This window comes from Haloglycomyces albus DSM 45210 (genome assembly GCF_000527155.1).
Classification (GTDB): Bacteria; Actinomycetota; Actinomycetes; order Mycobacteriales; family Micromonosporaceae; genus Haloglycomyces; species Haloglycomyces albus.
Genome location: NZ_AZUQ01000001.1, coordinates 1 through 115,343 on the forward strand (window position 1 = coordinate 1; position 115,343 = coordinate 115,343).

General features: G+C 59.8%; 104 protein-coding genes, 1 tRNA gene and 1 riboswitch (1 of these 106 running past the window's edge). Of the genes, 48 read left to right on the forward strand and 57 right to left on the reverse strand.

Features of this window, described 5'->3' with window-relative positions:
- The 3 genes from HALAL_RS18860 to HALAL_RS0100015 form a co-directional block, all read right to left on the reverse strand.
- A partial coding sequence (locus HALAL_RS18860; protein WP_035534262.1) for a hypothetical protein occupies window positions 1–201 on the reverse strand: 201 nt, incomplete at its 3' end.
- A gap of 560 nt (window positions 202–761) precedes the next feature.
- Window positions 762–1,310 (reverse strand): hypothetical protein, encoded by a 549-nt coding sequence (locus tag HALAL_RS0100010; RefSeq protein ID WP_025272021.1) that lies wholly within the window; start codon window positions 1,308–1,310, stop codon window positions 762–764.
- A 5-nt stretch (window positions 1,311–1,315) separates the two neighbouring features.
- Entirely contained in the window at window positions 1,316–1,840 is a 525-nt protein-coding gene (locus HALAL_RS0100015) for a hypothetical protein (RefSeq protein ID WP_025272022.1), read from the reverse strand.
- Window positions 1,841–2,753: 913 nt separating this feature from the next.
- Here HALAL_RS0100015 and HALAL_RS0100020 point away from each other — a divergent pair.
- Window positions 2,754–3,752, forward strand: coding sequence for a hypothetical protein (locus HALAL_RS0100020; RefSeq protein WP_156937529.1), 999 nt, complete (start codon window positions 2,754–2,756; stop codon window positions 3,750–3,752).
- Window positions 3,753–3,770: 18 nt separating this feature from the next.
- Here HALAL_RS0100020 and HALAL_RS0100025 read toward each other — a convergent pair whose 3' ends face one another.
- A complete protein-coding gene (locus HALAL_RS0100025) occupies window positions 3,771–4,214 on the reverse strand; it encodes a hypothetical protein (RefSeq protein WP_156937530.1) in 444 nt (147 codons plus the stop codon).
- Between the two features lie 774 nt (window positions 4,215–4,988).
- Between HALAL_RS0100025 and HALAL_RS17140 the strand changes: the two genes are divergently transcribed.
- The 17 genes from HALAL_RS17140 (at window position 4,989) to HALAL_RS0100140 (ending at window position 21,171) form a co-directional block, all read left to right on the forward strand.
- A complete protein-coding gene (locus tag HALAL_RS17140; protein ID WP_084471775.1) occupies window positions 4,989–5,684 on the forward strand; it encodes a phage terminase small subunit in 696 nt (231 codons plus the stop codon).
- A 12-nt stretch (window positions 5,685–5,696) separates the two neighbouring features.
- On the forward strand, window positions 5,697–7,295 hold the full coding sequence (locus tag HALAL_RS0100045; RefSeq protein WP_025272026.1) for a hypothetical protein: 1,599 nt from the start codon (window positions 5,697–5,699) through the stop codon (window positions 7,293–7,295).
- Window positions 7,283–8,734, forward strand: coding sequence for a phage portal protein (locus HALAL_RS0100050; RefSeq protein ID WP_025272027.1), 1,452 nt, complete (start codon window positions 7,283–7,285; stop codon window positions 8,732–8,734). The genes HALAL_RS0100045 and HALAL_RS0100050 overlap by 13 nt, the downstream gene beginning before the upstream one ends.
- On the forward strand, window positions 8,700–9,662 hold the full coding sequence (locus HALAL_RS0100055; RefSeq protein ID WP_156937531.1) for a VG15 protein: 963 nt from the start codon (window positions 8,700–8,702) through the stop codon (window positions 9,660–9,662). The genes HALAL_RS0100050 and HALAL_RS0100055 overlap by 35 nt, the downstream gene beginning before the upstream one ends.
- A complete protein-coding gene (locus HALAL_RS16330; RefSeq protein ID WP_025272029.1) occupies window positions 9,659–10,201 on the forward strand; it encodes a hypothetical protein in 543 nt (180 codons plus the stop codon). The genes HALAL_RS0100055 and HALAL_RS16330 overlap by 4 nt, the downstream gene beginning before the upstream one ends.
- A 27-nt stretch (window positions 10,202–10,228) precedes the next feature.
- Window positions 10,229–11,194 (forward strand): major capsid protein, encoded by a 966-nt coding sequence (locus HALAL_RS0100065; RefSeq protein WP_025272030.1) that lies wholly within the window; start codon window positions 10,229–10,231, stop codon window positions 11,192–11,194.
- 66 nt (window positions 11,195–11,260) lie between these two features.
- The gene (locus tag HALAL_RS0100070) at window positions 11,261–11,659 is read left to right on the forward strand and encodes a hypothetical protein (protein WP_025272031.1); all 399 of its coding nucleotides are present in this window, start codon (window positions 11,261–11,263) and stop codon (window positions 11,657–11,659) included.
- A gap of 313 nt (window positions 11,660–11,972) precedes the next feature.
- The gene (locus HALAL_RS0100080; RefSeq protein ID WP_025272033.1) at window positions 11,973–12,272 is read left to right on the forward strand and encodes a DUF5403 family protein; all 300 of its coding nucleotides are present in this window, start codon (window positions 11,973–11,975) and stop codon (window positions 12,270–12,272) included.
- Window positions 12,269–12,694: a phage tail termination protein gene (locus HALAL_RS17145; protein WP_025272034.1), complete on the forward strand. Its 426-nt coding sequence runs from the start codon at window positions 12,269–12,271 to the stop codon at window positions 12,692–12,694. Before HALAL_RS0100080 ends, HALAL_RS17145 begins: the two co-directional genes overlap by 4 nt.
- A 181-nt stretch (window positions 12,695–12,875) precedes the next feature.
- Complete coding sequence (locus HALAL_RS17150) at window positions 12,876–13,817, forward strand: phage tail tube protein (protein ID WP_025272035.1); 942 nt, start codon at window positions 12,876–12,878, stop codon at window positions 13,815–13,817.
- 35 nt (window positions 13,818–13,852) lie between these two features.
- Window positions 13,853–14,212: a hypothetical protein gene (locus HALAL_RS0100095; RefSeq protein WP_025272036.1), complete on the forward strand. Its 360-nt coding sequence runs from the start codon at window positions 13,853–13,855 to the stop codon at window positions 14,210–14,212.
- A gap of 424 nt (window positions 14,213–14,636) precedes the next feature.
- Window positions 14,637–16,790, forward strand: coding sequence for a hypothetical protein (locus HALAL_RS0100105; protein ID WP_051462602.1), 2,154 nt, complete (start codon window positions 14,637–14,639; stop codon window positions 16,788–16,790).
- A 57-nt stretch (window positions 16,791–16,847) separates the two neighbouring features.
- Window positions 16,848–18,026 carry a hypothetical protein gene (locus HALAL_RS0100110; protein WP_025272039.1) on the forward strand — a complete coding sequence of 393 codons (1,179 nt, stop codon included), beginning with the start codon at window positions 16,848–16,850 and terminating at the stop codon, window positions 18,024–18,026.
- A complete protein-coding gene (locus HALAL_RS0100115) occupies window positions 18,023–19,183 on the forward strand; it encodes a hypothetical protein (RefSeq protein WP_025272040.1) in 1,161 nt (386 codons plus the stop codon). Before HALAL_RS0100110 ends, HALAL_RS0100115 begins: the two co-directional genes overlap by 4 nt.
- Before the next feature lie 13 nt (window positions 19,184–19,196).
- Window positions 19,197–19,919 (forward strand): hypothetical protein, encoded by a 723-nt coding sequence (locus HALAL_RS0100120; protein WP_156937533.1) that lies wholly within the window; start codon window positions 19,197–19,199, stop codon window positions 19,917–19,919.
- Between the two features lie 14 nt (window positions 19,920–19,933).
- A complete protein-coding gene (locus tag HALAL_RS17155) occupies window positions 19,934–20,710 on the forward strand; it encodes a peptidoglycan-binding domain-containing protein (RefSeq protein WP_051462605.1) in 777 nt (258 codons plus the stop codon).
- Window positions 20,711–20,979: 269 nt separating this feature from the next.
- Complete coding sequence (locus tag HALAL_RS0100140; protein WP_025272043.1) at window positions 20,980–21,171, forward strand: phage holin; 192 nt, start codon at window positions 20,980–20,982, stop codon at window positions 21,169–21,171.
- A gap of 683 nt (window positions 21,172–21,854) precedes the next feature.
- Here HALAL_RS0100140 and HALAL_RS0100145 read toward each other — a convergent pair.
- The 3 genes from HALAL_RS0100145 to HALAL_RS0100155 all read right to left on the reverse strand — a co-directional run bounded on the left by HALAL_RS0100145 (window position 21,855) and on the right by HALAL_RS0100155 (window position 24,942).
- The gene (locus tag HALAL_RS0100145) at window positions 21,855–22,793 is read right to left on the reverse strand and encodes a DUF4238 domain-containing protein (protein ID WP_084471776.1); all 939 of its coding nucleotides are present in this window, start codon (window positions 22,791–22,793) and stop codon (window positions 21,855–21,857) included.
- A gap of 279 nt (window positions 22,794–23,072) precedes the next feature.
- A complete protein-coding gene (locus HALAL_RS18370; RefSeq protein ID WP_156937534.1) occupies window positions 23,073–23,420 on the reverse strand; it encodes a hypothetical protein in 348 nt (115 codons plus the stop codon).
- Window positions 23,395–24,942 carry a recombinase family protein gene (locus tag HALAL_RS0100155; RefSeq protein WP_025272045.1) on the reverse strand — a complete coding sequence of 516 codons (1,548 nt, stop codon included), beginning with the start codon at window positions 24,940–24,942 and terminating at the stop codon, window positions 23,395–23,397. The genes HALAL_RS18370 and HALAL_RS0100155 overlap by 26 nt, the downstream gene beginning before the upstream one ends.
- Before the next feature lie 226 nt (window positions 24,943–25,168).
- On the opposite strand from HALAL_RS0100155, the gene HALAL_RS0100160 reads away from it, so the two are divergent.
- The 3 genes from HALAL_RS0100160 to HALAL_RS0100170 all read left to right on the forward strand — a co-directional run bounded on the left by HALAL_RS0100160 (window position 25,169) and on the right by HALAL_RS0100170 (window position 27,149).
- Window positions 25,169–25,792, forward strand: a complete 624-nt coding sequence (locus HALAL_RS0100160; RefSeq protein WP_025272046.1) for a cyclodeaminase/cyclohydrolase family protein — start codon at window positions 25,169–25,171, stop codon at window positions 25,790–25,792.
- Window positions 25,789–26,628 carry a bifunctional 5,10-methylenetetrahydrofolate dehydrogenase/5,10-methenyltetrahydrofolate cyclohydrolase gene (locus tag HALAL_RS0100165; RefSeq protein ID WP_025272047.1) on the forward strand — a complete coding sequence of 280 codons (840 nt, stop codon included), beginning with the start codon at window positions 25,789–25,791 and terminating at the stop codon, window positions 26,626–26,628. Before HALAL_RS0100160 ends, HALAL_RS0100165 begins: the two co-directional genes overlap by 4 nt.
- Before the next feature lie 137 nt (window positions 26,629–26,765).
- Window positions 26,766–27,149 (forward strand): hypothetical protein, encoded by a 384-nt coding sequence (locus tag HALAL_RS0100170; RefSeq protein ID WP_025272048.1) that lies wholly within the window; start codon window positions 26,766–26,768, stop codon window positions 27,147–27,149.
- On the opposite strand, the gene HALAL_RS0100175 is transcribed toward HALAL_RS0100170, so the two are convergent.
- The 3 genes from HALAL_RS0100175 to HALAL_RS0100185 form a co-directional block, all read right to left on the reverse strand.
- Window positions 27,120–27,482: a hypothetical protein gene (locus HALAL_RS0100175; protein ID WP_025272049.1), complete on the reverse strand. Its 363-nt coding sequence runs from the start codon at window positions 27,480–27,482 to the stop codon at window positions 27,120–27,122. The genes HALAL_RS0100170 and HALAL_RS0100175 overlap by 30 nt on opposite strands.
- A gap of 173 nt (window positions 27,483–27,655) precedes the next feature.
- The gene (locus HALAL_RS0100180; RefSeq protein ID WP_025272050.1) at window positions 27,656–28,684 is read right to left on the reverse strand and encodes a 6-phosphofructokinase; all 1,029 of its coding nucleotides are present in this window, start codon (window positions 28,682–28,684) and stop codon (window positions 27,656–27,658) included.
- A gap of 257 nt (window positions 28,685–28,941) precedes the next feature.
- Complete coding sequence (locus HALAL_RS0100185) at window positions 28,942–29,484, reverse strand: polyadenylate-specific 3'-exoribonuclease AS (protein WP_025272051.1); 543 nt, start codon at window positions 29,482–29,484, stop codon at window positions 28,942–28,944.
- Window positions 29,485–29,810: 326 nt separating this feature from the next.
- Here HALAL_RS0100185 and HALAL_RS0100190 point away from each other — a divergent pair, with 326 nt between their 5' ends.
- A complete protein-coding gene (locus tag HALAL_RS0100190) occupies window positions 29,811–30,500 on the forward strand; it encodes a Crp/Fnr family transcriptional regulator (RefSeq protein ID WP_211240400.1) in 690 nt (229 codons plus the stop codon).
- Window positions 30,501–30,530: 30 nt separating this feature from the next.
- On the opposite strand, the gene HALAL_RS0100195 is transcribed toward HALAL_RS0100190, so the two are convergent.
- On the reverse strand, window positions 30,531–31,202 hold the full coding sequence (locus tag HALAL_RS0100195) for a lysophospholipid acyltransferase family protein (RefSeq protein ID WP_025272053.1): 672 nt from the start codon (window positions 31,200–31,202) through the stop codon (window positions 30,531–30,533).
- 638 nt (window positions 31,203–31,840) lie between these two features.
- Here HALAL_RS0100195 and HALAL_RS0100200 point away from each other — a divergent pair.
- Both HALAL_RS0100200 and HALAL_RS17160 read left to right on the forward strand, forming a co-directional pair.
- Window positions 31,841–32,623 carry an alpha/beta hydrolase gene (locus HALAL_RS0100200; protein WP_025272054.1) on the forward strand — a complete coding sequence of 261 codons (783 nt, stop codon included), beginning with the start codon at window positions 31,841–31,843 and terminating at the stop codon, window positions 32,621–32,623.
- A complete protein-coding gene (locus tag HALAL_RS17160) occupies window positions 32,616–33,110 on the forward strand; it encodes a DUF308 domain-containing protein (protein WP_025272055.1) in 495 nt (164 codons plus the stop codon). The genes HALAL_RS0100200 and HALAL_RS17160 overlap by 8 nt, the downstream gene beginning before the upstream one ends.
- Here HALAL_RS17160 and HALAL_RS17165 read toward each other — a convergent pair.
- The 7 genes from HALAL_RS17165 to HALAL_RS0100240 all read right to left on the reverse strand — a co-directional run bounded on the left by HALAL_RS17165 (window position 33,107) and on the right by HALAL_RS0100240 (window position 38,189).
- On the reverse strand, window positions 33,107–33,733 hold the full coding sequence (locus HALAL_RS17165; RefSeq protein WP_025272056.1) for a hypothetical protein: 627 nt from the start codon (window positions 33,731–33,733) through the stop codon (window positions 33,107–33,109). The two genes, HALAL_RS17160 and HALAL_RS17165, sit on opposite strands and share 4 nt — an antisense overlap.
- Entirely contained in the window at window positions 33,730–35,085 is a 1,356-nt protein-coding gene (locus tag HALAL_RS0100215; protein ID WP_025272057.1) for a flavin-containing monooxygenase, read from the reverse strand. Before HALAL_RS0100215 ends, HALAL_RS17165 begins: the two co-directional genes overlap by 4 nt.
- Window positions 35,086–35,304: 219 nt before the next feature.
- Complete coding sequence (locus HALAL_RS0100220) at window positions 35,305–35,745, reverse strand: DUF5130 family protein (protein WP_029767105.1); 441 nt, start codon at window positions 35,743–35,745, stop codon at window positions 35,305–35,307.
- Entirely contained in the window at window positions 35,732–35,965 is a 234-nt protein-coding gene (ctaJ, locus tag HALAL_RS19550) for an aa3-type cytochrome oxidase subunit CtaJ (protein ID WP_025272059.1), read from the reverse strand. The genes HALAL_RS0100220 and ctaJ overlap by 14 nt, the downstream gene beginning before the upstream one ends.
- Window positions 35,966–36,230: 265 nt before the next feature.
- A complete protein-coding gene (locus HALAL_RS0100230; RefSeq protein WP_025272060.1) occupies window positions 36,231–36,986 on the reverse strand; it encodes a (2Fe-2S)-binding protein in 756 nt (251 codons plus the stop codon).
- Between the two features lie 5 nt (window positions 36,987–36,991).
- The gene (locus HALAL_RS0100235) at window positions 36,992–37,579 is read right to left on the reverse strand and encodes a GNAT family N-acetyltransferase (RefSeq protein WP_211240401.1); all 588 of its coding nucleotides are present in this window, start codon (window positions 37,577–37,579) and stop codon (window positions 36,992–36,994) included.
- A 76-nt stretch (window positions 37,580–37,655) separates the two neighbouring features.
- A complete protein-coding gene (locus HALAL_RS0100240; protein WP_211240402.1) occupies window positions 37,656–38,189 on the reverse strand; it encodes an HNH endonuclease in 534 nt (177 codons plus the stop codon).
- A gap of 179 nt (window positions 38,190–38,368) precedes the next feature.
- Here HALAL_RS0100240 and HALAL_RS0100245 point away from each other — a divergent pair, with 179 nt between their 5' ends.
- The 4 genes from HALAL_RS0100245 to HALAL_RS0100260 all read left to right on the forward strand — a co-directional run bounded on the left by HALAL_RS0100245 (window position 38,369) and on the right by HALAL_RS0100260 (window position 44,829).
- Window positions 38,369–39,361, forward strand: a complete 993-nt coding sequence (locus HALAL_RS0100245; RefSeq protein WP_025272063.1) for a mechanosensitive ion channel family protein — start codon at window positions 38,369–38,371, stop codon at window positions 39,359–39,361.
- A 194-nt stretch (window positions 39,362–39,555) separates the two neighbouring features.
- Window positions 39,556–40,002: a globin gene (locus tag HALAL_RS0100250; protein ID WP_025272064.1), complete on the forward strand. Its 447-nt coding sequence runs from the start codon at window positions 39,556–39,558 to the stop codon at window positions 40,000–40,002.
- Window positions 40,003–40,074: 72 nt separating this feature from the next.
- Window positions 40,075–43,992, forward strand: a complete 3,918-nt coding sequence (gene hrpA, locus HALAL_RS0100255) for an ATP-dependent RNA helicase HrpA (protein WP_025272065.1) — start codon at window positions 40,075–40,077, stop codon at window positions 43,990–43,992.
- Between the two features lie 114 nt (window positions 43,993–44,106).
- Window positions 44,107–44,829 (forward strand): hypothetical protein, encoded by a 723-nt coding sequence (locus HALAL_RS0100260; protein ID WP_025272066.1) that lies wholly within the window; start codon window positions 44,107–44,109, stop codon window positions 44,827–44,829.
- Between the two features lie 287 nt (window positions 44,830–45,116).
- On the opposite strand, the gene HALAL_RS0100265 is transcribed toward HALAL_RS0100260, so the two are convergent.
- Window positions 45,117–45,773: a potassium channel family protein gene (locus HALAL_RS0100265; RefSeq protein ID WP_025272067.1), complete on the reverse strand. Its 657-nt coding sequence runs from the start codon at window positions 45,771–45,773 to the stop codon at window positions 45,117–45,119.
- Window positions 45,770–46,444, reverse strand: coding sequence for an NAD-binding protein (locus tag HALAL_RS0100270; RefSeq protein ID WP_035534263.1), 675 nt, complete (start codon window positions 46,442–46,444; stop codon window positions 45,770–45,772). The genes HALAL_RS0100265 and HALAL_RS0100270 overlap by 4 nt, the downstream gene beginning before the upstream one ends.
- Window positions 46,445–46,522: 78 nt before the next feature.
- Here HALAL_RS0100270 and HALAL_RS0100275 point away from each other — a divergent pair, with 78 nt between their 5' ends.
- Genes HALAL_RS0100275 through HALAL_RS0100290 form a run of 4 tightly spaced genes read left to right on the forward strand, consistent with a single transcriptional unit; the run spans window position 46,523 to window position 50,818 of the window.
- The gene (locus HALAL_RS0100275) at window positions 46,523–48,493 is read left to right on the forward strand and encodes an APC family permease (RefSeq protein WP_025272069.1); all 1,971 of its coding nucleotides are present in this window, start codon (window positions 46,523–46,525) and stop codon (window positions 48,491–48,493) included.
- On the forward strand, window positions 48,490–49,728 hold the full coding sequence (locus tag HALAL_RS0100280; protein WP_025272070.1) for a class I SAM-dependent RNA methyltransferase: 1,239 nt from the start codon (window positions 48,490–48,492) through the stop codon (window positions 49,726–49,728). Before HALAL_RS0100275 ends, HALAL_RS0100280 begins: the two co-directional genes overlap by 4 nt.
- Window positions 49,729–49,784: 56 nt before the next feature.
- On the forward strand, window positions 49,785–50,123 hold the full coding sequence (locus tag HALAL_RS0100285) for an ArsR/SmtB family transcription factor (RefSeq protein WP_025272071.1): 339 nt from the start codon (window positions 49,785–49,787) through the stop codon (window positions 50,121–50,123).
- A complete protein-coding gene (locus tag HALAL_RS0100290) occupies window positions 50,123–50,818 on the forward strand; it encodes a cation efflux transmembrane domain-containing protein (RefSeq protein WP_025272072.1) in 696 nt (231 codons plus the stop codon). The genes HALAL_RS0100285 and HALAL_RS0100290 overlap by 1 nt, the downstream gene beginning before the upstream one ends.
- Here HALAL_RS0100290 and miaB read toward each other — a convergent pair.
- From miaB to HALAL_RS0100350, 12 genes are all read right to left on the reverse strand, one after another.
- Window positions 50,779–52,323, reverse strand: a complete 1,545-nt coding sequence (gene miaB, locus HALAL_RS0100295) for a tRNA (N6-isopentenyl adenosine(37)-C2)-methylthiotransferase MiaB (protein WP_051462614.1) — start codon at window positions 52,321–52,323, stop codon at window positions 50,779–50,781. The genes HALAL_RS0100290 and miaB overlap by 40 nt on opposite strands.
- A gap of 94 nt (window positions 52,324–52,417) precedes the next feature.
- Window positions 52,418–53,140 (reverse strand): hypothetical protein, encoded by a 723-nt coding sequence (locus HALAL_RS0100300; protein ID WP_025272074.1) that lies wholly within the window; start codon window positions 53,138–53,140, stop codon window positions 52,418–52,420.
- 419 nt (window positions 53,141–53,559) lie between these two features.
- Window positions 53,560–54,354, reverse strand: coding sequence for a hypothetical protein (locus HALAL_RS0100305; protein ID WP_025272075.1), 795 nt, complete (start codon window positions 54,352–54,354; stop codon window positions 53,560–53,562).
- A 256-nt stretch (window positions 54,355–54,610) separates the two neighbouring features.
- Complete coding sequence (locus HALAL_RS0100310) at window positions 54,611–55,444, reverse strand: hypothetical protein (protein ID WP_156937537.1); 834 nt, start codon at window positions 55,442–55,444, stop codon at window positions 54,611–54,613.
- A gap of 245 nt (window positions 55,445–55,689) precedes the next feature.
- Complete coding sequence (locus tag HALAL_RS0100315) at window positions 55,690–56,964, reverse strand: thymidine phosphorylase (RefSeq protein ID WP_029767113.1); 1,275 nt, start codon at window positions 56,962–56,964, stop codon at window positions 55,690–55,692.
- Between the two features lie 75 nt (window positions 56,965–57,039).
- Window positions 57,040–57,438 carry a cytidine deaminase gene (locus HALAL_RS0100320; protein WP_025272078.1) on the reverse strand — a complete coding sequence of 133 codons (399 nt, stop codon included), beginning with the start codon at window positions 57,436–57,438 and terminating at the stop codon, window positions 57,040–57,042.
- Window positions 57,439–58,740, reverse strand: coding sequence for an ABC transporter permease (locus HALAL_RS0100325; RefSeq protein ID WP_025272079.1), 1,302 nt, complete (start codon window positions 58,738–58,740; stop codon window positions 57,439–57,441). It lies immediately after the preceding gene.
- Window positions 58,741–58,745: 5 nt separating this feature from the next.
- Window positions 58,746–60,041: an ABC transporter permease gene (locus HALAL_RS0100330; protein WP_025272080.1), complete on the reverse strand. Its 1,296-nt coding sequence runs from the start codon at window positions 60,039–60,041 to the stop codon at window positions 58,746–58,748.
- On the reverse strand, window positions 60,031–61,593 hold the full coding sequence (locus HALAL_RS0100335) for an ABC transporter ATP-binding protein (RefSeq protein WP_025272081.1): 1,563 nt from the start codon (window positions 61,591–61,593) through the stop codon (window positions 60,031–60,033). Before HALAL_RS0100335 ends, HALAL_RS0100330 begins: the two co-directional genes overlap by 11 nt.
- A 232-nt stretch (window positions 61,594–61,825) precedes the next feature.
- Window positions 61,826–62,932, reverse strand: coding sequence for a BMP family lipoprotein (locus tag HALAL_RS0100340; protein WP_029767115.1), 1,107 nt, complete (start codon window positions 62,930–62,932; stop codon window positions 61,826–61,828).
- Window positions 62,933–63,120: 188 nt separating this feature from the next.
- Window positions 63,121–64,323: an MFS transporter gene (locus HALAL_RS0100345; protein ID WP_025272083.1), complete on the reverse strand. Its 1,203-nt coding sequence runs from the start codon at window positions 64,321–64,323 to the stop codon at window positions 63,121–63,123.
- 378 nt (window positions 64,324–64,701) lie between these two features.
- Window positions 64,702–65,778 carry a BMP family lipoprotein gene (locus HALAL_RS0100350; RefSeq protein WP_029767117.1) on the reverse strand — a complete coding sequence of 359 codons (1,077 nt, stop codon included), beginning with the start codon at window positions 65,776–65,778 and terminating at the stop codon, window positions 64,702–64,704.
- 234 nt (window positions 65,779–66,012) lie between these two features.
- On the opposite strand from HALAL_RS0100350, the gene deoD reads away from it, so the two are divergent.
- The 3 genes from deoD to HALAL_RS0100365 all read left to right on the forward strand — a co-directional run bounded on the left by deoD (window position 66,013) and on the right by HALAL_RS0100365 (window position 69,172).
- Complete coding sequence (gene deoD, locus HALAL_RS0100355) at window positions 66,013–66,723, forward strand: purine-nucleoside phosphorylase (protein ID WP_025272085.1); 711 nt, start codon at window positions 66,013–66,015, stop codon at window positions 66,721–66,723.
- Between the two features lie 125 nt (window positions 66,724–66,848).
- A riboswitch (cobalamin riboswitch) is annotated at window positions 66,849–67,102 on the forward strand.
- Between the two features lie 22 nt (window positions 67,103–67,124).
- Window positions 67,125–68,108, forward strand: coding sequence for an ABC transporter substrate-binding protein (locus HALAL_RS18865; RefSeq protein WP_025272086.1), 984 nt, complete (start codon window positions 67,125–67,127; stop codon window positions 68,106–68,108).
- Window positions 68,108–69,172: a FecCD family ABC transporter permease gene (locus HALAL_RS0100365; protein ID WP_211240403.1), complete on the forward strand. Its 1,065-nt coding sequence runs from the start codon at window positions 68,108–68,110 to the stop codon at window positions 69,170–69,172. Before HALAL_RS18865 ends, HALAL_RS0100365 begins: the two co-directional genes overlap by 1 nt.
- A gap of 38 nt (window positions 69,173–69,210) precedes the next feature.
- On the opposite strand, the gene wrbA is transcribed toward HALAL_RS0100365, so the two are convergent.
- Complete coding sequence (gene wrbA, locus HALAL_RS0100370) at window positions 69,211–69,819, reverse strand: NAD(P)H:quinone oxidoreductase (RefSeq protein WP_025272088.1); 609 nt, start codon at window positions 69,817–69,819, stop codon at window positions 69,211–69,213.
- Window positions 69,820–69,990: 171 nt separating this feature from the next.
- Here wrbA and HALAL_RS0100375 point away from each other — a divergent pair, with 171 nt between their 5' ends.
- Window positions 69,991–70,917, forward strand: coding sequence for a carbohydrate kinase family protein (locus HALAL_RS0100375; protein WP_025272089.1), 927 nt, complete (start codon window positions 69,991–69,993; stop codon window positions 70,915–70,917).
- Here HALAL_RS0100375 and HALAL_RS0100380 read toward each other — a convergent pair.
- Genes HALAL_RS0100380 through HALAL_RS0100395 form a run of 4 tightly spaced genes read right to left on the reverse strand, consistent with a single transcriptional unit; the run spans window position 70,901 to window position 74,354 of the window.
- A complete protein-coding gene (locus tag HALAL_RS0100380; RefSeq protein ID WP_025272090.1) occupies window positions 70,901–72,103 on the reverse strand; it encodes a hypothetical protein in 1,203 nt (400 codons plus the stop codon). The genes HALAL_RS0100375 and HALAL_RS0100380 overlap by 17 nt on opposite strands.
- Before the next feature lie 45 nt (window positions 72,104–72,148).
- On the reverse strand, window positions 72,149–72,928 hold the full coding sequence (locus HALAL_RS0100385) for a glutaminyl-peptide cyclotransferase (protein ID WP_025272091.1): 780 nt from the start codon (window positions 72,926–72,928) through the stop codon (window positions 72,149–72,151).
- Window positions 72,886–73,743 carry a putative RNA methyltransferase gene (locus HALAL_RS0100390; RefSeq protein ID WP_025272092.1) on the reverse strand — a complete coding sequence of 286 codons (858 nt, stop codon included), beginning with the start codon at window positions 73,741–73,743 and terminating at the stop codon, window positions 72,886–72,888. The genes HALAL_RS0100385 and HALAL_RS0100390 overlap by 43 nt, the downstream gene beginning before the upstream one ends.
- Window positions 73,744–73,745: 2 nt before the next feature.
- Window positions 73,746–74,354 (reverse strand): TetR/AcrR family transcriptional regulator, encoded by a 609-nt coding sequence (locus tag HALAL_RS0100395; RefSeq protein WP_025272093.1) that lies wholly within the window; start codon window positions 74,352–74,354, stop codon window positions 73,746–73,748.
- A gap of 211 nt (window positions 74,355–74,565) precedes the next feature.
- Here HALAL_RS0100395 and HALAL_RS0100400 point away from each other — a divergent pair, with 211 nt between their 5' ends.
- A complete protein-coding gene (locus tag HALAL_RS0100400; protein WP_025272094.1) occupies window positions 74,566–76,986 on the forward strand; it encodes a beta-glucosidase in 2,421 nt (806 codons plus the stop codon).
- Between the two features lie 220 nt (window positions 76,987–77,206).
- Here the strand turns inward: HALAL_RS0100400 and HALAL_RS16340 are convergent, their stop codons facing one another.
- Window positions 77,207–77,533: a hypothetical protein gene (locus tag HALAL_RS16340; protein WP_025272095.1), complete on the reverse strand. Its 327-nt coding sequence runs from the start codon at window positions 77,531–77,533 to the stop codon at window positions 77,207–77,209.
- 393 nt (window positions 77,534–77,926) lie between these two features.
- On the opposite strand from HALAL_RS16340, the gene HALAL_RS0100410 reads away from it, so the two are divergent.
- From HALAL_RS0100410 to HALAL_RS19400, 3 genes are all read left to right on the forward strand, one after another.
- Window positions 77,927–78,001, forward strand: a tRNA-Asn gene (locus HALAL_RS0100410).
- 233 nt (window positions 78,002–78,234) lie between these two features.
- Window positions 78,235–79,548 carry an ISL3 family transposase gene (locus tag HALAL_RS0100415; protein ID WP_084471779.1) on the forward strand — a complete coding sequence of 438 codons (1,314 nt, stop codon included), beginning with the start codon at window positions 78,235–78,237 and terminating at the stop codon, window positions 79,546–79,548.
- Between the two features lie 414 nt (window positions 79,549–79,962).
- A complete protein-coding gene (locus HALAL_RS19400) occupies window positions 79,963–80,205 on the forward strand; it encodes an HD domain-containing protein (RefSeq protein ID WP_025272097.1) in 243 nt (80 codons plus the stop codon).
- Between the two features lie 315 nt (window positions 80,206–80,520).
- Here the strand turns inward: HALAL_RS19400 and HALAL_RS0100430 are convergent, their stop codons facing one another.
- A complete protein-coding gene (locus HALAL_RS0100430; protein ID WP_025272098.1) occupies window positions 80,521–81,390 on the reverse strand; it encodes a 3-hydroxyacyl-CoA dehydrogenase family protein in 870 nt (289 codons plus the stop codon).
- Window positions 81,391–81,745: 355 nt separating this feature from the next.
- Between HALAL_RS0100430 and HALAL_RS0100435 the strand changes: the two genes are divergently transcribed.
- Window positions 81,746–87,139: a DUF4011 domain-containing protein gene (locus tag HALAL_RS0100435; RefSeq protein ID WP_025272099.1), complete on the forward strand. Its 5,394-nt coding sequence runs from the start codon at window positions 81,746–81,748 to the stop codon at window positions 87,137–87,139.
- Between the two features lie 253 nt (window positions 87,140–87,392).
- Complete coding sequence (locus HALAL_RS0100440; protein ID WP_025272100.1) at window positions 87,393–88,172, forward strand: VOC family protein; 780 nt, start codon at window positions 87,393–87,395, stop codon at window positions 88,170–88,172.
- A gap of 160 nt (window positions 88,173–88,332) precedes the next feature.
- Here the strand turns inward: HALAL_RS0100440 and HALAL_RS0100445 are convergent, their stop codons facing one another.
- Complete coding sequence (locus HALAL_RS0100445; RefSeq protein WP_025272101.1) at window positions 88,333–88,518, reverse strand: hypothetical protein; 186 nt, start codon at window positions 88,516–88,518, stop codon at window positions 88,333–88,335.
- 48 nt (window positions 88,519–88,566) lie between these two features.
- Window positions 88,567–89,808, reverse strand: a complete 1,242-nt coding sequence (locus tag HALAL_RS0100450) for an MFS transporter (RefSeq protein ID WP_025272102.1) — start codon at window positions 89,806–89,808, stop codon at window positions 88,567–88,569.
- 179 nt (window positions 89,809–89,987) lie between these two features.
- Here HALAL_RS0100450 and HALAL_RS0100455 point away from each other — a divergent pair, with 179 nt between their 5' ends.
- The gene (locus tag HALAL_RS0100455) at window positions 89,988–90,584 is read left to right on the forward strand and encodes a pyridoxamine 5'-phosphate oxidase family protein (RefSeq protein WP_025272103.1); all 597 of its coding nucleotides are present in this window, start codon (window positions 89,988–89,990) and stop codon (window positions 90,582–90,584) included.
- Window positions 90,585–90,803: 219 nt separating this feature from the next.
- Window positions 90,804–96,158: a pullulanase-type alpha-1,6-glucosidase gene (pulA, locus tag HALAL_RS0100460; protein WP_025272104.1), complete on the forward strand. Its 5,355-nt coding sequence runs from the start codon at window positions 90,804–90,806 to the stop codon at window positions 96,156–96,158.
- A 10-nt stretch (window positions 96,159–96,168) separates the two neighbouring features.
- On the opposite strand, the gene HALAL_RS0100465 is transcribed toward pulA, so the two are convergent.
- From HALAL_RS0100465 to dnaG, 5 genes are all read right to left on the reverse strand, one after another.
- Window positions 96,169–96,999 (reverse strand): hypothetical protein, encoded by an 831-nt coding sequence (locus HALAL_RS0100465; protein ID WP_025272105.1) that lies wholly within the window; start codon window positions 96,997–96,999, stop codon window positions 96,169–96,171.
- Between the two features lie 94 nt (window positions 97,000–97,093).
- A complete protein-coding gene (locus tag HALAL_RS0100470; RefSeq protein ID WP_025272106.1) occupies window positions 97,094–97,891 on the reverse strand; it encodes an ABC transporter permease in 798 nt (265 codons plus the stop codon).
- A 10-nt stretch (window positions 97,892–97,901) separates the two neighbouring features.
- Window positions 97,902–98,723, reverse strand: coding sequence for an ABC transporter permease (locus HALAL_RS0100475; protein ID WP_025272107.1), 822 nt, complete (start codon window positions 98,721–98,723; stop codon window positions 97,902–97,904).
- A 108-nt stretch (window positions 98,724–98,831) separates the two neighbouring features.
- Window positions 98,832–99,818, reverse strand: a complete 987-nt coding sequence (locus HALAL_RS0100480) for an ABC transporter ATP-binding protein (protein WP_025272108.1) — start codon at window positions 99,816–99,818, stop codon at window positions 98,832–98,834.
- 70 nt (window positions 99,819–99,888) lie between these two features.
- A complete protein-coding gene (dnaG, locus tag HALAL_RS0100485) occupies window positions 99,889–101,778 on the reverse strand; it encodes a DNA primase (RefSeq protein WP_029767126.1) in 1,890 nt (629 codons plus the stop codon).
- 505 nt (window positions 101,779–102,283) lie between these two features.
- Here dnaG and HALAL_RS16345 point away from each other — a divergent pair.
- From HALAL_RS16345 to HALAL_RS0100500, 3 genes are all read left to right on the forward strand, one after another.
- The gene (locus HALAL_RS16345; protein ID WP_035534269.1) at window positions 102,284–103,096 is read left to right on the forward strand and encodes a hypothetical protein; all 813 of its coding nucleotides are present in this window, start codon (window positions 102,284–102,286) and stop codon (window positions 103,094–103,096) included.
- Between the two features lie 51 nt (window positions 103,097–103,147).
- Window positions 103,148–104,353, forward strand: a complete 1,206-nt coding sequence (dusB, locus tag HALAL_RS0100495; protein WP_425402653.1) for a tRNA dihydrouridine synthase DusB — start codon at window positions 103,148–103,150, stop codon at window positions 104,351–104,353.
- Window positions 104,354–104,658: 305 nt separating this feature from the next.
- Complete coding sequence (locus tag HALAL_RS0100500) at window positions 104,659–104,877, forward strand: hypothetical protein (RefSeq protein ID WP_025272112.1); 219 nt, start codon at window positions 104,659–104,661, stop codon at window positions 104,875–104,877.
- 473 nt (window positions 104,878–105,350) lie between these two features.
- On the opposite strand, the gene HALAL_RS0100505 is transcribed toward HALAL_RS0100500, so the two are convergent.
- The 10 genes from HALAL_RS0100505 to recO all read right to left on the reverse strand — a co-directional run bounded on the left by HALAL_RS0100505 (window position 105,351) and on the right by recO (window position 113,256).
- Entirely contained in the window at window positions 105,351–106,727 is a 1,377-nt protein-coding gene (locus HALAL_RS0100505; RefSeq protein ID WP_025272113.1) for a glycine--tRNA ligase, read from the reverse strand.
- Between the two features lie 259 nt (window positions 106,728–106,986).
- Window positions 106,987–107,592, reverse strand: a complete 606-nt coding sequence (locus HALAL_RS0100510) for a hypothetical protein (RefSeq protein ID WP_025272114.1) — start codon at window positions 107,590–107,592, stop codon at window positions 106,987–106,989.
- Window positions 107,589–107,936 (reverse strand): antibiotic biosynthesis monooxygenase family protein, encoded by a 348-nt coding sequence (locus HALAL_RS0100515; protein ID WP_025272115.1) that lies wholly within the window; start codon window positions 107,934–107,936, stop codon window positions 107,589–107,591. The genes HALAL_RS0100510 and HALAL_RS0100515 overlap by 4 nt, the downstream gene beginning before the upstream one ends.
- Window positions 107,937–107,960: 24 nt before the next feature.
- Window positions 107,961–108,395 (reverse strand): Fur family transcriptional regulator, encoded by a 435-nt coding sequence (locus HALAL_RS0100520; protein ID WP_025272116.1) that lies wholly within the window; start codon window positions 108,393–108,395, stop codon window positions 107,961–107,963.
- The gene (locus HALAL_RS0100525; RefSeq protein WP_025272117.1) at window positions 108,395–108,721 is read right to left on the reverse strand and encodes a metalloregulator ArsR/SmtB family transcription factor; all 327 of its coding nucleotides are present in this window, start codon (window positions 108,719–108,721) and stop codon (window positions 108,395–108,397) included. The genes HALAL_RS0100520 and HALAL_RS0100525 overlap by 1 nt, the downstream gene beginning before the upstream one ends.
- A 16-nt stretch (window positions 108,722–108,737) precedes the next feature.
- On the reverse strand, window positions 108,738–109,622 hold the full coding sequence (locus HALAL_RS0100530) for a metal ABC transporter permease (RefSeq protein WP_245597996.1): 885 nt from the start codon (window positions 109,620–109,622) through the stop codon (window positions 108,738–108,740).
- Window positions 109,619–110,431, reverse strand: a complete 813-nt coding sequence (locus HALAL_RS0100535) for a metal ABC transporter ATP-binding protein (RefSeq protein ID WP_025272119.1) — start codon at window positions 110,429–110,431, stop codon at window positions 109,619–109,621. Before HALAL_RS0100535 ends, HALAL_RS0100530 begins: the two co-directional genes overlap by 4 nt.
- 58 nt (window positions 110,432–110,489) lie before the next feature.
- Window positions 110,490–111,446: a metal ABC transporter substrate-binding protein gene (locus HALAL_RS0100540; protein ID WP_025272120.1), complete on the reverse strand. Its 957-nt coding sequence runs from the start codon at window positions 111,444–111,446 to the stop codon at window positions 110,490–110,492.
- Between the two features lie 160 nt (window positions 111,447–111,606).
- On the reverse strand, window positions 111,607–112,371 hold the full coding sequence (locus HALAL_RS0100545) for an isoprenyl transferase (protein WP_025272121.1): 765 nt from the start codon (window positions 112,369–112,371) through the stop codon (window positions 111,607–111,609).
- Between the two features lie 138 nt (window positions 112,372–112,509).
- The gene (gene recO, locus HALAL_RS0100550; protein WP_029767131.1) at window positions 112,510–113,256 is read right to left on the reverse strand and encodes a DNA repair protein RecO; all 747 of its coding nucleotides are present in this window, start codon (window positions 113,254–113,256) and stop codon (window positions 112,510–112,512) included.
- Between the two features lie 236 nt (window positions 113,257–113,492).
- Between recO and HALAL_RS0100555 the strand changes: the two genes are divergently transcribed.
- Window positions 113,493–114,530: a hypothetical protein gene (locus HALAL_RS0100555; RefSeq protein ID WP_025272122.1), complete on the forward strand. Its 1,038-nt coding sequence runs from the start codon at window positions 113,493–113,495 to the stop codon at window positions 114,528–114,530.
- 51 nt (window positions 114,531–114,581) lie between these two features.
- Here HALAL_RS0100555 and ppc read toward each other — a convergent pair whose 3' ends face one another.
- Window positions 114,582–115,343, reverse strand: the 3' portion of a protein-coding gene (gene ppc, locus HALAL_RS0100560; protein WP_025272123.1) for a phosphoenolpyruvate carboxylase. It continues 1,992 nt past the right edge of the window; only the last 762 of its 2,754 coding nucleotides appear in the window; its start codon lies off the right edge, out of view — the gene reads right to left on this strand; it ends in the stop codon at window positions 114,582–114,584.

Here is a 115,343-nt window from a genome sequence, read left to right on the forward strand (position 1 = left end):
GTAGGCGCGAATATGTGTCTGGCTAGCGATATGGTGATCAATCGATACCGCGTCCGCGGTCAGTGATTCGTACGCGTGTTTACGGGCAGGATTCTCGTCTTCCTCCGACAGTTCTATCCACCCGTCTATGTCATAGGTAGCGTGATCAATGATGAGGCGGAGAGTGCGCCATTGGTGGTCAGTCAGGTTGACAGACTTCATCACATTACTTTTCCTTTCACTTTGTTATTTGATGCGGGCCGTGGTGGCCCCGTGCCTCACTGGGTCATGAACCCGCGCCGCCTATATCGGAGTGAGGCTAAATGGACATGGGCTATCCAACGCCGCGCCGTTTGTCCATAGACTTGAGTGATCTCGTCCAATAGCGCCTAAATGCGTCATGACTGTGCCCGGACTGGTCCATGGCGGTTGCCAGAACGTGGATCGAAGCGACCAATATGCGGCGACGTGCGACGTAATCAGAAGTTGACGAACAGTAACCGAAACGTGGTGCGTAATGTCGGTATAGCGTGCGCCACTGCGAAACTGGTATTTGAACCTCTGGGGTGATGTACCGGACATGGCTTTGATTGCGCCGTGCCCGACGTGTATTGCGGCGAACTATGCGCGCACTGGTTGCGCCGCCCCGCCCAAAACACAAGGTTTCTAGGTCATCAGCGAGTTGGTCCATTTCCTCATGGAGGGCTATAAACTTCAATGGGACTATTACCTTTCCGTCGAGTGCGTCAAGATCCACGTCGAATTCCATCAATTGACCCCTATTATTTGTGTTCGTCGTTTGTCAGCCGGATTGTGCGCCGTGTTATGCCCTTCCAGGCCGGTTGCAGCGCCGGATCACCCAACAGATCGTTAGTGATTCCTCGGTAGGGGCGCGAGAGAGTTGCCGCGCCTAGACGTTTGTAGATGTAGGTTTTGTTGAAAATTGACTCCCACGCAGTGGGGTCATTTCCGCGCGGACTGTGCTGGATAGTGTGGTCGGCGTAGAACGCGACACTGCCCTTTGGGGAACCTATATCGACCACAACGAAAATACGGTGCGCCCCTTTGATTCCTCGCCCGTCCAGGCCCTCAATGGCACACCTCGGTGTCAGGCGCAAATCTTGGTACTTGTCCAGATCACGGGCAACTTGTTTTGCAATCCCGTTTAGTCGTGTATCGCAATAGGACTTGCTTGTCCGAAAATCGGTACCCTCACCGACAGTGAAATGTATTTGCGCCTCAATCATTTCCGGATGTTCATTCACGGTGTCTACCTCTGCTTGAATCTGCCCGTAGTCCGTGTATTCGAATTCCTGCTTTAGCTTCCCCATTAGCTCTAATTCCCCTCGTCACTAGCTATTCGAAACGTGTAGACGCCGCGCGCGTGCGGGTGCTCAATAGCCACAATCGGCAGACCACTAAACCGCCCGGTCATCATGTCGACGGCGGCGCTCACACTTGGGAGTGCTGACATGACTGTTTCCTCGCGCCCCTGGACGGTGCGGAAGTAAACGCCGCATAGGCCATTGCTGTGTTGGACAAGACGAAAAGCGCCCAGGTAGGTGTGGATTGCCTGCGGGACAGCAGAACGTTCAGCCGTCCAGGCGAAATAACGTGTTCCCGCAACCACATTGGCCTGTTGGTGCATTTCGTGCGGGTACGGCGCGATAACGGCCTCATACCGTGTTGCGCCTGTCAGGGCGTAATTGCTGTGTCGGTCCCACCGCACAACACGGCCGCCCGTAACGGTTCGTGCAACGGCATAGACGGCGGCGGTGCGCTGTTCGAACGTTCCGAGATACGCGCCGTTGGCGTACGCGGCCCAATTACCGTTACCTAGGGATTCAATGTAATCGCCCATATGTGCGTGCCTTCTTTCTTTTCAGGGTTTGCAGTGCAAACTTTTGACCAACACGCTACACACATTTGAGGTCTAAGTACACTCTGAAATATGCCGTGACACATCTAACATGGGTGGCATTCACGCCCCCGCTGTCCCCGCGAAACGGGCTACCTCTATTTCACTAGGGATATAGCTACCCCCCCCCTGCTCATACGGGCATTGCAGCGGGAGGACAAATAGGACATACCGGATTACAGCCCCAGGTCACAGCACTGCAATTGGGTAGTTACTAATGGTTATCATTTGTGCCTCAATCCGCTATGCCGCAACCCCAAAACACAATGAATACATCATTTCCGCAGTTCAAATTGCGAATTCATTCATCGAAACTTAACACTTCAACAGCAGATTTGGTATTAAAATACGTTTTGACTGGTAGATAGGGTATGGCCCCCATCACTTCCGATGCACCTCACCGCCGCGTCTGTGCCGCCACGGCTCTGTACGGGTTCCCTCGGTTGTTTTCGCAGGTCATAGCACCATCCAGTAAGGCCGGTATTTTGGAGGCTTCCTGCCGAAACAACAGCCGGTTAAGATGTCAGACCTCCCCATATATATGATTTCAGTCATATGTGGTTAAACGGCGTGGAGTTTTTCTGAATATATAGGTAGAGGGGTTCGAGCCGCGACGGAGGAAGCGGCGAGAAGAGCCGCGACAATCATCGGCGACGGTAGGAGCCGATGAAAAGAATCCAAGCGGCCCTTGGTGGGCCGCTGTCGAGTCGAGATCCCATCGAGACCGACAGCGTCGGCTTGGGCCGACGCAGCCCTAGCGGAGTCGGCCGACTCGACTCGACCTACCGGTCGAGTGAGCCGAGGAGAGGCGGTGAGCCTCTACGAGGCTCACCTTAGGACTCTTACAATTAAGAGAATGAGATTCAACGATGACGAATGCATATTTTGCGATACTTGGTCTTCCCCTAGAGGGGAACATCTTCTACCTCAATGGGTGATGAGGTTTCACGCCGGCGACTGTCCGGGGGAACACAGAGCCGAGGTAAATGGTGAACCGCTCACCTTGGCTAGTGGTGCGCCGGTTAGGGTCGATACTCCCATCAAATCACAATTTCAACTCCCCTGCTGCAACAACCACAACGAGGAACTAAATGCAAATTATGAGTATCGTGCTACACCGGTTGTCAAAAAGATGCTGGGTGGGATCGCTGATGATCCTGTCTGGCCCGTCCTTAATGATGATGAGGTGTTCGAAGCGTCTCGGTGGTGGATCAAAACAGTCGCGTTGCTGGCCCATCGTTGTACGACGGTGTCATGGGCAAAATTTAGGTACCAACTCAATAGTGACGACTCGATTAGTTTTGATGATTCTGTATACGATTCTATTGGCCAGGGGCGCATCCCTGGTGATATGAGTGCGTGGCTCGTTGTCGCTGACTCCGCAACGATTGCTGATCCCTACCAGGTGCTTAATCGGATACCGCTGGCAACTATTTCGAAATCTGGGGCAACACCAACAACTCCGTATGTCAGGAATTTTGGACTGAGAACCAGATTCGATCGACAGGTTTTTGTCCAGGTTGCTCATCACCCAAACGCGGAAATTGTTCACCCCGATGAGGTGTCTGGCAACGCTGTTCGAATCTGGCCGACCTCAACCCGTCTAGCCCTCAGCGAACTTCCACTTCTAAATTCCCAATGTCTGTACGCGTTTCAAAATAGGTTTCTAGTTGGCGGTAGTATGACGGGGCTGAATGGACACCAGGGCCTAATCTACTTCCGGGCGTTCAATCCGATCTGGTTCCGCACCGATGATCCGGGCATACTAGCCTACGTACCTGACTCGTATACGAACGATGAACTTGATCAGGTTCGCACGGTTGTTTCGCAGGTCCGCCAGGCGCGCTCTAGCTAACAGGTCATCAAGCCAACCCTATTGTTGGTCAGGCGCTTTCATTGGATATGTACCCACGCCATTTTGGTGAAACACCAACCATTCCTTAGCAGCACGTCCGGTCATCCAATCGCTGGAGTGGAGGTCGACGTCTAGGGTATCGGGGGTCTGGCAGAGCCAACCGGTGACAGATCCCGAGCCGGATATGATCGGACGGACCCGGCCGAACCACACGTCTGGATATGGTTCTGGCTCTGAATCGGGATCGATGGGCACTGTCCTATGACACGAAATGCTGGCGCTCAGGCCGAGAAATTTTATCGAGGCGGATATGTCGGTATCGTTGGCGCACCGCATCGCGATGCGCCACGTGAACTGCACTGCCGCAGTCAGCATCCCGGCGGCTGCGGTAAATAGCATAATTTCCCAATACCAGGGCATGTTTTCAACATATCGGGGTGCGAGGAATTTTTTCTGCGCCACGAGGTTAAAAACATGGTGTTTTTTCTGAATATATATAGTAGAAGGTTTTTTAGTCTCCCGGCTTCCTAGTCGGGTGTACCCCTCTCCCCTCCACGGTGTCGCTACCGTGCCCCTGGTGAGGTTGAAATATCAGGGCTGTCCAGCCTAAATTCCCTAACCAGGGGGTCTATTGTGCGACTTATTGTCAGGGTTTGCAGTGCAAACTTTCACATCGAAAGAGTGGTGTCCTATTGGCATGGTCAACTTCAACTCGCCGCCATGATCTCCCACCTGAGTGGCCAATGTTGCGCCGAGCGGTGCTTAATCGGTCAGGCGGGTTGTGTGAACACATCCGGTATGACACCGGGGAACGATGTGGCGTCGCTGGCACCGACGTTGACCATGCTGTTGCGGCCCACGACCACCGGGTGGAAGCCCTACAACTAGTGTGCGACTGGCACCACTCCCGCAAAACGGCTCGTGAGTCGGCTCATGGTCGACGTATCGCCCGCGCTGAACGGATTAGATGCGCCGAGGCAATCATGAACGGAGAATCCCCCTAGTGGCTACGAACCTCAAACCTGGTAAACGAACGACGGCTCGGCAACGCATTCGCCTCCCGGATTCAGCGTATGCGATCCCGGAGAAGCGAAAATATTTGATCGTGACGCGTCGCCATGCCATATCTGCGCTCGCTCATGTTGCGGCACACGGTACGACGGATGAGAAAGCGCAAGTCAAAGCCGCGATCCGAGCGAAATACCCAGGTTTGCCGTCGTCGAGAAAATCGGCGTCATGACCGGGCCTGTACCAAAACGGTCGGAGGCCCGCCGGCGACGCAATGGCCCCATTATCGAGACGCTACACGTCCCCGGCAATGCGGGAACCGGGGTGACCGATACTCGTATATCCGAGGTGCCCACCAATCAACTCCACCCGATCGCCGCCGATTTCGTCGACTCGTTCTCCGACACCCCCGCCAATTACCTGTTCGACGCATCCGACTGGGCAGAACTACGCATCCTCGGCCTGGCCATGTCGCAGCTACTCACCAGCAATGGCACGAAACCCATCGCTGTTGACCTGCTTGCGGCCGTCATCGACGCGACCGACGATTTTCTCACCACCGAGGGCACGCGGCGACGTCTGGCCGTCGAGGTCGAGACCACGGCCGCGACTCAGCCGGCCGCCTACTCGCACTGGCACCCTGCTGCCCGCGAGTGGTTCGACGCGTTGCCGCTGTCGGGACAGGCAATGTGGTACCAGACCACCGATTGGGCGTTCGCGGTGTTCGTTGCCGAGGTTATCCATCGGTTCGTGACCTCCGGTGAACGCATGTCCGGCAAGGTCTACGCCTCCATCCAGAAGGCGACGACGCTGCTGCTGACCACGGAAGGCGCACGCCGCAAGGCTCAGCTCAATCTAAATAAGACATCCGCCGACGATATTGGATTGACCCGATTGATGGAGGCGTACGCGGACTACCTGTAGGAAGGAGAGCGTTTGGAGCCGGTTCGCACGATCCCCGACGTCATCCCTTCGAAGATCAGGACTCTCGCCCCACAGATCATCAGGTGGACGGCTGAGAATTTCTCCGACTCCTGGCAGTTCACCGAGGAACAGTTGCGCATCCTCTACCGCTGGTACCAGATCGACGATAACGGACGCTGGATACACGACGCCGGCACTATCCGCCGCATGAAGGGCGCTGGCAAGAGCCCGTTCGCCGCTGCCCTGGCACTGATCGAACTTCTAGCCCCCTGTCGATTTGGGGGTTGGGACGAGCACGGCTATCCGATCGCTGTCCGGCCCGATGAGGCGTGGGTCCAGGTGTTCTCAACCTCGAGCGACCAGAACAAGAACATAATGCTGTCGGTCCATTCGCTTCTGAACCCGGCTGCGATGGAACGCTACCAGGTCGATCCTGGCCAGGAACGCTACCACGCCTATGTGGATGGTCGTTTCTGCATTCTGGAGGCCAAACCCGCCTCGTACCGCGCCGCTGAGGGTGGTCGCCCTTCGTTCGCAATCTGTGATGAGACCTGGCATTGGGTCGACACCAATCATGGCCCGCTCGTGTGGTCGACCATCGGCGGCAACATCGCCAAAATCGACGGCTCGCGCACCATGCAGCTCACGAACGCCCCCGTGATCGGACAGGACTCCGTCGCCGAACTGACGTGGGTCGCCTGGCAGAAACAACAGGACAACCCCGACGCCGACGAGGGATTGGGGCGCCAATACTACGACTCGATCGAAGCGCCCCCGAACGTCAACCTCGACGACGTCGACGAACTGAAGGAAGCCATCCGGGTCGCTGCCGGTGGCGCACACTGGGTCAACCCGACCAACATCGTCAAGCAGGTCCGAGCCAGCGCCACACCCCGTGATGAAGTCCTGCGCAAATACTTGAACATCGTGACGGCCGCCGATGACGCCCTGGTCGACCCCGCCGCGTGGGCCGCCTGCGAAACCAACGACCGGCTCCAGGCCGGCGACCGGATCGTCCTCGGCCTCGACGGAGGCGAACGCGACGACTCCACCGCTCTCATAGCCATGCGCGTCTCTGACCGGTTGGCCCATGTCGTGGGCCTGTGGGAACGCCCGGACGGTCCAGCCGCTGACGGCTGGGAGATCGACAAGCAAGAAGTCTCCGATCGGGTCGCCTGGACCTACGCCAACTACGACGTGGCTGCGTTCTTGTCCGACGTGGCGCATTGGGAAACGTACGTCAACGAGTGGTCCGAGACCTATGGCCCCCGGCTCGATATCAAACCCTCAGCTAAGTCCCATGTTGGCTACGACATGCGCGTCAACCAACGCGAAATCACTGACGCCAACGCGGCCCTCGTCGGCTCCATCAACACCGGAACGCTGCGCCACGAGGGTCATTACGGCCTCGGCCGCCATGTCCGCAACGCCCGACGCCGCTACAACAACCACGGCATCAGCTTCGGCAAAGAGTCCCGACATTCCCGGCACAAAGTGGACGCCTACGCGGCGCTTCTTCTCTGCCATATCGGCCGCACCCGGCTTGTCGAGGCCGGTAAGGCAAAACGACCGATCAACCCCCGGATTGGAGGCTCAGCGTGGGTCACCTAACCACTCCCACCGAACAATCTGACGACTCCATCCCCAACGACCGCATCCGCCACGCGCTCAATGCGCTGTCAACAGATGCGGTGCGGCTCAACCGGATCGACCGGTATGTACGCGGCAACCACGATGGACCCTACCTACCACAAAAATATAGCCAAGAGTATAAGCTGCTGGCCCAACGGTCGACGAAAAACATGATCCCGATGATCCTGGATGCCGCCTGTAACGCGCTCAGTATCGAGGGGTATGTGCGCGGCGACGGTCGTGACGCCGCCGACGACTGGTATCGCTGGCAAATGAATCGGTTGGATGAGCGTCAAACCCGTGTGCATCGGGCCGCATTGGCTGACGGCCATGCCTGGATCACCGTCCTCCCTAGCCGCACTGACCCGCGACAGCCACTCGTTAGGGCGCATAGAGCCATCCGGATGTGGGCGGCCTATGATGATCCGTCCAGCGATATGTACCCGTTGTACGCAGTGGGAGTGCCCAATATTGATGCGGTGGGGAGCACGCCTCGTGAGGTCACCTATTACGACGATCGGGCCGTGACGGTCTACCGTGACATCAACGGTGAATACCAACCCGTCCGGTCCACCCCCCACCAAATGGGGGTCTGCCCGGTCATCCGGATCGCAACCGAGATCGACCTCGACGGCCGCACTTCCGGCTATGTCGAGCCGATCATTGCCCTCCAAGACCGCATCAACCAGACGTCAATGAATCAGCTGGTAGCGCAGCACTGGACGGCACATACGGTGCGGTATGTCACTGGATTGACGCCGACGTATCAGGTCGACGCTGAGACCGGCGAGCCGTTGATTGACCCCGATACTGACATGCCGATTCCTGCCCCGGTGACGGCTGACCCTGGTCAAATGTGGCACCTGTCCAACCCTGATGCCACGATCGGACAACTCGAAGGAACATCCACTAAGGACTTCCTCGATTCAATCGAGGCGGATTTGAAACATCTGTTGGCGATTACGCAAACGCCGCCGCAGTATCTGACCACTGGGTTGGTTAATTTGTCGGCCGAGGCGTTGGCGGCGGCCGAAACTGCGTTCCAGCGCAAAATCCAAACGGTGCAACACGCGTTCGGAGAATCATGGGAGTCGGTGTTTCGACTCATGGCCTCCGTCGCAGCCGATAGGGCGGCTGCCGAGGATGAGCAGAGTCAGGTCACGTGGGCCGACCGGGGCAACCGTTCGCTGGCGCAGGCGGCCGATGCAGTGGTCAAACTGGTAGGTACCGGTATCCCCGTTACCGCGTTGCTCAACAAAATTCCTGGCCTCACCCAAATCGATATTGAAAATATCAAGGACGAGGTGGACGCCAGCGACGGCGTTACGAGTCTTGCTACGAAATTCGAAGATGTTATCGCTCAGGCGGGTGGAGGTGGATCTCGTGGCGGTGCCGCGCGCACAGATCAACGAGGTTGATCAAACCTATCGAGCAGCCTATATGGACCTCGCGACGCGTGCGATGCGCGACGCTCTCGCTGCATGGACGGCAGTCACACTGGCCGAGCTGTATCGCACACCGGCCGCCGCGTGGTGGCAACTCGTGTCCACCATGACCTCTCACAGGTTCGCGTTCCGAAACCTCGCTATCGCCCGCTACCGGCTGTTGCGGGCGCTCGAACTCGGCCGCACCGTCGCCCTCCCCAGTGAGAAAGCCACATCGGTGAAGCTCGCGGACCTCTGGCGCCAGTTCTACCGTTCCGCCGACCAGCCCGGCCGGCCGATCCCGCGCGGTGGCCGCAAAACCATCCCAATCGATAAAACCGTCTGGGACCGGTGGCGGCCGGACAAGATGGAACGCACCTTGGCCGCCTCGTACTTCTCCCGCGGCCCGGCCCGACTGAAACGGAAGGTCGAGCGGTGGGAGAAGCAAGGCAAAGCCCGCATCGTCGATGGCGAGTTGCAGGTATCGAAAGAGGCAGGGCCGGAGGCGAACCGGGTTAAGAACGCCATCATACGCAGCTCGGCGGCGAACGCGGCCCGTATCGCCCAAGACGGGGCACGCGACGCGACCGCCGAAGCGATCGAGCGGGACAAAAAAGTAAAGCGATGGTTCCGCATCACCGATGGAGACCCCTGTTACTGGTGCGCCATGCTGGCCAGCCAGGGCGCGTACTACAAATCCAAACGCACCGCCCACAGGCGCGAGGACGGACACGCCTACCACGACAATTGCAATTGCGACGTACGTCCCTCATGGATCGACGACGGCCACCCTTTGGCCAACATCCCTGCCGCCGAACGTCGCTGGGTCGACCTGTGGCAGCGATTCGACAAGGAGCGCAAAGACACCCCGTCCTTGACCTGGCGTAAGTGGTTCAACAACCAACTTAGGAAGGCACGATGAGCGACAACGAGAACGACAACAACGCGGCCGCAACAGCGTCCGACGAATCCCACACCGACTCGGCAGACACAGAAACGGATTCGTCTCAACACCCCGACACCACCAGCAGCACCGATGCGGCCACCCCCAGCGAGACGATAGACGATCGAACCGCCCCCGATGACGCTGACAACGACACTTCGGACGATGACACCGACCTCCACCAGCTGATGGCCGACCTCCACGCAACGGACGACGAGGCCACCTCAACACTTCAAACGGAGGTGGAACAGCTGCGCGCCGAACTACGTCAGGTGCGCACAGAACGCACTCGTGATGAGTTGGCCCATCGATTCGGGCTGCCTAGTGTTGTCGCTGATCGTCTCCAGGGCGACACGGCCGAGGCCATGGAGGCTGATGCGAAACGGATCGCGGAGGCTCTACAGCCGCGTCCCACCGGACTGGGACGTGGCGGCATGGACCCCACTGACAGCCCGTTGCCAGACGATCCCGACCAGCTCGCCGACCTGTTGCTCGACGCCCCGGACACGCCCTTTTAGTCTTCCCGTTTACTTAGGAGATCCTTCTTGGCTATCCAGAACCCCACCACCGCTCCCGCTGGCGAAGGCACCCTAACCGGTTTCCTTACGGATGAGAACGCCCCCAACAAAATCGCTAAGACCGCGTTGTCCATCCTGTATAAGGATCTCGTCCTCGGTCGTCTGGTCAACCGCGACTATCAAAACGAGTTCATCCCCGGCGTCGGTGCCTCTATCACGGTCCCGATCTCAGCTGTCACCTCTGCGAAGATCAAAACGGGTGCCGATGACCATGAGACCGACATCGAATACGAGGGCCTCACCGAAGATTTCGTCAACATCGTTATCGACAAGGATATTTACCACGGCGCGGGCATCGGCCACGCCACCAACACATTGACGCTTAAGAAATTTACCTCTCAGGTGTTGCAGCCACAGGCCGCTGCTGTAGCCGAACAAGTCGAACACGTGCTAGCCGAACAGTTCAACGCCCGCCCGGACAATGAGGCCGTCCGCGCCGACACGATCCTGCGAGTAGTCACCAAAATGGGCACTCAGCTCACCAAGGCTAACGTGCCATTGGCCGGCCGCGTCCTTCTTGTCGGCGCTGAGGTCGCCGAGGAGCTTGTCAGTATCAAGGAGCTGACCGAGTTCGATAAATCGGCCTCCACTGGTGCTCTCCGGGATGCCGTCATTGGACGACTCCGAGGATTCACCGTCGTCCAATCGAACTCGATTGCTGATAAAGAAATGCACGCGTTGACGCGCGATGCGATCGCCTACGTGACGCGCCCCATGGCAGCCCCGATGGGTGCCAAGTCGTCCGGAACGGCCTCTCACAAGGGATTCGGCTTGCGATGGGTACTCGACTATGCTCCCGGCAAGGTCCGCGACCTGTCATTGGTGCAGCAGTTCGCCGGCGTCAAGACCCTGGATGAGAAGCGAATCGTCTCAGCCTCTCTCGACACTGTCGGGCCAGCACCCACCACGTCCGTAACGGCAAAGAAGAAGTAAACCACCTGTGCCACAGTGGCGGCGGTGCATGTAAGAGTTTGCAGTGCAAACTAGGGAGGGAGACGTATGGTTGCGTTGGCGACCCTCGCTCAGCTGGAGGCGCGTTTGGGGCGGCCAATCCCCGAAGGGCCAGAACAGGACCAAGCCATCGCTGCTCTCGATGATGCCTCGGCATTGGTGCTCTCGTACGGCCGACCCACGTGGTCGACCGATACCGTACCGGCTGTGGTGCGCGTGGTCGTTCTAGCGGTGGCCGAACGACGTGTCCGCAACCCGGACGGCATGGCTTCCGAACAGGCCGGCGAATATAGTTATCGTCTGTCGCGGGACACCCCAGCAGGAGTGGCCCTCACCGACACCGAAGCACATGTCATCCGTCGCGCGGCTGGCCACGTGGGATTGACGTCGGTGCGGGTCAACCGCGCTGTCGCCCCACACTCACAAACGTGGGGGGTGGCACGGTGACGATCTTCCATCGTGCCCCGGTGACTGTCACCGTCTGGCCGGCTATCGAGGTCGACGACGGTTATGGGGGTGTGCGCCCCGGTGAAGGACCCCCGATGACGCTCCAAGCGTTTGTGCAACCGCTGTCGCGTCGCGAAGCCGAGGAAGGCTACACCGATAGCGCGAATTTTAAGCTGATCTGTGGCCCGGTCTCTATTGACCGGTGGTCGCGGGTGGAGTTTGATGGTATGCGCTGCAATGTCATCGAGCATCCCATGCGGCATCGTTCCTCGCCACGGACAGAATTCACCACTGCTATCGTGACACGGATAGGATGATCGTTATCGCGCATGTGTATAAACGAGCGCACGTCAAAATCGCCGGGATGCGTAGTGTGTTGCGTGTGGTGCGTGCCGAGGCTGATAAGCGCGCCCATCGGGCGCGTGTCCAGGCGGCGCAACATACCCGGACCGGTACGTTTCTTGATTCAATCCGGGTGCGTCGCTATAAAAAGGGCTACGCCGTTCAATTCGAAGACCGCCAGGCGGCACTGAAGAATTTCGGCCACATCAACCGCGATACTGGCGAATGGGTAGACGGTGTTGGCGCGGTGGAGGCGGCGCTACGGCAGTGATCGTTCTCCCTGACGCCGAGGCGGTGATTCTCGCAGCGCTGCGGCACTATCTCGATAACAGCGTGCGGGTGATGGTGGAGGTGCCCGCCCAATGGTGGCAGCATCTGCCGCTGGTGGCATGTCGTCGGGTCTCCGGTGTTGCCCCCGATCCGCGCCATTTTGATCAGGCCACCGTACAGGTCAACTGTTTTGCCGAGACGCGCCGAGCCGCCTCTCACCTCGGCCGCACCGTGCGCGGCAGTCTATTCCAGGCCGCCCATGACCAATTCCAGGCTGATGGTGGTGTTCTGCAACGCTACCGTGAAATCGTTGGGCCGTTTCTCGTGCGCGACGAGTTCACCGCAGAAATTCCCGATCTATCGCGATTCTCCCTTTCTGCGCAGCTGAACGTCCGCGCGGTCAGAGCAACTTCCGATTCGTAGTAGCACCCGTCTAGTGGTGAGCCAAACCACCTCGTAGGAAACCTCTTCCGACTACCTTTCTGTACAAATTCATTTCTCACATACTTCTGAAGCGGTGCAGTTCAACTCATCCTCGTCGACAAGCACCGCAGACACGTTATGCCCCAACGCCCTTTCCCTTAACCCCCTCACAGGAGCGTTTGTGAACACCGATGACGCTGTTATCCCCGCTGTGGGGTACATATACGTTGCCCCACCCGACACCCTCATGCCACCCCTCGCGTCCATTATCGATCCCGCCACACCCGACGGATGGGGTAGTGGCCAGTGGGATTCGATCGGAAACACGTCGCTGGACAACGGCATCAGCCACGCCGTTGATGGTGATGATCCGGAAACCAAAGGTTCGTGGCAAAAACCCAACTTGCGGTTGACGAACCCTAAGAAAACCTATTCGCTGGACATTAAGCTGGAGGATTTTACCGTGGAGTCGTATCGGCTGTATTACGGCTCCAGTCGTAGCGCCGATCCGGACGGCACGTTTGTCATTCCGGAATCGCCTGTTGCGCAGGCCAGGGCACTACTGATCATCGCCGTGGACGCCGACCACATGGTGGCCGAATACTACCCGCGTGTGACGATCATCGGTAATGGTGCGATCGAGTACGACCCGGCTAATCTGACCGAGATCCCCGTGCGTGCCACGGTGTTGACAGGAAACACTGCCGACACCGCCTACCCCGGTAAAATCACCCCCCGTATCCCCATCCCCAAACCAGTCACTCCGCCTGCTCCGTCAGCTCCGCCGGATGTGCGCGTATGGGGTTCGGGGCCGACTTATTGGTGTGCGTGGGCTCCTCCCACCACTGGCGGCAGCCCGGACGGGTACACGCTGTATGCCTACCCAGCCGCCTCGCGGGGCGATCCCAACTCCTACACGCGTATCGATGTAGCGTCGCTGATCGATTCCGACGATCATCCTGATCCTCCCTCCGACCTGGCCTCGGGGTGGATTTGCCCCTCGGAGGCGATCTCATTCCCCGATAGTGGCGATTGGGGGCTGGCAGTGACGGCGCACAACACCGGCGGCACTTCCACCCATGCGCTCACCGATACCTCCGAGCACATCACCGTACCCGCCTAAACACACCCTTAGATTGATGACGAAAGGCGCTCCGAATGGCCCAATCCAATAATTCCGACAACATCCTGTCGTTTGACAGTCTCGTCGACGCTGCTACCGATTCACACGGCCATGGACTGCCGTTCACCGCGAAGAACGGCCATTTGGTGCATCTGCGACCCATCCCGATGCTGGATAAGGCCGCAATGAAGGTAGTCCAATCAGTCCAATCGGTCATCAGTGATGACAACACCGATGCCGTCGCGCAACTCGACGCCATCGACAATGTCCTCATCGCGGTAGCCGACGATGCCGACTCTATGCGCGATTCCCTGGAAAATATGCCGATCGACGCCCGCACGGTCCTTTTTGAACAATGGGCTGAGGACGTGGACCTGGGGGAAACCTCAGCCTAGCCACGCTGATCGACACGCATGGGGATGAGCTGGCCGCAGACCTGATGCACTACTACGGTGTTGATCTCCGTGATTGGGTCACCGGTCAGCAGTCCGCACGTGTGATCCTAGCGGTGGTTAGGCAACTACCACGCGAATCCCGCTATGCTCTCGCCGTCTCCGGCGCTGAGCACACCGGCTGGGATCGGCACGCCCATATGCTCGCAGACCTTATTGATGCGGTGCATTGGGTCGCCGTCATCACTGCCCGGTCGGCGTCGTCGAACCCGCGCGCGATCAAGGACCCCCGCCCCTACCCGCGCCCAGGCCAACAACCCAAATCACGCAGTAATCCACTCCTAGCCGCTCTCAACGGCACTGATCCTGTGGTCGACTCCGGGGCTGGCCGGACAGTGCAGCTCCCTGAGCATGTGAGGAGACGATTATGCCGCAATCCCCCGGCGGCTTCGAGTCCGGCCGCACCCATATTCGTGTCCTACCTGATACGTCTCAATTCAAGCGCCGCACTGAGGCGGCCTTGGCAACGATCGAACATCGCGTCAAGGTTCGGGTTCCGTTGGTGTTGAAAAATGCCGACGGGTTCAAACGACGCGTTGCTGCGGTGACCCGTGACCGATCCATGCAGGTTGCCGCTACCGTCACCGGGACGGTGCGTGCCGAAACCCGTCTGCAAACTGTCGCTCGGGACCGAACCTCTACCATCCACGTACGCCTCAAGGAAGCCGTGCAGCGGCGCGGCTCAGGACTCGGGTCGTGGCTGGCAGGTGGGTTTTCCGCCGTCGCACGCATGGGTGTTGTCCTCGGAGGCGCACTTATACGAGGTATGACTAAAGCCGTTACCAAAGGTGCGGTGAAAATCGCCGGCCTCTTTGGCGACGCCGTGCAATCGGCGGTACGTATGGTGGTCGACCATATCACCACCACTTTGTCTAAATTGGGCGATGCTCTGGGGCCGATTGGTGAGGCCGCTTCCGCGATCGTCACTGGCATCATCCAGGCGATCATCACCATGACCATCCTTGGTGCGATTGCCACAGCCGTACTCGGAGCGGTAGCGGCTCTCGCCGCCATCACTGCCGTCGCTCTTGGAGCGCTCCCCGGTCTGTTTGCCGTCGTCGGCCTCGCACTCGTGGCCACCGACGAAAACTTGCGTAGTGGTTTTTTGGCCAGCCTGTCGGAAATGGCCGACACTCTACGCACGCTAGCCATGCCTGTTATCGAGGAATTTCAAGACCTGTTGCGGGGCATAGCCGACGATCTGCAACCGGGCACCATAATGTACGAACGGCTCGCGGATGCCTTTGAGGCCGCCGCGAAAAATATTACGCCGTTCTTCCTCGCGTTGCGTGAGCTGGTACTAGCGATTCTGCCGCCCCTGACCGATGCGATGAATAAACTGGCGTATTCGACGTTTTGGGACAAAATCGCGGTCGGTATGCGCATCCTCGGTGCCGCGATCGGAGAGTTCTTTTCTTCACTCGCTGACGACCAGGACCTGTTCGCACGCGCGTTTGTCGCTGTCGCTGATGGCCTCCGCGATCTACTACCACATGTTGCGGAGTTTTTGGCGGCACTGGCCGCCGTCGCCCCTGCCGCGATGGCGACATTCGTCGACGTCGTCACCCGCATCCTCAACGTTCTGTCGGACCCGGAAACGTTGACCAACATCATTATCCTCAGCATTGTGTTTGCGAAATTTTTCGCGTTTATGGTGGAAGTCGCCGCTGGGATGATGAATCTCGTCATGAGCATCGGGCGCGGTATCCACAGTATCGGACAGTCCATCAAGGAGGTCTTTGTTGACCTGGGTGAGTGGTACGTCGATGCGTGGGGCGACTACCTCGGCTGGCTCCGAGGAATGGCCGGCCAGCTCGTCGAATGGTGGTTCGCCGCGAAACGCGGCTGGGAGGCATTTTGGGATAGCATCTACCTGGTCATGTTTAATGGCCAACTCAATGTCACGTCGGTGTGGGACGACATGATTGCGCATCTGCGGACCGCACTACACGGTTTTTTGTCGTGGTTGGGGCAGTTGCCATCCAAGCTGGCGCGCATTTTCCTCAGCGCCCTACGCGTCCTGGGCCAATTCGGATCGCGGCTGCGATCGTATTTCCTCGCCCTGCCCGACAAAATCGAGGGGTGGCTGGGGGATCTGTCCTACACGTTGTACGGTGCCGGCCAGGATCTCATCGGTGGGCTCATCGACGGCATCCTATCCGAGGCCAGCGGTGTCACGTCGGCTATCTCCAGCGTCACCGACCTATGGCCGTTCTCTACCTCAACGTCGACCAATGGCCCCACGCCTCGAACGGCTCTCGCCCCCCGAATGGTGGCGATGGGCCAACACCAGATCGACGCCACGCCAGTGGTCGAGCCGTTCTCATCGTTGGGGCAGAGCATTGCTGATGCGACCGGCCTGTCACGAATCACGGTGGATACTGCCACGTCCCACTCTCCACCTGACGTGCGGGTCAACGTGTATCTCGGTGACCAGCCGATTAGAGATCTCGTGCGCACCGAGATCAGTTACGACGATCGTCGCAAAACCCGTGCGGTGCGGTCCGGCTACGCCTGGTAGGGCACAGTCGGGCCGCGCGGCCGGTGGCCCCTGTTGGTTCTCATGATTGGAGCCCGTGTGATCACGTTTCCCTGGTTGCCCCACCCCATTGAACTATTTCAGCGTTCTCTCAACGCGCACGCCTCCATCGATATCTACTATGGTGCGGGTCGGTCCATCAGCCCGATATGGACGAATATTCCCGTCGACGGGACCCTGAATGTGGATGCGGCACAAACAGTTACCCGCCGGTTCACCGGCACGGTGTATTGCGGCGGTATCGTCTCATCCGACGATCTGGCTGAGGTATTGCAACACGGGGCCGAGGTTGTGCTCTATGCCCATCTCTACCCCGAACTGCCGACACATGAGCGCACGATACAGCTTCAATCGCTCATTGTTGAGTCACTGCGGTACCGGCCGCGTCACAACACCATCGATGTTGAACTGGCCGACTATATGTTGCGCCAGGTCTCGGCTCCGCTCGAATCTCCTCCGCCCATCGTGACCAGCCAAGCCGACGACGGCCACCACTACGCCGCTATAGCACCTAATGTAGAACCGTTGATACGCACTGGGTCTCTACCACTGTGGAGCGAACGACCCACCCGGTTTGACGGTGTCACGGCCGACGACTACGCGACCGCTGAGGCGGTGTCGTGGCCGCAGGTGTCGACCACCGTGCATCAAGCCGTCCAGGCATGGCTGTCACAACACAATTGGAGGCTTTATTACGATGCCGATAACCATCCGGTCATCGGCCGAGACGTCCGGGCTATGGCACTGGATCGCATCAACAACCCCGACATGGTCATTCCCGGCGCACTAGTCGATGTCGACGACATCGAAATAACGCCGTACGATCTCCCCAATGCCATCCAGGCGTGGGGGATACACGACAGTCGGATTCGCACTGCGATCCGGCATAGCGATGCGACCGCCACCGGTGACTATCGCGGCCACCTGATCCGGCGTGTGGAATACAACCTCGACAACCTCACCGACGATGAAGCCAGCCAGGCACTCACCCAGTACGCCGACGACGTCCACGCGGCAACGGGCGTAGGGAGGCACACCCTCACCGTCACCGGGCTTCCACATTGGGGAGTGCAGCTCGGCGATGTGGTCCACTTGGCCGGCGCAACGACCGCGCCCTACATGGTGTCGCGGCTCGCTCTCCCTATCGGCCGCGCCGGCAGCGCCTCCTACACCCTCGCGTCGCTGTCCAACGTCCGCTACATCGAGGAGGTCCCATGAGTTTCGTCCGCATGTTGGTGACGGGCACTACCGATCCACTCACCTACCGACGCACGACCAACAGCGACACCCTTATCAACAAATTGGGGGCCGACGATTACGACAAGTCAAAAATCTCGTTTATCGGCAACGGAACCTGGCTGCGTGTGCCATCGATTGTCGACACCATCGACGGTGACGTCTGGGCGCGACTGGCCGTGTCCGATGAAACGGCCACCACAATCTACGACGTGTTGACCACCTCGAAAATCGCGTTTGAAACATTCCGGACGCGGGTCCAGTTGACCGCCACGGGGTTCGAGGTCTACCAAATCCGTACCGTCCCAAATATCTCACCGTTCCCCGATTGGAGGTCGTTATTGATCTCTGATGTGTATGCGGTGGCGATGCCCCGGTCAGCGGCCGTGCGACTATCCATCACCGCCGAAGCCGACACCGAGGTGGCTGTGCGCTACAGCGGAACCTACCGCCACCAACCCAACTACATGCGACAGCCCATATCTGTCACCGCCGGGGTCACGGCCGTCATTGACTACGTGCCACCCCTCGACGCGACCGGCCTGTGCTACGAAGTCGCTGAGACCAATAGCGACACATGGGTAGCGTCCAACACCATTACTGGGCCGACGTCTGATGGGGCGCTGATAATGCGCGGTCACCAATCACCGTTGACCCCGGCCAGAGCACACCTGACCGGCCCACCCGAGATTTCCTACGACACCGAATCAGAGTATTTTTGGCCCGCGTCTCCTCGTGCCCAAGGGAGGGCATTCGCCGCCTGGACACCCCGCCGAGCCGCCACACTCGCGACGCACCTGTATACCCATACGTCTCGCGACTCGCTCCTGGTCCGCAGCCTCATCCGCAAAAACCCCATATGTGTGCAATTCCCTGGGATTCTGTCCGACACAGTCACCAACGGGTGGTACGGACTGGGCTCAGTCAACGAAATCATATTTGATGTGACCACCGGCGCGCGCGATTGGCGCACCGAATTGACACCGGTCTACGCGCCACTCGGCATTTTCGAATCAACCGAAATCACCTGGGGCGATTTGCACGGTCTCACCGGCACCTACCGTGACGCGGCGGCCCTTAGGCTCACACTGGAGGGCTCAGTCGTGTGGGCGCTAGAGACGATCATCAACGACCAATAAAAGGAACACTACTGTGCCTGAGTCTTATCTGTCTGGTGCAACCGAATCACTCGGAATCCCCTATCCCACACCAGATGACCCGTATAACCCGGCCGGAGATATGCACGATATCGCCTCCGCCATCGATACCGCCGTCGACAACCGCGTCACTGATGCCGAGCAACGCGCCTCAGACGCTGAGACAGCCGCTGCACTGTCGTCCCAAAAATCCCAAAATGCCTCCGACACCGCAGTGGCTACTATGCACGCTCGCGCCGAAGACGTTGAAGACCGTTTCTCCGGCGAATATCGCTCAGTGATCGAGGAGGCGATCAACGACCATATCCCGGCTATTTGGGACCCAAGCGAGTTTGAACCCAAACGCGACGACACCGGCTACCAGGCCTTGGTCGTCCCTGATCCGTACCAACGCATGTCTGGCTACTACGCACACGCTCGCCGGATTGGCAACATAGTGGATGTCCAGTTCCACATTGAGCTTACTGATTTTATTGAGTCAGCCTCCGAAATCGGTACCGCATCAGTTCAACCGACAATCCCATCGGGGGCACAGATTGCACAGTTGCCCGCATCAATCCCACCTCCACAGGACCACAACATTGCCGCTGCTGGTGTCGGTCGATACCACAGGGCCGCAGAGGTAGTGCTGTTGACCAGCGGCCAGATCAAGGTGTATCCATCATCTGATTCGTCTAGTATCTGCGGCCAATTGAGCTACATGGTGACCCCCAACTAGGAAGGAGAGCGATCATGGGATGGCGACTCGCCGCGAGCCTCGACCGCCTCCGAGCTGAGATCGACGCCCTGGCCCCACACCGTTCTCGCCGTAGTGACGGAACGATCGGTGATTCGGCCCATGCGGGCACGGCCAGCGATCACAACCCCAATTCGGCGGGGGTCGTCTGTGCCGCCGATTTCACCCACGACCCGAACTCAGGCGTTGACATCGACAGCCTCACTGATCATCTCGTCCATCCAGACAACCGGCATCAATGTTTGAAGTACGTGATTGCGAATCAGCTCATTGCCGGTATCCACACAAATTGGAACTGGTGGACCTACTACGGAAGTAACCCCCACACGAAACACATGCACGTCTCGGTTGGCCGAGGCCCCGATGGGCAATCCACCGGCCCCTACGACGACACCAGCCCATGGGGCGTAGCCACACCGTCGACACAGAAAGGAACACCCCCGTTGATTGGACTGTCTAAAGGCAACGAAGGCGAAGCGGTAAAAGGGCTTCAGGCTCTGCTGCGCTACTCCGGGCACAGCCCCGGCGACGTTGACGGGGTCTACGGTCCGAAAACCTCGGACGCGGTTCTCGCCGCACGCAAATCCGTTGGATCGGGTGTAAGCAGCGGTGACACTGTTACCGGTTGGGCGTACGCCCAAATCCAATGGGCTCTGATTAAGGAGAAGGGCGAGGGCACTCCAGGCCCGCGCGGGCCAGCCGGCCAAGACGGTCGCGACGGCAAGACCCCCACGAAGATCGCTATTTCTGGCGATGTTATTGCAACCGAATGACGCTCCTCTTGGCCCGGTCACCATCGGTGCCCGTGAAATCTACGATTCGGTCCAGGCATTGCGAACTGAGGTAACCGCTATCCGCGCCGAACTCAAACGTGCAACCGACCGGCACAACCATATCCAGGACGAATCACATGACCACGAACATCGGCTTCGTGTCGTGGAGCGTCGGGTTTGGGCGCTGCCGTCCGCTGCCACCGTCCTAGCTCTCACAGGACTAATACTCGAAATCCTCTAACACCAGCCCCCTCAGCAAAGGAACCCCTATGTCTCTACTGACCTCTCCATCTGTCCGCCGCTACCTCTACGGGATCTCTGGCCCCCTATCCGGTCTACTCGTCAGCTACGGAATCATCTCCGAAAGCAATGCGGGGCTCTGGATGGGTGTTGTTGGTGCCGTGCTAGCAGTCGGGTCCAACGGCCTCGCGGCCGCCCACACAAAACCTGACGACAGCTAACACAAGCCCGATCTATTCTTTGATCTGTAGGAAACTCTGTGGATAGATCTCCCATCCCCACATAACGCAAGACACTACTGTCACAGGTCATGTGGGGATGGGATGGGTGCAACTATTCCCGTCACCGTGAGGTTCCCGAGGATTAGAGAGCACGCCATGCGACGCGTACTACAGCGTCCGCCAGGGCGGAACGTGTCAGAGAGTCTGGCGATATGACGCTCTCAGAGCTCCCGGACCGGGGATGACGAGCAACCAAACATGCCAGGGACCGCGCCGGCTCTGCACTCGGTGAGACTGGGCCTGCCGTGTTCTACTTACACCCTTTCGGGTGCAGCAACATCTCCTGCTCTCTGACTCCAGTTGGCCCGATATTTGCACTCAACCCCTCAGCCAGGGGTAGCCTTTTTAACGTGATTACGCAGTTCACGACCCGTATCCCCGATTCGGGCGCTCGGGGAGCTATTCTGGTACGCTTGACCTTGCTATGAAGAAGCCCCTTCGGGCTTCGTTGTGCTTAATGTTTAGTCGCTTAACACCATAGCAAGGCCCCCACTCCTCATGGAGTGGGGGCCTTTTTACCTTACGGCACATGATAGACCGTGACGCTCAGACCGGGTGCCTCACTGTCGGCACACTACCAATTGACAGATTAATTCAATCCGATCCACCCTCGGGCAATCAGTTCAGTACCGTACCCATTGCGGCTGCGAAAACTTCATCTCCCGAGTGCGTGGTTCTGGAATATCAAAATCATCAAAAGGGTTAGAATCAGGATGGTAGTAGACTGCTCTATGCGAATTGTACAGCGTATGGTAATTCAACCATCTTGCCAGATGAAAATCTCCTTCTACTTCATCGTCATATTCCTTCGCTCCCAGGTTTCCCAAGATCAGCGCGCACCGCGCACTAAGAGGCACAAAAACGATCTCAGCATTCCCCATCCCCATTCCTCTGAAAGGACTTGAAGAATCACTAGGTAGAACTACGGGCGTGTCAGATGTCCCCAATTGAGCTTTCTTAAACCTCACTAGGCGCCATGGACGGCTGTACACAGCTTCCATTACTGGCTCCAGTGAACCGCTTATTGCGCTTAGATGATAGTGAGAATCAACCTTTTCCTTATCGATCCTCTCCCGTTCCTGAGCGCAATACGAATCCACTTCGGACTCACTAATACCCGAAGGAAGGTTCAGAAATTTCCGCAACTGATCAGGACTTCGTGCACTTATACCAAGCTTCGACAACTCGCGGTACATTTCTTCAGCCTGTTGCCGCTTATTTGTTCCCCGAATGAACTGAAGAGCAATCCACCGAGCAATCGTATCCCTCGAATCATCGGCAAGAGGCCAAATATTCTCCTTAAATACTTGCTCGAATGATTTCGCTGCTTCAGACTCAATTATTCCCAATTGGGATTCAAAAGCGTCCGGACTAGTATCTTCCTGTCGAATGGTATAGAAATCGTTCTGGACTGTCGCGTCTTTTATTGACTGGATATATGACTTATTACCGCCACGAGGCAAACGAGTTACCTGTTGCTTTGGGTTTGCAAACCGACGCAGGTAAAACTTTGAAACTACGTGGTGCCGACGCGCGTGTCTCCGACTCTTGTTCCTTGCCATAACCCAGTTTACCCTGTAATTTTCATAAAGTTGTTCGTGAAATACATACGTCTACTCAAAACGACCAAACTCACAGCAAACCACACAGCACGGGGCCTTCATCACCGCATGAATGAAGAACAAGCACCACACAGCCAAGCTATCGATGGAGAGAAGTTGACCGAATACTATATTCAAAAAGTCGTCCTACGGTTTCACTTCCATTAACCGGAACTCATTAAGTTACCAGTAGTAGCGGCTAGTCAATCTTCTTCACGGCTAGGAGCGGCACTCCGTCGCTCACATCACTTCGCGGCTCACGGGCCGCGCACTGGTAGTCGAACAGCGAACGCGGAGATGGGCTACCCCACTCATTTGAAACGCCAACACCACCAGCGCACCTGACAGCATTGGCGTTTCAGAGGTCATTAAGGCTATTAAACTTCCCTCACTACGTAGTGAGCCAAATTCGGCCCCTCCGTATTGGAACTCAGCACCTTGAAGCAAATACACTCCAAAATCTCTAACGAACTCCATAACGTAATCACGGGCTTCAGGTGGAATCTCAGCTTCACGTATTCGCAGGAAATCAATTACGCGGCGATCCAGGTGTTCTTCTAGCTCACGTGGGATCTTTCGTTGGTTCATCGGAGCCATCTCCTAGATATATTGCCGCCCACCGATTTACCCCTGTATGCGCATGGGCTGGGAGCGGTACCAGTATCCAATTTGGTTGGATAACGGGCTGCTCGTCTTGACTCCAGATCTTAACAGACACACGAATATCGACTAGCCCCTGACGCCGTTCCTCAACGCTCGCTTCATTCCACCATTCCCTCCATGTGGTATCAAGCTTGCGCCATTCAACACGTGGTGATGGGTCATGTTCGAACTCAGCTTCCTTGAGCTGGTTTGTTAGCCCCTTTAGGCGAGATATGTATGCGTCCATATCCCCTTCATATAGCCCATGATTCCATTCTTGACGCACCCCCTCAATCACATATTTGAGCTGCTCGATTTCTTCCTGCTTATCAGACGCCGGAATCTCGACACGCTCCACTCGGAGCGAATCACCTCGCTTATCCATGAAGTGCGCTTCCAGTAGCTCATCGATCACCCGATATGGGATACTGGTCCGCGACTTGCAGTTTGAATAGTTCTTGTAACCCTGTATATGCCGATAGAAGAGTTCTGGCTCTGTCGAATCTTTCTGACCCGCCTTTTTTCTGGATACGGGGCATACCGTATAGATCCCATTACATTCCCCGCAACGTATGAGTTTACGACCAAGAACATTATATTTGAGACTCTTGGATTTTCGGGGTCCCTGTCGGTTCGAGTTAAGCCGTCGCCATTCGTCCAACGAGATTATTGGCGGAAAAAAGCGAATCGGAACGCCGTCCGTGTCTGAAACCAACCTCCTGCCTCGAATCGAGCTACGTCCAGGTCGTTCATAGCGACAGCCCGCAAGGGCAGGGGAACGCATCAGCTCCGACAAGTTGTGTATTGACCAGTGATCATTGCCGCTAAGTGTCTTAACACCATCATTCTCTAGTTGCTCGATGATCCTAGGAAATGAATCACCGTCCAAGCGTGCGTTGACGATCCGACGAAGGACAGCAGCGCGATCTTGATCCATACGGTAGGTCCCATCCTCCTCACGATAAATCCAGCTAGGCAAATTGCCTGTCGGTCTTCCATGCTGGCGAGCGTACTCATGCCACCGGCGGACTCGTGACTTGATTTGAGCCAGCTCCATCTCCGCCATACCGGCCAACTGAGTGAGCATCATCCTCCCAGGAGGAGTGGTCGTATCGATTTGAGCTTCCGTTATCGCAAGCCCCTTGTCGCGTTCTTGAAGCCAGTCATCCAGTTCAAGAACACCACGCACTGTACGCCCCAAGCGGTCAACCTTCCAGGCAACAATGAGGTCATATTTTGATGCAGCCTCATCAGTTAGCCAGGTTCTTAGGTCTGCACGGTCGAACGGATTTTTTTCGCCGGACACCCCATTATCGATAGCCCAAGCAACCACGGTCCCATAGTGGCTCTTGGCGTACATCTCGATAATGTCCTTTTGTCGATCAACGGAGTCATCGTCGGTTTCGTCGTGTGACAGGGAGAGTCGAACGACGCCCAGGATACGACGTTTGCCATTGGGGGGACGCATCACAGATCCATACTCCTAAATTGTGTAAATGAGTCAACGATTGATGCCATTGACGATTCACAGCGCCAATGGTAACCCCGGAGCACTGGGGCCTCAATGAGTACGCGACTCATCCCATTCTGTGACACGTAATTCGTGGGACGTTTACCCGGCCGTGATGTGCCTCGATTCAAAGCGCCGAGACAGTTGCGCCACTGCCGCAAGCTCGGAATATAAGGTGAGACTCGTGCGAAATACAACAATTGACCAATGGTATACCGATTTGGCTTCGGCGTCCCCCGCTCCCGGGGGCGGAGCCGCGGCCGGAATGAGTGCCGCCATGGGAGCGGCCCTCGTCAGCATGGTGTGTAATCTTACAATTGGAAAACCGAAGTACGCCGAGCACGAAGAGATTGCCCGGGAAGTCCTCGCGGCCGCCGAATCGGCACGTAACGACGCTCAGCGGCTGGCCGAGGACGACGAGACGGCCTTCAACGGCGTCATCGCCGCCTATAAAATGCCCAAGGACACCGACGAGGAGAAAGCCGCCCGCACCGACGCCGTTCAAAAGGGGCTGGTACAGGCGGCCGAAACGCCGTTGGCGGTATGCGAGGTCGCGGCGCGGATCATTAAGCTCGCCGGCCGCATTATGAACCATTCCAATCCCAATGTCGTCTCGGACGTCGCCGTCGCGGCTTCGGCGGCCCGGTCCGCTTTGGAATCCGCCGCTCTCAATGTGGACATCAATCTGGCCTCCATCAAGAGCGCCGACGAACGTGAGCGCATCGCGAGCGAAATGAACGAATCGCTGCAGACCAAGGTACAAGCCGAGGCCATTATCGTGGCAGTGACACGGAGGATTAAATCGTGAAGATCATCGATGGACGGGCCATCGCCAAGACAATCCGCAACGAGACAGGCGAGTCCGCGGAAAAGCTCCGTTCAGAGGGGGTCACCCCGACGTTGGCGGTCGTGGTGCCCACCGAGGACGAGGCCACCGCCTGGTACGTGCGGCAAATTGCCCGCACCGCCGACAAGGTCGGGATGGATTGCCGCTTGGTGCGCCTACACGATCCCGGCCGCTCCGAGGTCGTCGAAACGCTGCAGGACTTGTCCGCCGATTCCGCCGTACACGGAATCATCTGTCAGACTCCGCTGCCTGAAGGCGTCACACTCTCCGACGTCGGCGCCTATATCGCGCAGCATAAGGATATCGACGGTGCGAATCCCGAAAACCTGGGTCGCCTGGCGGCGGGCCTGACCGCATGGGCTCCCTCCACGGCGGCCGCCGCATTGGAGATCTTGCGGCGGAGTGATGTGCAATTGGATGGGCGCCGGGTCGCCGTCATCGGCCGTTCCACCGTCGTCGGTAAGCCTCTCGCCTTGCTATTGCTCAACGAATCCGCCACCGTCACCGTGTGTCATTCCAAGACCCGTGAGCTGTCCCGAGTTTGTCAGGAAGCCGACATTCTCATCGCGGCCGCCGGACGTGCCCAGATGGTGAAGAACGATTTCCTCAAACCGGGCGCCACGGTCATCGACGTGGGAACCAATCCCACATCCGAGGGTGGCTTGGTCGGCGACGTCGATCATGATTCGGTCGCTGCCGTTGCCGGAGCGCTCACTCCGGTTCCCGGTGGAGTCGGTCCCGTCACGACCGCACTCCTGCTGCAGCATGCCGTCATGGCCGCAAAGTCCCAGTCATAATCAATCTCGACCCGGCTCCGCACCACTCGGGAGCCGGGTTTTGCCTGAATTCGGACACTCCGACTGGCGCATAGCCGACAGCGTCACTCCACGCACCCGCATATGGTGAATATTCACGTGTATTAGGAGGTGTGGCAATGACTCGTCGTCTTGCCGTTATCGGATTTTCCACTCTCGCGGCATTGGCAGTCGCCAGTCCCGCGATGGCGTTTCAGCACGACCGCGTACACAACGCCGCCCTGCACATCTTTCTCGACGTAGCGAGTCTGCTTATTGTCGTCTCGCCCGTTATCGCCGCTTTGACGTGGGGTAGAGGACAGAGCAAATGGCTTCTGGCAGCGCTGATCGGTCTCGTTCAGGTTCCAGTCGCGGTACTCGCGTTCGTACCGGCCGCCTCACACGCGATGAAGGGAACCGGCCTCACCGTCGGCCTGCTCCTGACCGCACTGGCGATCTTCTACACGCGACGCCTGGCGCACCTTCGGGAAACCTCACAGGTCCAGCAAGAAGGTACGACATAGCCCCGCCGCGTCGGTGATGGTGAAACCGTACGGCCCGTTGACACCGTGTAGGACGGTGAAGTCGGGGCAACCGGGAATCGGTCCCTGCGATCTACCGCTGTAGGGATCGGTGACGGCGTGATAGGAGCAGTGTTCCTCCCCGACCCAGCCCCATGCGCGATGTGTTTCGAAGCCGCGCAGCCGGTACAGGCCGACGCTCAGGATGCCGGCCGGAGTGGTCTTACGATAGAAGTAGGCGTATAGCCCAGGGAGATTCCAGCCTTCAAAGTCCACGTCCGCTATCGAACGGTGCAGGTGAAATTCATCGAGGTCGGGAATGACGCTCGGACGCATCGATCGATCCGTGGCGACCGACCCACCGTCAAGGGCGGGAAAGGGACGATTCGATTGAGGCGGTGTCGCAGAAATGACTGTGGGCATACCCGTTTAACGAACGAGTAGGCCCACAGTAACGCTATGAATAGGCGAATGAGTCTCGAGCCACAGAAACGAGACCGTCCACTGCTTTAGCTGCCGAAGAACACGCCGAGTTCTTCGTACCGCTCGACCGGAACGGTCTTCAGCTCAGCCGTAGCCGCCTCCAGCGGCACACGGACGATATCGGTACCCTGCAAAGCCATCATCTTGCCGAAGTCGCCTTCCGTGGCCGCCGCGGCCGCCTGGATTCCCAGACGCGTGGCCAGCACCCGGTCGAACGCCGTGGGGGGACCACCGCGCTGGGTGTGTCCCAATACGACGGCACGCGTTTCCCGACCGGTTCCCTTGGTGATCTGGTCGGCGACCCAGTCACCGACACCACCGAGCTTGACGTGCCCGAAGGCGTCGGTCTCACCGTCCTTGAGCTGCATGTCACCACCCTTGGAGACCGCGCCTTCCGATACCGCCACAATCGAGGCCTTGCCCTGATCGAAACGGCTCTGTACCTGCTCGATGACCTGTTTAACGTCGAATTCGACCTCGGGAATCAAGACCGCGTTCGCCCCACCGGCCATACCGGCGTGCAGGGTCATCCACCCGGCATGACGCCCCATGATCTCCACGACGATGCAACGCTCATGGCTGTCGGCCGTCGTCCACAGGCGGTCGATGGCCTCAGTGGCAATGTTGACAGCGGTGTCGAAACCAAAGGTGTAGTCGGTTTCGCCCAGGTCATTGTCGATCGTCTTGGGAACACCGACGCAATTGATTCCATCGTCGGTCAGCTTCTTGGCGACTCCCAAGGTGTCCTCGCCGCCAATGGCAATGAGCGCGTCAACACCCAGCTCGGCCATATTCTTGCGGATGGCGTCGACGCCGCCTTCGACCTTGTAGGGGTTGGTGCGCGACGAGCGGAGGATCGTTCCACCTTGATCGTAGAGATTCTCCACGATATCCCAGTTCAACGGTTGGGTGATTCCTTCGATGGGGCCCTTCCACCCATACCGGAATCCAATGAACTCGTGCCCGTAGTCCTTGGTTCCCTTACGAACAGCTCCGCGAATAACCGCGTTCAAGCCGGGGCAGTCTCCGCCACCGGTGAGTACACCAATACGCATGCGGATTTCTCCTTATACCGAAATTGCGTGAAAAACGTGAGGGGAGATCGACCGCACGGTGGGGATCATCCCCGAATCATGAGGGTGGCCCTCATGTGGGGTCGCTCCCCCATGTATGGGCACCTTTGCCGCCTTGAGCTTACCGCATCCCACTCAGTGCCACGGTTCGACATGTCAGGAGCTGAGACGCACGTGCGCGGGACGCCGTCATCCAGGCCGGAGATCCGCCTTAACGCCGCAAAACGCACCGTCGGACCTCAGCCGAGCGTCCTATTGTCCTGTCCTTTTCGGACTTTTTCCAAGGCTCGCCAACGCCGCAGATTGTGCCGGGCGTCGCCCAGAGCGTTGTGCAGTTCGTGGTCCTCTGCGGACGGCAATTCCGGACGCCCCAGATCATCCCACCGCTGCCGCAAGTCCTTTGTCATCCGCGGCAACGCCTTGGGAAGCCCCGGCATCGTTCCCCACAACTGCGCGTAGGCCACATGGTCGTAGGCACCGAACCAGGCCCACAGTTCCACGCGCTCGCCGGGGTGCGTGCCGCCCTTTTTACGGATCGGGCTCACCAGGAACTCGTACAGTTCATTGCGGATGGTATTGCGATCTTTCCACTGCGAATCAGAGGGAGCGGGAAGCTTGTCGAGAACGTTTCGCTTGACCCAGTCACTGGCCTTGGTGGGGTTGAACTCTGTGGAAATCGCGTAATACTCACGGCCAAACTCGTCTACGACACCTATGGACACCAGGTCGATGGTGCGTCCATCCTCAATAAATTCAGTATCGTAGAAATACCTATAGGGCACGCATCAACCTTTCGTATGATGTGAGCTCGTACTTTCGCATGAGACTCGTGTTTGCGTGTAAATGGTCCATTCCCTGTTGACAGTACGCCATACCATCAAGGTTCTCTCGCTGACCTCAGGTATACGCTGGGAATAGTTAAAATCGGACATTGGGCCGTAAACAACTCATTGAGAATCGCACACGCTATCGACGGTAGGTCACCGAAAAATGACACAATGAAGGAAATCGAGTTCAAATACCTACGACCAACCTCTGTACAAGGACAAAAAAGATAGCGATCATAAGAAGGGACCACTACTCACGGTTCCACCGAAAGGGGATAAAAATGGGCGTACACCCGTCTGACGACCCGCTCGCAGGTGTGGCCATGTTTTCCGGCCTCGACAGCGAATCGAGGAAACAGATCGCCGAGGTGGCCGTGCCCCGACGATACCTGCGGGGCCGACTGCTGTTTTTCGAGGGCGAGCCTGGAGAATCACTGATCATGATCAGGTCGGGGGCCGTCAGTGTATTTCGCACCGCCGCGACCGGGGAACGCGCGATGCTTCACGTAGCACGGGCCCCGGAAGTACTTGGCGAGGTCTCTCTGCTCGACGGATCTCGGCGGTCGGCTTCGGCGGAGGCCCTGGAAGAGGTGGAGGCATTGGCACTCTCCCGAACCTCTTTCCTGGAACTGGTTCACGCCTCGCCGCACATGCTGGATGCCGTCCTGCGTTCCATGGGAGCCATCGTTCGACGCCTGACCGAGCAGTCCAGCGATCACGTTTTCCTTGACCTTCCAGGGCGAGTGGCCAAAACTCTGGTTCGACTCACCGACCAGCGCCGTAATTCGCAGTTTCCCACCATCGAACTGAATCAGACTCAGTTGGCGGAAATGGCCGGAGGCTCGCGTCAAAGCGTCAACCAGGCTATTGGGATTTTCTCCTCGCGCGGCTGGCTACGCACGGAAGGAAGGAAGATCCTTATATTGGACCTGGCGGCTTTGCGGAAACGAGCCGGGTTCAGCGAACAGTAAGCAGTCACGATTCGCAGCGGTGAACAGCTCTCAATGCTGAGCTTTCACCTGAGCCGCATATATATCGGTGTATTCCTGACCGGATAGACGACGGATGGAGTCCATGATCTCGTCGGTTATGGCCCGCTCAAAGGCCCGGTCATGGGAATAGGTGGAATATCGCGAGAAATCCAGCGATTTTCCGATACGTATGTAGACTTTTCCAATTCGCGGCACGCGTTTACCAATGGGTTGTAGTTGATCGGTGTTCAACATTGCTACCGGGACGACCGGCGTCTTCGTCGCGAGCGCCAGTCGTGCCACTCCCGTCTTACCTTTATACAAACGTCCGTCGGGTGAACGCGTTCCCTCCGGATAGATACCGAATACCTCTCCGCGCTCCAGCACTTCCTGCCCCGCTCGGAGGGCCATTTCCGCTTCCGAACCCCCGGATCGATCCACCGGGATCGCGCCGATGTTCAGCAGGAACCATTTCCGCAAACGATCCTTCCACCCGCTTCCTTCGAAGTATTCTGCCTTGGCAATGAATCTGACGGGCCTGGGAACCATCAACGGCAGAAACACCGAATCGATGAAGGACAGGTGATTGCTGGCCAAAATCACCGCCCCGCGCACCGGAACATGCTCCAAACCCTGCACATGTGGACGCCACAACAGCCGAAGCAGCGGGCTTAGGATAAGTTTCGCAATGCGGTAGAACACGCCGTTCAGATTAACGTGATCGAACTTTCGGAACCCACGAACCCCAAGAGTGGACTCGATTAAGTGCCATGGTCGAAGCAATTTTCCTGCGTGTCGCTCCTAAAATATGAGACGTCGACACCGGAGACGATCAACCACCCGTAGAAATCCGACTGGAGTATTGCGAGCCTACGTTTACCTCTGTGGCGACAGTCCTTCAGCCGCCATCTCAGGTACGACCAACCGGCGAACCGCAAGCAGTGAATGAGCGGCGCGGCGGTAGAACTGCCTGTGTATTCCAATAGAGCTCTACCACCACACCGTCTCCCCACGGCTACGCCAACGGTCGAGCTTCGAACGAAGCGCAGAATCGGTAGAGCTGCCTGTGCTCCCTAAAGAGGACTGCCGTCACTCCATCCCCAGGGACGAGCCAACCGGCGAGCCGCTAGCGCTGAAAGTGCGACGCGGCGGTAGAGCTGGAGAAGAGCTCAGGTTGTTCCAGGTGCTGCAGATTTGCGCGAGGAGGATTCGCAGCGGCCTTGCGGCCGCAAGAGGCCCCCGCAGCGTAAATATGGAGTGCCTGGGGCAAGCTGAGCGGTCACCCCCACCCGCCAAAGAGCGGTCACCCACCCACCAACAAAACGTGGCACAATCGGGATGTGGCAATATCAAGTGAGCCTTTTGAATTTGACGCCGGTATGGCGGCCCCGGCGACGGTGTTGGTCACGCATGGTTTTACTGGAGACCCCGCCAGTATGCGGCCGTGGGGCGAGCATCTCCGTGCTGCTGGGTTTAACGTCGTTGCTCCGCTGCTTCCGGGCCATGGTGGGACCTGGCAGGATTTGTCCCGTACCGGCTGGGACGATTGGATGTCCGAGGTTGAGCAGGCTTTGAAACGGGCCGAGTCGTTCGGCCGTCCCGTCTTCGCCGCGGGTTTGTCCATGGGTGGGTCGTTGACCTTGCGTTTGGCCGAATTGCACCAGGAACGTCTGCGTGGTCTGGTTCTGGTCAATCCGGCAATCGTCGACAGCACACCGCATGGTTTTCTCACTCCCTTCATCCACCGTGTCGTACCGTCGGTTGGCTCGATCGGTTCCGATATCAAGAAGCCGGACAAGAGGGAGTCGACGACCGACCGTACTCCTCTGGCTTCCTATGCGTCACTACGCCGTGGTTGGAAGGCGACGCGACGCGATTTGGATCGGATTCACCTTCCGATGCGGATTTTTACCAGCGTGGACGATCACGTCGTGTCCCCGCGAAACAGCGCCGTCATTCGGTCCCAGGTGAGCTCCACCGATATTGTGTCCACCTCTCTACTGCACAGTTACCACGTAGCCACCCTTGACTGGGATGCGGAACTGATTTTCCGCCAAAGCGCGGAGTTCATCCGTGCGTACAGCTCGGACACCGATAGCGACAAGGAGTTGCAGAGTGGCTGACAGAGGTCATGACGATCACCTTGAGCCGGAAGAGGTCGATAAGCGCTTCCGGGAGATGGTCGACGGTTTGGACGAACCTGAGGCTCAAGAGAAGGAACAGGACCAGGACAAACCTCAGGTTTCTTCTCCTCCAGAGGAGAAAAAGGAGGAGCCGACGCTCTTGGAGCTGTGGGACGCGGAACTTCCCGACGATGAGGATGAGGATACGGAATACCGTGCGCCTGAGCCTCCGCCGGTTCCGTGGCCGTCCCTGCAGGCGATTGGGGGCGTGGTGTGTCTCGTCCTCGGCCTTGTCGCGATTTTCGCGCCCGGTCTGATTCCGTTCACCCAGACGGCGAGTCGTGCCATCGGGGTGGCGGTCTTCATTCTCGGAGTGGTCATGCTGATCAATCGGCTTCGTGACGAGCCGTCGGATGACGGCGAACGGGGAGACGGAGCGGTTGTTTTAAACCACGCCGTCACCTGTTCACCACGGCCACGGTGTTAGGACACCAGCCACGAGAGCACCGCGTCGACGGAGTTTTCGGCGACGGGCCCTTCGAACAGATCGGCTTTGCTTTGCGAGACGGTCAACGGTGTCGCTCCGTAGTGGCTGCTCAATTCCGTCATGGTCTTGTCGTGGAGTGACTCTTCGGTGGTCACGAAACACAGCGACGGTCCTCCGACCAGGTCGGGCAGCCGTTTGGGGATTCGAGTGGGGTTGAGCAGCACTACTGCAGCGGTGGGGTATCGGGATGCCGATTCCAAAACCGCGTCAGAAGCGTCGCCGAACGCCATGACGACCGCTTGATGCCGGAGCGATATCGCTGTCTGGACGATGTCGTGGCTTCGGGTGTCGATTCCGTTTGAGCGTACGTCCGCTGGTGTCTGTCCTTGCCCGCGTAGGTTCAGCGCCGCGCAATTGCGTCCTGCCGCCGCCAAACGCGGCAGCCAGAGTTTTTCACAGTCGCGCGCTTCATGTCCCGCATCGGGCACCAGGAGAATCGGAGTCGGATGAATGGGCTGGTCGTCGTAGTCCAGTGCGTCAGTCGGTTCAAGGCTGAGAACCTCCCTTTTGACAGAGGGTGGGGCTTCTTGCAGTCGCCGTTCATACCAACTGGCAAAGCTCATGCCGTGTTCTCCTCTTCTAGTGCCGCTATGATGCGTCCGAGGGACTGTAGGTATTTCTCTCCGTCCACAGCGAGGCTGTGACGTTGAGAGGTTCGTTGCGAAGATTCGGTTTGGTGACCGCTTTCGGCAACCACGGCTTGACGAAAGGCCACCGCGGTGTCGGGTTCACCCTGGCGTACTCGCAACCAGTGGGAAATGACGTGGCTCTGCCAGTGTGCGATGGGTAGCAGGGCACTGTCGGTCTCTACCGCACCCAGGAATGCCAAGGTCTCCGCTTCCGGAGAGAACATGTTGGCCAGCAGGCGCGGCTGGTCGCCTCCGAGCAGTTCGGGTGGGCACGGTTCCAGTCCGGCCTCGAATCCGGTGGCGCAGACGATGACATCGGCGTCGATGACATCGTCGTCGCTGAAACGCACGCGATTTCCTTCGATGGCGGTGATGTCGGGCCGCCGTTCGATCGCACCCTCTCCCACACTTTCCAGGTAGTGGGCATTGTAGATCGTCTCGAGAAGTTGAGGATGCTGCGGCGGAACCGCGCCGAGATGGCGTGCGACTTTGAGTTCCGGGGCGATGAGTCGTTTGTGTTTCCGCCGCGCCAACCAGCCCCAACGGTCCCAACGAGGGGTTCGCACGGCACGCAGACGGGCGATTTGAGCCGGTCGACCGTTGAGGTATTTGGGCAGGTAACGATAGGGGCGTCGCGTCGAATGGAGGCAACGACGTGTTAGCGGCGCCGCCAGACACGCGATATCGGTGCCTGATACTCCCCCACCGACGATGACGACGTTCTTGTTTTTCCATTTAGCCGGATCGCCGATGCGTGACGAATGCACGATCTCGCCCGGGAAGCTATCTTGTCCTGGTATTTCGGGGAGGAAGGGGATGCGGTGGTGGCCGGTCGCCAGAATCACCGCCCCGTAGCGCATACGGCGTTCGGGTTGGCCCGGGATCGTGGACTTCAGGAGAACGTCAAAGCGCGAACCTGAGGCCTTCTCAATACCCATGACTTGCGAACCGAACCAGATGTGGCCGGTGAGATCGAAGTGTTCCGCGTAGTCGCGGAGATAGGTCTCCATCTGCTCGGCACTGGGGAAATCCGGCCAATGATCGGGCATGGGGAAGTCGGGGATCTCCGTGAGATTCCGGGGAGTGGCGAGGTGTGTGTTCGGGTACAGGGGCGACCGCTGATTCTGCGCGTTCCACAGTCCCCCCACAACCGTGTCGCGTTCATAACAATCTACTTCAAAGCCGTTCTCTCGCAAGTTCTTGATTGCGATAAGCCCACAGGCGCCGGCACCTATCACACAGACGGCCTCGCGGCGATCGTACACGGATGCAGTGGTTTCGGACACGGGACGATTCCTTCACACGACACGAGTAGTCTGACTATACAAGCAGATTACCTTGAACGAAATTCGCCTCCGAGGGCAGTTCGCCGTCGTGTCCAGAGTACGGTCACTCCAGGTCGACCCCGTGATCCAACCTGAAGCACGCTGGATCGACCCGCACCCGATCGAACCGCTGGGTAATGCCTGTTGTGCGGTTCGAACGGGCGGAAGTCAGGTGTCCTTTTAGGTGCTTCCGGCCGTATCGGCCAGCATGCGCAGTCCTACGACGACGGCGTTGGCCAGCTTCCCCTGGCCCAGTTCGGCTTCCATGGAAAAGACCGCGAGAGCCGCCGAGCGATCCGGAATGCGTTCCCGAGCGGTCGCGCCGGTGACGATTTCCAGTTGCTTCTGTTCGGGGGATATGGCGATCAACACCGAAACGTCCGGGTTGGACAAACGGTCGTGCAGCTTTTCCGCGGTCTCACGAACCTGATCGCTGAGGTCCCCGACGTACACGCTGTAGTCGAGTCCGCCGCCGTGCTGCTGCGCATTGGTCAACACTTGGTCGATGTGCATCAGATCGGCGGTGTCGAAGGGGCCGTCCAAGGCTTGGTGAACGCCGCTTTCAGCGCTGGCGGTCGATTCCTTGGCGGCGGGCTCGATCTCGGTATTACCACTGGCCATGAGAGCCTCCCTTGGGGCCTTGACGCTCAGTCTCGCTGTCGCTGGGCGCGTTCACCTCGCTGTTTCCGGCTATGAACCACACTGGTTCAAAGTCGTATGGCTCCCCTGGGCGGTACTGCGCTTGCGAGCGTGGGTGACGCAGATATATCACGGCGAACACCGTGAGAGCCACCAGGATGGGGACGCCAAGAAATATCAATACCTGCTGGAAAATCGGCATGTTATTCCCCTACGTTTTGTTTGGGCGGAGGAACGGTTCGGTGTGGACTTATCGGTGCCGGTGTAGTTCTTTGACAGCTTATCGCAATCCGATGGGATCGGTTGTCGCGTCGATGAATGTACCGACTGCCCGGATTCTCTCCGAACGATGTTCCTATTTCGCAGCCTAATGGACCCGCCGGGTGACGGTGGCCCGTGTTAGGGGTTTAGCGTATTCCATCACCTGTGCGGATCGGCGGCCGTCGCACGTCGTGGTGCGGTCATTGTCAAGAGTCGCGTCGATCCGGTAGGGCGTTGCGCCATTCGGCCAGTTTCATCCGGCGTTCGTCCTCGCTGATTTTGGGACAGACGGGAGCGCAGTTGGTGCCACCGGGGACCTTGTAGCTCATACAGCAGGACTGACCCAGACCGACCGTCGCGCCTTCGTAGTGAACCCAACGTGGCCCTGGCGTCGGAAAGCTCGCTTCGGCCAGTGTCGCGTCCGCATCGGTGGAGGCGGCCACGGCGTCGTCTCCGAGTGCGGGCCTGGGTAGGAAGGCATCGGCGAAGGTGTCGGTCACATGCGCCCAGAGCGCCCGGTTTCCCAGCCGGGTGTGACGGCCGATCGACTCGACGAGATCGGCCCCGAGGGAGTGGACGTATTCGGCAAGCGCTTTACGGGCGGCGCTGCCGTCCAGTCGGCGGGCCGGGCCCCGGGAGAAGGACACGGCGTCGTACCAGCCGCTGGAGTGGAGGCGAACCGATATCGCTGCGGGGTCGTATTCGGGAAGCAGTCCGTGTTCGCGTACCGCCCACAGTGCGGGGCGGACATAGAGTCCGGTCATCCAGCCGATGAAGTAGGCGGCCGTGGTGTCTTCGGGGGCCTCTTCCGCCTCTCCGTATCGACTCATGTGTGTAGCCAACAGCGTGGAGCCGTTCGCAAAGAGTTCGGCGAGGGTGCGCCAGTGGTCGCCGTCGGCAGTGAGGACTCGTGGTCCGACATAGCCTGGCGATTGGAACAGGGTGTTGTCTATCCAAACCATCGAAATCAGGTTACATTACCCCTAGGGGGTATATCGGTTCGGGCGTCACGAGTCGTCTCAAGATCCTTTACGTACTGACGGCAGCGATACACCCGACGGTAGCGGGCTCTCAATTCCTGCTCCGCTTCGACGGATGCGTGCGCGAAGGTCGTGACCGGGGCGAGCGGAGGAGCGGGAGGTAGGCCGCTCTCGTCGTGCTCAATGTATACATGTAGGTACTCAAACTCAACGGTGAATCCGGCCGCCTCGTACCATGCGTTGGAGGCATCACCCCGGCGAGTCCACGCCTGGAGAAGCTCTGTGGACTCCAGCCGAGCCAGGGCGTCATCCAGGAGGGCCTCAGCGATCCCTCGCCGGCGATGGTCGGGATGGACGGCCAGGTCCTCGATCGTGGCTTCGCGCCCGGCCACGGAAACGTCGATCAGGCCCACGACACCGTCATCCCCAACGGCCACCAATTCGATGTCGACACCCGTCGGCTTGGTTGTCCGCACATCGTCGTAATACGAGGAGGTAAAGAAGGAGAGCAGACGGCAACGCAACCAATCTGCTTCATCAGCCCTACGATAGAGACGAACGTCATAATCGATCATTTCGGAGATGCTAGACCGTCGCAGTCCGGGCATCAATCCGTTTTCAGCCGTCCGGCCCTTCGGGCGCCAACGGCGATCATCGCACCAGGCTGAGCCAGGGCTCCCAGTTGGGATCGGTCGTCCGCCCGAGGCGAAGCCCCTGGATCTGCCACCGGCTCGGGGCTTTCGGGGTACGGGTCAGTCTCCATCCGATCTCGGACAGCAGACGGTCGCCCTTGCGCTGGTTACAGTGGGCACACGCGGCGACGACGTTGTCCCAGGAATGTGTGCCGCCACGGGAGCGGGGAATCACATGATCCAGCGTTTCGGCACCGTATCCGCAGTAAACGCAGGTCCATCCGTCGCGGATGAACACTCCACGCCGGGACGGGGAGGCCGACATCTGGTGCGGTACGTGCACGTACCGCTTGAGCCGAACTACGCTGGGAACCGGCAGGTCAAATGATTCACTGTGCAGGTAACCGTCTCCGGGGGTGACGGTGACGGCTTTGTTCGTGAGCAGAAGAACGGCCGCTCGCCGAACCGATACGATACACAGTGGTTCATAGCTCTGATTGAGCACCAATGAACTGGAGAGGTGGGTTGTCGTCCTATGTCGAGGTCGCATCATATTCGGTGTCCTCTCTCGGTCGAGACGACTCAATTTTGACCTATATCTCAATTGAATGCATCCCGGTTTAGGGTCGATGGGGATTAAGTTTTGATTTTTTCGTCGACTCCTGGGCCGCCGGTCGCTCCTGCCACCGTTTTTACGCATATTATCAAGTACTTATCATAAAAGAGGTATCGATGTCTTCAATTGCCGCTGAGGCCGATGGCTCGCCGTGTGAGCCAGGTGTGACGGCGTGCCATTTCGTTTGGGACCTCACCGAAAGCGAGAAATGGAGCTCCATTCTCGGTGGAATCTTGGATAAGACGCTGCAAGTCGTCGTCGTCCTACTGATTGCCGTCATCGCCCGTTCTCTACTGAATCGCGCGATGGCGAAGCTGATCGACAAGATGACCGCCGCCAATGAAGCGAAGCGCGCGGCGGAGTGGAATAAGCTCCTCGACCGGAACGGTCCGTCCCGACGGTCGCAACTGGTCGGCGACCGTTCCCAGCAACGCGCCGCCACCCTGAAATCGGTCATGCAGTACATCGTTTCCGTCGTGGTGTACGTCACCGCCCTCCTGATCATTCTGGCCCAGTTGGGACTGCAGATCGGCCCCTTGCTCGCCAGCGCGGGTGTGGTCGGTTTGGCCATTGGTTTCGGTGCGCAAAACCTCGTCAAGGACTACGTCAGCGGGATTTTCATGCTGCTGGAGGATCAGTACGGCCTGGGAGACTGGGTCAACGTCGGTGACGCGGAAGGAACCGTCGAGGACATGGGTCTGCGCACGACGACGTTGCGCGACCTCGGCGGCACCCTGTGGTACGTCCGCAACGGCGAAATCCTTCGCGTGGGCAACTCCTCCCAGAGCTGGGCGTACGTGGTCGTCGACATCCCTCTCTCGCCTTCGGTGAACATCGAAGAGTCGTCGCAGGTGATCATGAACGCCACCCGCAATGTGGTCACCGACCCGCACTGGCAGGAATACGTACTGACCGACCCCGAATATCTCGGTGTACAGAACCTGACGGTCGACGAAGTCACCATCCGTATTGGACTGCGTTCGGTAAGCGACCAACAGTGGGCGCTGGGTCGTGAACTTCGTCGCCGGATCGGCGATGAACTCCACGAGGCGGGCATCAGTCAGGAAATGACGACCAACCGGGTCTTCGTTCCGCGCCGACAGCAGTAAAGTCGATCGTGGCGGGTGGAATCGATTCCACCCGCCACGGCCTCTACCGGTCGATTCGCTTGTGTGACGCTCGTTTCGTCAAGGTGTGACTCCGGTCAGATCGCTTTTGTTTTCCTTGAGTTATTGGCACGATGGGTTACATGGCTACCTCCGACAAGGCACATTCCACCGGCGCACAGTCGGCGACCAGCTCCATGCCCACCAACAGCCCCGCCCAGGGCACCATTCCTCTCCGGCGCGCCACCCCGTCGAACACCCCCGGACCGGAACAAAGCTTCTACACCCTCGTGGGCGGATCAGAGACCTTCGAAAAGCTCTCCCACGCCTTTTACGACCGGGTCAAGGACGAACCGCTCCTGATCCAGTACTACGACCCCAACGATCTGGACGGTGCGGCCCGTCGCCTCCAGTTGTTCCTGGAACAGTATTGGGGCGGCCCCCACACCTATCAGGAGGAACGTGGCCATCCCCGTCTGCGGATGCGGCACGCCTCCTTCCGTATCGGAATCGCCGAACGCGACGCCTGGCTCAACTGCATGCGGGGCGCCATGGACGCCGTTCAACTTGACCCCGAACACGACCGGATCATGTGGGACTACATGGTCCGTGCCGCTGATTTCCTCCGCAACGTACAGGAATAACGCACCGGCGATCAGCCCGAGCAAAATCCGTTCGCGTCCCGGCGGACTCAAGACGTATCCTAGGGACTTGTCATGTCCGAATCACAGAACCGCACCGCCTCACGTCCCGAGTCGCACCGCCGGAGCCTCCGCTCCCGTATCGCTGAGTTGCGCACCTCCGACCAACGCCACCTGCGTGGAAAGCTTCGCTCTGCGCGCGACAAGAAGGGCGCCGAACGCGCCGCCGCCTTCGAAGAGCTGACCACGGAGATCGACGTGCGCCACGAGGCGCTGCAACGTCGCTACGACGGTCGTCCCAAGGTGGACTACCCCGCTGAACTTCCGGTGTCAGAGCACCGCGATGAGATCGCCGAGGCGATCGCCGAGAATCAAGTCGTCATCATCGCCGGAGAAACCGGCTCGGGTAAGACGACCCAGATCCCCAAGATCTGTCTGGAGCTCGGGCGCGGCGTACGCGGAATGATCGGGCATACGCAGCCACGTCGTATCGCCGCCCGGTCGGTGGCCGACCGTATCGCCGATGAACTCGACTCGCCGCTGGGCGAAGCGGTGGGTTGGAAGGTTCGCTTCACCGACCAGGTCTCGGATCATTCCTACATTAAGCTGATGACCGACGGCATCCTGCTGACCGAACTGCAGCACGACCGGATGCTCTCCGCCTACGACACGATCATCATCGACGAGGCACACGAACGCAGCCTCAACATCGACTTCATCCTCGGTTGCCTCAAACAACTGCTTCCCAAGCGCCCCGACCTCAAGGTCATCGTCACCTCCGCGACCATCGACCCCGACCGATTCGCACATCATTTCGCCGATGCCGACGGTCGCCCGGCGCCCGTGCTGGAAGTGTCCGGACGAACGTACCCGGTGGAGATTCGCTACCGGCCCCTGGTCGACGAAGACGAGGACGGCAAAGACCAGGCCGAGGGTATCCTGCAGGCGGTACGCGAACTCCACAGCGAAGGCGACGGCGACATTCTGGTCTTTCTCTCGGGAGAACAGGAAATACGCGACACCGCCGACGTGCTCAACCGGGCCAAACTGCCTCACACCGAAGTTCTCCCCCTCTTCGCGAGACTGTCGGCAGCCGAACAGAATCGGATCTTCCGTTCCCATACCGGGCGACGCATTGTACTGTCCACCAACGTCGCGGAGACCTCGCTGACCGTTCCCGGAATCCGCTATGTCATCGATACCGGTAACGCACGTATCTCGCGATATTCGGCCCGCACCAAGGTGCAACGCCTTCCGATCGAACCGATCAGTCAAGCCAGCGCGAATCAGCGTGCCGGACGGTCCGGTCGAGTTGCCGAAGGTATCTGTATCCGGCTGTATTCGGAAGACGATTTCCTCGCTCGCCCCGAGTTCACAGACGCCGAAATCCTAAGAACCAACCTCGCCAGTGTCATTTTGCAGATGACGGCGGCCCGACTGGGGAACGTGGAGTCGTTTCCGTTCGTCGACGCTCCCGACGCCCGCAATATCAAAGACGGCATGGAACTGCTGACCGAACTGGGGGCCTTCTCCCCCGGTAAGACTAGGCAACCCAAGCTCACCGCCACCGGTAAGCAGCTGTCCCGACTGCCCATCGATCCACGCTTGGCTCGCATGATCATCGCCGCGGTCGATCAGGGCGCGGTCCACGAGGTCACGGTCATCGCCACCGCTCTATCGATTCAAGACCCCCGCGAACGCCCGATGGACAAAAAGGGCGCCGCCGACGCGTCCCATGAACGATTCGCCGATCCCGAGAGCGATTTCCAGGCCTTCCTCAACCTATGGAAATACCTGGAGAAACAACGTAAGGCCTTGTCTAACAGCGCCTTCCGTCGCATGTGTAAACGCGAGTTCCTGCATTATCTACGTATACGCGAGTGGCAGGACCTCTATCGTCAAGTGAGTGCGTCTCTCAAGAACCTCAACATCTCCACCAAACCCACGAACCCCAGCCCGACGCCTGACCGTCTCCATACGTCGATTCTTGCGGGGCTTCTGTCCCATATCGGGGTCAAGGAGGCCGACAAGCGCGAATACCAAGGCGCTCGCGGGGCGAAGTTCGCGATCTTCCCGGGTTCCGGACTGTTCAAAAAGCAACCGCGCTGGGCCATGGCCGCCGAACTGGTGGAAACCAGCCGCCTGTGGGGACGCGTCTGCGCCAAAATCGAACCCGAATGGGTGGAACCTCTCGCGTCTCACCTGTTGAAACGTACGTACTCCGAACCTCATTGGTCGAAGAAGTCTCAAGCGGTCCTCGCCTACGAACGTGTAACGCTGTACGGCGTTCCGATCGTGCCGCGCCGCGCGGTGAATTACGGGCGCATCGACCCGGCGGTCAGCCGCGACCTGTTCATCCGCCACGCACTTGTCCAGGGAGAATGGGAAACCCATCACTCCTTTTTCCAACATAACCGCGAGCTCGTGTCCGACGTCGAAGACTTGGAAAACCGGGTGAGACGCCGCGATCTACTCGCCGACGAGCAGACGCTGTACGAATTCTACGACCGCCGCCTACCCGGCCACATCGTCTCCGGACGTCATTTCGACAGCTGGTGGAAGAAACAAAAGGACAAGCGATTCCTGGAGTTCAGCCGAGATCTGCTCGTCGCCGACCGAGACGAAGGCATCGACACCGAGGCCTATCCGAACGTTTGGACAAGCGAAGGAATCGACCTCCCGCTCGATTACGTCTTCGAACCCGGCTCGGCAGACGACGGAGTCAGCGTCGACATCCCCCTGGATGCCCTCGGCCAGGTCAACAACGACCGTTTCAGCTGGCACGTACCGGGCATGCGCGCTCAGGTCGCCGAAGCGTTCATCAAATCGCTGCCCAAATCCCTACGACGCAATTTCGTTCCCGTACCTGATTTCGCCAAAGCGGCCGTCGCACGCATGACCGTCAGCGACGACCGCCCGTTCTCCGCGTCCCTGGCCGAGACCCTCCGCTCAATGACCGGCATCACCGTTCCCGAAGACTCCTTCGACATCAGCAAAATCCCCGGCCACCTCCAGATCACCTTCCGCATTGTCGATCAGGACGGCCGCCGGGTCGCCGCAGGCAAAGATTTGGCAGCGCTACAAACGCAATTGGCGCCCAAAACCGAAGAGGTAGCCGTCGAAGCGACACCTCAGCTCGATCGCACCGGACTCACCACCTGGGACTTTGACGGCCTCCCCCAGGTCCACGAGATACCCCGCAAGGGCTACACGGCCAAAACATATCCGGCGCTCACCGACGAGGGCAGCAGCGTCGGCGTGAAGAGCTTTGCCGATCCGGGTAAACAAGCCGCGTCCATGTGGGCGGGTACCCGCCGCCTCCTTCTCCTCAACACCCCCAACCCCCACGTCCAAGAGGCTCTCACCAAACGCGAACAACTTCTCTTGTCCGCCGGGCCGTACGACTCAATGGAATCGCTGATCAACGATGCTCTCCGCATCGTTCTGGACAAGATTCTGGTAGAAAACGGCGGCCCCGCATGGGACGGAGAGGCCTTCGCACAACTGCTAAAACAGAGCCGCCTACACCTGGCCTCCGACGCGGTGACCGTCGCTCGCAAAGCGGCTGCGGCGATCGAAGTCTCACGCCAGGCACGAGAGCACCTCGAAGGGAAATTCGACTTCGAGCTCCTCGCCTCCGTCAGCGATATGAGAATCCAGCTGGACGAACTCATCGGATCAGCCGGATTCCTCCGAAGCATCGGATGGTGGCGGCTCGACGACCTCAAACGCTATATCACCGCCATCGTACGAAGAGCGGAGAAACTCCCCTCCGACATCGCCGGCGATATCTCCAAAATGGAAATCGTTCACGACCTGGACGAAGAACGTCACTCACTGGCCCGAGCCCGGCCGGCGGCCCTACGCACCGCGCAAGGACAGGAAATCCGCTGGATGCTACAGGAACTGCGCGTCAGCTTCTTCGCACAACAGTTGGGCACCCGCTATCAGGTCAGCGAAAAACGAGTCCGCAAGGCCCTACGGGCGCTCTAAACCGGAAGCCCTGGACATCCGGGAACCGGATAGCGAGATATCGCCCACAGTCGACATTGGTTTGGGACGATGAGGACGTTCCCCTCGGGCGGATGACAGAAAGGTTGTCAGCCAATGCGAATACGATCCGCCATCGTTGGGGCGCTCGCGGCCGTGATGTCAGGGCTCTTGGCCATGTCCGCGACCACCGCACAGGCCCAGAATCCCGCGATCCCCACCGACGGTTGGGATCATTCATCCGCCTGGGCATGGACGACCGACACTCACACGTCCTCGCTGACAGAAGAGGTCGAATCGCTTCTCTCCCAGGAACTACCGGATCTCAGTTTCTCAGCGAACTTCAACGCGCATCGTGCCCAATTTCCGACCAACATGGCCGACGATCGCGTCTCTTACATGCGCCTCTTCTATGGCGACTGGGACGTCGTGGAGCGGTCCGAAGGCATATCCGTTTTCACCGTCCTTCCCGGAGGGTGGCGGACCGGCATCAATCGGGGAGAATGGGACTCCAGCTATCTTATCGACTGTCCCGCGTTCGACTATATTCGTGAATGCAAAGAGGGTTGGGAAGGCGACCGCCAGTACGCTCTGGTCGTCAGCGACTGGCATATCCAGAAAGTCCACTTTCTACCGGACGGGTCGGCGGTTTCGATCGTTTGGTATACGACCGGACTGACCGACTTGCAAGCCACCACCGACGACGTTTCCGCACTTCTCGAAAAGATCGGCACCGGATCGGTGTGGACCGCATGGATGGACGACGAATGCGACTGCGCCGCCACTCAAACCGAGCCGCAACCCGAATCGGTCGGCTTCCAGTACCTGGATCGGAACTAAAATCCAAGACCCAGTCCAGGTGGGCCAGGTGGAAACGATCCACTTGGACGGCAACCGCCGCATCTGTTAGCGGCGGCAGAGCTGCCTATACCGTCAGAAAACTCGATTACCATGAATGCCCCGACGAAACTGGCGAGCTTCGAACGACGTGTAGAAGCGGTAGAGCTGGAGGGGAGCTCAGGTTGTTCCAGGTGCTGCAGATTTGCGCGAGGAGGATTCGTTGCGACCTTCAGGTCGTGAGAATCCCCCACAGCGTAAAGATGTAGTGCCTGGGGCAAGCTGAGCGGTCACCTCCCCAACACCGTGCGGATGGTATCTTCCGCTTCTTCGTTGCAGACGAAAACCAGTTCGTCTTTGGCTTCCAAGGTGTCGGCCGGGGTCGGCGCGATGACTCGTGCTCCCCGGAGGATGGCGACCAGTGCCGCGTCTCCCGGGAGCTGCAGGTCATCCACCGTTGATCCGACCAAGGGATTGTTGGCAGCGAGGGTGAACTCCACCAGGTTCGCTTGGGATTGGCGGAAGGTCATCAAGCGGACCAAGTCGCCGACGCTGACGGCCTCCTCGACCAACGCCGCCAAGAGGCGTGGTTTGGAGACGGACACGTCGACGCCCCATTCTTGATTGAACAGCCATTCGTTCTCGGCTCGATTGACCCGGGCCACGACACGTGGCACGGCGAACTCGGTTTTGGCGAGTAGGCTGACCACCAGGTTGACTTTGTCGTCTCCGGTTGCCGCTACGGTGACGTCACAGGTTTCCAGGGCCGCCTGTTGCAGGCTTTCCAATTCGCAGGCGTCGGCCAACATCCATTCGGCTTCGGGAACGCGTTCGGGTTTCAGCATGGACCGGCGTTGTTCCACGAGCAGGACTTGGTGGCCGTTCTCGACCAGTTCGGCGGCGATCGACCGTCCGACGTTTCCCGCTCCGGCAATGGCGACTCTCACGATTCCCCACCTTTCGTACGCGGTGACTGTTGGGCGATCGCTTCCACATGTGCCGCGTCGTAGTCTCCCACGAAAAGGAACACCTTGTCTCCGTCCTGCAGCATCATCGACTGTGTAGGCAGCGTGGCTTTGCCGAAGCGTTGTATATACGACACGCGATGACCGGTGGCGGCTTCCAAATCGGCGATCGGCAGTCCGATCCAGTCTTCGTGAAAGGAGAGTTCGACGAGTGACAGGGTGGCGGACGGGTCGCGCCATACCGGCCCCTGTTCTTCGGGGAGCAATTGCCGTAGGAGACGGTCGGCCGTCCAACGGACGGTCGCGATGGTGGGGATTCCCAGTCGTTCGAAAACCAGGGCCCGTTTTGAGTCGTAAATGCGAGCAACGACGTTTTCGACGCCGAAATGTTCCCGTGCGACGCGGGTAGCGATGATATTCGAGTTATCGCCGGATGAGACGGCCACAAACGCGTCTGCCCGCCCGACGCCCGCCTTCGCCAGGACTTCACGATCGAAGCCGTTGCCACGTACTGTGATTTGGTCGAAGTCAGGGCCCAGCCTTTGAAAAGCGCTCGGGTCTTTGTCAATGATGGCGACACTATGGTCGCGGTCGGCCAGACTACGGGCCAGACCGGCCCCCACCCGGCCACAACCCAAAATCACCACATGCAAGTCAAGTCCTCCATTAACCGTGCTAAAAAGTGCCCATCCGGTGTTGTCACGTCAAGATTAACGGTTAACCTACATGTCGTGGCCCGCTCCCTATCAATGTTCAAACGACTTATTGTCGGAATGCCGTTCACCAGCGACAGGGACAGTTCCCTGACGCTGTCCAAGCGCTACGCCATTCCGCTGTTGGCGGTCAATCCGATATCGTCGCTCGCGTACGCGCCGGAGCAGATCTTCTTGGTGTTGGCGATCGCCGGGTCGGCGGCCTACGCCTTCACCGTATGGATCGGCCTGGCGGTGGCGTTGGTGATGCTGAGTGTCATCGCCTCATATCGCTATACCGTGCGCGCCTATCCCGGCGGTGGCGGCGATTATCGCGTGGTAAGCGCCAATTTCGGCCCCGGAGCGGGCTATTTGGCGTCGGCCGCTCAGGTACTGGACTATGTGCTGACCGTGGCGGTGTCAACGGCCGCGGCCGTGACGAACTTCGCCGTCATCTGGCCCGCCTTGCGCGATTACCGGGAAGTGGCCTGCGTGGTCATCATCGTGGCACTAATGGCCTTCAACCTGCGCGGGTGGCGGGTGTCCGGAAAACTGGCCGCACCGATCACAATACTGTTCCTGATCGCCATCGTCGCCATCATCGTCGTCGGACTGACGCGGATCGCCATGGGAGATCAGTTGCAACCGGCGTCGGCGGGTTACACCGCACGTGGGGAGGCCACCGAATGGTCGTCGGCGGCGCTGTTGTTGCTCTCGGCACGAGCCTTCGCCTCCGGTTCGGTGGCGGTGTCCGGCATCGAAACCTTCACTACACGAGTGTCGTTCTTTCGGCCGCCACGCGGTCGAAACGCCGCGATCGCATTGGCCACTGTGGGGATTGCTACCGTGGCACTGTTCATCGGCCTGGTCGTGCTGGCTTTTCTGGTGGGTGCGCAACAGTCGTCCGATCCGCATTCGCAGTTGGCCGGACTCCCTGAGAGCTATGTACAACCCAGCCTCATTGGACAGTTGTCCGAATCGGTGTTCAGTCATCGTGAATGGCTGGTCAACCTCTCCATGTTCGCCGTTGGCGGGGTGCTGATCTTGGCGGCCAATACGGCCTTCGTAGGGTTTCCCCGGCTCGCGTCGGTTCTCGCCTCCGATTCACTGCTGCCACGTCAACTGCACAAACGCGGTGATCGCATGGTGTTTTCGAACGGCATCATTCTCCTCGCCGTTACCGCCGCCGCACTCACCACGATCTTCGGTGGGTCGGCCTACCGTTTGATCGCCTTGTACGTGGTGGGAGTCTTCCTGTCCATCGTGCTCACCAATGCCGCCATGGTCCGCCACTGGAATCGCCTCCTCACCGTGGAGCGCGATCCGCACCGTCGCCGTCGATCGAAGCGAGCGCGTGCGGTCGCCATGCTGGCGTGCACCGTCTGCGCGCTCGTCCTATCGATCGTGACGCTGGCGGAGTTCCAGCGTGGTTCGTGGATCGCGTTGGTGATCATCGCCGCCAATGTGGCTCTCATGTGGTTTATCTCGCGCCATTACGGTGAGGTCGCCGAGGAGCTCGCACTTCCCACCGGGAAAGGCCGTAAACCCGCTCGTAACCACGCTGTAGTGCTGATTTCCAATCTCAATCGTCCCGCGCTACGCATGCTCACCTATGCCCAAACCACGCGCCCCGATACCTTGACGGCGTTGACTGTTAATGTGGACGCGGTGGCGACCCGCCATTTGGTGGCCGAATGGGAACGTCGCCGTATCAAGGTGCCCATGACAGTGATCGATTCGCCGTATCGGGAAATCACCGGACCGATTGTCGATTACGTCAAGAAGATCCGACGTGAAGCGCCACGCGACGTGGTGACCGTTTACCTACCTGAATACGTCGTGGGTCATTGGTATGAGCGCATCCTGCACAATCAATCCGCTAAGCGCATTCGTTCCCGGCTGCGCTATGAGCCGGGCGTTATGGTCACCACGGTTCCGTGGCAGCTGGCTTCCAGTGAAAACCGTGACCTGGACCGACTTGATTCACAAATCCGAGGGAGAAGACGTTGATCATTACCGTAGAGGACATTGCCGCCGGAGGGCACTGTATAGCCCGAGTCGATGGCGATGTGTACTTCATACGCCACGCTCTTCCTGGAGAAAAGGTGCGCATCAAGGAATTGGAGCGTAAGAAGAACATCGTCTTCGCCGATGCGGTGGAAATCATCGAAGCCTCGGCCGACCGCGTGACTCCGCCGTGTCGTTGGGCCGGCCCGGGACGCTGCGGTGGTTGCGATTTCCAGCATGTCGATCCGGCGGCTCAGCGCACCCTCAAGTCGCGCGTCCTGGTTGAGCAGCTGACGCGCCTGGGTAAGTTCGACATGGAGTTGCTTGACCGGCTCGCCACCGCGGAGGACCGTTCCCAGGTGACGGTCGAGGAGCTTCCGGGTGGGGCCCTGCATTGGCGGACGCGCATGCAGTATGCCGTGGGCAAGGACGGGCGTCCGGGTTTGCGTTCGCACCGGTCGAAAAACATCGTCCACATCGATGAGTGCCTGTTGGCTTCGGACGCCATCGCCGAGTCCGATATTCTGGATAAGAAATGGTTCCGCGCGAACGCACGGCGTGCGCACGGGCGCCGCGACAACCTTATCGGCGCTGTGGGCGTCGTCGAATCCGATGCGGAGGAGCTCAGCGTCTTCACGCAACGGAGTCGCACCTCAGCGCCTCGATTGGTGGAGGGACCCAAGCGGGTCCACCAGCGGGTCGGCGACGAGGAGTTCGAACTCGACTATGACGGTTTCTGGCAGGTTCACCCGCACGCCGCCGACACCTTCCGCACTTGCGTCCTCGACTTCCTGCAACCGCAAGCGGGAGAAGCCGCCTGGGATCTCTATGCCGGTGCCGGGCTCTACGCGACCGGACTGGCGGACGCGGTAGGCGATACCGGCCGGGTCGTCGCGGTCGAGAACAGCGCTCAGGCTCATACCGTCGCCAATCTCCAAGATTTCCCCAATGCCGGGGCGATCGTCGGCGACGTTGGCGACACCGTGGAGGCCCTGGGCAGCGTCGATCTTGTGGTTCTCGACCCCACACGCGCGGGCGCGGGTCGCGAGGTCATGGAAGGTATTGCTCAAGCGGGACCGCGGGCGATCTGCTACGTCGCCTGTGACGCGGCGGCACTGGCACGCGATGCCCGGACGCTGGTTGACCTGGGTTGGGAGTTCAGCCGGATGCGCGCCTTCGACGCTTTTCCGATGACTCAGCACTTCGAGACGATCGCTCTATTCGAAAAGACCGAATAATGACCGTTCGATAGTACATGGTTTTGTGAATTCACAACATCATGTACTATCGAATCATGGATACGATCGACAACGAATCCAAGGGCAACGCCCTGGCCAAACTTGGCTACGTCCTCTCCGATTCCACGCGCACCCGGATACTGCTGGCCCTCCTCGAGGAACCGTCCTACCCCTCTGAACTGGCCGAACATCTCGACATTTCCCGACAGCGTCTTTCCAACCACCTGGCGTGCCTCAAAGGCTGTGGACTGGTCACCAGCACCCCGGAGGGGCGTCGCACCCGATACGAACTTGCCGATCCGCGTTTGACGCGTGGGCTCAACAATCTCGTCAACCTCAGCTTGAGCATCGACCCCGAAGCCTGCGCGACAACCAACGAGCTGGATTGCTGCTAATGACACATCTCGATACAATGGAATCTCCGCGCCGTCGGAAACTGACGAGAATCGTGCGCCTCTGTGTCGGGATGACCATCTCGTACAACCTCATCGAGGCGATCGTGGCCATTAGCGCCGGTGCCATCGCCTCATCCACCGCTCTCATCGGTTTCGGAATCGACTCGCTCGTCGAAGTCAGCTCCGCCGCGGCGGTCGCCTGGCAGTTCTCCGCCTCCACCCCCGAACGGAGGGAAGCTCGGGAACGCACCGCTCTGCGCCTGATCACCTTCGCATTCGTGGCTTTGGCGGCCTACCTGGTCATCGATTCGACACGGGTTCTATGGTCGGGGAACGAACCCGACCACTCCACCGTCGGTATCGTATTGGCGGCCTTGTCGCTGGTGATCATGCCGGTCTTGGCGTTGACGCAACGGCGGGCCGGTCAACGGTTGGGTTCGGCCAGCGCGGTAGCGGATTCCCGCCAAACTCTCCTGTGCTCCTACCTGTCGGCGATCGTTTTGGTGGGTCTACTCGCCAACTCGGTACTGGGCTGGTGGTGGGCCGATCCTCTGGCGGCTCTGGCGATCGCGGGACTGGCTCTCAAAGAGGCCCGAGAGACGTGGAAGGGCGACGGCTGCTGTGCGACGCCGTCGCCCCTGTCACAGGTCGAAGATCACGACGAGCAGCAGGAAGAACCCTGCTCTTGCTGCTGAGTGGGTTTACGGCCGATGGTCGGCATACCGAGGCTGACCCCCGACAGCTTCGGTTTCCGGCCGGCCTCCCACGAATCACCCGCTGAAGTGCGGCGCACATCGTTGACCCCGCTGTCGGCCACCAGATGGTGCGGAGCGCCGTACGTAACGGTCGTCCAAACGACGTCCCCGGGACGTATGCCCTCCGCATTATCGGTGATCGCCTCTCCCGTCTGCGTGACCTTGAAGTGCACCAGGCGTCCGTCGCGAGCGCGCCCGGACATGCGTCCGTTCTTCGCGTCCTTTCGTCCGTCGCCCACGGTCACCAGAACTTCGACTTCGGTGCCTTCCAGCTTCTGGTTCTCCTCCCACGAGATCCGTTCCTGCAAAGCAACGAGACGTTCGTAGCGTTCCTGCACGACGTGCTTGGGGATCTGGTCGTCCATCTCCCCGGCCGGAGTGCCGGGACGAATCGAGTATTGGAAGGTAAAGGCGCTGGAAAAACGAGCTTTCTCAACTACGTTCAGGGTTTCCTGAAAGTCCTCTTCGGTCTCTCCGGGGAATCCGACGATGATATCGGTGGTGATAGCGGCGTCAGGCATCGCTTCACGCACTTTATCCAGAATGTTGAGGAACTTCGAGCTTCGGTAGGAGCGACGCATGTCCTTCAAGACCTTGTCGGAACCGGACTGGAGCGGCATGTGCAGGGAATGGCATACGTTCGGCGTTTCGGCCATCGCCGCGATCACGTCGTCGGTGAAGTTACGCGGGTGTGGACTGGTGAATCGTACGCGGTCCAACCCTTCGATCTCGCCGCAGGACCGGAGGAGTTTCCCGAAGGCGTACTTGTCGCCGAATTCGACGCCGTAGGTGTTGACGTTCTGGCCTAGGAGCGTGACCTCGGAAACGCCTTCATCGGCCAGTGCCTGAACTTCGGCCAGAATCTCGCCCGGGCGACGGTCCTTCTCCTTCCCGCGCAAGCTGGGAACGATACAGAAGGTGCAGGTGTTGTTGCAGCCGACCGAAATCGACACCCATCCGGAGTACGTCGATTCACGCTTGGTGGGCAGCGTCGACGGGAACGTCTCCAGCGCCTCAAGGATCTCCACCTCGGCGGCCTGGTTGTGGCGGGCGCGTTCCAAGAGGGTGGGGAGGGACCCGATGTTGTGCGTGCCGAACACCGCGTCGACCCAGGGGGCCCGTTTCACGATTTCGCCCCGGTCCTTCTGGGCCAGGCAACCGCCGACGGCGATTTGCATGTCGGGATTGGCCTGCTTCTTCGGGCGCAGCTGCCCCAGGTTGCCGTACAGACGGTTATCGGCGTTTTCCCGCACCGCGCAGGTATTGAACACCACTACGTCCGGGGAATCGGCTCCTTCCGCGGCCGGGACGTAACCGGCTTCTTCAAGAAGGCCGCCGATCCGTTCGGAATCGTGGACGTTCATCTGGCACCCAAGGGTGCGCACTTCGTAGGTCTTTGTAGCTATCTCCTGCGTGGTCACCCGTCCAGGATAAACGCGCGCCATATTACATGCAAAAGCCGTCGGCGTTGTGGATCTGCGTTCACATCCACCGGTTGGGCATCGAACAGGCGGGCACATCACGCCAGACGGAGTCCGTCTACATTTCCGTTATGCACATCACTTGTTCGATGTCGTCTCCATGCACGGGGAGAGAAAAGTGGGCGTCTTCGCATGAATCGGTGTAGTCATCGAGCAACTCGTCAAAACGATCTATCACCTCAGGAAGCTGTATGAATCGATCAACCTGTGCATATGCGGCCTCCGATTCACATGATACCGAATAGCCCCACATATCCATGTCGCGCTCGATGCAATCGCCCGCATCCGGATAAATTGGAGTAAATCCGTCCGCATCCGGTTTATCGAGAGCGCGAAGACACAGAACCGTCTCGATCTCACCGGTCTCGGCCCCACTGATCAAAAAACTGTCACGCCAGGCTTCACCGGGTACATAGCGATCGTATTCGGCACCGCACGCCTCTTCAGCTGCAGCGACGATTTCCTGCTCGGACGTGTCGTGATAGCCGGACCCTTTGAGGTCTACCTTGTCCTCCAAGCGGTAGAAGGCATCATCGCCATCGCACGGGATGGACGGTTCAAATTTCGCTCCATTCCAAACCGGCCCAAACGGGATACAGTCACCGATCTCATACCTGTGAATATTCAGATCCTCCTCGGCTCCCAGAGCGGAGACGTCCGTATTGGCCTCGTATGGATCATTGGGATTTTTCACGGCAACGGACAAGCCGATGGAAATAAGTGCCAGCACCGCGACTATTGCCGCCGTACCGCCCAGAATCCCGGCGACCGTCCACAGCACCCTGCGTATCCGATTCCTAGGCGCCTGGAGTGACGTCTGGCCGCAGGAGGGAGCCACGCGCACCGATGCCGATCGCCTAGCCGCTGGAGCATCCTCATTAGACAAATATGACGGCGGCCGGTCGGGGGTCTTACGATTCATGATTTAGCAATTTCTATATTGTATGTATCATACTAAACGGAACTATTCGCCATGGAACACCAACGCGAACAATGGCTGTCACGTTCGATCCTGCTGGAATCCGCTCCGGTGAACACACGTCTATAATTACATATCGCCGAATTCCAGTATCGAGTAATTCTCACTTTAATGACATTGACGACCTGCCAGGCCACGAACGCCCGTACATTGCTACTAAAAACGCCCGCCTCTCGGATTTCGATCCGACAGGCGGGCGTAGCGAAGCGTCTAGAGTCGCGTTAGAGCTCGGTAATACACATGACTTGAATGATCTCGGATCCGCGTGCGAGTGCGTGATACAGACCCGTGCATTCAGCGTATTCGGCCGCTTCCTCTTCACTGGTCATCGGGTCGGGTAGATCGCTGAACGTGTCGACCCGCATATCCGCCAGATCCGATTCGCAGTCGACGGTAAAACGCCATTTATTGCTGTCAAAACAATCACCTTCACCGGGAACCGCGGGAACGTAGCCGTCCGCATCGGCCTTGTCAATCGCTTGTAGACAGAGGACGATTTCAACTTCGTTCGTCTCCTGGTCGTAGGCGTACGTTCCATCGAGCCACGTCCGACCCGCATTGAATTTGCCGTACTCTTCGCCGCATACGTCAGCGACGACTTCTACACCGGTTTCATCGACGGAAGCGTCATATCCTTGACCTTCCACATCAACGTTCGACGTGACCTCATAAAAGGCGTTGTCGTCATCGCAAGGGATCGCTTCCTCAAATTCCCGATCCCCTTCCACAGGAGCGGCGGGAATGCAATCACCGGCACTGTAACCGTCGATGACACTGTCCTCTCCGGAATTGAACAGTGAAGCGATCCAGCCCTTGGCTAGAATGACGACGATTGCCAGTGCGACGGCTCCACCGATCCCGGCGAGCTTAGCGCCCATCTTCTTTTTGGCGGGGGCGGTATCGTTCGCTTCAAGGGGCTGCTGATGACCCGGATTCGACTCTCCGGACACCTGTTCGTCAGACGAATCCTCAGTGGGCTGCTGGGGTTCATGGGGTTTCTGGGGCTGGTCGGCCACAATCGCACCTTTTCTCAATAGGGCATATGTTGAATACGAGGGCATGCTCCTCAAGAAGGTCCGCATCGCCACGTTGACGACATCGAACACTCCTGTGTGAACACCTGTACTATAATGACCGATCCAATACGTGCTACCGGAAAGACCCCATACCCGGATATGAAATATGCCCCGGAACGAAAGACAATCACCACTCTTCACGTCGGGGGCATGCCGCCGGGGCCGACCAATAAATCAGCTCCCGGTGAAAAACAAGCTACAGTTCTGATACGCACATGACCTGAGTAATCTCGTCATTCTGCGGAGCAAGCGGGTAATAGATGCCTTCACACCCGGCAGATTCAGCGGCCGCCTCCTCCGTGGCCGCCGGCGATGGCAGGTCAACGAAGGCATCGACACGCATGTCGGCCAGGTCGGAATCGCATCCGAGAGTGTAACGCCACTTAGTACTGTCGAAACAGTCGCCTTCACCGGGGAATGTGGGAACGTAACCGTCGGCGTCCGGCTTGTCTATAGCACGCAAACAAAGGATTCGTTCGATGTCGTTGGACAGTTGGTCGTATACGTAATAGCCTTCGTACCAGCCTTCACCTGGGTTGAAAACGCCATATTGGGAACCGCAGACGTCGACGATGGCTTCCATCCCGCTCGCCTCAGTGGAGGCGTCATAACCCTCACCCTTGACTCCGACATTATCCGTAATCTCATAGAAGGCCGTATCGTCGTCGCAGGGAAGGGCCTCATCGAACTCGGCCGTTCCGTTGACGGGTGCGGACGGAATACAGTCACCCGCACCATAGTCACCAATGAAGTCCTCCTCGCCCGCGGCCAAGGTATCCGAGTTTTCCGTGTCAAAATCGGTCTTATCGACGTCGACCAACGATGCGGCCCAGCCTTTGATCACAAAACCGACGGCCACTAGAGCGACGACAGCACCGACGGCACCAAGCGTAATCCACAGCGACTTCTTTGACGACGACGGTGGCTGTGGCGGGACATTGTACTGTTGGGGAGGTGCCGGGTACTGCCCCGGCATCTGATGCTGGTTCGGCATCCCCTGTTGAGGCCCTTGGGGTTGCTGATAACTCACGGTCACACCTTTTTCATCTGTGCAATTGACATAATCAAAGCTGTATTCACTACGAAGTGCCGGACCCTCACACTGACAATGTCGAACACTCCTGTGTGAACACCTGTACTATAATGACCGATCCAATATGCGCCACCGGAAAGACCCCATACCCGGATACGAAATATGCCCCGGAAGCAAAGACGAATACACCTCTTCGCTTCCGAGGCACTCACACACTACAGTGAACTCCGCGGCGATAGGACCTATCGAACCCGATCCAAGATCATCGTGCGTTCCTGCGGAGCCACATCAGACACGTCCCACTGTCCCGCAATACTGTCGATCGCAGGATCCATCCGCTCAGGAGTGTCGGTGTGCAAACGATATACGACGTCTCCCGCCGAAACCCGGTCGCCGACGGTTTTCAGGATCTCCACACCGGCACCGGCCTGTACGTCCTCCCCCGGACGGCTACGTCCGGCTCCTAGGCGCCATCCGGCCATACCAACCGCATAGGCGTCCATGCGGCTGACGAAACCGTCGCGTTCGGCCTTGATCTCGTGGCTGTGTCGGGCGGCCGGAAGCACGGCGTCATTGTCACCGCCCTGTGCCGCGACCATCGCGCGCCACGTATCCATGGCTCGGCCGTCACGCAGAGCCTCAGCGGGATCGGCATCGGGAATCCCGGCAGCGGCCAGCATCTCGCGGGCCAACTCCACCGTCAACTCCACCACGTCGGACGGTCCGCCACCGGACAGAACCTCGATCGACTCACGAACTTCGAGGGCATTGCCGACCGCACGCCCCAGAGGCGTGCCCATATCCGTCAAAAGCGCAGTGGTGGCCACGTCGTGATCGCTTCCCAAGCGCACCATGGTTTCGGCCAAAGTCTTCGCCTGGTCGAAATCCTTCATGAACGCGCCCGAACCCACCTTGACGTCGAGTACCAGGGAATCGGTACCTTCGGCGATCTTTTTGCTCATGATGGACGAGGCGATCAGCGGAATCGACTCGACCGTCCCGGTGATGTCGCGCAAGGCGTACAGCTTACGATCGGCGGGAGCGAGGTCCTTGGAGGCGGCGCAGATGACGGCCCCGAGGTCACGCAGTTGAGCGGCCACTTCCTTCTCGGTGTACCCGACCTGGAATCCAGGGATCGATTCCAGCTTGTCCAGTGTGCCGCCGGTGTGGCCGAGCCCCCGACCCGACAGCTGAGGGACGGCTACTCCGTAGCTGGCCACCAAGGGGGCCAAGGGAAGAGTGATCTTATCACCGACCCCGCCCGTGGAGTGCTTATCCGTGGTCGCGCGCCCTACCCCGGAGAGATCCATGCGGATGCCCGAGGCGATCATGGCCGCGGTCCAGTCGGCGATCTCCCGTGGATTGGCTCCATTCAGGAAGATCGCCATGGCCAGAGCGGACATTTGCTCGTCGGCCACAATCCCGGAGGTATAGTTTTCGATGATCCAGTTGATTTGTGCGGTCGACAGTTCGCCGCCGTCCCGCTTGGTTTGAATGACGTCGATAGCGGTAATCACGATGTCCGCCCCTTATCTAATGCCTAAAAAGAATCGTCTCGGCGTGTGGGACCGCTACACGGCCCCACATCGAGCTCAATCCGAGGACAGGTGCTGTGGCCCGAACGCTCCGGGGAGAAGCTCCGACACCGTCTGTGGTTCATCCGGATGCGTGTTGTCCACCAGGCAATCGCCTCCGCCGTGCTCGAAAAGCAGCTGGCGGCACCGTCCACACGGAGTCAGGGGGTCACCGTTCTGATCGACGCACGACAGTGCGACGAGGCGACCGCCCCCACTGGCGACCAATTGTGACACCACACCGCACTCGGCGCACAGCGTGAGTCCGTACGAGGCATTCTCCACATTGCACCCGACAACGATTCGGCCGTCGTCGACCAGCCCGGCCGCCCCGACCGGATAGTTGGAATAGGGGACGTAGGCCCGACGCATGGCACTTCGGGCCTCGTCCCGTAGTTCGTTCCAGTTCACCCGCATTTATTTGTCTCCCGGTGTATAGGGAACCCCGTTGGACGCCGGTGGCACTGCCTTACCGATCACCCCGGCCACCACGACCAAAGTCACCGCGTACGGCAGCATCGCCAGGAATTCGGTGGGAATCGGGTTGTCCTGCATCGAGTTAAGGTATTCCTCGACCGCCTTGGAGAAACCGAAGACGAGAGCACCGGCCAACACGCCCATCGGGTTCCACCGTCCCACGATCATGACCGCCAGGGCGACAAAACCGAGACCGGCCGTCATGTTCTTGTTGAACGCGACGTTGTTGGCGATGGTGAAGAAGGCCCCACCAAAGCCCGAGAGCGCCCCGGCGACGGTGACGTTCCAGAACCGCATGCTGTTGACCTTGATTCCGACACTGTCGGCGGCCGCCGGGTGTTCACCGACCGAGCGGGTCCGCAGACCCCACCTGGTACGGAACAGCAGGAACCACAGTGCCACCACGGCGAACAGTGCGAGGTAGACGAAGATGCTCTGATTGAACAGCATCGGCCCGACGACCGGTATGTCGGTGAGGAAGCCGAGACCCATGTTCTCCAGGGACTCACCGATCCGCGGAACGGTGGTCGCTCGGTTCAACGAGGCGTCGCCGCGCATCAGGCGCTCGTACAGGAAGCCGGTCAATCCCAAGGCCAGAAGGTTCAGAATAACCCCGGTGACCACCTGGTTGACCTGGAATCGCGTAGCGAGCCAGGCAAGCAGAAGCGTGGAGAGCATACCGCTGACCACGGCGGCGATCATTCCCGCATAGGGATTGCCGGTAATGGACGCGACCAGAGCGGCCGAGAAGGCCCCCATGAGGAACTGCCCCTCAATGCCGATGTTGATGACACCAGAACGCTCGCTAACGACACCCGATAGGGCGCCGAAAATGAACGGCAACGCCAAGAACAGGGTGTTGAGCAGGACGAATTCGATGGGGAATTCTACGGCCGGAGTCACCACCCACGACAGTGCTCCTACGACAAGGGCGAGAAGACCTCCGACCACCGCGAGTTTGTACAGCTTCGACGGCAGACCGATGAGGAACAGTATCCCGAAGAGGAATGCCACTCCCGCAGCGGTCAGCACGATGTGCATCGTGTTGACCGTACCGGTCGACAATGTCGTTTGATCCAGCTCAAAGGTCGTCGTCCGGTTCGGATCGATGACGAAGAATCCGGAGAGACCGAACAGCAGGGCCACGACGGTGAACGCGATTCCGGCCTTCGGGTGGCGCCCTTTGCCGTTGTGAACGGCTTCGGGCGTTTCGGTCGGAGTTGGATTGTCTATTACAGTCATGATTCCTACCAACCTCTCGCTTCGAGAGTGGTGAGTCCGCCTGCGGGTGTCCGCAGATGCAGCAGGGTCTTGACGAGGGCGGGTGCCGCGATGAACAGCACGATGATGGCTTGCAGCAGCGTGGACATTTCAGTCGGCACGGCCGGCTGCATGTAGAGGGTGCCGGATTTGAGCGCGCCGAACAGCAGGGCCGCCGCCACGATTCCGCCGGGGTGTGCCCGCCCGAGTAGGGCGACGGTAATGCCGTCGAAGCCGTATTCCACGGCGGTTCCCGGGTCAATACGGTAGGGGTCCAGTCCGAGAACCAGGACGGCACCGCCCAACCCCGCGAGGAGACCGCCAACGCCCATAGTGGTCGTGAACGTGCGTCCCACGTTCATACCGGCCGTTTCCGACGCGTGCGAGTTGGAGCCGACCGCGCGAATGCGGTATCCGAAGGTGGATTTCTCCAGCAGCCACCACATCACCGCCGCGACGACCAGACCGAGCAGGATACCGGCGCTGACACGCAGTTGCGGCCCGAGCCAGCTCAACAGCTGCGGCAGTCGTGCCGACTCGTCGGCGGACTTGGAGACCAGCTGGGACGACGTCAGCGAGTGGATCAGCGGAGTTCCGATCGCCCACACCAGGAAGAAACCCACGATGTTGTTGAGCATGATCGACGAGATCACCTCGTGGGCCCCGGTTTTGGCCTTAAGGTAACCGGGAACCGCGCCAAGGAGACCACCCGCCAACGCTCCGGCGAGAAGTGCCAGAGGGAGGTGCAGAATCAACGGCAGGTTCAGGGCGAATCCGACCACGAGAGCGGACAGCATACCGATGACGAACTGCCCCTGCGCACCGATGTTGAACAGGCCCGCCTTGAATGCCAACCCGACGGCCAGGCCGGTGAAGATCAACGGCGTGGCATAGGTCAGGGTTTCCGACATGGGATACACGACCTGAGAAAGGTCCTGTTCACCTCGCAGGAAGGCTCCCAGGTCGGCGAAGTCGATGACCGAACCTTTGAACAGGTCGGTATAGGCGGAGGCCACCGCGCTCCAGGAGGCGGTCAACGCGTCGCTGGGCTGGGTGAAGAAGTAGCTCCAGGTACCGCGAACGGTCGGATCGGAGACGATGATCAGAATGGCTCCGATAAAGAAGGCCAGCAGCAGCGAGTAAACCGTCACCATGACGCCGTTGGCTTCGGTGAGGTACCGGAAGAAGGTCTGACCGAACGTTGGCCGCTTCGGGGAACCGTCCGTTTCGGATCCGCCGTTCTCTGCGGGCTGGGTGTCAGGGGACTCGACGTTATTGCTCACGGTCACCTCCTTGTGTGTCGTCGTCGGATGCAGTGGATTCGTCGGTGACCGTGCTGTCGGGCCGGGCACCGATCATGAGTTGGCCGATTTCCTGCCGTGGCGTATCGGGGCTGACCTCGCCCACGATCTTGCCGTCGTAGATGACGGCCACCCGGTCGGCGAGCGAAAGAATCTCGTCCAGCTCGGCGGAAATCAGCAGAATGGCGGTGTCGTTGTCGCGCTCTTGCACCAGACGCTGGTGAATGAATTCGATCGCGCCGACGTCCACACCTCGCGTGGGTTGCGCTGCGACCAAAACGCGCCGTGGTCGCGACAGTTCGCGAGCGATGATGACCTTTTGCTGATTACCGCCCGACAGCGACGACACGCGTTCGTCGGAACCTTGCGTACGGATGTCGAACTCTTCGATCGAATTCTCGGCGAGTTCGTGCATCGCTTTGAAGTTGACCACTCCCAAATGCGAGAGTGGGGAATTGCGGTACTGGTTCAGCGCGATGTTCTCCGCAACGGTGAAGTCGGAGACCAGACCGTCCCGTGCGCGGTCTTCGGGAATGTAGCCCAGGCCCGAATCGATTCTCTGCACCGGGCTCCAGCGAGTAACATCGTCGCCGTTCAGATGGATGGAACCGGAATCGGACTTGACCGTTCCCAGAACAGACCGGGCCAATTCGGTCTGACCGTTTCCTTCCACCCCGGCCAGTCCGACGATTTCACCGGCACGCACGTTCAGGTTCAAACCGTCCAGTGCGGCGATGCCACGGTCGTCGATCACGGTCAGATCTTCGAGTTCCAGTGCCACTTCTCCCGGTTCTGCGGGAGTCTTGTCGACTTTGAGCGAGACGGAACGGCCGACCATGGCCGAGGCCAGCTCCGTTTCGGTGTCCTCGGGCGACGCTTCGGCGACCACCTTGCCGCGTCGGATCACGGTGATGGTGTCGGCTACGGCCTTGACCTCTTTGAGTTTGTGGCTGATGAAGATGATCGACATGCCCGACTCGGCGAGGCCTCGCATGATGTCGAGCAGTTCGGTCACCTCCGCCGGAGTGAGGACCGCCGTCGGTTCGTCCAAGATCAACAGTTCGGTATGGCCGGACAGAGCTTTGACGATCTCGACGCGCTGCTGCACTCCGACCGGAAGGTCGGCGACCACCGCGTCGGGGTCGAGCTTGAGTCCATAACGCTCGGAGACCTCCAGGACCGCCTGACGGGCCTGTTTGCGGTCGAGGACCCCCGCGTGGGAGTGCTCGCGCCCCAACTGCACGTTGTCGGCAACGCTGAACGGACCAACCAATTTGAAGTGCTGGTGCACCATTCCGATCCCGGAGTCGATCGCGTCCCCCGGGGTGGAGAACGAAACCGGAGAATCGTCGATCAGGATCTCACCGCTGGTCGGTTCCAGAATCCCGTACAGCATATTCATGAGCGTGGACTTACCCGCGCCGTTCTCCCCCAGAACGGCGTGAATCTGTCCCGGCTCGACGACGAGGTCGATATCGTCGTCTGCGGTAAACGAGCCGAACTTCTTTGTCAGCCCTTTCAATTCAAGTCGCAATGTTTTTCCTTGAAACCGTTGGTCTTGCTTCCCGCTGCTCGGCCCGCATTACTGATCCCGGCACCGCTGTTCGGTGTTGGGAACAATCCACACGTATCAGTGCTTCTCTCGAAGCTCCATTACCTTCCGTTGACCGGATAGTCCGGTCAACGGCCAGTCGACCGCCCGCCTCACGGGGCAATGTGGAGGGCGGCAGTACCGCCCTCCACATCAATCATTTATGCAGATTCAATTAGCCCTCGGCCGGAGCGGCCGGGGATTCCACGGTGATGTCACCGTCGATGATCTGTTGCTTCAGCGCCTCGATCTCTTCCTTCAACTCATCCGACACGTCGTCGTCAAAGTCGTGGAACGGAGCCAGCGACACGCCTTCGTTCTCCAGGGTGCCGACGTAACGTCCGCCCATGTCCCCTTCGTCGTAGGCGTTCTGAATGGCCACTTCAACGGCCGGGGCGATGTTCTTCATCGAGGAGGTAAGCAGGTATTCCTGGTTTTCCTCGGGCAGGCTTTCATATCCGTCGGAGTCGACCCAGACCATGGTGACGCCGTCGGACTCCTGAATGGCGGCGGCGCCGCCCAGTCCAACCGGTCCGGCCACGGGGTGAATCACGTCGGCGCCCTGAGCGATGAAGTTCTCGGTCAGCGACTTACCGGCTCCGGTGTCTTCGAAGTCACCGGTGAAGGAGCCTTCCTGATCCTCAGGGTCCCAGCCCAGGACGTCGACGTCGGCGTCGTTGTCGGCATTGTACTGCTCGACGCCTTCCACGAAGCCGTCCATGAAGATGGTTACCGGCGGAATCTTGACGCCGCCCCAGGTGGCAACGGTTTCCGTCTCGCTGGTACCGGCCGCCGCATAGCCGGCCAGGAACGACGACTGAGCCGCGTTGAATTCCATGGAGAAGACGTTGTCGGCGTCCACATGTGCGTCCACGATGCCGTAACGCTGGTCGGGGTTGGCTTCGGCGACCTCGGTGACCTGGTCGGTCATGAGACCTCCGACACCGATCACGATGTCGCACTCGTCATTGGTGGCACCGCGCAGGTTCGGCTCGAAGTCGGCGGAGGAATCGGACTGGCGGTAGGTGGCGACGATGTCGTCGTTGTTGTCGACGGCTTCTTTAAAGCCGTTCCAACCTGATTCGTTGAACGAACGATCGTCGATACCGCCGGAGTCGGTGACCATACAAGCCTTAAAGCTCGCCTCCGAGTCTCCATAGGTATTGCCTGAGCTCTTGGAGCCGTTTTCATCCGGCGCTTCACCGCAGGCAGATAGTAGGGCGATACTCGCGGCTGCGCTGCCTGCGAGTATGGTTTTCAAGCTGGTTTTCGTAGCTCCCATGCCTTTAATAATCATCCTATGATCGGCTTAATGACACCTGTTGTAGCCAAATCGTTATTGAATCAACCTGTGAGCTTGACCAAAACACGGTGGTATAGGCGCCAGGTGCATAAGGCGGCACCGAGTGTCAGTGTAACGGGTGCCTTATTCCACAATATTGCAATGATCAATGCGATTTGCCTTGGGTCTCAGTCTGCGACGGCGACACGTGCCGACCCGAACCAAGCCGCTGCCGCCGCGGTTACGGCCAGGGCCGATCCTGCCCAGAGCACTGCGGTGACGGCGATTTCGTCGACCAGTAGGCCGCCCACGAACGAGGCGACGGCGATCGAGAGGTTGAAGAAGAAGGTGTTGATCGCGGTCGACAGCTCGGCCGCGTCGGGAGCGGCTCGCAGATACCAGCTTTGCACGCTGGGGGCGAGAAGTCCAAAGGCCAGACCCCACATCAGCATGAGAAGCGCGGCACTCACCAGACTCAGCGGGACCACCGCCATTCCGGCCGTCGCCGCCCCCATGAGAGCGGCGATGCCGATCAGCGTACCGGTCAGATGCTTTTCCAGCAGTACTGCGGCCAAGGCGTTACCCGTCAGACCGGCGATGCCGAATACCACCAATAGGAGGCTGATCTCGGCAGCGCTGATTCCGCCGCTCTGTAGAACGGGTCGGACGTAGGTGTAGGCGGTGAAATGGCCGGCCACGAACAGGACCGTCAGCATCGCGCCCACCTGCACGCCACGATTCGAGCGGAGGAGGTCGGTCAGCTGGCCGACCCGCACGCTTCCCTGGGACGGAAGCGCCGGCACGAAGATCAACAGGAATACGAACGTCAGGGCCGCCAATCCGGCCACGACCAGAAACGAGGCCCGCCAGCTGACGGCGTCGCCCACGATGGTCACCAGGGGAACTCCGGCCACCGTCGCGGCTCCTCCACCGCCGTAAACCAGGGCCACGGCTTTGCTTACCTTGCCGTGCGGCGCGATACGCAGGGCGATTCCCCCCGCGATCGACCAGAATCCGCCGGTCGCGATACCGACGAGGACACGAGCGGCCAGAACGGTGGTGAACGATTCGGAGATCGCCGAGACGACATTGGCGATGACCACCAGCAAGCTCAGCACCATGAGTACCTTGCGCCGGTCGGCTTTGGCGGTGGCGACGGTGAGGATGGGGGCGGACACGGCTGCCATGAGTCCGGGGGTGGCGACCATCAGTCCGGCCGTGCCTTCGGCGACGGACAACCCGTCGGCGATCGGGGTCAGTAGTCCTACGGGCAGGATCTCGGAGGTCACCAAGGTGAAAACGCCCATGGCTACGGAGATGACGGCCAGCCAGGAATCCTGCTTTTGGCCCGTCGATACGGCGGGGGTCGTCGTGGTGGCGGTGGTTGTCACGGGAGTGCCTTTCCAGATGGGTGTCGGTACGTGTGCGGCCCGCGTCTGTGGAGAGAGCGGGCCTTGAAGGTCCGTCGATTCGCTTCACATCACGTGCCGTACCGGTCCACCACTCGGTCAGGCGGTCTGACGTGTGAGAGTGCAGGGCGGGCCACGGTGTTTCCGTCGTTGTCCCGACCGACCTCGCCGGTTCGCACCGAACGAGGCCCTGGTGGTGCCTTCACCACGTCAACTGCCCATGTCATCGCTCGAGAACGATTCATGGGATGAATTTGTCGTTGCTTCACATTGTGCGCCGACGGGCAGGTGGGACGCAAGAATTCCCTCCAGATCGTTAGGTATCTCGCATCCCACCGGGGTCGACGCGCCGGCGAAGGACTACTGCTCCGGACGGGCGGGGCTGTCGATCGTCAGCGACCCCGTGATGATCTGGGACTGAATCTTGTCGAGTTCGATGGTCAGATCGTCCGGGACTTGAGTGTCGAAGGTGTGGAACTCCGACATCGCCACGCCTTCATTGGACAGGTCTCCCAGATAGGAACCGTCGGTTCCGCCTCCGGCGTAGGAACGGTCGATCGCCTTCGTCACGGCCGCGGAGATGTTCTTGACCGACGAGGTCAGAATGCGGTCGCAGGCGTCTTCCAAGGCGATACATCCGTCGCGGTCCACCCAGACGACTTTGACGTCGCCGGTCTCTTTGGCGACTTCGATCGTCCCCATGCCGGCGGTACCGGCGACCGAGTGAACGACGTCGGCCCCTTCCTCGACGAAGTTCTCCGTTACCTCTCGCCCGGACTCGACATCTTCGAAGCTGTCGATGAAGGTCCCTTCCTGGGCGTCGGGATCCCACCCGAGAACGTCCACGGACTCGTTTTTGACCTCGTTGTAGTACTCGACTCCTTGGACGTATCCGTCCATGAAGATCGTCACCGGCCCGATCGGCATACCGCCCCATGTGGCCACCGTTCCCGTCTCGCTCGTGGCAGCGGCGGCGTATCCGGTGAGGAAGGACGATTCGGAGGGGTCGAATTCGATCGAGTAGACATTGTCGAGGTCGATATTGCCGTCCACGATGGCAAAATCCTGCTCGGGATGCTCGGCGGCGAATTCGGCCAGGTCTTCGACGATCAGGCCACCGATGCCGAAGATGATGTCGCAGTCGTTGGCGATCGACTGCTCCAGATTCGGCAAGAAATCGTCATGCGTCTCCGATACCAGGTAGTCGACGTGGATGCTCGAGTTTCCGTACGATGATTGAAGGAACCCGTCCCACGCCGCCTCATTGAACGAACGGTCGTCGACATCACCCGAGTCGGTGACCATGCAGGCTTGATATTCATTCTCGGCTTGATCGCCTCCGGCGCCATCGCCGTTGCCGCCACAAGCGCTGAGGGTCAGCATTCCCACAGACGCTACGGTGACGGCCTTCACTAGTGGTTGGTTCCTTGACTCCATGAGATCAATAATCATCCCATGATGGGCGGTTTGGCACTATGTGTTGTGGAATCGTTATCCCCTTTGCCTGTGACCTTAATCCGAGCGTATGACCGCTGCCACGCGCACGGATCCGTCCATTTGCGAATGTCAGCGCATCAAAACGACCACACGATTCGTTTTCGACACAAGAGACGCGAACAGACCCGTCTCACCGCTGAAAAATTCATGGGATGAATATGTCATGCTGTAGACATGTCAACACCACATATTTCCGCCGCCAAAGGCGATATTGCCGACACCGTCCTTCTCCCAGGTGATCCACTGCGCGCCAAATGGATTGCCGAGACATTCCTGGAGGACGCCCGGTGCTACACGGAAGTACGCAATATGTTCGGCTACACCGGCACCTACAAGGGCCAACGGGTATCGGTACAGGGCACGGGAATGGGCCAGCCCTCCGCTGCCATCTACACCCACGAACTGCTGGATTACTACGAGGTTAAGAACGTCATTCGCGTCGGCTCCGCCGGAGCCGTCCACAACTCGATTGAACTACGTGACGTCGTCGCGGGCATCGGAGCCACCACCAATTCCAGCATGAACCGCATCCGGTTCGAAAACGTAGTGGACTTCGCCCCGGTCGCCGACTACAGCCTCCTCAAAGCCGCCGACCAGGCAGCGGAGGCCCGCGGCATCAACCTCCGCGTCGGCCAACTGTACAGCTCCGACACCTTCTACACCGACGCACCGGAAGTGGAAAAACGCCTGTCGGATTACGGCATTCTCGCCATTGAAATGGAAGCCGCCGCCATTTACACCTTGGCGGCGAAGTTCCAGGCTCGCGCGCTCGCCATCTGCACCATTTCCGATCACATTCTGCAGGGAACGGCGTTGTCGGCTCAGGAGCGTCAGGAGTCGTTCTCCGAGATGATGGAAATCGCTCTGGACTCCGCAGTGTCGTAAGCGGCTCCCTCATTCCACGACGTCGGCTCGGCCACCCGTACCTTCCGAGGTGGCCGAGCCGATCGTGTTTTAGACGTCGCCAACACACCCCGACACCGCCGACGAGTATTGCGATACAGCTTCGTTTATTCTGGACCCGCCGCAGTGCACGGGAATCCGGTGCGAATCCGGAACGGTCCTCGCCACTGTAAACAAGTAAACATCGGTTCACGCGACCGGTCGTACCGACCTCGGAGTCGGTTCGCCAACCATAGGTGCCCGCCGACGGCGGCGTACGGACACGGGTCGCAGCCACTGGACTCAACCGTCTGGGAAGGTGACCGATGGAAGTTCGTCTTCACTTGTAAGTCAGGAGACCGGCTGCGGCAGAGGAAGTCCACCACGAGGTATGGGAGTATCGCATGTCCACTCTGTCTCAACCGCGTTCCGATTCCCTGTCACGCAAAGGTATCGCTACGCTGTCCGCCGCCGCGATCATCGGTCTCTCCGCATGCGGAACCGACCCGGAAGCGTCGTCATCCCCCGACACGACCACCATCGACAACTGCGGAGTCGAAGTGTCCGCAACCGACGTTCCCGAACGAGTCGTCACCATGAACCAGGCCGCCACGGAAATCATGCTGGCGCTCGGTCTGGAAGACCATCTCATCGGAACGGCCTATCTCGACGACGCCATCCATCCCGACTTGGCCGACGCCTACGCCGACGTCCCCGTCCTCGCCGAGCAATACCCGTCCAAAGAGGTTCTCTACGACGTCGAACCCGATTTCGTCTACGGTTCCTACGAATCCGCGTTCAACGACGACGCCGCCGGTAGCCGCGACGACCTGACCAGCCTAGGCATCGCCTCCTACCTGTCCCCAAGTTCCTGCATGGACCGGCCCATGGAAATCTCCGACGTGCACGGCGAAATCACCGATATCGCGGCACTGTTCGACATCACCGAGCAAGGAGAAAAACTGGTGTCGGACCAGCAGACGACGATCGATCAATCCGCCGCCTCTCTCACCGACGCCGACCTGACCGTTCTCTGGTGGGACAACAAACTCGATTCCCCCAGCGTCGGCGCTTGCTGCGGCACACCGGCCATGCTCATGAACTCCCTGGGGCTGGACAACGGCTTCTCCGACGTCGAAGGGAGCTGGGCGGAAGTGAACTGGGAGAACATCATTGAAATCGACCCCGACGTCATCGTCGCCGTCGATGCCGAATGGTCGCCTGCCACCGAAAAAATCGACAAACTACACAACGATCCGGCTCTCAACGAATTGTCGGCGGTACAGGACGACACCATCGTCACCATACCCTTCTCCGCCACCACCGCCGGCTTCCGAAACGCGGAAGCCATCGCCGACCTCAGCGAGCAGATAGCGGCGGTCCTGTAGTGGCGAGCGCCCCGTGCTCCGCCGGGCATCGGGAACTCAAACAATCGCGTCGCATAACCGTCGCCTGCCTCGCACTGCTGGTCGGCCTCATTCTGTCCATACTTCACAGTGTTGCGATCGGTCCGGCGGGACTGTCGGTGAGCTCGGTCTGGCACATCCTCATCGAGTGGACCGGGATCAGCGCCGGCGACGTTTCCGCCCTGCACGGCCGCATCGTCTGGGAACTGCGCCTGCCCCGCGTCCTCACCGCCGGAGTGGTCGGCGCGGGGCTGGCACTGACCGGAGCGGTCATGCAGAGCCTGACCCGCAATCCCATGGCCGACCCGTATCTCTTCGGCGTCTCCTCGGGTGCGTCGCTCGGGGCCGTCGCCGTCATCGTGGTCGGGGTGGGAAGCGGTCTGTACGCACTCACGGCGGGAGCATTCCTCGGAGCCATTACCGTATTCAGCCTGGTCATTCTCTTCTCCCTGCAACGCGGCGCTCTCGCCCCGGGACGGATGATCCTGGCAGGGATCGCGCTGAGCCAGTTCTGCGGCGCCATCACGACCTTCATCATCATCTGGGAGGGTAATCCTCAAGCGACGCAATCGATCATCCACTGGCTGTCCGGATCACTGTCACGAGCGCGGTGGGAGTCGTTGGGCCTGGCATTTACAGTGTTTGCCCTGGTAGGAATTATCACGATGGGGCACGCCAAGGCGCTCGACGCGTTCGCGTTCGGGGAGGAAACCGCCGTCGCTCTCGGGGTATCGGTACACCGTACCCGCTGGTTGTTGCTGGTCGCCGGAGCTCTGTTGACGGCCACTCTCGTGTCCATCAGCGGCGCCATCGGTTTCGTCGGATTGATTCTGCCGCATGCGGTGCGACTGTTCAGCGGGCCAAGTTACCGGCGGCTACTACCGATAGCGACCATGGTGGGGGCGATTTTCATGATATGGGTGGACACGGTGGCCCGCACGGTATTCGAACCACGCGAGATCCCGGTCGGCGTCATTACCGCCGTCATCGGTGTACCGATGTTCATTCTACTGATGGCCCGCAGCAAACGATTGGTTTCAATGTAGGAGCGCGGTGGGAGACCCCGCGCTCTACCGCATCGTTGCTACGTGGTGGACCCCTTCTTAAAGCTGTCGGTGATCCCCAGGAGCCGTTTGGTCAAGAGCGCGACTTCAATCCGCGTTTTCTCCCCCACCGGACCGTTCACGCCGACATGACTGGCGCCGTATGGATTACCCAGTTCGGCCTCGAACATCATGGGGTCGGTGTAGCCGAGCGGCACGATGATCGCTCCCCAATGATAGAAGGTGTTCATCATCGACGTAATGGTCGTCTCCTGACCCCCGTGACTGGTCTGCGAGGAGGTGAACGCGGAGACGGTCTTATTGATGAGTTTCCCCGCGCCCCACAACGGTCCGGTCTGATCGATGAACTGCTTCAGCTGGGCGGTGGGGAGCCCGTATCTCGTGGGTGTCCCGAACATGAGGGCATCGGCCCATTCCAGGTCGTCCAGGGTAGCGACCGGTATATCCAAGGTGGCGTCAAAATGCGCCTTCCAGTCGGCGTTGGATTCGATGGCGCTCGCGGGTGCCAGTTCTTCGGCGCGGCGGAGTCGGACCTCGGCACCCCAGTCGTTGGCCTCGCGTTCGGCGGTTTTGGCCATGGCGTGTACGTTGCCTGTTTGCGAGTAATAGATGATGGCCAGATTAACCATGTCGCACTCCTTAGTGACCGTGTGAGCTGTTTGAAGACGTCAGCCGCCCGTCATTATATCCCTCGGTGATCGCAACTTTACTTTTAGCGATAAAACGGTCTTGCGATTTTGTTTACGCGATCGTTTTTATTGTGGTTGCCAGGGTCGCGCACCGAATAGGACAATCGAGGCATGACTGAGCTTGTAGTGCTGGGCGGAGTCGGCGTGGACACGATCGTGCGGGTTCCACGGCTCGATGTTCCCGGAGGAGATTCGCTGTCCGTGCCGCCGATTCGTGATTTCGTCGCTCATACCGGAAACGGTGTGGCTCTGGCCAGTCATGAACTGCGTCGCTCGACGCTGTTGATTGATTTTCTCGGTGCCGACCCGCAAGGTGAGACGGTGCTCGATCACTATCGCAAGGCCGGGCTGGAGTTCGCGTATCAACCGGCGCCGAACGGCACTCCTCGTAGTGTGAATCTGGTCGATAAGGACGGTAAGCGGTTTTCCTTCTACGACGGTCGGCACCCGTACGATCTACGTCTGGATCCAGAGCTGTACCGACCGCACATGCGGGACGCCGGCCAGGTGCACGTGTCGATCAATAACGTCTGTCGCGAGGTGTTCGACCATATCGATTACGACACCACCAGCGTCTCCACCGACCTCCATTCGTGGAACGGGGTCGACGACCACCATAAGGAGTTCGCGCTGCGCAGTGACGTAGTCTTTCTGTCCAGCGAGAAGCTGGGGCACCGCACTCCGGAGACGATGCGATGGATTGCCGACCACGGTCGCGCACACACTGTCATCGCGACCGCTGGAGGCAAAGGGGGGTGGGCCCTACGGGGCGATACGCTCACCGCGTTCACTGCCATCGATGCGAGCATCATCAATGACTTCGGGCCCGCGTGGAACGATTGGGAAGTGGTGGACACCAACGGCGCCGGCGATGCCTTTGTGGCGGGCTTCCTTTGGGCCACCGGCAAAGGAGCCAAACCGTCCAGCGCGCTACACGCCGGCGCCATTGCGGGTGCCTGGACGGTTCAAGCCGCCGGCACCCACACGGACTTCATCGATGAGGACGTCCTCGTCCACGCACTCAATCGTCTTGCGTAGAACGCTCGGTCATCGCACGGGCTCGCGAAATCACATCGTCGAACGGATTGGCCGCGTTGTCCGCTTCCACGGGGCGCGGCAACTGCTCGGCGTGTTGTATCAGCATGAACAGTGTCCCGACGATCGCTGCGATCAGCGGAATACCCACCGAGATTTCTGAGCTGGGGCGTAGCCCCGTCTCAAACCGCACCACGATCAACAGTGCCGACCATGCCAGGAGGGGCCACGCGGCCCCGATGACCAGGAGGTCTCGGCGACGGCGCAACTGCGGCCAGGTCAGCCAAACGAAGAAGTCGCTCAGCAGTCCCAAACCGGCCGCGAGGACGACAAAGCTCGGTGTGGCGTAATCGGTGAAGGATCCGGCCGCCAACGCGGGGGCAATCGACGCGAGGGTGAAGTAGCCGAAGAGAGGACGGTGGTGGCGCGTCACAATCATCATCGTCGCCAGGGCCACGATGGTCGCAAACAGCACTAGGGCCACTCCGGTGACCAAATAGGCGGGCTGGTTGGCGGCCACCAGTTGCAAAAACGTCGTGGGATACCCGGAATAAGGGATTCCGTAGGGGAGGAACAGCACGATAATCGTCAATACCGAGCCCAGTGAGAGGGCTCCCGGTACGTCTCGCAGTATCCAATGCGGGGCTTCGATCAGGTTGCCGCGTTGACGTTGTTGCCATGCCGACAGCCACGGAGCGCTCAGTAGGAGCGCCGTTCCCACGGCGAGACCCAAGTGGGTCGGGCTGAGGACGGAGTTGGCCAGCGTTTCTTCACCGGCTACCAAACGCCAGATGACATTCGCTACGCCTGCCAGACCAATCAGCGGTACCGCGAACGCTGTTACGCCATATCCCAATGGCAGTGCCGACAGGCCGGTACGGTGCCGCATTTCTCCGGCGTCGTTCGGATTCTCTTTGGCGTGGTACTGACGCCAGGCAAGGAAGACGTACCAGGTCACCACCAAGATCATGGCGGAGTAGATGACCCAGTGCCACGGTGCCGTAGCGCTGTACTCTCCGGTTCGCGCTTGGTAGATATTGTCGGAGATGAGTCCGAAGGTCAATAGCAATCCAAGGGCGGCGGAGATCAAGTCGTGACTCCAGCTGTTGAAAACCCGCTGGTGCCGCGAATCGGAAATAAGCTGCATTTTATATTCCAGTAGTCGATCCAAGGGCGATTGAGTGGCCATAACCCCATCATGACCTATCAATACAACGAGTTTCGTACTGGGGTATTACGCGAAGGATACGTGGAAGAGATAAGGCCATTCTTTGCCGGTGAGATAGTATGTTCCATCTCCAACTGCGGCAATGCCGTTGAGCGTGCGATCGCGGCGGTCGCTGTATTCGCCTTCCAAGTCGCCGGCGTCGACCACGGTGTGGACCGATCCATCACCGCGATCGACGCCCACGATGTCCGGAGTCTGCCAGACGTTAGCCCATATGGTGTCGCCCTCGCACTCCAGTTCGTTGATTCTGTCCACCGGTTCGCCGTCGAGAGTGACGGTCATGGTGTCGCGTTCGGCGAAGGTCTCCGCGTCACGCACACTGATCTGTGCGCTGCCGTCGGAAATATAGAGGTCACCCGCGATCGCGCATATCCCCCAGCCTTCGCCGTCAAGCTCATAGGTGTCGACCTCCTCCAGCGAGGATCGATCGCGTCGATACACCACGCCAGATTTCCACGTCAACTGCCAAATATCGGACTCGGTGACTGTCAGGCCCTCCCCGAATTCATCGTCGGGCAGGTCCACCGCGTCCCTGACCTCACCGCTGTGCGGATCAACAGTGCGTACCTGGGAACGCCCGTATTGACCGGTGGATTCGTACAGAATCCCGTCGGCCAACTCCAGCCCTTGAGTGAACGCGGTGTCGTCGTGTGGTCGCGTGTCGATGACGGTGACCGAAAGCTGTTCGGCCTCATTGTCGTCACCTCCCACCCGGTCGTCCTCTCCACAGGCGGTGGTGAGGGTCAGTATTGCGATGACGGCGCTGAGGATGGGTTTCTTTGCCATGCGGTTATTGTGACCGATACGGTGACGTCGAGTTCAGACGGAACTGAAGTCGTGATTGCCGTAGTGAGTTCCGCGTCGTCCCAATGCCGTGCGGTGGGTCCCATACGGATCAGGTCGCACACCATCGTTTGACTCATGGTGAGTTGACGTGTCACCTCGGTATGGCTAAGAGCCTGGAAGTCGGGCGATAGTGTGTCGCTGAGGCGTTGTTCCTTGTTCTCTTCGGCCGACAGCATGGAGATGTATTCGGGAAGCGGGTGGAGATGGCCGCTGTTGGGCGTCAGGGTGACGAGGCGTCCATGCGGGTGGAGAACCCGGTGTAGCTCACTGCGGTTACGAGGTGCGAATACGTTGAGCGCTACGGCAACCGCATTGTCGGCAATGGGGAGGCGTTGCCAGCCGTCGGCGAGAATCGCCGTCATGCGTGGATGCGCCTTCGCCGCTCGCCGTAGGGCGTATTTTGACGTGTCGATTCCGATTCCGGTGCGCTCGGTGTGCTCCAGAAAATCCGCGAGGTAGTAACCGGTACCGCAGCCGAGTTCGAGGGCGATACCGGGCGCATCGGTCTCAGCTGCTTGCCTCAAGGCTGAGTGGAAGGGGGCGTAGGCCCCGGTGTCCAGGAAGTCCTGTCGAGCCGCGACCTGGGTGGCGGTATCGGCGGTGGTGAGATTGGATGTGGCCGCGACCAAGGGGGCGTACCCCTGTTTAGCGAGGTCGAAGGCGTGATTATTCGGGCAGAGTAGACGACGCGATTCGCCGTGCAGTTCAGCGCCGCAATGAGGACAGCGCAGTGCGCCGAGCCCGGGAAGGGTCATGCTTATTCTCCTGCCAAGAGTCTGGTGACGGTACGAAAGACTTGGGGCATATCGACTCCGTCCGGGTCATGCAGCCACTGGAATTGCAGCCCGTCCATCATCGCTATGAGTATCACGGCCGCATCGGAAGCGCTGATACCGCTGGGAGTCACGGAACCGTACTCACGCTCAACGGTATCGGTCATGGATTCACGCACCCACTCGTAACGGTCCTTAAAATACGGCCCCGCCGGATGTTTCCCGGTTATGGATTCCCCCAGCAAGGCCGAAAAGGTACGAACGATCTCAGGACGCATCGCATTGACGTCAACCAACATTTCCATCTGCTCCAGCGGCGAGGCCGGGACCTGCCGCCCCTTCACGAACGGAGCCGACACATCCCACTCATCGCGCTGCCGCAGCACCCCGATGAGCAGCTCTTCCTTACTCGGAAAATAATGCAGGACGCCCTGCTGGGTGAGCCCGACGCGCTTGGCGACCTCCCCGAAGGTCAAACCACGATAACCGTGCTCCGCGATGACCCCCACCGCCACCGAAACGATCTCGTCCCGCCGGGCCTGGCCACGCGAGGACGCGGGGACATCAGGACCGGAGTCGCGGTGTTCAGTCATCGTGACCTGCCTTCAATGGATGCTGTGGCGGACTGTACATCGTATCGACGCCCACCGAGACCGCACATTGCCGCCTCTCGGTCACCCATGTGCGACACACAAAACCAGAATACGAACCCGAAAATAACATTTAAACAACACAACCTACCTAACATTAGGTAGGAATGTCATACTTCCTACCACCCAAGCCGCCCAACGCGAAAGGCCACCCATGCACGACAACACAACGACCGTCGATCAAGCCCTCGCCCGGCTCACCCTCGAACAAAAAATCTCACTGCTCTCCGGCATCGACAACTGGAGACTACAAGCGCTCCCCCACATCGGCCTCCGCACCATCACCCTCTCCGACGGCCCCATCGGAGTCCGAGGCCGATACTGGACCTCAGCCGACCCGTCCCTCGCCCTACCCAGCCCCACCGCACAAGCAGCCACCTGGGACACCACCCTGATCCGCAGAATCGGACACCTCCTCGCCCAAGAAGCACACCGCAAAAACGTCGACGTCCTCCTCGCCCCCACCGTCAACATGCAACGCACCCCACTCGGCGGCCGCCACTTCGAAAACTTCTCCGAAGACCCCTACCTCACCGGACGCATCGGAACCGCCTACGTCACCGGCGTCCAAGAAGGAGGCATCGCCACCACCATGAAACACTACGTCGCCAACGACGCCGAAACCGAACGCTTTACCGTCAACAACATCATCGACCAACGCACCCTCCGCGAAACCTACCTACGCCCCTTCGAAATGATCACCCGACACGCCCGGCCATGGGGACTCATGACCGCCTACAACAGCGTCAACGGCACCACCATGACCTCCCACCAACCCCTCATGAACCTCATCCGACACGAATGCGGCTTCGACGGATTCAATGTGTCGGACTGGACCGCCGCCCGCGACGCCGAACACAACATCGAAGCCGGACTCGACCTCGCCATGCCCGGCCCCAACACCCCCTACAACCAACACCTCGCCACCGAAATACGAGCCGGAAACATCGACATCAATCACCTCGACACCGCAGTACGACACGTCCTCACCCTCGCCGCACGAGTCGGAGCACTCGACGGAACCAACACCACCACACCACCCGAAATCCCCCAACCCGAAACCTTCCTCCGCAGCATCGCTCGCCAATCGTTCGTCCTCGCCCGCAACGACAACAACACCCTCCCCCTCAACAGAAACGACCCCGGAAAAATCGCCCTCATCGGCCCCGCCGCCCGTGAAGCACGCGTCCTCGGAGGAGGATCAGCCACCGTATTCCCCACCCACATCGTCAGCCCACTCGACGGACTCACCCACGCCCTCGGCGACAACACCATCGACTACCACCAAGGCGTCGACCTCACCGAAGAACTCAGCCCAGCATCAGAAGGCGCAGAACTCACCGTCACCGCCGTCGCCAAAGACGGACACCGCTCCACACCCGAACCCATCCCCGACGGAGACGTCCGCTGGACGGGACACATCCCCGGAAACATGGACAACACCACCTTCGACCACGCCGTCATCAACGGCACCATCACCGCCACCACCAGCGGAACACACGAATTCGGCACCCGAGGTATCGGAAAACTCAGCCTCACCGTCGCCGGAAAAACCCTCTACAACGGCGACTACCAACCCGACATCAGCGACCCCCTCGAAAGCCTCTTCGGCCCCGCCGTCCCACGCGGCACCGTCGAACTCACCCAAGGCGAAACCGTCACCGTCGAAATGACCATCCAACCCCACCAACTCAACGAACTCCACCCCGCCACACTCCTCTTCGCCCTCCTCCACACCCCACCCCAACGCCCCGACCACGAACTCATCGCCGAAGCCGCCACCGCAGCCAAAAACGCCGACACCGCCATCATCGTCGTCGCCACCACCGAACTCACCGAATCCGAAGGCTGGGACCGCACAAACCTCGACCTACCCGGACGACAAAACGACCTCGTCACCGCCGTCGCCCAAGCCAACCCCAACACAATCGTCGTCGTCAACGCCGGAAGCCCGGTTACCATGCCCTGGCGCAACGACGTCCCCGCCATCCTGCTGACCTGGTTCCCCGGCCAAGAAGGCGGCCACGCGCTCGCCGATGTGCTGCTCGGAAGCGAGCCGGGCGGTCGACTTCCCGCCACATGGCCCGCCACCACCGAAGACGCTCCGGTACTCAATGCCAAGCCGAATGCAGACGGCGATCTTCACTACGAGGAAGGCGTCTTCATCGGCTACCGCGCATGGGAAAAACGAGGAACTCCCCAGCCGGCCTACTGGTTCGGGCACGGCCTGTCCTACACCACATGGGAATACGAAAGCCTCGCAGTGGAGGGCAACACCGCACGGGTGACCGTGCGCAACAGTGGTTCACGTTCCGGCCGCGAAGTCGTCCAAGTCTACGTGGGGCCTGATGCGGATACGGCAGAGAAAATCGACGGCGGAATAGAAAAACACCGTTTGGCAGGATTCACGACCCTAGAGGCCGCACCGAACGAATCGACAACGGTCGAGGTCGAGCTCGACGAACACGCCTTTGACGTCTTTGACGGAGAATGGACCACCGTCTCCGGGGGTTGGCAGGTATCGGCGGGCCGATCCGTCGCCGACCTACGGGTGAGCCAAGCAATAGTGCAATAAGGACAAGAACGGGGTAATACCTCATCGCGGGGCAAATCTGTAATTAACCCCCGCGACAGTGGTATTTGACGAGATAATAGGTCCCAGCGTCGTGCTGATTCCAAGGGGCGGGACAATGACAATGCGGGTTGGGGATTCCTGCCATATAACCCCAATCCGCATTATCGTCACAACTGTCAGTCCTGCACACGGCTGTACAGACGGCCCGAATGCGGCCCGATTACTTCACAGCGCTGGACTGCGCTTCAGTTTCCGCATCCCCACGACGAACATCCAGAAGCTCATCACTCATGTCCGACTCATGGCCCTCGCCGGAAGCCATGAAATTCTCGACCGCGTCGCCGATCTTCGTACCGCGCACCTTCTCAGTGGCAGTATTGGCCGCTTGGGTGGCCTGAACCTTGACCGCGTCCGTAACCTGCTGTACTTTCTCGTTTTCCATCTGCTGATTGACCCAGCCGGTAATCTGATCGTAGCGTTCCCGACCAGCACGAGCCCCTAGGACGTAACCCACGGCAAAACCAGCAGCGATCCACAGTTTGCGCATCTTAAACTCCCTTTCTATTCAATGAACCGTCACGATACACGTAAGCGATATTTTTCCTTATACCCGGCAAAATTGTGCTATTGTCACCGATTTTCCCTCCCCTGTGTTCACTGTGACCGATGCTAGAACGCGCTCGCCAAGCGGTGGCGTCTCGATGCCTTGCTGGACACCCGATCCGGTACCGCTGACGGCAAAACTACGACACGACTCTGAGCGGTGCGATACTGATCGGTAAACACCCCTCGCCAGACCTGTACGACCACCCTTAGCCCCAGACCATATAGGGCCTACCTTTGTTATAACCCCAGTCACACACCCCCGTTTTGGAACGCGGAACTGAATGCTGTACTCTTGTTTGTGGTTCGGGCGGAAGAGCCGCTGAACCAGGGATGATCCCCGATAGCTCAATGGCAGAGCATTCGACTGTTAATCGAAGGGTTGTTGGTTCGAGTCCAACTCGGGGAGCCAATACAAAGTAAAACCCGAGGTCAAGAGCTTCTAACTGAAGTTCCTGACCTCGGGTTTCTTGTTATGGACAACATTCAGGCAACATTGTGTTAGCTATTCTGCTTCCCACAGTCAAGAGAAGACTTCGGCAACCTCGTCCAGACGATCGGGAAACAGGGGCCCATAAATGGGCTCTTCGGAGTTTAGCGGGGTGTGGTTGGTGGAAAAGAACGAAGGTGCCTCATTGTTGATGTGTGAAAAAACGACAAAAAAGCACCTTCGTTACGTCTGATTCTAGCAAGATCGTCCAGGCGCTTGTAGGGTTCAAGGATGTTCGTGTTGTACAGTACGAACGTCATGGCCCGCACGTCGACTTGGTTATCGAGCAGGTGGTGGATCATCCGTTGTGTTCCGACTGTGGCGGTCGGGCACGAGTTAAGGAACGTCCCCTAGCGCGCTATATCGATCTTCCGGTGTACGGGCAAGCGATGCGGTTGGTGTGGCGTAAACATCGGATGTGGTGTCCCAGCACGGCATGCCCTAGACGTTCCTGGGTGCTTACGGATCCGCGTATCGCTGGGGCCTCGAGTCGTGTGACGACCCGAGCCGCGAAATGGGCCACCGTCCAGGTGGGGAAGGGCCGTACCGTCAGTGAGGTCGCCACCGAGCTCGGCTGCGACTGGCACACGATCAACGATGCCGTCACCACCTACGGTGGAGCACTACTCGACGCCGACCGCAAACGGTTGAACAAGACCACTGCGATTGGTTTGGATGAAACCAGTTTCATGCGCCTGACCAATCGACACACCAGCTACGTCACGACCGTCTGCGATGTCGACCACCACCAGATCATTGACCTGCTTCCCAGTCGTGATTTCGTTGATGTGGCAGCGTATATCAATGAGCGATCGGTCGCATGGAAGCGGCGCCTCCGCTATGGCGCGTTGGATATGTCGGCCGCCTACGCTGCTGTGTATAACGTGATGCTTCCCAACGTTGTCCAAGTGGTCGATGCGTTCCACGTGGTGGCGTTGACCAACCGGGCGTTGGACGCGGTACGCCGTCGGGTACAACACGAACAGACAGGTCATCGTGGACGCAAACATGACCCGCTCTACCGGGCCCGACGGGTACTGTTGGTGGGCGAAGAACGCCTGACCGACACAGCCGCCCAGCGACTGTCGTCGCTTCTGGCACTGGGCGACCCTCATGCTGAGGTAGCAATTGCCTACCGGGTCAAAGAGCGAATACGTGATTTCTACCGGGAGGCAAACCCTGACACGGCACGGGTGATGATGACCGATCTAGTGGCCCACTGCCGTCACCACGCGATGCCGCCCGAACTACAGAGACTGGGCCGGACCCTCCAGCGTTGGCGCGACAAGATCTGCAACTACCATCACGCTCGGGTTAGTAACGGCCCTACCGAGGCTTTGAACAACCTGATTAAACGCATCAAACGGATCGGGTTTGGATTCACCAACTTCCACAACTACCGCATCCGGGCCCTGCTGTATGCCGGCAAACCCAACTGGCGAGTCCTCGGCTCCATCACCATTAAATAAACCGCACCCCGCTAAACTCCGAAGAGCCCATAAATGTCCAGTGTCATCGTCGCTGTCGAGTGACCAAACATCGTTTGGACCACTTTCACGTCGGCATTCGAAGAGATCGCCAATGATGCGGCCGTATAACGTACCGTTCAAGATACACGCCACTACGGTCCCAGCTTTTGCTACAACTTGATTCAGATCGCTGAACCCGACCACCCACCGGATACTTCAAGACCTCCACGTGCGTGGAAAGCAGATTCCCTGAACTGCGATTTTATAAGCCCCATTGTACGTTTTGGCATTGAACCAATCTCATAAGCACCGCTCCGTAGATCTACTGATGCTCAATAGCATACTACTCGCATGTCAGTCCAATCTGCAATAGTAGATGGTAATTCACATGCAAACCCTTTGGGGGAAATCTAAATGGGCTCATCGCCGATCGACTTGGACGTCTGGGGAAAGTCCCGTGGCTCCGCCGTCGAGATAGGCCGCGTTGAGACGTATCCGCTTGCGTGCCACCTACAAGATACAGCGGCCTTCACAGGTCAAATTTGGGACGGCTACTTGTCGCACCGAATCCGACATTGGTTGTCCGAACAATTGAAACAGTCGGAAGATGATTGCAGACGTTTCCTGATGCTATTGGCAGGTCTGCACGACATTTGAAAATCATGCCCCGGATTCCATCATCGCGAGGGCGACGGATTGTCCGCACCGCCTGGCTACCCCATCGATGGCAAGGAGTCTAATCACGGATATTCCGGACAAATATGGCTCGGTGGAGCACTACGCATGAAGTTCGATTGGCCCAGTGAATTCGCAAAAGCTACCGCTAAGATCATCAGCGGACTCCATGGGAACTATTATTACGTCACGCCGGAACACTACAGTAAAGACTACATTAATAAAGCTGGCATCTGTGGGAAGAAGTGAGGGCGCCAGCGCTCCCCACGCACGTGGAGGTTTACTGCTATGTGTTGGCTAATTATCCCGATAGTCGTCGTAGAATCCGCGGCCACTTTTCACACCCAACCTACCTTCGTCGACATAGCGGCGAAGGAGCTTTCGCGGCCCTTCCGGCAGCCCAGGACGTTCCTTGGCGTAGTGGTTCTCGATATCCAGCACGACGTCGAGTCCAACTTGGTCCATCAATCTAAACGGGCCGGGTCCAGTGCCGAGAGCCAGTTCCCAGATGCGGTCAACATCTTGTGGTGTCGAAACTCCCTCCGCAACAACCGACAAGCATTCGCGTTTGATCGCCGCCCAGATCCGGTTGAAGATGAATCCGGTGCTCTGCTTGTAAGCTTCGAAGGGATAGAGGCCATATCCGGGCAAGGTATCGAGGAGTAGGTCGAGTACACGCTGGTCGGTCTGACCATCCGACATCAATTCCACCACCCGAACCGCCGGTGGCATGTAGAAGTGCATGTTGACGACCCGTTCGGGAGTGGCAACGTTGTCGATCATGCTGCTGGTCGGATACGACGATGAATTGCTCGCCAAGATAGTGTCGTTTTCGGACAGTTCATCGAGCTGCCCGAACACTTTCTTCTTCAGGTCCAGATGCTCTGGTACGGCCTCTACCGCCAGCCAGCTCCCCTTCAGGGCCTCGGCCAGGTCGTCTCCGGTTTCAAGGCTTCCCGCCACACCTCCGTCGACAAGAGCCACGGTGTCAGCACTGTTCTCCGCGACAAAGTCCACTGCATGCTGACGCGCCTCTTCAGAGGGATCGTATAGGCGTACCTTTCCGCCTTGGGTCGTGAACATCAACGCGATCCGGCTGCCCAAGGTGCCGCCGCCTACGACCGTCACCGGCCTCGACTGAATGTTCTGGGGCAAGGTTATTCCCATTATCGTCTCCTAAAGGCCTCACACGCCCGAAGCGATATACAACATATCAAGTATGTATCGTACCTTAAACCAGACTTGCATTTTGGGTGACGATAATTCGGATCTTGTGTCGGTGACACCATCAGAGCAATCGGTACACGTGTTCCAATAAATCCGCTCGCTCGGATTTCCCCAGGGGGTTTCCCAGGACAACGGTTCGTCTTACGTTCGGATAGCACTGTTGTTACGAAGAAATAAGCAAGTATGGTTATCCTGGACTGTCCCGATCGGATTACACCTCACCGAAATTATCCGTGACTTCAAGTGGACGACCCTAGAAACACTCCATAACCCTCTTGCTGAACCTAGGAAGTACATGCAAGCGAATACAGACCAAAGCTCGGACCCTGCCCTCCGCCGGATCGCGGCCCAGAAATTGGACCATCTGCGCCGTGACCTACTTGACCTCACTCGCAACAATGCACTTGTCAATTGCAAAATCACTTCTGATCAGTACCTCCGCGTCATCGACGAACAACCTCGTTTCATATTCGAACGACTGGTCAATGACAAACCGATGACATTCCAATCATTGCCGGAACCGCCCTCCACACCCCAGGACGAACAGACTGCTGAATTCCGCTCCGCCGTAGAGGCGGCCAAGAAATCCGACCGTCAGTACCAACAGGACGTGCAGGCATGGTATCCGTCCTCACGTAAAACACCTCCATTGCGTCGCCTCCAGGATCGCGTGCGCAAACAGCTCGGTATGGCAGAACGTCTGGGCCCGAACACCAAGGACGCCAATCGGCTTAAGGAGTGGGCGCGAGACAATCGGATTCAACCCGACTTCGAGCTTCCAGCGCCAAACGATCAAACCGATCAACCGCACCATATCGACAACGAGATCCAGACCCTGGCCATGCCGGCCAATATGCTCAAGCTCCTACGAAAGATTCAGTCGAATGACAGGTCGCAGCGTCAAGAGATAGGCGTCAACAGCCTGTATTGTGCATTCGGGTTCCTAGAATGGACCGACCCGGACAAGCAGGAAACCTCGCTGTCGCCACTCCTCCTGCTTCCCGTTGAATTGACTCGTAAGAACCGAGTAAGCGGACCGAAATATACCGTGACGGCCGAGTCGGACGAAGCGGAACCGAACTTGGTTTTGCAGGAAAAATTGCAGCGTGAGTTTGGTATCCAACTACCGCCGAACTACGGTGACGACATTGAACAATACTTCACTGACGTATCGCGTGCCTTGCCACGACGTATCAACCCTCGCATCAGACGATATGTCACTCTTGGAATCTTCCGTTCCAGTCCAATGGCACTCTATAAGGACCTCGATCCCGAAAACTGGAAGTTGACTTCGGGCCCGGGCTTTGACCTATTGGTGACCTCGAACGATTCGTTGTACGGGAACAATGTGGCGACAGCCGGCTCGATGGATGCGGTGGAACGGAACGAGCCCAGTCTGGTAGCAGACGCCGACTCCTCTCAGATCACCGCCGTCAACGACATTCTCGACCACAAAAGCTTTGCGATCGAGGGGCCACCGGGTTCGGGGAAGTCGCAAACCATTGTCAACGCGATTGCGGCCGCACTCCAGCGGGGGAAGAAAGTCCTGTTTGTGGCACAGAAGGGCGCTGCGCTGGATGTGGTCAAGACACGTTTGCAGGAACGCGGACTCGGTAATACCGTTCTGGCTTTGCAGGCCACACAGCAGGAACGCCAGGCGTTTCGCGATCAGTTGAATCAACGAATAGACCAGGGCAGGGACACATTGTCCCGTCCATCCGGCAAGGCTCGGTCTCAGTATCGGGAACGCCGTCACAAAATACGTAGTCGTTCCGAGGCACTGCTCGAAAAGGTCGAATCCACGGATATGTCCGTGCAGGAGATTCTGGCACTGTCGATTAAATACTCAGCCGATTTCGCCGTCGCCGCGGATGACCTTCCCGAACCGGCTTTCGACCGTGAATGCGACTCTGGTCAAATATTCGAAATACACGAACTGGCCGACTCATTGGATCAGGTAATGCTATCCCTCGATCATAAATCGGCATGGGCGGCCGTCAAATCTCCCCCGCTGGATCGATTTGCGGTTGACGACCTGATTCGCCAGGCGGACCAGATGAGGGAGGCCTATTCTCACTGTGCTGATTCCCAAGTCGAACTGATCGGCTTGGGAATCGATTCCCGGATATCCGGTGGGAAGGCCGTGTGGAGCATTCCCGACGAACTTCGTGCCGTCAAAACGGCCGCATCGTATGCCGATATCACGCTCGTCACCTACGTCATTTCAGCGGCATTGACTGAGGAATTCTCCGAGTTTGTCGCGGAAGTCCGTTGTACCACTCGCGAACTCCGGTCTGTGAAGAAATCGATCACCACCACACCTTCGTCGGCTCTGTGCGAGAGCCTACAGAAAGGCGCCGATGACGCGTCTAAACTGGAACTGGAGAACTTCAGTATCGACGCAGTTCGGTGCCTGCGGAGACGACATACCGCAGAAAAACACTCCGCCGACGCTGCCGCCGAACCGATATCCATTCTTCTCGGCGATGAACCGTGGTTGAGCGAAATCAATTTCCCAACTCTGCGGGACGCAACCGAACTGCTACAAGGCGCCGATGCCCGCTCGATTCTACGGCTGCGAAACGAGGAAAATACCGCTGAAGGTGGCGAATCCGCGCTTCGAAAAGCGATGGATAGGATACGAAAGCTGCGCGAACGACGAGTGCAGCTTTCCACGGTATTCATGCTCCGGGACGACCTCGATACGGCCGGTATAGCCGAAGCCTCACAGATTCTCTACGGGACCGGCGCCTTCGGTAAGCTCCTTGGTTCATACCGACGAGCCAAGAAGCAATTCCGCCACCTCGCAGTCGAGGATGCTCGATTCGAGGCGAATGAGGCCGCGAAACAAATGGAGGAATTGGCTTCCTGGCAAAAAGACGTCACCGATCTGGAAAACAACGAGACCCTACGCAGCCTGTTCGGCATCCATTTCGATGGAATCGACACCCCACTGGACGACTTCGAACAGTTGGCTGATTTTATCGCCGACGTATCCCACAAGTTGGGTAACCTTCAGTCCCGGCGACTACGACGGTTCCTCCTCAATGGAGACATCGACCAGGTCATGACGGTGGTCGAATTCCCGGAACTGCCGAACATAGCCGTGGCGGAACTCGACGAACATCGGACCTACTTGGACGACCGGCTCAGTCTCTGGGAAGCTTCTATCGATGATATCGAATTCGCAAGTAGCGTTCTGCAGCACCCGGAACAATTCGGAGCGGAGGCACTGGCAAACCTGGCCACCGAGATGACGAACGCCCTGAAACGCCGCGATCAATGCGAAAACCACCGTCTGAACGAGAAGATCGATTCCCTACGTTTCGAATCGGACGCCTTCAAAGGTGAACTCGATCTCCTGGACCGAATCGAACGATGCAGCGTGCCTTCGATCGTGGTGTCTCGCCTGGTCGGCGAAAAGAAATTGGGCCAAACCCTATCGCTGTTCGATCAGCTCCGCTCGCATCGCGACATCGCCGAGAGAATCCTGGACGAGCTGCGCGAAAATGTTTCCCTCCGAGCTGCGACGTCTAAAGATTTTGCCACCATGACTGACCTGGCAGACCAATTGGCCCATGACCGTCAGGGGCTTATTGACCATTCACGTGCCCATTCGACTCTGGAGCAGGTGCGAGAAGCAGGTTTCGGACCAATCACCGATTGGTTGAACGAACAACGTGATACGCATCCACGGCCGGGAAATTTGATTCTCGCCCACCTGTACTTGAGTTTGGCACGACGAGTGCGGAACCAAATGCCACGACAGCTTGCCGCCATGAGCACCGACGAGTTGGAACGCCAGCGTCAGAAGCTCGTCACAGCGAACCAGCGAGCCCTGGACGAATCAGCAGACGATCTTTTCGCCAAACTAGTGCGTGAAGCTAAACCACCGCAAGGGATCGGGCGGGGCAGGAAACGCGATTATACGGAAATGGCGTTGGTCAACCACACTCGTAAATTGAAGAAGAATACCACCCCGATTCGGGAACTGACCCGCCGCGCGTCCCAGGCTTTGGTGGAGCTACAGCCTTGCTGGATGATGTCACCGCTGGCAGTGGCCACATATCTGCAGGGGGACTCCACGTTCGATCTCTGTATCATCGACGAAGCCAGCCAAATGCCGCCCGAGTCCGCCATGGGAGCGATTCTCAGATCCAATCAGGTCGTTGTCGTCGGTGACAGTAACCAGTTGCCACCCACAAAATTCGGGCAGTCGATTTCGGCAGAGGACGAGGATGAGGAGAGCGACCAGGCGGAATCCATTCTGGAATTGGCCACGAAAACCTTCCAGCATTCCCGTCGACTGAAATGGCACTATCGTTCGCGCGATTCGAGCCTGATCTCCTTCTCTAACCGCTACGTCTACGACAGCGATCTGGTGGTATTCCCCTCGCCCATGGAAATGGCCGGCGATAAGGGCGTCTCATTGCGCACTGTGGACGGAATTTATAACAAAAGCGTCAATGCCCGCGAAGCGGAGGCGGTGGTTGAAGCGGCCGTTGACTTCATGCGGCGCAATCCGGAGCGTTCCCTTGGAATCGTGACGCTGAATGCGAAACAATGTGAGGTGATCCACGAAAGGCTCGAGGAGGAAATCAACAATGACCGGACGTTGAGCAAACTGGTGCAACAGAAGGAACAGGACGACGGTGGGATTGACTCCCTGTTTGTGAAGAACCTGGAAAACGTACAGGGTGACGAGCGGGACGCGATCTTCATTTCCACCGTATACGGTCCCTCCGAACAGGGCAGACGAGTGTCCCAACAGTTCGGTCCGCACATCAATGGCCGAGCCGGTTACCGTCGACTTAACGTGCTTCTCACCCGTGCGCGCGAAAAAATCGTCACGTTCACCTCCATGTCTCCCGCGGACATTGTTGCCGACCCGACCAACAACCGCGGCCGCTATCTCCTCAAACAGTGGCTCGCCTACAGCGCGGAACAGGCGTCCAGAAGTTCAGAAAGGATCGAATCCGCTCCTCGGTCACCAATGGTCGAACACGTCGCTCAGCTCTTGCGCGACCGGGGATGGGACGTCGACGTCAACGTAGGATCCGACCAATACGGTATCGATATCGGAGTCCGTCACCGTGTTCGCCTGGGCTATTTCTGCGGAATCGATGTCGATGATTATGACTTCCACGCTTCGCCTTCAATACGGGACCGCGATATCCTGCGTCGTCGCGTTCTGGAGGGCCTGGGATGGAAGCTGTACCAGGTGTGGTCGACGAACTGGTTCACCGACGAGGATACCGAATTGACCTCGCTGCTGAACTGGGTTGACAAGCAGTATGCCGAGGCCGACGACGAGCGGTTCGACGAACCCGACGTCGTCGATTACGACTCCGACGTAGCCGAAGGCTCGGACGACGGTGATGCGACGGTGGACCCAACCGATTCGTCGGAAGATCAGGACGACTCAGAGGACTTGGCGCAACGATCCGACTCTCCCTCGATCGCCCGGCCACGTGTTGGCGACAGCGTCATCCTGCGTGGAGTCGAAGATTCGGAACTCGTGTACTACCGGCGATTGGTCGATAGCCACAATCCCGATAACCACCTGCAGTTTTCGGTACATTGGGATCCGGGGGCCACGATTGTGACCATGCGGGTCGGTGAAGAACGCCGGGTGCGCATCGACGGATCCAAGGTCCTCGTCGAGCTCCGGCGTATTCAACCGCATTAGCCGGGTTCCATCCGTCCTATCTGCGTTTGGCGAGTTGAAACACCGGTGCCGTTTGTGGCAATCGACCGACTTCGGTGAGGAGAGCGCGTTGGGAAGCGATCTGCGGTGCGCGTGGAGCCGCATTTCCCGGTATACCTTGCCGAAGTCGCCATACGGCTCGATTTCCTGAGATTGTCAGAGGTAGCGCTCATAATGAAGGCGGAATGGACACGCGAAAAACGCACCGTGTTCTCGGTGCGGAACGGGAGATTTCATGACGTCAATCGACGCCCGCGACGGCGCACCGGTCTGGCTTGACGTATCCAGCAACGACATCGACGCCTCAGCGGAATTCTATCGGGCCCTGTTCGGCTGGGAGTTCATGTCGGCGGGCCCCGAGGCCGGTGGATACGGCATGTTTACCCTGAACAACCAGATTGTCGCCGCGCTCGGCCCCTGTCAGAAGTCCAAGCCGGCCTGGCAGATCTTCTTTCAGACCAGCGATATCACTGGAACCGTCGACCGGGCGAATCAGGCCGGTGGGGACGTGCGGGCCGAGCCGATGGAGGTGTTCACCGAAGGTACCTTGGCGGAACTTGCCGACCCGCAGGGTGCGCCGTTCTCACTTTGGCAGGGTCGTGACACCGCCGGTGTCGACGTCATGCACGTGCCGGGCGCGGCCACCTACTTCGAGCTGTACACCGGGGACAGTGCCGGAGCCCAGGAGTTCTACCGTTCGGTATTCGACTGGTCGTACTCCGATCACCAGCTTCCACCCGGTATCGCGAGCGAGGTTTACACGCACGTGACGGCCCAGGGTGCGGACAACCCGTTCGCCGGAATCTTCCAGCTGCCGTCCGAAATGCTGCCTGCCGGGCCGTATTGGCAACCGTATTTCCAAGTTGAGGACGTGGACGCGACCATCGAGATCGCCCGTAACAAGGGCGCTTCGATAATGATGGGGCCGAAGGACATCCCCGACGCCGGTCGCATTGCGATCATGCACGATGAACAGACCGCGACGTTCGGGATCCTCGCCCCCGCCCGTCGCTAAGGATCACGTCCGGACACGGTTGGTCGGGTGGCTCTGCTGCCGGGCCAACCGTCTGTCCGGAGAAATCGCAGCATGGAACCACCGGCATCACGCCGCGAGCATGATCGGGGCCAATAAGCGCTGACGGCCGTGGTGTCGTGACGCTGTTAATCGCGCGCGGTTAGTCGCCGAAGTCGGTGAGTCGGGACTGTCCGTCGGTAACCTCCTTGCCGATGTTCGGGTTGCGAGCCGCGTTGATCAGTAGCTGGCGCAGATAGAAGTCCAGTGGAACGTTTTCTTGGTCGGCTCGGTGTTCTAGGGTTTCGACCGCCCATTGCGGTACCCCGGCAATTTTGAGGTCGCTCATACTCCTAATTTGATCATGTCTCGCAGTTTTTCGGCAAGCAGTACTGGATTATCGGCGTCGTGCGAGTAGGGGCGCCGATAGAACGGCGATGAGGGCCATGGCTCCGCAGAGGGTCGCGAATCCCCATTTCTCGACGATGGGGCCGCTGGCCAGACCGGATATGACGGCCGCAAGACCCATGGTGAGGTCGGAGAACCCTTGGGTGGAAGGTCGGTCGTCGGGTCCGACGGCGCCGGTGAGACGGGTTGCCGACGCGACGGTCAGCGCAGACCATCCAAACCCGAGGAGGGCAAGCCCGAGGGTGAGTTGCAGGTGGGCCGACGCCGGTGCCGTGCCGCTGACGCCGCAGGCGAGTATCAAGAGCGTGAGCCCGATGAGCCCCACGGTTCGCGATCCCCATCGATCGGTGAGGTGACCGAAAACGGGGGCGAGCGCGTACATTCCTCCGATGTGCATGCCGATGACGATTCCGATGATGCTGAGGGCGGTTTCGAGGTTGTCTGTTCCGTGTTTTATGTGGATGGAGGTCATGGTCATGACGCCGACCATGGTGAAGTGTGCGACGACGGCCATGAGTACGGCAGATCGGATGATGGGGTTTTGTCGGGCGAGGTGGAGCCCGTGGGCGATGGATTTTTTGGTGGTGTCGGTTGGGGTGGGTGCTAGGGAGCGGGCGTGGAGGAGTGGGTCGGGTCGTAGTAGGAGGAGGCTGAGGGTGGCGGCGCTGGCGGCGACGCTTCCGGTGATGACGACGGGTCCGAGGTATTGGGGTCCTCCGAGGTTGTCGCTCCACCAGCTGTTGGTGAGGGCGGCGAGGCTGGGGCCGAAGACCGATCCGATGGTGACGGTCCATACGACGATGGAGAGGTGGGTGCCGCGTTTGTGGGGTGGGGCCAGGTCGGCTCCGGCGAAGCGGCCCTGGTGGTTGGCGCAGGAGGCGGCGCCGACGAGGAAGAAGCCGATGACGGCGGTCCCGACGTTGGTGGTGTGGAGGGCGAGGATGATGAGGAGGGCCCCGACGGTGGCGGTGAGGTAGGCGAAGGCGAGGCCGCCGCGTCGGCCCCAGCGTTCGGTGGCGGCGACGGTGGGGATGACGATGAGGGCGGCGCCGGCGACGAATAGGCTTTGTGCGATTCCGGCGAGCGCGGAGGAGCCGGTGAGGTCTTCCATCATGATGGCGCCGATGGCGATGGTGGTGGAGACGGAGAGGCCGCCCATGGTTTGTAGTGCGCTGAGGGAGGCGAGGCTGCGTTTTTGGATGGCGGTGGTATCGGTTGTTTGGGTGGTCACCGGGGGCCTTTCTGTGGATGGTTGTTGTGGCCGGTGTGGGGTCCTTTCTGGATTTTGTAATGGGCGTCGTTATTGGGTGATTGGTTTTGAGGTTGTTGGACGTTGCTTTTTTGTTATGTTTTCCGCAGATTGTCACTGCCATGGTCCGGGACGGAATTGGCGGATGCAACATTTGTGCTATGAGCAATGATTTTTCCCCCACCGCGCGCACGACCCCTCGGCGGCATTCGGAGCGAATGGGCTATGAGGAACGGGCGGTGCATGAGGTTTTGGACGAGGCGCTGTACTGCACGGTGTCGTTTGTGGGTAGTGATGGCACTCCGCAGGTGATTCCCACGTTTCATGGTCGCATTGGGAATCGACTGTATTTTCACGGTTCGACGGGTTCGACCGTGGGCTTGGCCGATGAGAGCGGCTTCGCGGTGGCGGTCAATGCGACTGTGGTGGACGGTTTGGTTTTCGCTAAGTCATGGCCGAATCATTCGTCCAATTATCGAAGTGTGATCGCGCATGGTGTGGCGCGTACGGTCACGGATGCGGACGAGAAGTGGGCGGCGATGCGTGCTTTGATCGACCGGATGGAAGCGGGCCGTTCGGATGTTACTCGGCCGCCGGATGCCAAGGAGGACGCTCAGGTGCGTTTTCTCTATCTGGATTTGGACGAGGTGGGAGTCAAGGTGAGAGAAGGCCTGGCGGCTGAGGTGGCCGCTGATGCCACTGTGGACTGTGAGACGGGCATCGCGCCTGTTCGTACCGTGGTCCATCCACGCGAGTGAAACGGTCGTAGTTCAATTCCTAGGGCCCACCGTCATTTCGACGGTGGGCCCTTTTTCTGTCTTCAGTCGCGCAAGAGCATTCCCACGCAAGAGCCTTGCATTTGAGGCACTTTTGCAAGAGTTTTCGTAAACTTGTAATTTCATTCATATTATGTTAATTTTTTCCCACAATTTCATGACTGTCACTGTCTTAGGATTTTTCCCGGAGAGGAGTGCACGATGCGGCGTATTGGTCGATATACCGCGGGTGCCTTGACTGCAGTGCTTGCCCTCACCGCCTGCAATGAGCCCGATAAAGACGACGACCCTCAAGCGGAGCCGTCTCCCCTTGGAGACGTGCTGTGGAGTTCCGAGCCCACCGATAGCCAATTGGCACAACTGGCGCAACAGGAAACCCACCCCTCCGAACAGTTCTACTTCATTCTGACCGATCGTTTCGCCGACGCTAAGAGCGATAACAACACCGGCGGCATCGACGGTGGAGCGCTGGACCACGGCTACGACCCCACCTCGGAGCAGTTCTATCACGGCGGCGACCTGGCGGGCGTCGAAGAAAATCTGGACTACATCGAAGGTCTGGGAACGACGGCGCTGTGGTTGACGCCCATTGTGGTCAACGCTCCGGTGCAGAGTTCGGAGGAGTGGACCGGAGCCGGGTACCACGGCTACTGGGGCCTCGACTTCCTCCAAGTCGACCCACACCTGGGCACCATGGACGAATTGCAGAGCCTCATCGATTCGGCGCACGATCGCGAGATGAAGGTCTACTTCGACATCGTCGTCAACCACACCGCCGACGTCATCGAATACTCCGACGGAGATAACAGCTATATCTCCAAAGAGGACTCGCCGTACACCGATTCCTCGGGCCGGCCTTTCGACGACGCGGAGTATGCCGATGGGGACGAGTTCCCCGACGTTAATTCCGATTCCTTCCCGCACTCACCGGTCGTCCCGGAAGGGAAGGAGAACCTGAAGAACCCCGAGTGGCTCAATGACGTCACCAATTACCATAATCGGGGTGACTCCACCTGGACGGGCGAATCGGTCACGTACGGCGATTTCGTAGGTTTGGATGACGTATGGACCGAACGTCCCGGCGTCGTAGACGGCTGGGTAGACGTCTACAGCGAGTGGATCTCCTCGTTTGGCATCGACGGATTCCGTATCGACACCGTCAAGCACGCCAACATGGAATTCTGGCCTCGATTCATGTCGGGCATTTCCGAAGCGGCCGAGACGGCGGGAATCGATTTTTTCAGTTTCGGCGAAGTTTATTCCGGTGACCCTCGGGAAACGAGCCCGTATGTCCGACAAGGCAAACTCGACGGCGTCCTCGACTTCGGCTTTCAAGCGAACGCGTCATCGTTCGCGCTGGGAACGGATTCAGGGGACGGGTTGGCCGAACTCTACACGCACGACTCATTGTTCACCGCCCGCGACACCGACGCACGCAACCTGCCGACCTTCCTGTCCAACCACGACATGGGGCGTTTGGGCCTGTCGATTACGTCCGACACCCCTGAGCACGAATGGGTGGACCGCTCCGTTCTCGCTCACCAGCTTATGTTCCTCACACGTGGACAACCGGTGGTCTATTACGGAGACGAACAGGGATTCGTGGGGCACGGCGGAGATGACGCCTCGCGACAGAGTCTCTTCGCCTCTCAGGTGTCCGAATGGGACAACCTTCCCTTGATCGGCACCGACTCCACCCATGCGCAAGACAATTACGACACCACGCACCCGTTGTACGAGGCCATTGCCGAACTGGGACAGCTGCGCGGCGATCATCCCGCACTGTCGGACGGAATACAGGTCACCCGCAGCGCGGGAGACGGCGTCTTCGCCTTCTCCCGCTTCGATCCTTCCAGCGGACGCGAGTATCTGGTGGTGTCGTCCAATGCCTCCAGCAGTAAGACCCTGACGCTGGAGACCGACTCCGAGTCCTTTGAGGCTATATACGGTTCGGCCGACATATCCATGGACGGAACCAACGCCACCGTCACACTCGACGGACGCGATTCGGTCGTACTTCGCGCAGAAGGGACAACGAATACCGAAGGTGATCCGACCATCCAGCTCGATCTCGCCGAGGAATCCGCCTCCATAGCGCACATCGACGCCGACGCCGGAGGAGATCGTCTGACCAAGGTCGCCTACGCCGCCACGGTCGACGGAGAGAACTGGTTCTACCTCGGTACCGCACCCGGTCCTCAGGAGGCCATCGCCTTCGATCTCAACGGCCTTAGCGGAGGCACCGAACTCACGGTCAAGGGCGTCGCGGTCAATCGCCACGGTGACACCGCCTCCAATCAGGCGACCACGATCGTTGCCACCCCCGATCAACCGGGCGACTCCCCCGGTCATGCCACCGTTCACTTCAACGGGGACGCCGAGAAGTGGGGACTGTACGTCTGGGGCGATGTGGCGGACGAATCCTCACGCTCATGGCCCGACAGTATTCCCTTCAACGCCGAGACCGACTGGGGTTCCTTCGCCACCGTCCACTTGGCACCCGACGCGAGCAATGTGGGATTCCTCGTCATCGACGAGAACGGCAACAAACTCGTGGAATCCGACCGTGAATTCAATCCGTCGGAGAACAATGAAATCTGGTTGTTCGACGACAGTGAAGAGGTGGCCACCTCGCCTCCGAGCGACTGGACGGTTCCAGGAGAGGACGATCCCAACACCGCCGTCCTGCACTATCAGCGCGACGACGGGGATTACGACGGCTGGGAAGCCCACGTCTGGACGGGAGCGGCCAACCCGACCGAATGGGACGACGGAATAGCTCCCACCACGGTGGACCGTTTTGGAGCCGTCTTCGAAATCCCGCTGGCCGACGGTGCCGACGGTCTCTCCTACATTCTGCATCGCGGCGATGAGAAAGACCTTCCCGACGACCAGTACCTCGACTTCAGCGAATACGGAACCGAGGTGTGGCTGACGGAATCGACGCCCGGGTATCTCTACCCTGGTAGCGGCAGTGCCGGCGACAGTTCAAACGAACTTGATCTGACGCAGCAACGCGCGTACTGGCTCGACGACACCACGGTGGCACTACCGGACCGCGAGACGGACGGGAAGGTGTATCGGCTGCATTCCAGTACGGACGGCACCATGTCGGCGTCCGACGGCAGCGTGGAGGGAGCCGAAGAGTCGCACGAGATGGTCGCCCTGGGCGGAATGCCGGAACGACTCCGGCAGCGCTTCCCACATTTGTGGGATTACCAGGTCTTCCAAGTGGAGGCCGATGCCCGAGCACTCGCCCGGACGCAATTGGCCGTCACCGAAGAACGACACGACGGCGACGTTCTCAACGCCACCGGCATCCAGATCGCCGGGCTGCTCGACGACCTCTATGCCGAATCGGCCGCCGCGACCGAGCTGGGGGTGACTTGGACGAACAAGAAACCCACGCTGTCGGTATGGGCCCCAACGGCCCGCGAGGTCGAACTGGAGCTGTACGACACTCCGGAAGCCGAACCCACCATCCACGCCATGGATTACGACTCCGACAGTGGAGTGTGGAGTGTGAACGGTAAGAAGTCCTGGGACCGCTCGTACTACCGGTTCCGAGTCGACGTGTGGCAGCCCGCCATCGGAGATTTCGACACCGCGTCGGTCACCGACCCGTATGCCGTGTCCCTGGCGACCGACTCCACACACAGTCAGATCGTCAACCTGGACGACGCGGATCTGAAGCCCGACGGCTGGGACGAATACGACAAACCCGACGCCGTCGATCTGACGGCGACCCACGTTTGGGAGGTACAGGTTCGAGACTTCTCCATCGCCGACGCTTCCGTCGACGAGGAACTGCGGGGAACCTACCTGGCGTTCACCCAGGACGACTCCACCTCGGTACAGCACCTCAAGGAACTCGCCGAAGCGGGCCTGACCCACGTACATCTACAGCCCACCTTCGACATCGCCACTATTCCGGAAGGCGAATCCTCGACTGTTGACTGCGATTTGGAACAGTTCGCCGCCGATTCGCCGCAGCAGCAGGAATGCGTCGGCGACGTACGCGGCGACGATGCCTACAACTGGGGCTACGATCCCTATCATTTCAACGCGGTGGAAGGCTCCTACGCCACCGATCCGCAAGGTACACAACGTATCTTGGAGTACCGGCGGATGGTCAAAGCGCTGAACGATCTCGGCCTGCGGGTGGCGGTTGACGTGGTGTACAACCACACCAGCGCTTCGGGCACCGACGCCACGTCGGTATTCGACCGCATCGTCCCCGGCTATTACCATCGCCTAGACGAAACCGGCGCAGTCACCACCTCGACCTGCTGTGCCAATACCGCACCCGAACACGCGATGTTCGATAAGTTCATTGTGGATTCGGTGACTACCTGGGCGGAAGCCTACCGGGTCGACGCTTTCCGCTTCGACCTGATGGGGCACCATCCGAAGTCGAACATGCTCGCCGTTAAGGAAGCCGTGGAGGCCGTCGACGACGACATCCTCGTATACGGGGAGGGATGGAACTTCGGCGAAGTGGCCGACAACGCCCGCTTTGAACAGGCGACCCAACCCAACATGGGCGACACGGGCATCGCCACGTTCAACGACCGTCTGCGTGACGCGGCACGCGGCGGCGGACCGTTCGACGACGACCCCACCATTCCCGGCTGGGGCAGTGGGATGGACCCCGACTCCTCAGGGCACGCCACCGACCTGGTCAAACTGGGTCTCATTGGCAATCTCGCCAATTATGAGCTGGTCACCCACGACGGAACGACCGCCCTAGGATCCGAGATTGACTACAACGGTCAGCCCGCCGGTTACGCCGAACAACCCGATGAAGTGGTCAATTATGTGGACGCCCACGACAATGAGATCCTCTTCGACGCCTTGGCCTACAAATTGGACGAAACCACCTCGTCGACCGATCGGGCGCGAGCGCAATTGCTGAACCTCGCCACGACATTGTTCAGTCAAGGGGCAAGCCTGAATACCGCCGGTACGGAGATTCTGCGGTCGAAGTCGCTGGATCGGGACTCCTATGATTCGGGCGATTGGTTCAACGCCATTCGCTGGAACTGCTGGAACGATGAATCGGTTGACGGTTTCGGCAGCAGCACGAACGGCTTCCCGGGTGGTCTTCCGCCGGCGTGGACGAGTGAGCACCATTGGGACTATGCCGAGGACACTCTCAATGCGGTGGCGACGCCGGATTGTGACGATATCGCTCTGGCGCACGGTAAGTATCTGGAGCTGCTGCGGGTGGCGTCGTCGACCGAGGCGTTCAGTTTGGGTGATGCCGAGGAGATCGCCGATCGCATCTCCTTCCCTGAATTGGAGGGTACGGATAATCCGGGAGCGATCGCCATGTCCATTGACCTTGACGGTCTGGACGACCGGTTCAATCGAGTCGTGGTGGTGTTCAATAACGACACCGGCGACCTGTCGGCTGATCTCGACGGTTGGGGCGGATCGGATTTGGAGCTGCATCCGGCGCTGGCCGATTCGGTGGACGCCGATATGGCGCAGGCGGACTTCACCGATGGAGCGGTGACGGTTCCGGGTTTGAACGTGGCGGTGTTCGTCGGTTAGTCGAGCACGTTTACGGTGACGAGGGAGAGCCTGCCTGGCGGGTTTCTCCCTCGTTTTCTTGTTTTTCCATCCGCACGACCGCGTTCAGGCCGCCGATGGCCAGTGCGCCGAGTACCAGTCCGAAGAACATGTGGAACGGCCAGGAGGTGTCGCTGTCGGGTCGGCTTTCGACGGCGAGACTCATGTCGGCGGTGGCCCAGGTCAGCGAGTGCCGTACGAAGGTCAGGAAGTCGCGGTTCTCCCAGTGATCGAAGGCCGAGCCGAGGGTCGTCACCATCGTGGTGGATTGATCGTCGAGACCGGCGACGGGACGGGATTCGTGTGAGTTTCCGGCCGTGATGAGGGTCTGATGGGTCGTTTCGGGGTCGTCGTCGTTCAGTTTGAGGTAGTCGGGTGGGGCTTTGAGTTCCATCTCCGATTCGGTGTCGAAGAAGTCCTCCGCCACGCCGGTGATGGACATGGTGGCGTTGTGGTTGCCGAACTGGTCGTTGGGTTCGATGTCGATACCCGGGTAACCGTTGTCGGTCGCGGCGACCACGAGGAGGGAACCGCCTCCCTCCGCATAGGCGGTGAGTTCGTCCCAGTGGCCGGGCGACAGATCCGGGGTGTCGAAGGCGATGACGGCATTGAAGTGGTGCAGCGTTTCGCCGGACGTTTCGACCGAGAAGCCCCAACGGCGTCCTTCCATTTCCAGGCGTTGCTGTGCGTAGGCGTGCAGGGAACCGGTCTCGGGATCGTCGCCGTTGAGGAGGAGGACGGACGGCTGCTCCCGGGCCTGGGCCGGGACGGCGGGTGCGGCGAGCGCCACGGTCATGATCAGGAGGAGGAACAGTCGCGCCATGGCCTTAGGTTAGCAGTGGTCGGCTGGGGCGGTGTGTCCCTGCCGGAGGCGACGCCGGTGGTTGTCGGTGTTGGGGATCGCCTCCGGGTCGGGTTTAGTCGTAGAGGGTTTTGGCGAGGCGTTTCTGTGCTATCCAGATTCCGCCGACGGCGAGGAGTATGAGGTAGCCGATGTGCACCAGGATCATGGGGCCGACGGTGGCGAGGCTGATGGATCGGACCATTTCAATGCCGTGGTAGAGCGGCATGAGGTAGACGATGGGTTTCACGGCTTCGGGGTAGGTTTCGACGGGTATGAAGGTTCCGCCGAAGAGGAACATGGTGTAGACGACGGCGATGAGCCAGTCGAAGTCGGTCCAGTCGCGGAACAGGGTGGCCAGAGTCAGTCCGATGCCGGAGAAGGCCAGTGAGATGAACAGGCACGCCGGTATGGCGAGGATGGCCCAGACGTTGTTGAGTAGTCCGAAGGCGCCCATGGCGGCAACGAACATGACGATGTAGATGGAGCCGCGCACCATGGCCCAGGCGACTTCTCCGAGGGCGATGTCCCAGGGGCGTAGTGGGGTGTTGAGGATCCCGTCGTAGATCTTCATCCATTTGGTTTTGGCGAAGACGTTGATGGAGGTTTCCAGTAGTACGCCCATCATGGCGGCGTTGGCCAGGATGGCGGGGGCGACGTAGGCGGTGTATTCCACTTCGCGTCCGCTGGGGAGGGTGAAGGTGCCGACGAGGGAGCCGACGCCGAATCCGAAGGCGAAGAGGAACAGGAGTGCTTCGATTCCGCCGGAGGCGACGAGGATCCATTGGCGACGGTAGGCGAAGAGGTTGCGGTTGAGCATGGCCGCGGGGCGTTGCCAGCGGCTGCGGAGTGTGTGATGGGTCAGTAGTGTCATGTGGCGGTACCTAGAAGTTCAGTCGTTTGGTCACGATGCGACGGGCGGCGAACCAGCCGGCGGTCCCCAATGCGAGCAGGTAGAGGACGTGGAGTGCGGGGTGGAGGGTGGATTCGATGCCGGTATGGGCGGTGGTGCGGCCCAGTTCGACTCCGTGCCAGAGGGGTGAGGCCCAGCCGAGCGGTTGCAGGAACAGCGGCATCTGGGAGATGGGGAAGAAGACTCCGGAGAACAGGGTGATGGGCATGACGGCGAAACGGAACACGACGTTGAGCATCGTTTCGTTGTCGATCGCCGAGCACCAGGTGAAGATCCAGGGCGCGCAGGCGAAGGAGACGATCATGGCGATGGGCACGAGTAGTACGGCTCCGTAGGAGGTGAAGACGCCGAACAACGTGAGCACGAGGAAAACGAAGGTGCAGGAGACGGTGGCTCGAAACAGGATTCCGTACAGCAGGTGCCCGTTGAGAATGTCGACCGGACGCAGCGGGCTGACGCGTTGGCTGAGGTATTGGCTGCCCCAGTCGCGGTATCCGCCGTAGACGGGGTAGATGAAGTCGCTGCTGGCGAGGGTGACAGCGACCATTCCCACGATGCCCGGGGCGATGAATTCGGCGTATTCCATTCCTCCCAGGGAGGATGAATCCACGTATTGACCGACGCCGAGTCCGATACCGATCATGTACAGAATCGGCATGACCAGGGCCGAAAAGATCGATCCGGTCCAAGAGCGGCGGTAGTTGACGAAGTGCAGGTACGACGCTCGCCAAGCACCGGCCGGGTAGCTGAGTGTCGCTTTGTCGGTAGGGGTTGGTTGGGCCAGTTGAGTCATGGAGCTCCCATCGCAAGATGACTACGGCTATTGGACAACGGGTGTGGTCGGTTCGAGATGTCGACGTGGAACGACGTGTTCGCTCCCTTAACGACAGTGGGTGCCACGTTAGGTTTCGTCCGCGCCCAACTGTCGTCCCGTCAAACGTAGGAAGACGTCTTCCAGGGTCGCCCGGCGATCGTAGATGCTGGTGGGTTCGATCTGTCGCGCGCTGAGTTCGGTGAAGGTGGCGGCGGAGTCGTCGGTGTAGACCAATACCCGGTCGGGAAGCGGTTCGATTTGATTTCCGGCCCCGTCCAGGCGTTCGGCGATCTCGACCAGCTCGGAGGTGCGCCGGGCACCGAAGCGCAGTTCCACGACCTCTTTGGTCACGTGGGTTTCGATCAGTTGCCGGGGTGAGCCTTCGGCGATGATCTTACCCTCGTCCATAACCACCAGACGGTCGCACAGCTGTTCGGCCTCGTCCATGTAGTGCGTGGTCAGCAGGATGGAGACGCCGCGTTGCTTGAGTTGGAAAAGGCGTTCCCACACCAGGTGGCGCGCTTGCGGGTCGAGCCCGGTGGTGGGTTCGTCCAGAATGATCAGGTCGGGTTCGTTGATCAGTCCCCGGGCAATGCACAGACGCCGTTTCATTCCGCCTGAGAGGTTGTCGACCTTGTCGTCACGACGTCCGGTCAGCTGCACGAAGTCCAGGAGATCGTTGGCGCGACGCCGCGCTTCCTTACCCTTGATGCCGAAGTAGCGGGCGTAGACGACCATGTTCTCAAAAACGCTCAACATGCTGTCCAGGTTGTTGTCCTGTGGCACGACACCGAGACGGGAGCGAATGGCGACTCCGTCCTGCGAGGTGGAATGCCCGAATACCTGTAGAGATCCCGAGGTCGGTTCGCTCACCGTTCCGATCATTCGCATGGTGGTCGATTTGCCTGCGCCGTTGGCTCCGAGGAATCCAAAGGCCTCGCCCCGATCAATGTGGAAATCGATCCCTCTGACCGCTTCGAAATCGCCGTATTTCTTGGTGAGGGAGTTCGCTTCCACCAGGACGGGAACGGTGGATTCGGCTGGAGCGTCGCGTTCGGTGAGTTGTTCAGCCATTGTACGAGACTAACTCACCGCGCCCCCGATCGGCGATCGGTTTTCCCGCGCGGGACGACGCGGCACCGTATCAATCACTCGCCTTGTCGCGCAGGGCCCGCAGCTGCTTTTCGGCCGCCACCAGCTCTCCGAACAGACGCATGTACTCCTCTTGATCGTTGGAGGGGTTCACCCGTTTCAACCGCTGCTTCATCTCCTCCACGTCCCGTGCCACCACGGGACGCTGGATCTGCGCCAACAAACGTTGCACGTAGTGATGATCGGGTGCGGAGTCGATGAACAACGGCTCAACGACCAGTTCATTGACCAACGCGCTCGCCGCCATGTCGTCGCAGGCGGCCACGACCTCACTTGCCCAGTTCGCCCCGGCCGTCGCAGCCGAACCCGCTCCCCCGGCCCGTGCGATGGCCTCGCGGATGACACGGTACTGGCCCTCGGTGTAGACGGTGGAGTCCACCTCGTCGAAGTACGGACCGGCGAGCGCGGGGTTCTGTAGCGCCAGTTTCAACGCCTCACGTTGCGCCTGAGCGATCACGGGATCGGTCTGGTGGGTGGGGCGACGGGTCGTCGACGATTCCGGGCGAGCGCCCTGGCCGTGGCGTGCGTTGCGTACGGCGCGTTTCAGGTCTGCTTCGTCGGCGCCGACGGCGGCGGCGATGGTTTTGACGTAGTCGTTTTGGTAGACGCCCGATTTGAGGGCTCCGAGGATCGGTACGACCGCTTGTTGTGCGTGGGTGCGGCCTTCCGGGGTGTCGAGGTCGTGTTTTTGGATCTCGTTGTCGAGCACGAATTTGGCGAGCGCTTCGCGTGAGGCGATGAGGTCGTGGACGGCCTGGTCTCCTTTGTTTTGGCGGAGTTCACAGGGGTCCATGCCGTCGGGAGTGATGGCGACGAAGGTGTTGGCGATGAATTGTTGATCGCCTTGGAAGGCCTTTCGCGCGGCGCGCATTCCCGCCTCGTCGCCGTCGAAGGTGAAGATGATTTCGCCGGTGTAGGAGTCGGAGTCGAAGAGGAACCGCCGCAGCAGGCGAATGTGTTCGCTGCCGAAGGCGGTGCCGCAGGTGGCGACGGCGACGGGGACCCCGGCGAGGTGTGCGGCCATGACGTCGGTATAGCCTTCCACGATGGCGACTCGACCGCTGTGGGCGATGTGTTTGCGCGCCAGGTCGATACCGTAGAGGACCTGGGATTTCTTGTACAGCGGTGTCTCGGGCGTGTTGAGGTATTTGGGGCCCGGGTCGTCGTCGCTGAGTTTGCGGCCTCCGAAGCCGATGGTGGCTCCGGAGGTGTCGCGGATCGGCCAGATGAGGCGTTGTCGGAACCGGTCGATCAGGTTTCCGGTGCGGGCGGGTTTGGCGAGTCCGGCGGCGGTGATGTCGTCGGCGCTGAATCCTTTGGCGCGTAGGTGTTTGGTGAGTGCGTCCCAGCTGTCGGGGGCGAAGCCGCAGCCGAAGTGTTCGGCGGCGTCTTTTCCGAATCCGCGGCCGGTGAGGAATTCGCGGGCGATGGAGGCGTCGGGGGCGGTCAGGTGTTGCTGGAAGAATTCGGTGGCGGTGCTGTTGATGTCGAGGAGTCGCTGTCGTTGCCCGGGTTTGTGTCGGGGGCTGGAGCGGCGGCCCGCGTCGTCTTCGTAGGTCACTTGGAATCCGGCTTTGGCGGCGAGGCGTTCCACCGCCTCGGCGAAGGACAGTCCGTCGGCTTCCATGAGGAAGGTGATGGCGTCTCCGCCGACTCCGCAGCCGAAGCAATGGTAGACCCCGCGTGCGGGGGTGACGTTGAAACTCGGGGAGCGTTCGTCGTGGAAGGGGCACAGCCCCATCTGGTTTCCGCCTCCGGCGTTGCGCAGGGTGACACGCTCCGAGATGACGTCGGCGATGTCGATTTGTTCGCGTACACGCTGAATGTCCGCTTGGCGGATCCGTCCTGCCACTTCTCCCCTCCTGACCGTTCGGATTCCCATTGTGCCTCACCGGCCGAGTGCAAGAACACTGACTTGAGGCCAACTGTGCTCTTCATTTCCAGCTCGTTCACCGTTAAGCTAGAGAGAAGCACACCATACAGGCGGTACCGGGCAAATTGGACGCATCGGGCGTCTCTGTTCGTCACGCATGCGGAGCCCTGGGGATTCGCACGGAGACTCGAACGGAGCCCCGCCCTTTGCTCACGAGTTCTCGAACACGCCTTGGTGACCACGCCTCAGTACCATTGATGAGAGTCAGCTAGCCTAGCCAATCATGCCGGATGTCCCGAATTCTTCGCAGCCGCCCGCAGTGCCGCCGAGTTGGCCGCCTGCGGATGACGCCGCCGCAGCACCCGATACCAATCCGCCGGTCGTGAAAGCGCGCGGTGTGGGGCGGATGGGATCCGACACCATACCGGAACAGGCGGATTATTGGTCGGGGACGGACGGCGCGGTCCCTCCTTCGACTCCGCAACTGCCAGCCACGGAGGAAGCAGCCAGCCCTATGACAGGCGAATACGAGCGGTCATCTCAGCCGGAGGCCCCAGCCACACCCGCTTCGTCGGGATTCGACGGACGTGAACCCTGGTCGGCTCCTCCCGAATCCAACGACCCTGCCCCGTCGCCCGAAGCGGGCCTGCCACGTCGGCAGTCTCCACCGGCCTCGCAGCTTCCCCGAGAACCGTGGTCCTCCCCTCCTCCCTCACAGCCGTCACCGCCGGTCACCTCCCAGCCGCAGAGCCAACCCGGCCCGTCGGCGGCACCGGCTCCGCTGTCGGAACCGACCCCGCGAGCTGACAACGCCCTTCCCAGCGCCGGTGGCCCACCGCCCGGATCGTCATCGCTCCCGCAGGCCGGTCCCGCTCCGCAAGCGGGACGTCCGCCGCAAGCGGAATCACCGCAGGCGCCGCCGCGACCCGGCCCGGATCACGCCTCGACCTCGGGTAACGACCAACACGGTTTTGGTGCGCCATACGGAACGTCGGGCGCGGCCCCCACGGCCGCGCCAGGGACGCCTCCGTCACCGCCCTCGCCTTCCGGCTCTCCGACACCCCCTCCCGACGACGGCGACGCCACTCTCGTCATCCGATTGCCACAGTTCCTGCGTAAAAAGAAATCCGACGGTGAAGAGGACAAACCGGCCGTACCGCCCACCCACACGAAGGTGCGCTACGCCCTGTACGCCATCGGCGCGGTCATCGTTCTGGGCATGATCATCGGGATCGTTATCATGCTGGGCACCTCGCCGGGCGGCGGCGACGAAGAGCCCGGTTCCGGGGAAAGCTCCACGCAGCAGGACGACAGCGGCGAAGAATAGTCGACGCACAGATGTGGATGAACAGAATTAACGAGGTGTGCTGTGACAGTCATTGAATCGCCCGTGGACGAACACGCTCCCACCCTGCCGAGTGAACTCGATGCGCTTCGCCTCGGCGATCACACGCTGCCGGTTCCGGTCGTCCTGGCGCCGATGGCCGGCATCACCAATCTGCCGTTTCGGCAACTCTGCCGCGAGCAGGGCGCGGGGGTCTTCGTGTGCGAAATGATCACCACCACCGCTTTGGTGGAACGCAACCCCAAGACGATGCGGTTGGTGGAGTTCGAAAAGGATGAGAAGCCGCGCTCGCTGCAGTTGTACGGTGTCGATCCCGAGAGCATGCGTCGGGCCGCCGCCATGGTCGTCGAGGAAGACCTGGCCGATCATATCGATTTGAACTTCGGGTGCCCGGTCCCCAAGGTGACACGACGCGGCGGTGGATCGGCATTGCCCTGGAAACGGCGATTGTTCGGCGACGTGGTGTCGGCGGCCGTAGCCGAGGCCCAACCGGCGGGAGTACCGGTGACGGTCAAAATGCGCAAGGGCATCGACGACGACCACCTTACCTACCTCGACGCCGGACGGATCGCCGAGGACGCCGGAGCGGCCTGGGTCGCCCTACACGGGCGCACCGCCGCCGAACGCTACTCCGGCCACGCCGACTGGGACGCCATCCGGCGTCTCAAAGAACACGTCTCCCTACCCGTCCTCGGCAACGGCGACATCTGGGAGGCCGACGACGCGCTCCGCATGGTCACCGAGACCGGCTGCGACGGTGTCGTCGTGGGACGCGGCTGCCTGGGACGACCGTGGCTCTTTTCCGACTTGGAAGCCGCTTTCCGAGGCCGACCCGATCGTCATCTCCCCGACCTGGGGCAGGTGTCACGACTGATGGCCCGCCACGCGCGCCTCTTGGTGGACTGGTTCGAACAGGCCGAGTCGTACGAAGCGCGCCGCAACATATCCGCCGAAAAGCACGGCTGCACCGAGTTCCGCAAACACGTCTCCTGGTACCTGAAGGGCTTCCCGGTGGGGTCCCAGCTGCGACGCTCCTTGGCGATGATCTCCACCTTGGAAGAGCTGGACGAGCTACTGGTAGAGCTGGACGACACCGCGCCGTTCCCCCGCGAGATACTCGGTAAACCGCGTGGGCGCACCAACAGCCCCGGCAAGGTCAGTCTCCCCGACGGCTGGCTCGACGACCAGGATGATCGCAGCGTTCCAGTTGGCGCGGAAATCGATTCCTCCGGTGGTTGACTCCCACCGGTGGTCGCACCGCATGATCACTCGCTCACTGAGTCGGAGAGTCGACACTCACATTTCCCATATCTTGGGACGATTGGCGGCCTTATCTAAGGCTGTCAAGTAACCTTAGCCCCAAGTTCGGTGTGAAGCTGGTCGCATGTCGGTAACTTTTCACGTTATTTCAGCGTTTAGCCTCACGTCCGGTCCTACAATGCGCTTTACTGTGGAGTGGAGGACATCGACGTCAACCACCGAAGTGAAGCGTGTGGACCGCAAATATTGCAGGGTCACCACATCACATAAAGGAGCGCCTAGTCATGGCCCAAACAACCGGTGTCAAGGATGAAGAATCCTCGTCTTCTGACAGCGATTCCGATCCCGCACCAGACATCGATCTGTCCGATCTTCCGACCAGTCCGTCGTCACCGGCACCGTTGTGGGCTTCCACCAGCAAGGTGTCATATTCCTGCACCCATACCGAGGATGACGGCCACTCCGATTGGGTCGATTGCGATACGACGATTCACAATGACTAGCCGACGCCATTAATCCATCTCCGCCGCCGGGCCACGTTCACTGGTAGGCAGTTCGCCGGGTAGGCCAATGCCTTGGGTTCACCTGTGGTGCACTGCCTGGTGGGAATCCACCCACCGGGCCACCGCAGCGACGTTCCCGACGGTCCATACCCCGCCCCGGAATGGGCTCTGCGGTTACCCGACGGCCTCGCATCGCCACGGTCACCTGAGTAAGCTGGTCGCCTGAGGAAGCGCGGTCGCCCGAAGAAACCTCCCGGGAGCCTCCGGGAGACGGACAAGGCGGAACGACACACAGCAGGGCTCCTACGGTGCCTTTCCGAATGGAAAACCGCCGTAGGAGCCCTGCTGTGTGTTCTCCCGGTGTGGAGCGGGAAACTTTGCTCCACACCGGGTTCGTCGTTTTTAGTGCAGTTTTAGTGCAGACTCTAGCTGTAGTGCATCTGCTTTAATACTGACGCTTAATTGCGGGCACTTTAATGCAGACGCTCGGCCAGGAAACGCTCCACCTGGTCCAGCGACACACGTTCCTGCTTCATGGTGTCCCGGTCACGAATGGTGACCGCCTGGTCGTCAAGGGTATCGAAGTCGACGGTGACGCAGAACGGCGTACCCACCTCATCGGCACGCCGGTAGCGGCGGCCGATCGCGCCCGCGTCGTCGAATTCGACGTTCCACCGACGCCGGAGCTGAGTGGCCAAGTCCTTGGCCTTCGGCGATAGCTTCTCATTGCGGCTCAACGGAAGCACGGCGGCCTTCACCGGGGCCAGACGCGGGTCGAAACGCATGACCGTGCGCTTGTCCACTCCGCCCTTGGCATTGGGGGCCTCATCGACGTCATAGGCCTCAATCAGGAAGGCGAGAACCATGCGGGTCAAACCGGACGCCGGTTCGATGACGTACGGTGTCCAACGCTCGCCCTTGGCCTGATCGAAGTAGGACAGGTCTTGACCCGAATGCGCGGCGTGAGTGGACAGATCATAGTCGGTCCGGTTCGCCACACCCTCCAGTTCGTCGAACTCCTTGCCCCCGAAGCCGAAGCGATACTCGATGTCGACGGTGCGCTTCGAATAGTGGCTGAGGTCTTCCTTGGCGTGCTCGTGCCGACGCAGGTTCTCCGGTGAGAGTCCAAGGTCGATGTACCAGTTCCAGCGGGCCTCCAGCCAGTATTCGTGCCATTCCTCGTCACTGCCGGGCTCGACGAAGTACTCCATCTCCATCTGTTCGAATTCCCGCGTACGGAAAATGAAGTTCCCGGGGGTGATCTCGTTTCGGAACGACTTACCCACCTGAGCGATACCGAAGGGGGGTTTCTTACGCGCGGAGGTCATCACGTTGGAGAAGTTCACGAAGATCCCCTGTGCGGTCTCCGGGCGCAGGAAGTGCTCGCTGCCCGCACCCTCGACCGCACCCAGGCTGGTGCGCATCAATCCATTGAAGTTGCGTGGCTCGGAGAACGATTGCCGCGCACCACAGTGCGGGCAGGCAATGTCGGCGAGCCCGTTTTCCGGAGGACGGCTGTGCTTGGCCTCGTAGTTCTCCAGAAGGTGGTCGGCGCGGAAACGCTTGTGGCAGGACTGGCATTCGGTGAGAGGGTCGGTGAACTGTTCGACGTGGCCGGACGCCTCCCACACCTGGGGGTTGAGAATGATGGCCGAGTCGAGACCCACGACGTCGTCGCGTTGCCGCACCATCGAGGCCCACCAGTGCTCGCGAAGGTTGTCCTTCAGCTCAACACCGAGCGGACCGTAATCCCAGGCTGACCGGGTCCCTCCGTAAATCTCCGAGGAAGGGAAGACGAAACCACGCCGCTTGGCGAGGCTGATGATGGCGTCATTTCGGTCTTTGGCCATGAGATTCTCCTTTTGCTCTTCCGGCTGGCGGTCGGCGAGACTAAACATCAGTTGTAGCATTCGCGCGCGTATCACGCACGTTGAAATCAGCGGGGCCGTTCTCGCGACAGCATCCACCGAAGGTCATTCGACGGTAGTACGACGGACGGTCACCACGATGGAATCCGGCCTGCTGAGAGTGACAATGCTGAGACACCACCTTACCGCGCAGTCACGTCGACGTGTAGCCGACACCCGCCGGTTGTGGAGTGACCCGACCCTAATCGGCCGCGGTGCCACGCCAACCGCAGACGGCGACGTTCAGGTCACGACCTTCCTGCTCCATGACCACCGTCAGCGTGACCTCCGAACCCTCATCGCTTTCCATGACGACTTCATAGTCCTCATAGGTCGGGATCAGACGGTCGACCTCCCACTCTTGGCCTTCCCATTCCTCCCATTCGGAGGTGTAGGCACTGGAGGGACGTTTTTGCAGTTCACCGCAGAGACTGGCATAGGCTTCGTCCCACGATCCGCTGGAGACGCTCGCCATGAATTCTTCCGCCGAGGATTCGATGTTGCGCTGCAGCCCTTCGTCGATCTTAACCAGAGCGGTAACGAACGCCACGCCAATACCCGAACAGAGTACGACACCGAGAACAATCGGAACGATGACCTTCAACGCGGTACGTCCCGCGTTCCTCTCGGTGGGAGGGGCGGCGAAGGGAACATAGATTCCCGGAATGAAGGATTCCTCGGGTTCTTCCTCGCGCGGCCGATTGTCCTCGGCTTCCGACGATAGGACGGCGGCCTCGTCAGACGGTTCGTCCGACTGCTGTTCTCCCTGAGGATCGTCGCGGTCGTGGGGTCGCGGCGTGTCGGTCACGGCTGGTCGCTCCTGCCTATGGTGTCGGGCGAGTGGTCCGAGGTGGTGACGGTGCTGGAAGATCCGGGCTCACACGTCACCAGAGTTTCAAATCCCACCGCTTCGGGTAGTGCCTGTGACAAGAGTGGGGTCGACATTTTCACGTCGTAGCTGGACAGACTGCGACGGTAATCCCCAATATTGTCCCATTCGGTCCACAGTACCCACGTTTCGGGCTCATCGACGGCGCGCGCCACTCCACCTCGGAGGTAGCCCCGGCACCGCGCGAAGGCTTCTAGGGCAGGGGCGGCTTCCTTTTGGAATCGCTCGGGGTCGTCGGTGCTGAATCGATTGATTGCCAACATCAGGCTTAGTCTAATGCGTCGCCACTATGAACCACCCGAGGTGGTGGAACAGGTGGAACACAGACCATGCAGTTCCACGGTATGGCCGACGTCGCTGAAACCGTTCTCCTCCGCCACACGCAGGGCCCATTTTTCCACCGTCGGACCGGAGACCTCCACGGCCGCACCGCAGGAACGACACACCAAATGGTGATGATGCTCGGTGGCCTCACAACGACGATAGAGATAGTCACCCCCGGGCAAACGCATGACGTCGACGATGTCGGCGTCCGCCAATGCCTGCAGGGTCCGATATACGGTCGTCAGGCCGATTTTGGACCCACGGCTCTTCAAAATCGCGTGTAGGTCCTGTGCCGAACGGAAGGAGTCCTCTTCCTGCAATAGTTCCATCACCGCGGCCCGCTGTTTGGTGGAACGGGTCATGGAACTGGTTGGTTTCGCCCCTTGAGGGTTCGGCATTAGTGGTGGCCTTCCTGTGCGTGGTGCACCGCGTCGGTCACGATGTGTGCGATGTGGTCGTCTACCAAGCTATAGGATATTTCGCGCCCGGTTCGCGTGCCGTGCACGACCCCGGCGGCGCGCAGAATCCGCAGGTGCTGGCTGACCAACGGCTGGCTGACGTGAAGTGCGTCAACGAGTTCGTGCACATACCGAGGACTGCCGGCCAACTCCATGACGATGGCGATCCGCAAGGGCGCGGATATGGACCGTAGCAGTTCCGCGGCGGCTTCGAAACTCGCGTTGTCGTCCGGATGTCGAGCACCGGATACGGGGTACTCGTCCATTCTGGGCTGATTCTCGTCACTTGGCACTGGTCAACGATATCGCGTCCGCAGCGTCAAGGCCAGTTCCAGCACTGCGTCGCCGCATGATCGCCCGACCGAGTGTGGCGACGACGGTGACCGCAACGAACACGGCGATGGCCAGCAAGACGATCGTCGCTCCGGGGGGTACGTCGAGGCGACCGGCGAGCAGAACTCCGCTTCCCGCCACCAAGGAGCCACCCACCATCGCGATCAGGTACGTGGAACGGAACGAACGTCCAATCTGAGAAGCGGTCACGACCGGAATCACCAACAGCGCCGAAACCAACAGCAGTCCCACCACACGCATCGACACCGACACCACTACGGCCGCCGTAGCGAGCAGAACCATGTTGAGCGCAATAGTCGGTATTCCCGCCGCCCGCGCGTGGGTTTCGTCGATACTGATCGCCGCCAACCACGGCAGGAGCAGGCTCATGAGAATCACGACCAGTCCCCCGCCTACGGCGATGAACAGAACGTCGTCGCTACTGGTCGTCAACAGTGAACCGAACAGGAAGCTCTGCAGGTTAGCCAGACCTTTGTCCTCCGCCACCGAAGTCAGGAAAACGCCGCCGGCGATACCGCCGTAAAACATCATCGCCAGGGCAACGTCACCGGACGTTTTAGAGTACGTACGTAGCAGCTCGATGACGATGGCGGCCAATATGGTTGCTGCCAAAGTGGTCCACAAGGGCGTTACCGAGGTGATGAGCCCGACGGCCACTCCGGTGATGGCCACGTGCCCAAGCCCGTCCCCCAGAAGGGCCAGCCTGCGTTGCACGAGGAACACCCCCACCGTGGGAGCGCACAGACCCACGATCAATGCGCTGAACAGGGCGTTGCGCATGAATTCGTAGTCGAGCATGGCGGTAATGCTCATCGGCGTACTCCTCCAGAATCGTTGGGTCGCAAGTCATTAAGGCCACGCAGGCCGGTGGTGTCGGTGTCCCCGAGCTGATCGGGGTGAAGGCATCCCTGTGAATCTCCGGACGGACCCGGCTTTGATTCGCTGGGGCCGTCATAGGCCTTGCGCCCACGATGCAGATGAACGGTCCGATGTAGATACTGTTGCAGCGGACCGGCCTCGTGTGTCACCAGCACCAAGGTGCAGCCCTCGTCCAGTTTTCGGGCGATGACCTCGGTGAGAAGCTCCTGCGTCTCCACGTCCACTCCCACGGTGGGCTCGTCCATGATCAACATGTCGGGAGCTCCGGCCAGTGCCCGAGCGATATAGGCGCGCTGCTGCTGCCCACCGGACAGTTCTCCCATGGGCTTGCGCGCAAGGACGTTCAGATCAACGGCGGCAATCGCCTCCCAGGTCGCCACTCGATCGTCACGGGTGGCGGGGAATCCGGTCGGACGTCGGTTCAGGCGTCCGGAGGCGACCGTTTCATATACGGTGGTGGGAATGTTTCCCTGCCCGTCGGCCCGCTGTGGCACGTACCCGATCCGTGCCCGCACCCGTCGGTTGAGTCGACGCCGTCCAAACAGCTCGATGCGACCGGCACTGAGCGGAGTAAGCCCCAGAACGGCCTTGATGAGAGTGGATTTTCCAGAACCGTTGGAGCCGGTGAGTGCCACCGATTCACCCGGGTGAATATCGAGGTTGAAGTCGCTGAGCACCGGTTGACGATGGTAGGAGACGACCGCGTCGCTGATCGTGACGGCGGTGGGCGTGTGCGAGGCCATGGGCTCTTCCTATTGTTCGGTGGCCGACCGTGGTCGTGACGGTCGGCCACATCGTGGTTTACTTCAGCGCCGATTCCAACGCTGTGAGATTGTCGCGCATGAGACTGAAGTAGTCGTCGTTCTCATCCACGGTGACTTCGATGGGGCTGAGCACATCGGTGGTGGCGCCGGTTTCACGGGCAATGGTGTCGGCGACGTCCGAAGAGGCGGTGCTTTCGAAGAAGATGGTATCGATATCGTTGTCGCGCATGAAATCGGAGATTTCGGCTATGCGCTGCGAGGTGGGCTCCTGATCGGGGCTGAGGCCGGAGATCGCGATTTGATGTAGATCGTAGCGATCGGCGAGGTATCCGAAGGCGGCATGCGAAACGACCATGTCCCGGTTGTCCAGTTCCGACAGAGCCGAAGTGTACTCCTCGTCCAATCGGGTCAGCTCGGACTCGAAATCGGCGGCATTGGACTCGTAGTCCTCGGCATTGTCCGGGTCCAACTCGGCCAGACGATCGGCGATGTCGTGGCCCATGGCCGCGTAACGGGTGGGATCAAGCCACAGATGGGGGTCGATGTCACCGTGGTCGTGGTCGTGACCGTCATCGTCGCCGCCATGGTCGTCATCATCATCGTGCTCGTGCTCGTCCACGATTTCGGCTTCGTAAGCCAGAACGTCGGCGTTGTCGGCGACGTCCAGGGACTTGTCGGCGGCGTGTTCGGCCACGGCGTCGTCGAGCGCCGGAATGTAGTCGGGGAGATAGACCACGAGATCCGAGTCCACCACCTCCGTCATGGCTTCCATTTCGATCTCCATGTCGTGGGGCTCCACACCTTCGGGAGCCAGGTCGGCCACCTCGACGTGGTCCCCGCCGACCTGCTCGGCGGCAAAGGCGAGCGGATAGAAGCCCGCTACGACGTCGAGAGCGCCGTCGCCGGCCGCCGATCCGGTGTCGTCACCGCAGGCGGTGAGAGCGGTTGTGGCCATACCCAGTGCGGAGGCCGATAGGATGATTCTCTTTCGCATGGAAGCAAGCCTGCCTGGAGATGATAATCATTGTCAACAACTTATGGATTCACCGGGTACGGCCCATACTCCACGTCCACACCGCTCACCTGCCCCACGACTCGCCGCCACGCCTCCGACGTCATCCCATCGCGTGTATTCGAGCTCACTCGAATACCGATCAAGCGGTTCCGAAACGGCGATCGCGCCTGGCGAAGTTCTCCACGGCCTTCCACAGGTGCCTCCGATCGAAATCGGGCCACAGCACGTCCATGAACTCGAATTCCGCATAGGCAAGCTGCCACAACATGCAGTTGGAGATGCGCTGTTCGCCCGAGGACCGTACGAAAAGGTCCACATCCGGCAGGTCGGGGTTGTAGAGATAACGCGCGAAGACCTTTTCGGTCACCTTGTCGGGATTGACCTTTCCATCGCGCACGTCCACCGCCAACGCCGCCGCGGCATCCGCTACTTCGGCGCGACCGCCGTAATTCACGCAGAACTGCAAGGTCAACTTATCGTTATCTCGACTCATGTCCTCCGCCACCAGCAGCTCGTCGATGACGCTTTTCCAGAGTTTTGGACGACGCCCCGCCCAGCGAATCCGCACGCCCATCGCATTGAGTTCGTCTCTGCGACGATGAATCACATCGCGGTTGAATCCCATCAGCCAGGCCACCTCGTCGGGGGAACGCCGCCAGTTCTCCGTGGAGAAGGCAAAGGCCGAGAGAGTGGTGATGCCCATCTCTATGGCTCCCTCGATGACGTCGAAGAGCGAGGACTCCCCCTCGGCATGCCCTTCCGTACGCTTCTTTCCGCGCTGCTTGGCCCAACGGCCGTTGCCGTCCATGACCAGGGCAACGTGTTTGGGAAGCACCGAGGCGGGAATGGAGGGCGGTTGGGCGCCCGTCGGATGCGGTTTCGGTGGTTCATAGTGTCGAGCCACTGTTATGTCCTCATTTCTGTTCTCCGCTCACAGCATGCCGATTACCTCCAGAGATTACTCGACCTCACCGGTTCGACCAATGCGACGGGCGACCAAAGGAGACACCACAGACGATCCGACACGACGCGACATCGGCCGTTAACGCTGTGCGTAACGCAGGGTGGACAGTCCACGCTGCGAATGCCATTGGAAATGCGCGGCCACCAGGCCGGCGACCTCTCTCTGCTCCACCGGGCCCACCTCGTGGGCGGTGCGCCAATCTCCTGCGTCGAGGGCGCGCAACAGGCGGTGGGCGTCCGCACTGGGCACAACGGATTTACCGGGACGACATTCGGAGCAGACGGCGCCCCCGGCGGCCACGGCGAAGGCTCGATGGTCACCTTCCCGCCCGCACACGGCGCACTCGGACAACGACGGTGCCCATCCGGCCGCCTTCATGCCGCGAAGCAGGTAGGAGTCACGGATCAGAAAGGGATTGAAGTCGGTCTCCGCCAAGGCGCGCAACGCACCGCCGGAGAGCTGGAAGATGTCGGGGTCCGCCTGACCGTCTTCGGGAACCAATCGTTCGGTGGCTTCGCTGATGACGCAGGCGACGGTGTAGGACTCCCACCGTTGGCTGATGACCCCGCTGTTGAGGTGGAGCCCCACCGCTTGACTGACGGTATGCAGATCGCCGCGACCCTCGATGAGCTGCACGTCGACATGGCAGAAGGGGGCGAGTCGCGACCCGAACTTGGACCCGGTACGACGCAGTCCCTTGGCAACGGCGCGGAATCGACCGAGATTGCGCCCGAACATGGAGACGATGGTGTCGGCTTCGCCCAGTTTATAGGTACGCAGGACGAGCACGTCGTCGCGAAGCAGTCGTCGGGTCCCCAAGGCCATGTTTCCAGTCTAATCCATGGTCGACGGCCGGGTAGGCCAGCGCTGCGCCGCCGTCCCCAGGGGGAGCGGAAGCAGGGGTGAGGAGGGACCTTCGTTCCGCACAGGTGCAATATGCCCATCGGTGCCACTACAAACGGTTTGGGCGTCGCATGGCTGGATGCCCGAAAAGGCTGTGTTGCATAATGATTGTGGCCTTTGCAACGGACGGGACAGTAATACAGTCCAGAAAGGACACAATGTCGGCGCACAGCCCACGGGTCTCGGTCATGCCTCCCGAAGCTCCACCTGGAGCCTTGATGGACGCTCCCATGCGGGCACGGTTCCATCATGAGCTGCGGCAGATCGATCGGAGCGTCGCGGACCTGAACCCCACGCAGTATCCCCAGTTCGACGACCCATTGCGCACTCTCCATTCCTGGGGGCACCCCGATCTCAGTCGCCAGGCGGCACCGTTGGCGCGGTTGCGCGATGAAGTGTCCGGCGATCCCGCCGCCATGCGGCGAGCGACCCGAATGTGGGGATCGATCGCTCGGGAGGAGTCGCACATCGAACGGCGTATGGTCCGGTCGAGCCGGAACGATCCGGCGATCCGGCAGGCCGCCCGCCACGTCCACGTGGTCGGCCAGTCCGGCGAGGTGATGCATGCGGTCTGCCGTCATGCGGAACGGCTGTCGTTCCTGGGGCGGTTGATGATCAACGGGGTACTCAGCGAGCTGGTGGGCAGCCTGTACCACAATGTCATCCGTAACGCCTTGGACGGATTGGGGAATGAAACGGTCGTCGACGTCGCTCGGGCCGGGTACGAAATCAGTCGGGCCACCGCTTCGGCGATGACCCTCACCAAACGCATCACTTTGGCCATGGGATTGCTGGGGAAGGTGGCCAGTCGTTACGGTCGTGGCAGCCTGCACGCGGGCGGCTGGACGCCGGACGAATCCGAGGAGTCGGAATCCGAACCCGACGACGCGGACGATGATTTCGAACCACCCGGCGTCCTCGATGATTTGGACGGTCAAGACTGGAGCGATGACGTCTGGGAGTCCGACGAGGTCATGGACTCTCTGGCCGATCCGGTGGAATCCCTGACGGAGGAACTGCACCAGGTCGCCGAGGTCGCTCAGGAGTTGGACTTCGACCCCGACATCTGGGGTTCCTGGGGCCGAGAGTGGGCCGCGGAGTACCACCTGGAGGTGGAGGAGATCGCGCTATTCACCGAGCAAACGTCCTGGGAATTGGCCGATCTACCCGATGTGGACGGCTTCTCGGCGTCGTGAGCAATGTGGGGAGCCCGGTAAGGACTCCCCACGCACATACAGGAATTTGAATCAACCGGTGTTGCGGAGACCGGCGGCGATCCCGTTCACCGTGATCAAGAGGGCACGCTTGAGTTGCGGATCGGCGTCCGCATCGGTCGATCCTTCGGCACGGTAGCGACTCAACAGGGATATCTGCAGGTAGTGCAATGGAGCGAGATAGCGATCGCGCACTTCCAGCGTACGCGCCAATTGCGCCTGTGAATCGAGGAGACGATCGCCTCCGGTGATCTCCAGGACCTCGTTAACCGTCTTGGCATGTTCGCGCTTGATGACCTCGAAGATTCCGTGCAGTTCGCGCGGAACCAGTTCGTCGACGTAATCGGCGGCGATGTCCAGGTCGGTTTTGGCCAAGGTCATCTCCACGTTGGAGATGAAGTTGGAGAAGAAGTGCCATTTGCCGTACATTTCCCGCAGTTCGTCGCCCAGACCCGCCTTGCGGGCGGCTTCCAGTCCGGATCCGACGCCGTACCAACCGGGGACGATCTGGCGTGACTGCGTCCAACCGAATACCCATGGAATCGCCCGCAGGCCCTCCAACCCCGCTTCGGTGTTGGGGCGCTTGGAGGGACGTGATCCGATGTTGAGCGCGCCAAGCAGTTCGGTGGGGCTGACCGCCCAGAAGTAGTCCGACAACCCGTCGATGGCGGTCAGTTTCCGGTAGGCGTTCTTGGCGTCGGCGGAGATGGAGTCCATGTGCCCGAACCAGCGTTGCAGGACGTCCTGTTGATGCCGCGGTTCGGTGTGCAGGAGGGTCGCCTTCAGCGAGGCGGC

Coding starts and splice junctions, on each gene's coding strand:
- HALAL_RS0100010 (WP_025272021.1), bottom strand. CDS start 1,310: ATGGGGAAGCTAAAGCAGGAATTCGAATACACGGACTACGGGCAGATT.
- HALAL_RS0100015 (WP_025272022.1), bottom strand. CDS start 1,840: ATGGGCGATTACATTGAATCCCTAGGTAACGGTAATTGGGCCGCGTAC.
- HALAL_RS0100020 (WP_156937529.1), top strand. CDS start 2,754: ATGAGATTCAACGATGACGAATGCATATTTTGCGATACTTGGTCTTCC.
- HALAL_RS17140 (WP_084471775.1), top strand. CDS start 4,989: ATGACCGGGCCTGTACCAAAACGGTCGGAGGCCCGCCGGCGACGCAAT.
- HALAL_RS16330 (WP_025272029.1), top strand. CDS start 9,659: ATGAGCGACAACGAGAACGACAACAACGCGGCCGCAACAGCGTCCGAC.
- HALAL_RS0100070 (WP_025272031.1), top strand. CDS start 11,261: ATGGTTGCGTTGGCGACCCTCGCTCAGCTGGAGGCGCGTTTGGGGCGG.
- HALAL_RS0100080 (WP_025272033.1), top strand. CDS start 11,973: ATGATCGTTATCGCGCATGTGTATAAACGAGCGCACGTCAAAATCGCC.
- HALAL_RS0100095 (WP_025272036.1), top strand. CDS start 13,853: ATGGCCCAATCCAATAATTCCGACAACATCCTGTCGTTTGACAGTCTC.
- HALAL_RS0100105 (WP_051462602.1), top strand. CDS start 14,637: ATGCCGCAATCCCCCGGCGGCTTCGAGTCCGGCCGCACCCATATTCGT.
- HALAL_RS0100115 (WP_025272040.1), top strand. CDS start 18,023: ATGAGTTTCGTCCGCATGTTGGTGACGGGCACTACCGATCCACTCACC.
- HALAL_RS17155 (WP_051462605.1), top strand. CDS start 19,934: ATGGGATGGCGACTCGCCGCGAGCCTCGACCGCCTCCGAGCTGAGATC.
- HALAL_RS0100140 (WP_025272043.1), top strand. CDS start 20,980: ATGTCTCTACTGACCTCTCCATCTGTCCGCCGCTACCTCTACGGGATC.
- HALAL_RS0100145 (WP_084471776.1), bottom strand. CDS start 22,793: ATGGCAAGGAACAAGAGTCGGAGACACGCGCGTCGGCACCACGTAGTT.
- HALAL_RS18370 (WP_156937534.1), bottom strand. CDS start 23,420: ATGAACCAACGAAAGATCCCACGTGAGCTAGAAGAACACCTGGATCGC.
- HALAL_RS0100155 (WP_025272045.1), bottom strand. CDS start 24,942: ATGCGTCCCCCCAATGGCAAACGTCGTATCCTGGGCGTCGTTCGACTC.
- HALAL_RS0100170 (WP_025272048.1), top strand. CDS start 26,766: ATGACTCGTCGTCTTGCCGTTATCGGATTTTCCACTCTCGCGGCATTG.
- HALAL_RS0100175 (WP_025272049.1), bottom strand. CDS start 27,482: ATGCGTCCGAGCGTCATTCCCGACCTCGATGAATTTCACCTGCACCGT.
- HALAL_RS0100180 (WP_025272050.1), bottom strand. CDS start 28,684: ATGCGTATTGGTGTACTCACCGGTGGCGGAGACTGCCCCGGCTTGAAC.
- HALAL_RS0100190 (WP_211240400.1), top strand. CDS start 29,811: ATGGGCGTACACCCGTCTGACGACCCGCTCGCAGGTGTGGCCATGTTT.
- HALAL_RS17165 (WP_025272056.1), bottom strand. CDS start 33,733: ATGAGCTTTGCCAGTTGGTATGAACGGCGACTGCAAGAAGCCCCACCC.
- HALAL_RS0100220 (WP_029767105.1), bottom strand. CDS start 35,745: ATGGCCAGTGGTAATACCGAGATCGAGCCCGCCGCCAAGGAATCGACC.
- ctaJ (WP_025272059.1), bottom strand. CDS start 35,965: ATGCCGATTTTCCAGCAGGTATTGATATTTCTTGGCGTCCCCATCCTG.
- HALAL_RS0100230 (WP_025272060.1), bottom strand. CDS start 36,986: ATGGTTTGGATAGACAACACCCTGTTCCAATCGCCAGGCTATGTCGGA.
- HALAL_RS0100235 (WP_211240401.1), bottom strand. CDS start 37,579: ATGATCGATTATGACGTTCGTCTCTATCGTAGGGCTGATGAAGCAGAT.
- HALAL_RS0100240 (WP_211240402.1), bottom strand. CDS start 38,189: ATGATGCGACCTCGACATAGGACGACAACCCACCTCTCCAGTTCATTG.
- HALAL_RS0100245 (WP_025272063.1), top strand. CDS start 38,369: ATGTCTTCAATTGCCGCTGAGGCCGATGGCTCGCCGTGTGAGCCAGGT.
- HALAL_RS0100250 (WP_025272064.1), top strand. CDS start 39,556: ATGCCCACCAACAGCCCCGCCCAGGGCACCATTCCTCTCCGGCGCGCC.
- hrpA (WP_025272065.1), top strand. CDS start 40,075: ATGTCCGAATCACAGAACCGCACCGCCTCACGTCCCGAGTCGCACCGC.
- HALAL_RS0100260 (WP_025272066.1), top strand. CDS start 44,107: ATGCGAATACGATCCGCCATCGTTGGGGCGCTCGCGGCCGTGATGTCA.
- HALAL_RS0100285 (WP_025272071.1), top strand. CDS start 49,785: ATGGATACGATCGACAACGAATCCAAGGGCAACGCCCTGGCCAAACTT.
- HALAL_RS0100290 (WP_025272072.1), top strand. CDS start 50,123: ATGACACATCTCGATACAATGGAATCTCCGCGCCGTCGGAAACTGACG.
- miaB (WP_051462614.1), bottom strand. CDS start 52,323: ATGGCGCGCGTTTATCCTGGACGGGTGACCACGCAGGAGATAGCTACA.
- HALAL_RS0100320 (WP_025272078.1), bottom strand. CDS start 57,438: ATGCGGGTGAACTGGAACGAACTACGGGACGAGGCCCGAAGTGCCATG.
- HALAL_RS0100325 (WP_025272079.1), bottom strand. CDS start 58,740: ATGACTGTAATAGACAATCCAACTCCGACCGAAACGCCCGAAGCCGTT.
- HALAL_RS0100340 (WP_029767115.1), bottom strand. CDS start 62,932: ATGGGAGCTACGAAAACCAGCTTGAAAACCATACTCGCAGGCAGCGCA.
- HALAL_RS0100350 (WP_029767117.1), bottom strand. CDS start 65,778: ATGGAGTCAAGGAACCAACCACTAGTGAAGGCCGTCACCGTAGCGTCT.
- deoD (WP_025272085.1), top strand. CDS start 66,013: ATGTCAACACCACATATTTCCGCCGCCAAAGGCGATATTGCCGACACC.
- HALAL_RS18865 (WP_025272086.1), top strand. CDS start 67,125: ATGTCCACTCTGTCTCAACCGCGTTCCGATTCCCTGTCACGCAAAGGT.
- wrbA (WP_025272088.1), bottom strand. CDS start 69,819: ATGGTTAATCTGGCCATCATCTATTACTCGCAAACAGGCAACGTACAC.
- HALAL_RS0100375 (WP_025272089.1), top strand. CDS start 69,991: ATGACTGAGCTTGTAGTGCTGGGCGGAGTCGGCGTGGACACGATCGTG.
- HALAL_RS0100380 (WP_025272090.1), bottom strand. CDS start 72,103: ATGGCCACTCAATCGCCCTTGGATCGACTACTGGAATATAAAATGCAG.
- HALAL_RS0100385 (WP_025272091.1), bottom strand. CDS start 72,928: ATGGCAAAGAAACCCATCCTCAGCGCCGTCATCGCAATACTGACCCTC.
- HALAL_RS0100390 (WP_025272092.1), bottom strand. CDS start 73,743: ATGACCCTTCCCGGGCTCGGCGCACTGCGCTGTCCTCATTGCGGCGCT.
- HALAL_RS0100395 (WP_025272093.1), bottom strand. CDS start 74,354: ATGACTGAACACCGCGACTCCGGTCCTGATGTCCCCGCGTCCTCGCGT.
- HALAL_RS0100400 (WP_025272094.1), top strand. CDS start 74,566: ATGCACGACAACACAACGACCGTCGATCAAGCCCTCGCCCGGCTCACC.
- HALAL_RS16340 (WP_025272095.1), bottom strand. CDS start 77,533: ATGCGCAAACTGTGGATCGCTGCTGGTTTTGCCGTGGGTTACGTCCTA.
- HALAL_RS19400 (WP_025272097.1), top strand. CDS start 79,963: ATGGGCTCATCGCCGATCGACTTGGACGTCTGGGGAAAGTCCCGTGGC.
- HALAL_RS0100430 (WP_025272098.1), bottom strand. CDS start 81,390: ATGGGAATAACCTTGCCCCAGAACATTCAGTCGAGGCCGGTGACGGTC.
- HALAL_RS0100435 (WP_025272099.1), top strand. CDS start 81,746: ATGCAAGCGAATACAGACCAAAGCTCGGACCCTGCCCTCCGCCGGATC.
- HALAL_RS0100440 (WP_025272100.1), top strand. CDS start 87,393: ATGACGTCAATCGACGCCCGCGACGGCGCACCGGTCTGGCTTGACGTA.
- HALAL_RS0100445 (WP_025272101.1), bottom strand. CDS start 88,518: ATGAGCGACCTCAAAATTGCCGGGGTACCGCAATGGGCGGTCGAAACC.
- HALAL_RS0100455 (WP_025272103.1), top strand. CDS start 89,988: ATGAGCAATGATTTTTCCCCCACCGCGCGCACGACCCCTCGGCGGCAT.
- pulA (WP_025272104.1), top strand. CDS start 90,804: ATGCGGCGTATTGGTCGATATACCGCGGGTGCCTTGACTGCAGTGCTT.
- HALAL_RS0100465 (WP_025272105.1), bottom strand. CDS start 96,999: ATGGCGCGACTGTTCCTCCTCCTGATCATGACCGTGGCGCTCGCCGCA.
- HALAL_RS0100470 (WP_025272106.1), bottom strand. CDS start 97,891: ATGACACTACTGACCCATCACACACTCCGCAGCCGCTGGCAACGCCCC.
- HALAL_RS0100475 (WP_025272107.1), bottom strand. CDS start 98,723: ATGACTCAACTGGCCCAACCAACCCCTACCGACAAAGCGACACTCAGC.
- HALAL_RS0100480 (WP_025272108.1), bottom strand. CDS start 99,818: ATGGCTGAACAACTCACCGAACGCGACGCTCCAGCCGAATCCACCGTT.
- dnaG (WP_029767126.1), bottom strand. CDS start 101,778: ATGGGAATCCGAACGGTCAGGAGGGGAGAAGTGGCAGGACGGATCCGC.
- HALAL_RS16345 (WP_035534269.1), top strand. CDS start 102,284: ATGACAGGCGAATACGAGCGGTCATCTCAGCCGGAGGCCCCAGCCACA.
- HALAL_RS0100500 (WP_025272112.1), top strand. CDS start 104,659: ATGGCCCAAACAACCGGTGTCAAGGATGAAGAATCCTCGTCTTCTGAC.
- HALAL_RS0100505 (WP_025272113.1), bottom strand. CDS start 106,727: ATGGCCAAAGACCGAAATGACGCCATCATCAGCCTCGCCAAGCGGCGT.
- HALAL_RS0100515 (WP_025272115.1), bottom strand. CDS start 107,936: ATGTTGGCAATCAATCGATTCAGCACCGACGACCCCGAGCGATTCCAA.
- HALAL_RS0100520 (WP_025272116.1), bottom strand. CDS start 108,395: ATGCCGAACCCTCAAGGGGCGAAACCAACCAGTTCCATGACCCGTTCC.
- HALAL_RS0100525 (WP_025272117.1), bottom strand. CDS start 108,721: ATGGACGAGTACCCCGTATCCGGTGCTCGACATCCGGACGACAACGCG.
- HALAL_RS0100530 (WP_245597996.1), bottom strand. CDS start 109,622: ATGAGCATTACCGCCATGCTCGACTACGAATTCATGCGCAACGCCCTG.
- HALAL_RS0100535 (WP_025272119.1), bottom strand. CDS start 110,431: ATGGCCTCGCACACGCCCACCGCCGTCACGATCAGCGACGCGGTCGTC.
- HALAL_RS0100540 (WP_025272120.1), bottom strand. CDS start 111,446: ATGCGAAAGAGAATCATCCTATCGGCCTCCGCACTGGGTATGGCCACA.
- recO (WP_029767131.1), bottom strand. CDS start 113,256: ATGGCCTTGGGGACCCGACGACTGCTTCGCGACGACGTGCTCGTCCTG.
- HALAL_RS0100555 (WP_025272122.1), top strand. CDS start 113,493: ATGTCGGCGCACAGCCCACGGGTCTCGGTCATGCCTCCCGAAGCTCCA.